The 83,349-nt window shown below is 68.6% G+C and carries 86 protein-coding genes and 9 pseudogenes; 45 read left to right on the forward strand and 50 right to left on the reverse strand.

Translation table 11 applies throughout. From position 1 onward, the window contains the following. Positions 1 to 162: 162 nt before the first annotated feature. Positions 163 to 466 (forward strand): annotated as a pseudogene (locus IPZ69_RS20715) (DNA cytosine methyltransferase); the annotation flags it as partial. A 355-nt stretch (positions 467 to 821) separates the two neighbouring features. Here IPZ69_RS20715 and IPZ69_RS20720 read toward each other — a convergent pair. Continuing rightward, entirely contained in the window at positions 822 to 1,253 is a 432-nt protein-coding gene (locus IPZ69_RS20720; RefSeq protein ID WP_235455674.1) for a DoxX family membrane protein, read from the reverse strand. An 84-nt stretch (positions 1,254 to 1,337) separates the two neighbouring features. Here IPZ69_RS20720 and IPZ69_RS20725 point away from each other — a divergent pair, with 84 nt between their 5' ends. Beyond that, positions 1,338 to 2,015, forward strand: a complete 678-nt coding sequence (locus tag IPZ69_RS20725) for a helix-turn-helix transcriptional regulator (RefSeq protein ID WP_374293578.1) — start codon at positions 1,338 to 1,340, stop codon at positions 2,013 to 2,015. A gap of 246 nt (positions 2,016 to 2,261) precedes the next feature. On the opposite strand, the gene IPZ69_RS20730 is transcribed toward IPZ69_RS20725, so the two are convergent. Further along, positions 2,262 to 2,474: a hypothetical protein gene (locus tag IPZ69_RS20730; protein ID WP_235455676.1), complete on the reverse strand. Its 213-nt coding sequence runs from the start codon at positions 2,472 to 2,474 to the stop codon at positions 2,262 to 2,264. Between the two features lie 283 nt (positions 2,475 to 2,757). Here IPZ69_RS20730 and IPZ69_RS20735 point away from each other — a divergent pair, with 283 nt between their 5' ends. After that, complete coding sequence (locus IPZ69_RS20735; RefSeq protein ID WP_235455677.1) at positions 2,758 to 2,961, forward strand: cold-shock protein; 204 nt, start codon at positions 2,758 to 2,760, stop codon at positions 2,959 to 2,961. A gap of 1,128 nt (positions 2,962 to 4,089) precedes the next feature. On the opposite strand, the gene IPZ69_RS20745 is transcribed toward IPZ69_RS20735, so the two are convergent. From IPZ69_RS20745 to IPZ69_RS20755, 3 genes are read right to left on the reverse strand one after another with little or no spacing between them, the layout of a single operon-like run. Further along, complete coding sequence (locus IPZ69_RS20745; RefSeq protein WP_235455678.1) at positions 4,090 to 4,971, reverse strand: acyl-ACP thioesterase domain-containing protein; 882 nt, start codon at positions 4,969 to 4,971, stop codon at positions 4,090 to 4,092. A gap of 21 nt (positions 4,972 to 4,992) precedes the next feature. Then, a complete protein-coding gene (locus IPZ69_RS20750; protein WP_235455679.1) occupies positions 4,993 to 5,460 on the reverse strand; it encodes a cytochrome P450 in 468 nt (155 codons plus the stop codon). Positions 5,461 to 5,485: 25 nt separating this feature from the next. Continuing rightward, positions 5,486 to 6,619, reverse strand: a complete 1,134-nt coding sequence (locus IPZ69_RS20755; protein ID WP_235455680.1) for an FAD-dependent oxidoreductase — start codon at positions 6,617 to 6,619, stop codon at positions 5,486 to 5,488. 247 nt (positions 6,620 to 6,866) lie between these two features. Between IPZ69_RS20755 and IPZ69_RS20760 the strand changes: the two genes are divergently transcribed. After that, positions 6,867 to 7,460: a TetR/AcrR family transcriptional regulator C-terminal domain-containing protein gene (locus tag IPZ69_RS20760; protein ID WP_235455765.1), complete on the forward strand. Its 594-nt coding sequence runs from the start codon at positions 6,867 to 6,869 to the stop codon at positions 7,458 to 7,460. Positions 7,461 to 8,500: 1,040 nt separating this feature from the next. On the opposite strand, the gene IPZ69_RS20765 is transcribed toward IPZ69_RS20760, so the two are convergent. Then, positions 8,501 to 9,097, reverse strand: coding sequence for an NADPH-dependent F420 reductase (locus tag IPZ69_RS20765; RefSeq protein ID WP_235455682.1), 597 nt, complete (start codon positions 9,095 to 9,097; stop codon positions 8,501 to 8,503). Positions 9,098 to 9,138: 41 nt separating this feature from the next. Further along, positions 9,139 to 9,957, reverse strand: coding sequence for a 3'(2'),5'-bisphosphate nucleotidase CysQ (locus tag IPZ69_RS20770; protein WP_235455685.1), 819 nt, complete (start codon positions 9,955 to 9,957; stop codon positions 9,139 to 9,141). 138 nt (positions 9,958 to 10,095) lie between these two features. Between IPZ69_RS20770 and IPZ69_RS20775 the strand changes: the two genes are divergently transcribed. Further along, complete coding sequence (locus IPZ69_RS20775) at positions 10,096 to 11,004, forward strand: LysR family transcriptional regulator (protein ID WP_235455686.1); 909 nt, start codon at positions 10,096 to 10,098, stop codon at positions 11,002 to 11,004. A gap of 272 nt (positions 11,005 to 11,276) precedes the next feature. Here the strand turns inward: IPZ69_RS20775 and IPZ69_RS20780 are convergent, their stop codons facing one another. Both IPZ69_RS20780 and IPZ69_RS20785 read right to left on the reverse strand, forming a co-directional pair. After that, positions 11,277 to 11,678, reverse strand: a complete 402-nt coding sequence (locus IPZ69_RS20780) for a nuclear transport factor 2 family protein (RefSeq protein WP_235455687.1) — start codon at positions 11,676 to 11,678, stop codon at positions 11,277 to 11,279. Next, a complete protein-coding gene (locus IPZ69_RS20785) occupies positions 11,675 to 12,673 on the reverse strand; it encodes an NADP-dependent oxidoreductase (protein ID WP_235455688.1) in 999 nt (332 codons plus the stop codon). The genes IPZ69_RS20780 and IPZ69_RS20785 overlap by 4 nt, the downstream gene beginning before the upstream one ends. A 122-nt stretch (positions 12,674 to 12,795) precedes the next feature. Between IPZ69_RS20785 and IPZ69_RS20790 the strand changes: the two genes are divergently transcribed. Continuing rightward, positions 12,796 to 13,671, forward strand: coding sequence for a LysR family transcriptional regulator (locus tag IPZ69_RS20790; protein WP_235455689.1), 876 nt, complete (start codon positions 12,796 to 12,798; stop codon positions 13,669 to 13,671). A 466-nt stretch (positions 13,672 to 14,137) separates the two neighbouring features. On the opposite strand, the gene IPZ69_RS20795 is transcribed toward IPZ69_RS20790, so the two are convergent. After that, positions 14,138 to 14,278: a hypothetical protein gene (locus IPZ69_RS20795; RefSeq protein WP_235455690.1), complete on the reverse strand. Its 141-nt coding sequence runs from the start codon at positions 14,276 to 14,278 to the stop codon at positions 14,138 to 14,140. Between the two features lie 426 nt (positions 14,279 to 14,704). Here IPZ69_RS20795 and IPZ69_RS20800 point away from each other — a divergent pair, with 426 nt between their 5' ends. Both IPZ69_RS20800 and IPZ69_RS20805 read left to right on the forward strand, forming a co-directional pair. Next, entirely contained in the window at positions 14,705 to 15,037 is a 333-nt protein-coding gene (locus IPZ69_RS20800) for a hypothetical protein (RefSeq protein WP_235455691.1), read from the forward strand. Positions 15,038 to 15,084: 47 nt separating this feature from the next. Next, positions 15,085 to 15,453 (forward strand): DUF6234 family protein, encoded by a 369-nt coding sequence (locus IPZ69_RS20805; RefSeq protein WP_235455692.1) that lies wholly within the window; start codon positions 15,085 to 15,087, stop codon positions 15,451 to 15,453. 130 nt (positions 15,454 to 15,583) lie between these two features. Here the strand turns inward: IPZ69_RS20805 and IPZ69_RS20810 are convergent, their stop codons facing one another. Together IPZ69_RS20810 and IPZ69_RS20815 are read right to left on the reverse strand one after the other, a co-directional pair. After that, positions 15,584 to 16,252, reverse strand: coding sequence for a response regulator transcription factor (locus IPZ69_RS20810; protein ID WP_235455693.1), 669 nt, complete (start codon positions 16,250 to 16,252; stop codon positions 15,584 to 15,586). After that, a complete protein-coding gene (locus IPZ69_RS20815; RefSeq protein ID WP_235455695.1) occupies positions 16,249 to 17,451 on the reverse strand; it encodes a sensor histidine kinase in 1,203 nt (400 codons plus the stop codon). The genes IPZ69_RS20810 and IPZ69_RS20815 overlap by 4 nt, the downstream gene beginning before the upstream one ends. A 144-nt stretch (positions 17,452 to 17,595) precedes the next feature. Between IPZ69_RS20815 and IPZ69_RS20820 the strand changes: the two genes are divergently transcribed. The 3 genes from IPZ69_RS20820 to IPZ69_RS20830 are packed head-to-tail and all read left to right on the forward strand — an operon-like array spanning position 17,596 to position 20,845. Beyond that, positions 17,596 to 18,531: an ATP-binding cassette domain-containing protein gene (locus tag IPZ69_RS20820; protein WP_235455696.1), complete on the forward strand. Its 936-nt coding sequence runs from the start codon at positions 17,596 to 17,598 to the stop codon at positions 18,529 to 18,531. Then, the gene (locus IPZ69_RS20825) at positions 18,531 to 20,057 is read left to right on the forward strand and encodes an ABC transporter permease subunit (protein ID WP_235455697.1); all 1,527 of its coding nucleotides are present in this window, start codon (positions 18,531 to 18,533) and stop codon (positions 20,055 to 20,057) included. The genes IPZ69_RS20820 and IPZ69_RS20825 overlap by 1 nt, the downstream gene beginning before the upstream one ends. Beyond that, the gene (locus IPZ69_RS20830; RefSeq protein ID WP_235455698.1) at positions 20,054 to 20,845 is read left to right on the forward strand and encodes an ABC transporter permease; all 792 of its coding nucleotides are present in this window, start codon (positions 20,054 to 20,056) and stop codon (positions 20,843 to 20,845) included. Before IPZ69_RS20825 ends, IPZ69_RS20830 begins: the two co-directional genes overlap by 4 nt. Before the next feature lie 77 nt (positions 20,846 to 20,922). Here the strand turns inward: IPZ69_RS20830 and IPZ69_RS20835 are convergent, their stop codons facing one another. Beyond that, positions 20,923 to 21,333, reverse strand: coding sequence for a DUF5959 family protein (locus IPZ69_RS20835; RefSeq protein ID WP_235455699.1), 411 nt, complete (start codon positions 21,331 to 21,333; stop codon positions 20,923 to 20,925). Between the two features lie 216 nt (positions 21,334 to 21,549). Between IPZ69_RS20835 and IPZ69_RS20840 the strand changes: the two genes are divergently transcribed. Continuing rightward, complete coding sequence (locus tag IPZ69_RS20840) at positions 21,550 to 21,855, forward strand: hypothetical protein (RefSeq protein ID WP_235455700.1); 306 nt, start codon at positions 21,550 to 21,552, stop codon at positions 21,853 to 21,855. A 549-nt stretch (positions 21,856 to 22,404) separates the two neighbouring features. Beyond that, positions 22,405 to 22,737 carry a putative quinol monooxygenase gene (locus tag IPZ69_RS20845; protein ID WP_235455701.1) on the forward strand — a complete coding sequence of 111 codons (333 nt, stop codon included), beginning with the start codon at positions 22,405 to 22,407 and terminating at the stop codon, positions 22,735 to 22,737. A gap of 492 nt (positions 22,738 to 23,229) precedes the next feature. On the opposite strand, the gene IPZ69_RS20850 is transcribed toward IPZ69_RS20845, so the two are convergent. Next, on the reverse strand, positions 23,230 to 25,044 hold the full coding sequence (locus IPZ69_RS20850) for a serine/threonine-protein kinase (RefSeq protein ID WP_235455702.1): 1,815 nt from the start codon (positions 25,042 to 25,044) through the stop codon (positions 23,230 to 23,232). Between the two features lie 187 nt (positions 25,045 to 25,231). On the opposite strand from IPZ69_RS20850, the gene IPZ69_RS20855 reads away from it, so the two are divergent. Beyond that, positions 25,232 to 25,834: a TetR/AcrR family transcriptional regulator gene (locus tag IPZ69_RS20855; RefSeq protein WP_235455703.1), complete on the forward strand. Its 603-nt coding sequence runs from the start codon at positions 25,232 to 25,234 to the stop codon at positions 25,832 to 25,834. Between the two features lie 500 nt (positions 25,835 to 26,334). Further along, positions 26,335 to 26,832 (forward strand): annotated as a pseudogene (locus tag IPZ69_RS20860) (transposase); the annotation flags it as partial. Between the two features lie 592 nt (positions 26,833 to 27,424). Here IPZ69_RS20860 and IPZ69_RS20865 read toward each other — a convergent pair. Continuing rightward, on the reverse strand, positions 27,425 to 28,162 hold the full coding sequence (locus IPZ69_RS20865) for an SDR family oxidoreductase (protein WP_235455705.1): 738 nt from the start codon (positions 28,160 to 28,162) through the stop codon (positions 27,425 to 27,427). Positions 28,163 to 28,254: 92 nt separating this feature from the next. Between IPZ69_RS20865 and IPZ69_RS20870 the strand changes: the two genes are divergently transcribed. Beyond that, on the forward strand, positions 28,255 to 29,118 hold the full coding sequence (locus tag IPZ69_RS20870) for a LysR family transcriptional regulator (protein WP_235455707.1): 864 nt from the start codon (positions 28,255 to 28,257) through the stop codon (positions 29,116 to 29,118). A gap of 265 nt (positions 29,119 to 29,383) precedes the next feature. Here the strand turns inward: IPZ69_RS20870 and IPZ69_RS20875 are convergent, their stop codons facing one another. The 7 genes and pseudogenes from IPZ69_RS20875 to IPZ69_RS20905 all read right to left on the reverse strand — a co-directional run bounded on the left by IPZ69_RS20875 (position 29,384) and on the right by IPZ69_RS20905 (position 36,030). Next, positions 29,384 to 29,641 (reverse strand): Tn3 family transposase, encoded by a 258-nt coding sequence (locus tag IPZ69_RS20875; RefSeq protein WP_235455710.1) that lies wholly within the window; start codon positions 29,639 to 29,641, stop codon positions 29,384 to 29,386. A 419-nt stretch (positions 29,642 to 30,060) separates the two neighbouring features. Next, positions 30,061 to 30,423, reverse strand: a pseudogene (locus IPZ69_RS20880) (restriction endonuclease); the annotation flags it as partial. Beyond that, complete coding sequence (locus IPZ69_RS20885) at positions 30,381 to 31,046, reverse strand: alpha/beta fold hydrolase (RefSeq protein ID WP_308407518.1); 666 nt, start codon at positions 31,044 to 31,046, stop codon at positions 30,381 to 30,383. The gene IPZ69_RS20885 and the pseudogene IPZ69_RS20880, both read right to left, overlap by 43 nt. Positions 31,047 to 31,138: 92 nt before the next feature. Continuing rightward, a complete protein-coding gene (locus IPZ69_RS20890; RefSeq protein ID WP_235455712.1) occupies positions 31,139 to 32,515 on the reverse strand; it encodes an FAD-dependent oxidoreductase in 1,377 nt (458 codons plus the stop codon). Positions 32,516 to 32,584: 69 nt separating this feature from the next. After that, entirely contained in the window at positions 32,585 to 34,615 is a 2,031-nt protein-coding gene (locus IPZ69_RS20895; protein WP_235455713.1) for a hypothetical protein, read from the reverse strand. A gap of 58 nt (positions 34,616 to 34,673) precedes the next feature. Next, positions 34,674 to 35,433: pseudogene (locus IPZ69_RS20900) on the reverse strand (IS5 family transposase). 69 nt (positions 35,434 to 35,502) lie between these two features. Beyond that, entirely contained in the window at positions 35,503 to 36,030 is a 528-nt protein-coding gene (locus IPZ69_RS20905) for a DUF6192 family protein (protein WP_308407519.1), read from the reverse strand. 592 nt (positions 36,031 to 36,622) lie between these two features. Between IPZ69_RS20905 and IPZ69_RS47445 the strand changes: the two genes are divergently transcribed. Both IPZ69_RS47445 and IPZ69_RS47870 read left to right on the forward strand, forming a co-directional pair. Beyond that, on the forward strand, positions 36,623 to 37,375 hold the full coding sequence (locus tag IPZ69_RS47445) for an ASCH domain-containing protein (protein ID WP_308407520.1): 753 nt from the start codon (positions 36,623 to 36,625) through the stop codon (positions 37,373 to 37,375). A 1,052-nt stretch (positions 37,376 to 38,427) separates the two neighbouring features. Then, positions 38,428 to 38,619, forward strand: a pseudogene (locus tag IPZ69_RS47870) (hypothetical protein); the annotation flags it as partial. A gap of 155 nt (positions 38,620 to 38,774) precedes the next feature. Here the strand turns inward: IPZ69_RS47870 and IPZ69_RS20920 are convergent. The 4 genes from IPZ69_RS20920 to IPZ69_RS20935 all read right to left on the reverse strand — a co-directional run bounded on the left by IPZ69_RS20920 (position 38,775) and on the right by IPZ69_RS20935 (position 42,703). After that, positions 38,775 to 40,043: a sugar ABC transporter permease gene (locus IPZ69_RS20920; RefSeq protein ID WP_235455715.1), complete on the reverse strand. Its 1,269-nt coding sequence runs from the start codon at positions 40,041 to 40,043 to the stop codon at positions 38,775 to 38,777. A gap of 4 nt (positions 40,044 to 40,047) precedes the next feature. Continuing rightward, the gene (locus IPZ69_RS20925) at positions 40,048 to 40,836 is read right to left on the reverse strand and encodes an ATP-binding cassette domain-containing protein (RefSeq protein ID WP_235455716.1); all 789 of its coding nucleotides are present in this window, start codon (positions 40,834 to 40,836) and stop codon (positions 40,048 to 40,050) included. 49 nt (positions 40,837 to 40,885) lie between these two features. Next, positions 40,886 to 41,893 carry a sugar ABC transporter substrate-binding protein gene (locus IPZ69_RS20930; protein ID WP_235455717.1) on the reverse strand — a complete coding sequence of 336 codons (1,008 nt, stop codon included), beginning with the start codon at positions 41,891 to 41,893 and terminating at the stop codon, positions 40,886 to 40,888. A gap of 579 nt (positions 41,894 to 42,472) precedes the next feature. Further along, complete coding sequence (locus IPZ69_RS20935) at positions 42,473 to 42,703, reverse strand: hypothetical protein (protein ID WP_235455718.1); 231 nt, start codon at positions 42,701 to 42,703, stop codon at positions 42,473 to 42,475. Positions 42,704 to 42,864: 161 nt separating this feature from the next. On the opposite strand from IPZ69_RS20935, the pseudogene IPZ69_RS48110 reads away from it, so the two are divergent. The 4 genes and pseudogenes from IPZ69_RS48110 to IPZ69_RS20950 form a co-directional block, all read left to right on the forward strand. Then, positions 42,865 to 42,948 (forward strand): annotated as a pseudogene (locus IPZ69_RS48110) (AAA family ATPase); the annotation flags it as partial. Between the two features lie 99 nt (positions 42,949 to 43,047). Next, a complete protein-coding gene (locus IPZ69_RS20940) occupies positions 43,048 to 43,701 on the forward strand; it encodes a response regulator transcription factor (RefSeq protein WP_235455720.1) in 654 nt (217 codons plus the stop codon). After that, positions 43,692 to 44,960: a sensor histidine kinase gene (locus IPZ69_RS20945; RefSeq protein WP_235455722.1), complete on the forward strand. Its 1,269-nt coding sequence runs from the start codon at positions 43,692 to 43,694 to the stop codon at positions 44,958 to 44,960. Before IPZ69_RS20940 ends, IPZ69_RS20945 begins: the two co-directional genes overlap by 10 nt. Positions 44,961 to 44,998: 38 nt before the next feature. Next, a complete protein-coding gene (locus tag IPZ69_RS20950; RefSeq protein ID WP_235455723.1) occupies positions 44,999 to 46,273 on the forward strand; it encodes a COG4705 family protein in 1,275 nt (424 codons plus the stop codon). Positions 46,274 to 46,614: 341 nt separating this feature from the next. Here the strand turns inward: IPZ69_RS20950 and IPZ69_RS47455 are convergent, their stop codons facing one another. Further along, entirely contained in the window at positions 46,615 to 46,758 is a 144-nt protein-coding gene (locus tag IPZ69_RS47455; RefSeq protein WP_308407522.1) for a hypothetical protein, read from the reverse strand. A gap of 320 nt (positions 46,759 to 47,078) precedes the next feature. Here IPZ69_RS47455 and IPZ69_RS20960 point away from each other — a divergent pair, with 320 nt between their 5' ends. After that, positions 47,079 to 47,915, forward strand: a complete 837-nt coding sequence (locus tag IPZ69_RS20960; RefSeq protein ID WP_235455725.1) for a COG4705 family protein — start codon at positions 47,079 to 47,081, stop codon at positions 47,913 to 47,915. 154 nt (positions 47,916 to 48,069) lie between these two features. After that, entirely contained in the window at positions 48,070 to 48,927 is an 858-nt protein-coding gene (locus tag IPZ69_RS20965) for a COG4705 family protein (RefSeq protein WP_235455726.1), read from the forward strand. Between the two features lie 4 nt (positions 48,928 to 48,931). On the opposite strand, the pseudogene IPZ69_RS20970 reads toward IPZ69_RS20965, so the two are convergent. After that, positions 48,932 to 49,123 (reverse strand): annotated as a pseudogene (locus tag IPZ69_RS20970) (sensor histidine kinase); the annotation flags it as partial. Positions 49,124 to 49,225: 102 nt separating this feature from the next. Here IPZ69_RS20970 and IPZ69_RS20975 point away from each other — a divergent pair. Genes IPZ69_RS20975 through IPZ69_RS47465 form a run of 3 tightly spaced genes read left to right on the forward strand, consistent with a single transcriptional unit; the run spans position 49,226 to position 51,659 of the window. Further along, a complete protein-coding gene (locus IPZ69_RS20975) occupies positions 49,226 to 50,716 on the forward strand; it encodes a hypothetical protein (protein WP_235455727.1) in 1,491 nt (496 codons plus the stop codon). 5 nt (positions 50,717 to 50,721) lie between these two features. Next, entirely contained in the window at positions 50,722 to 51,387 is a 666-nt protein-coding gene (locus IPZ69_RS47460) for a hypothetical protein (protein WP_308407523.1), read from the forward strand. Next, positions 51,312 to 51,659, forward strand: a complete 348-nt coding sequence (locus IPZ69_RS47465) for a lysylphosphatidylglycerol synthase domain-containing protein (protein WP_308407524.1) — start codon at positions 51,312 to 51,314, stop codon at positions 51,657 to 51,659. The genes IPZ69_RS47460 and IPZ69_RS47465 overlap by 76 nt, the downstream gene beginning before the upstream one ends. 48 nt (positions 51,660 to 51,707) lie before the next feature. On the opposite strand, the gene IPZ69_RS20985 is transcribed toward IPZ69_RS47465, so the two are convergent. The 5 genes from IPZ69_RS20985 to IPZ69_RS21005 form a co-directional block, all read right to left on the reverse strand. Next, a complete protein-coding gene (locus IPZ69_RS20985; protein ID WP_235455728.1) occupies positions 51,708 to 52,454 on the reverse strand; it encodes a response regulator transcription factor in 747 nt (248 codons plus the stop codon). Positions 52,455 to 52,546: 92 nt separating this feature from the next. After that, positions 52,547 to 55,198 (reverse strand): ABC transporter permease, encoded by a 2,652-nt coding sequence (locus IPZ69_RS20990; protein WP_235455729.1) that lies wholly within the window; start codon positions 55,196 to 55,198, stop codon positions 52,547 to 52,549. Beyond that, positions 55,195 to 55,857 carry an ABC transporter ATP-binding protein gene (locus IPZ69_RS20995; RefSeq protein ID WP_235455730.1) on the reverse strand — a complete coding sequence of 221 codons (663 nt, stop codon included), beginning with the start codon at positions 55,855 to 55,857 and terminating at the stop codon, positions 55,195 to 55,197. The genes IPZ69_RS20990 and IPZ69_RS20995 overlap by 4 nt, the downstream gene beginning before the upstream one ends. Next, on the reverse strand, positions 55,844 to 56,572 hold the full coding sequence (locus tag IPZ69_RS21000; protein WP_235455731.1) for an ABC transporter ATP-binding protein: 729 nt from the start codon (positions 56,570 to 56,572) through the stop codon (positions 55,844 to 55,846). Before IPZ69_RS21000 ends, IPZ69_RS20995 begins: the two co-directional genes overlap by 14 nt. Positions 56,573 to 56,577: 5 nt before the next feature. Next, the gene (locus IPZ69_RS21005) at positions 56,578 to 57,213 is read right to left on the reverse strand and encodes a hypothetical protein (protein ID WP_235455732.1); all 636 of its coding nucleotides are present in this window, start codon (positions 57,211 to 57,213) and stop codon (positions 56,578 to 56,580) included. A 154-nt stretch (positions 57,214 to 57,367) separates the two neighbouring features. Here IPZ69_RS21005 and IPZ69_RS21010 point away from each other — a divergent pair, with 154 nt between their 5' ends. Next, positions 57,368 to 58,690, forward strand: coding sequence for a HAMP domain-containing sensor histidine kinase (locus tag IPZ69_RS21010; RefSeq protein WP_235455733.1), 1,323 nt, complete (start codon positions 57,368 to 57,370; stop codon positions 58,688 to 58,690). Between the two features lie 90 nt (positions 58,691 to 58,780). Here IPZ69_RS21010 and IPZ69_RS21015 read toward each other — a convergent pair whose 3' ends face one another. Continuing rightward, a complete protein-coding gene (locus IPZ69_RS21015; protein ID WP_235455734.1) occupies positions 58,781 to 59,059 on the reverse strand; it encodes a hypothetical protein in 279 nt (92 codons plus the stop codon). Here IPZ69_RS21015 and IPZ69_RS21020 point away from each other — a divergent pair. Continuing rightward, positions 59,049 to 59,201 carry a hypothetical protein gene (locus IPZ69_RS21020; protein ID WP_235455736.1) on the forward strand — a complete coding sequence of 51 codons (153 nt, stop codon included), beginning with the start codon at positions 59,049 to 59,051 and terminating at the stop codon, positions 59,199 to 59,201. The two genes, IPZ69_RS21015 and IPZ69_RS21020, sit on opposite strands and share 11 nt — an antisense overlap. Positions 59,202 to 59,474: 273 nt before the next feature. Here the strand turns inward: IPZ69_RS21020 and IPZ69_RS21025 are convergent, their stop codons facing one another. From IPZ69_RS21025 to IPZ69_RS21060, 8 genes are all read right to left on the reverse strand, one after another. Then, positions 59,475 to 59,849, reverse strand: a complete 375-nt coding sequence (locus tag IPZ69_RS21025; RefSeq protein WP_235455737.1) for a hypothetical protein — start codon at positions 59,847 to 59,849, stop codon at positions 59,475 to 59,477. A 510-nt stretch (positions 59,850 to 60,359) separates the two neighbouring features. After that, positions 60,360 to 61,010 (reverse strand): RCC1 domain-containing protein, encoded by a 651-nt coding sequence (locus tag IPZ69_RS21030; RefSeq protein ID WP_235455739.1) that lies wholly within the window; start codon positions 61,008 to 61,010, stop codon positions 60,360 to 60,362. A 207-nt stretch (positions 61,011 to 61,217) separates the two neighbouring features. Further along, the gene (locus tag IPZ69_RS21035) at positions 61,218 to 61,916 is read right to left on the reverse strand and encodes a hypothetical protein (RefSeq protein ID WP_235455740.1); all 699 of its coding nucleotides are present in this window, start codon (positions 61,914 to 61,916) and stop codon (positions 61,218 to 61,220) included. Beyond that, positions 61,826 to 62,440, reverse strand: coding sequence for a hypothetical protein (locus tag IPZ69_RS21040; protein ID WP_235455741.1), 615 nt, complete (start codon positions 62,438 to 62,440; stop codon positions 61,826 to 61,828). The genes IPZ69_RS21035 and IPZ69_RS21040 overlap by 91 nt, the downstream gene beginning before the upstream one ends. Positions 62,441 to 62,558: 118 nt before the next feature. Next, complete coding sequence (locus tag IPZ69_RS21045) at positions 62,559 to 63,386, reverse strand: hypothetical protein (protein WP_235455742.1); 828 nt, start codon at positions 63,384 to 63,386, stop codon at positions 62,559 to 62,561. Next, the gene (locus tag IPZ69_RS21050) at positions 63,387 to 63,551 is read right to left on the reverse strand and encodes a hypothetical protein (RefSeq protein WP_235455743.1); all 165 of its coding nucleotides are present in this window, start codon (positions 63,549 to 63,551) and stop codon (positions 63,387 to 63,389) included. Beyond that, positions 63,548 to 63,847 carry a hypothetical protein gene (locus tag IPZ69_RS21055; protein ID WP_235455744.1) on the reverse strand — a complete coding sequence of 100 codons (300 nt, stop codon included), beginning with the start codon at positions 63,845 to 63,847 and terminating at the stop codon, positions 63,548 to 63,550. Before IPZ69_RS21055 ends, IPZ69_RS21050 begins: the two co-directional genes overlap by 4 nt. 760 nt (positions 63,848 to 64,607) lie before the next feature. Further along, positions 64,608 to 65,162, reverse strand: a complete 555-nt coding sequence (locus IPZ69_RS21060) for a TetR/AcrR family transcriptional regulator (RefSeq protein ID WP_235455745.1) — start codon at positions 65,160 to 65,162, stop codon at positions 64,608 to 64,610. 191 nt (positions 65,163 to 65,353) lie between these two features. On the opposite strand from IPZ69_RS21060, the gene IPZ69_RS21065 reads away from it, so the two are divergent. From IPZ69_RS21065 to IPZ69_RS21075, 3 genes are read left to right on the forward strand one after another with little or no spacing between them, the layout of a single operon-like run. Continuing rightward, positions 65,354 to 65,812 (forward strand): cupin domain-containing protein, encoded by a 459-nt coding sequence (locus IPZ69_RS21065; protein ID WP_235455746.1) that lies wholly within the window; start codon positions 65,354 to 65,356, stop codon positions 65,810 to 65,812. 49 nt (positions 65,813 to 65,861) lie between these two features. After that, complete coding sequence (locus tag IPZ69_RS21070) at positions 65,862 to 66,674, forward strand: alpha/beta fold hydrolase (protein ID WP_235455747.1); 813 nt, start codon at positions 65,862 to 65,864, stop codon at positions 66,672 to 66,674. Between the two features lie 14 nt (positions 66,675 to 66,688). Continuing rightward, entirely contained in the window at positions 66,689 to 68,179 is a 1,491-nt protein-coding gene (locus IPZ69_RS21075; RefSeq protein WP_235455748.1) for an MFS transporter, read from the forward strand. Between the two features lie 179 nt (positions 68,180 to 68,358). Here IPZ69_RS21075 and IPZ69_RS21080 read toward each other — a convergent pair whose 3' ends face one another. Next, entirely contained in the window at positions 68,359 to 68,619 is a 261-nt protein-coding gene (locus IPZ69_RS21080; protein WP_235455749.1) for a winged helix-turn-helix transcriptional regulator, read from the reverse strand. Positions 68,620 to 68,761: 142 nt separating this feature from the next. Here IPZ69_RS21080 and IPZ69_RS21085 point away from each other — a divergent pair, with 142 nt between their 5' ends. The 4 genes from IPZ69_RS21085 to IPZ69_RS21100 all read left to right on the forward strand — a co-directional run bounded on the left by IPZ69_RS21085 (position 68,762) and on the right by IPZ69_RS21100 (position 71,340). Continuing rightward, entirely contained in the window at positions 68,762 to 69,169 is a 408-nt protein-coding gene (locus tag IPZ69_RS21085) for a RidA family protein (protein ID WP_235455750.1), read from the forward strand. A 509-nt stretch (positions 69,170 to 69,678) separates the two neighbouring features. Continuing rightward, the gene (locus IPZ69_RS21090; RefSeq protein WP_235455751.1) at positions 69,679 to 70,515 is read left to right on the forward strand and encodes an alpha/beta fold hydrolase; all 837 of its coding nucleotides are present in this window, start codon (positions 69,679 to 69,681) and stop codon (positions 70,513 to 70,515) included. Between the two features lie 22 nt (positions 70,516 to 70,537). Continuing rightward, entirely contained in the window at positions 70,538 to 71,071 is a 534-nt protein-coding gene (locus IPZ69_RS21095) for a TetR/AcrR family transcriptional regulator (protein WP_235455767.1), read from the forward strand. A gap of 128 nt (positions 71,072 to 71,199) precedes the next feature. Continuing rightward, on the forward strand, positions 71,200 to 71,340 hold the full coding sequence (locus tag IPZ69_RS21100; RefSeq protein ID WP_235455752.1) for a hypothetical protein: 141 nt from the start codon (positions 71,200 to 71,202) through the stop codon (positions 71,338 to 71,340). A 140-nt stretch (positions 71,341 to 71,480) separates the two neighbouring features. Here the strand turns inward: IPZ69_RS21100 and IPZ69_RS21105 are convergent, their stop codons facing one another. Next, positions 71,481 to 71,795 carry a hypothetical protein gene (locus IPZ69_RS21105; protein ID WP_235455753.1) on the reverse strand — a complete coding sequence of 105 codons (315 nt, stop codon included), beginning with the start codon at positions 71,793 to 71,795 and terminating at the stop codon, positions 71,481 to 71,483. Here IPZ69_RS21105 and IPZ69_RS21110 point away from each other — a divergent pair. Next, positions 71,756 to 71,896: pseudogene (locus IPZ69_RS21110) on the forward strand (IS5/IS1182 family transposase); the annotation flags it as partial. The gene IPZ69_RS21105 and the pseudogene IPZ69_RS21110 sit on opposite strands and share 40 nt — an antisense overlap. Before the next feature lie 104 nt (positions 71,897 to 72,000). Here the strand turns inward: IPZ69_RS21110 and IPZ69_RS21115 are convergent. Beyond that, complete coding sequence (locus tag IPZ69_RS21115) at positions 72,001 to 72,402, reverse strand: DUF3592 domain-containing protein (protein ID WP_235455754.1); 402 nt, start codon at positions 72,400 to 72,402, stop codon at positions 72,001 to 72,003. A 443-nt stretch (positions 72,403 to 72,845) separates the two neighbouring features. Between IPZ69_RS21115 and IPZ69_RS21120 the strand changes: the two genes are divergently transcribed. After that, on the forward strand, positions 72,846 to 73,532 hold the full coding sequence (locus IPZ69_RS21120; RefSeq protein WP_235455755.1) for an alpha/beta fold hydrolase: 687 nt from the start codon (positions 72,846 to 72,848) through the stop codon (positions 73,530 to 73,532). Positions 73,533 to 73,712: 180 nt separating this feature from the next. Here the strand turns inward: IPZ69_RS21120 and IPZ69_RS21125 are convergent, their stop codons facing one another. Then, on the reverse strand, positions 73,713 to 74,033 hold the full coding sequence (locus IPZ69_RS21125; protein ID WP_308407525.1) for an NAD-dependent epimerase/dehydratase family protein: 321 nt from the start codon (positions 74,031 to 74,033) through the stop codon (positions 73,713 to 73,715). 311 nt (positions 74,034 to 74,344) lie between these two features. On the opposite strand from IPZ69_RS21125, the gene IPZ69_RS21130 reads away from it, so the two are divergent. The 4 genes from IPZ69_RS21130 to IPZ69_RS47470 all read left to right on the forward strand — a co-directional run bounded on the left by IPZ69_RS21130 (position 74,345) and on the right by IPZ69_RS47470 (position 78,019). Further along, positions 74,345 to 74,890: a plasmid pRiA4b ORF-3 family protein gene (locus IPZ69_RS21130; RefSeq protein ID WP_235455756.1), complete on the forward strand. Its 546-nt coding sequence runs from the start codon at positions 74,345 to 74,347 to the stop codon at positions 74,888 to 74,890. 254 nt (positions 74,891 to 75,144) lie between these two features. Continuing rightward, entirely contained in the window at positions 75,145 to 76,368 is a 1,224-nt protein-coding gene (locus tag IPZ69_RS21135) for an FAD-dependent oxidoreductase (RefSeq protein ID WP_235455757.1), read from the forward strand. A 435-nt stretch (positions 76,369 to 76,803) separates the two neighbouring features. Further along, on the forward strand, positions 76,804 to 77,448 hold the full coding sequence (locus IPZ69_RS21140) for an FAD-dependent oxidoreductase (protein ID WP_235455758.1): 645 nt from the start codon (positions 76,804 to 76,806) through the stop codon (positions 77,446 to 77,448). A gap of 19 nt (positions 77,449 to 77,467) precedes the next feature. Further along, positions 77,468 to 78,019, forward strand: a complete 552-nt coding sequence (locus tag IPZ69_RS47470; RefSeq protein WP_235455759.1) for an FAD-dependent oxidoreductase — start codon at positions 77,468 to 77,470, stop codon at positions 78,017 to 78,019. A 191-nt stretch (positions 78,020 to 78,210) separates the two neighbouring features. On the opposite strand, the gene IPZ69_RS21150 is transcribed toward IPZ69_RS47470, so the two are convergent. After that, the gene (locus tag IPZ69_RS21150; protein ID WP_235455760.1) at positions 78,211 to 79,239 is read right to left on the reverse strand and encodes an Lrp/AsnC family transcriptional regulator; all 1,029 of its coding nucleotides are present in this window, start codon (positions 79,237 to 79,239) and stop codon (positions 78,211 to 78,213) included. Between the two features lie 191 nt (positions 79,240 to 79,430). Here IPZ69_RS21150 and IPZ69_RS21155 point away from each other — a divergent pair, with 191 nt between their 5' ends. Together IPZ69_RS21155 and IPZ69_RS21160 are read left to right on the forward strand one after the other, a co-directional pair. Next, positions 79,431 to 80,147 (forward strand): SDR family oxidoreductase, encoded by a 717-nt coding sequence (locus tag IPZ69_RS21155; protein ID WP_235455761.1) that lies wholly within the window; start codon positions 79,431 to 79,433, stop codon positions 80,145 to 80,147. A 216-nt stretch (positions 80,148 to 80,363) separates the two neighbouring features. Beyond that, positions 80,364 to 80,465: pseudogene (locus tag IPZ69_RS21160) on the forward strand (transposase); the annotation flags it as partial. 219 nt (positions 80,466 to 80,684) lie between these two features. On the opposite strand, the gene IPZ69_RS21165 reads toward IPZ69_RS21160, so the two are convergent. The 3 genes from IPZ69_RS21165 to IPZ69_RS21175 are packed head-to-tail and all read right to left on the reverse strand — an operon-like array spanning position 80,685 to position 82,106. Further along, on the reverse strand, positions 80,685 to 80,981 hold the full coding sequence (locus tag IPZ69_RS21165) for a hypothetical protein (protein WP_235455762.1): 297 nt from the start codon (positions 80,979 to 80,981) through the stop codon (positions 80,685 to 80,687). 24 nt (positions 80,982 to 81,005) lie between these two features. Then, the gene (locus tag IPZ69_RS21170) at positions 81,006 to 81,197 is read right to left on the reverse strand and encodes a hypothetical protein (RefSeq protein ID WP_235455763.1); all 192 of its coding nucleotides are present in this window, start codon (positions 81,195 to 81,197) and stop codon (positions 81,006 to 81,008) included. A 3-nt stretch (positions 81,198 to 81,200) separates the two neighbouring features. Continuing rightward, positions 81,201 to 82,106 carry a zinc-binding dehydrogenase gene (locus IPZ69_RS21175; RefSeq protein ID WP_308407526.1) on the reverse strand — a complete coding sequence of 302 codons (906 nt, stop codon included), beginning with the start codon at positions 82,104 to 82,106 and terminating at the stop codon, positions 81,201 to 81,203. A 600-nt stretch (positions 82,107 to 82,706) separates the two neighbouring features. Between IPZ69_RS21175 and IPZ69_RS21180 the strand changes: the two genes are divergently transcribed. Further along, positions 82,707 to 83,349: macro domain-containing protein (locus IPZ69_RS21180; RefSeq protein WP_235455764.1), on the forward strand; the 643-nt coding region annotated here is incomplete at its 3' end.

Genomic DNA, 83,349 nt, shown 5'->3' on the forward strand with positions numbered 1-83,349 from the left:
ACCCAGGCCCCGATCGACCACGTCACTGCCGCGTCGCCCGCCGACAGCAACTGGACGCCCGAACCGCTGCGGAGCAACCGGAGAACGGGGTGGTCAACGGCTGCTCTTTCTGGGCCTGCCGTGGCGAAGCCGAGCCGGTACAGGAAATTCCGAGCCAGCCTCGTGCGGCGGACCATCCCCGATCTGTTCGCGGACCCCGGCGGCTGGAGCCACGCCCTCACCGTCCCCGGGGCCCGGGACATCGGCCTGGAGCGGGACAGCTTCGCCTGCAGAACCCGGGCTCGAGTCGGTCGGTCGACGATCGAACCCGATGTCGCCCGCTACCCCGTATGGATCTCCTCCGGTCGGATTCTCGAGCTGATCGCCTCCCCGCCGCCAGGCGTGGTCGACGGCGGGCAAGCGACTTGGCCTGGTCGACCAGCCGCTCGTCCACCAGGCAGTCTCCGATCTCGCCGCCGGCCGTGAGGAGGCCCGCCGGTGTACTACGCCGAGCAGGCCCTGCTCGGCGCCTCAGGTGGGTGGTCGGCTCATCGACGAATGTCGATGCCGCCCTCGCCCGGTTCCGCGCCGAGGGCCGCGAGATCAAGGATGAGGACGTGGCCCGGCCGTCCCCGCTCAAGCACAGGAAAACCTGAACGTCCTGGACCGCTACAGCTTCACCGCCTTCGCACCGGCCGACGGAATCCTGCGCCCGCTGCGCGATCCCGGGACCGCACTGTCTGGATCGCAGCTGGTGGCCCGAGCCAGGCGTCCCGGCTCACCGGGCACCGCCGCCCGGCCTTGGAGCAGGGCGGCGGGCGGGTGGCGGAGTCGGTGAGTATTCACGATGGCTGATGCTTGCCCTGGTAGCGCTCGGCGAGCCTGGCGAGGGCGACTGCGCCGAGGAGCAGTCCGAAGTCTCGCAGCGCGATGTCGTAGTAGCCCGGGATGGTCAGCAGGTTGACGATGATGCCGGCGAGCCATCCGGCCACCAGCCAGCCTCCGAAGCGCGGCGCAAGGGCGACGGCGATGCCTGCCACGATCTCGATCACACCGACGGCATACATCGCGGCCTGGGCGCTGCCCGGGACGAGGTTGTTGATCCAGGGCGCGAGGTAGGCCGGCCAGTCCACGAGCAGGTTGGTGAACTTGTCCAGGCCGAACAGCACCGGGGCCACGGCGAATCCGGTGCGCAGGATCAGGAAGGCCTGGTAGCCCGGGTCTGCGAGCACAGCCCGCCGGGTGCGGGCGGACGTGATGGATGCGGACGACATGACACCCTCCTTCTATAGATAACTTTCATTAACGATAGAAGCACCCCGCTCGTTCTTTAGTCAATGGCCATGGGTTTTACACTGGTGTTCGTGGACCAGCCGAAGGAAGCACAAGACGCCGCCGTCTCCGCCGTCGCTGCTCTCGACGAGCCGACGCGCAAAAGGTTGTACGAGCATGTCGTGCGCCAGCCGGGCCCGGTCAGCCGCGACGAAGCGGCAGCGGCTCTCGGCCTGGCGCGGCAGACTGCGGCGTTCCATCTGGACCGACTGGCCGACGAATCCCTGCTCGACGTCGTCTATGAGCGGCGCAGCGGGCGCGCAGGACCAGGCGCGGGCAGGCCGGCCAAGCTCTACCGACGTTCGGCGACGCAGGTGTACGTCAGCCTGCCGGAGCGGCACTACGAGATCGCCGGCGGACTGCTCGCCCAGGCCGTGGAGGAATCCGAGGCAACCGGTGAACCGGCGCGGACCGTGCTGCACCGCAAGGCCCAGGAGCTGGGAGATCGTTTGGGCAAGCAGGACGGTCCCGGTGTCGTCGACCTGCTGGAGCGGTACGGGTTCGAGCCGCGGCGCGAGGGCGACGCCATCGTTCTTGTCAACTGTCCGTTCCACACGCTCGCTCGTGAGCACACCGAGACGGTGTGCGGCATGAACCTCCACCTGCTGCGCGGTGTCCTTGAGGGCATGGGCGAGACCAGACTCGAAGCATGCCTGGCGCCCGACCCCGGCCGCTGCTGCGTCCGGCTGGAGCCGACCGCCTGACCAGGCAAGAGGGACGTCCCACAGCCGGGCAGGACCTGCGGATGGGTGTTCCTCCTGGACCGTGCGGCCGCCCGCCGGGGTCGATGTCCTGGTGACCGCCGGCTCGCCGCTGGGCAAACCGGTCTGCCCAACTGGGCAAGCCCGCTTGCCGGCGGAACCGGGGCCCCTGGCCGGCGGACCCCAGTCCACAAGCGACAGCACTGGGCCGAACAGGTGATGACGGCCGCCGGCGCCACGGCGGGACGCTCAGTCCTCCCACACCTCCGGACCGCCTCCGTGCCACTCGATCAGCGGCGAGTTCGCCACGTCCACCACGTCCAACCCCTCCAGGCCCGCACGCTCCAGGAACACCGCCAGATCATGCAGTCCGAACGCGGTGCCCAACGTCTCGCTGTCGACCTGGACACGCCGGCCACCACCCCCAACGGGCGGGAACACGATCACACGACGCTCAGCCATAACCTCAGCCTCGCCCAGCCCCAGGCGAAGTGCATTTGGGAGACCGCTCCAGCCACGACCGGGCGCCGCCCCACAAATCACGTTGCCTCCGTGATTCTCTGTGGCCGACCGGCACCAGTCGGTGTAACGTCGTGATCAGCAGTCGTGGTTCCGAAGTCCCGTTCGCCCGTGATCGCCATCACGGGCGTTTTTGCTGTTCAACGCCTCTCCGGACCAGGGCGATCACCTCCGGATCCCGCACGGTGCGGGACCCGATACAAGTCCCCTCGAAGGAGACAGACACATGGCCAAGGGCACTGTGAAGTGGTTCAACGCGGAAAAGGGCTTCGGCTTCATCGAGCAGGAAGGCGGCGGCCCCGACGTCTTCGCCCACTACTCGAACATCGCCACCCAGGGCTTCCGCGAGCTCCAGGAAGGCCAGAAGGTCGAGTTCGACATCACGCAGGGCCAGAAGGGCCCGCAGGCGGAGAACATCCGCCCCGTGTAATCACCGGACACGAAGAAGCCCCAGCCATGCACCCACCGGCTGGGGCTTCATCCGTCCTACCCACCCCCGACGGCGGGAGGCTTCCGACGCTCCACTGTGACCGTCACGGTGATTCCGCCGACGCCCGCGCTGGCCTGGTGGGGACCGCAGGCGGTGGCGCTCTTGCCGACCCACAGCCGCACAGGGACACCGACGGACTAACTTCCGCCGGCCCGCGGGCTGGCGACGTCCGGCCCCTCCAAGAGCATCCCGTCCACGACCTGTTGCGCCAAAACCCGCGCATCGACCGCTGCGGCAGGAGCAGCGGCCGACCAGAACGTCTCGAACGGCAGCTCGCCCTCAACCGCCGGCAGCGGCCGCCCCGGCCACACTTCCCTCCTCCAGCAGCGCGTCGAGCGCGGCGAGCAGATTCAAATCCAATTGCATGTGAGACCCCGACGCCGTATGCGATCGCCGTCCGGAAGCAGGTGCACGAGCTGCTGCACCAGGTCCAGGAGGTGCTGGCACCGAGTGAACTCGATCTGGTACAGGACGATGCCGTCATTTGGCATCGACATCGGCACCTCTGCTGATCACCAACTGCCTCCGGAACCAGTCGGCCAACGCTGTTCCTGGAGATCGACGAAGTCACGCACGAGTTCACCGCTCGGGGCCGCCAGTCCGGCCAAATGAGAGCCGGCGCTGGAGTCCATCAGGTCGTCGACGGCATTGGCGATGGCGCCCTCGGCAACGTGTTCGCGATCCAGCGGATCACCGCGGAGATAACGTTCGTCAGCTCACCACCGACAACCGCACCTTGGAGAAACGCCTGAAGGCCGCTCGCTCCAACCTGCGCTTCCAAGACCACCGCGTCGCCGGCCTGGAGGCCAAACTCGTCGATCCGACCGCGATCACTAGACCTCGACGCTCCACTTTGTCCGAACCTGCGGCCTGGCCACCGGACCCGGCGGCCAGGCCGTATCGGCGAACGACCGGTTCGCGGCACGAGAGTGCGTTCGGCGGTCGCGTGCTCAGCGGCATGACAGGGCGTTTCTGATCGGCTGGCCGACGACGATCTCTCTTGCCTGCGGCTTGATCGACTTGTGTTCTGGAACGGTGAGCGCGTACCGGTCATCAGCGACGGCGAATTCACGAGCTGATCCATTGGCGGGACCGGGCGAGTGCGGTGGCGGAAAGCTTGCCGCGTGGTGCGGCGGCGTCCGCGGTGCCCAGGCACTGTCCACCGTCGAACAGTCCCAGTTCGTAGTGCACGGTGTGCTCGTCGTGTCCGCTGACGGCGATCCCGATGTCGTAGGAGCGAGGGTGAAGGACTTCGCCGAGGTAGGTCACGCGGTAGCGCCAAGGGAGGTACCGGGGGAGCTTCCTGGCAGCGTCGTCTCCCAGCAGACGGTGTGCATAAGACGCGATCGCCTCGTCGTACCAGCCCAGTTGGGCGATGTAGTTGACGTGCCGGTTGAGGTCGACGTCCCCGACGCGGCTGTGGACGGTGGCAGCGGCTGGGTAGTACTGCCGCTCGCGGCGACGCGGGTCGGGTTTCGACGCGACTGCTGCACTGGTTTGAGGCAGTTGCAGCTCCTCAAGGTCGGCGCGCAGTTCGTCCGGCAAGGTGATCGGCCCGGACTTGTCGGCGAGGACGATGGTGGCCTCAGCCGTGGCGACGAGGTGCCCGTCGACGAACATGCCTTGACCGTAAGTGTACGAGGACCGTCCGATCGCGCGGATACCGGTGCCGATCCGGACGGTCGCGCCGACTTTGCCGAACGCCGTCTGCCGTTCAACATGCTGGCCGACAAACAGGATCTGGTACGGGTTGAACCCGCCGTCAGCCGTGAGCTTGTCGAAGCGCGAGAAGCGCAGGCCAACCCGGGGATGCTCGAACAGACGCGACAACGCCACCGTGCTTGTCGTGCCGTCCGGTGCGAGGTCGCCGAACCGTTGCACCACCTGCTGGTGGTCAGGAAAGTCGTCCTCGGCCAGTAGCACGGCGTTGGACCGCTCGTCGATGGTCAACGGTTGTTCCTTCCAGGATGGTCACCAGGTTATGGACAGGGATCGCAGACCGTAGATCAGTGCACGGTGCTTGAAGGCGGGTCTGGCGGCGGGGTCGGCGAGGCGCAACCCGGGGAACCGCTGCAGCAATGCCGCAAGCGCCAGCTGTAGTTCGAGGCGAGCCAAAGTCGCGCCGAGGCAGTGGTGGATGCCATGGCCGAAGGCAACATGCGGACAGCGGCCACGGGTGACGTCGAGGTCGTCTCCGTCATCCAGCAGCGCCGGATCGCGGTTCGCCGCGGGCAACGAGGTAACCACGTGTTCGCCACGCCGGACCAGGTGCCCGCCGATGGTGGTGTCCTCGACAGCTACCCGGACGAAGCCGGCGTGCAGGACCGAGGTGAAGCGCGGCAACTCCTCCACCGCGTCTTCGACCGCTCTCGGATCGTCGCGCACCAGCGCGAGCTGGTCGGGGTGGCGCAGCAACGCGAGCGTTCCGAGTGAGATCACGTTCGCAGTGGTCTCGTGGCGGGGCTCACTCGGTCGGTTCCTGGCCGGTGAGCAGGTCGAGCAGGCTGGCGGGGGCGTTGTCGCCGAAGATCAGCTGGTGGTTCTTGTCGGATTCGGCGGCGAACTGGGCACTGCGGGGAAAAAGGGCCTGCTCGTACTCTGCCAGGGCGGCTTCGATGTCGTCGGGATGTGCGGCGATGGCTTTGCCGAGTTCGGCGCCGTCGAACATGGCGAGGTTGGCGCCCTCCCCGGCGAACGGTGACATGAGGTGGGCGGCGTCGCCCAGCAGCGTCACTCCGGGAACGCGGTCCCAGCGGTGGCCGATCGGCAGGGCGCTGATCGGGCGCGGGGCGAGGGCGGTTTCCCCGTCAGTGATGAGTGCGGTGAGTTCAGGCGCCCATCCGGCGAATTCTGCCGCGACCTGGGCCGCCGCCGTTTCGGGACTGGCGAGGACGGCGGCGATCCAGTCCTGCGGTTTATTGAGCGCGACGTAGGTGTGCAGAACGGCGTCGGCCTCTCGGTGGCCAAGGATCCCCTTGCCGGCCGTGACGGCGAACAGGGAACCGTCGCCTGCGGCCTTGGCCGCTGCGGGGTGGCGCTGGTCGGCGTCGTACAGGTAGGTCTCGATGAACGACGTGCCGACGTACTCGGGCTTCGCGTCGGAGAGCAGCGGCCGGACCCTCGACCAGGCGCCGTCCGCGCCCACGAGGAGGCCGGTCGTCACGGTCGGCCCGTCGGCGAACCTCAGCTCGTGCCTTCCGTCTCCGAGAGGGCGGACACTGGTGACTTTGTGTCCCCACTGGATCATCTCGCCGGGCAGCGAGTTGAGCAGGATCCGACGCAGGTCTCCGCGGAGCACCTCGGGGCGCCCGCCCGTGCCGTCGTCGGGCTGGTCGAGCAGGACCGCGCCGTGCTGGTCGAGCACACGCACGGCCTCGCCGCCTTCGTGGATGATCGCGCGGAACTCGTCGGTGAGGCCGGCCGCTTCGAGGGCGAGCTGCCCGTTGTACTCGTGGATGTCGAGCTGGCCGCCCTGCGTGCGGGCGTCCGCCGATGTCTCGGCTTCGTAGATGGTCGCGGGGATGCCGTGCAGGTGCAGGACCCGGGCGAGGGTCAGGCCGCCGAGCCCGGCGCCGATGATCGTGACGGGAGTGGTCATGGTGGTTTCCCTTTCGGCTGGACACGCTCTACTCGGATACAGTGTTCGCAGTAATGGCGCTTACGATAGCACTACTGCGAACAGTGAGCGCAGTAGCGAGGAGGGAAACCCGATGGACGACGCTCACACGGTGGTCTGGAACCGGCCGGAGCGGGCCGCGAAAGGCCCCGCACCCTCACGCACCCGGGCGGAGATCACCGCCGCCGCCATCGCGATCGCCGACGCCGAGGGCATCGAGGCACTGTCCATGCGGCGCGTCGCCAAGGAACTGGGAACGGGCACGGCCTCGCTCTACCGCTACCTGGCTTCCAAAGACGACCTGCTCGACCTCATGCTCGACGCCGTAGTGGCCGAAGACGGCGGGCTGCCTGCCCCTACCGGCGACTGGCGCGGCGACTTGCGGACACTGGCCCATCGCTCCCGGGCCACCATCCACCGGCATCCCTGGATGGCCTCCATCGCGGCAGGGCGCCCATCCCTTGGGCCGAACTCCCTCGATGCCACCGAACACGCACTCGCCGCCCTCGATCCCCTCGGCTTCGACATCGACGTCATGATCACCGTCGTCGACACACTGCATGCCTTCGTCCGCGGCTACGCCATCGGCGAGCTCGCCCAACAGGAAGCCGTCCGGCGCTCCGGAGTCGGCATCCAGCAATGGATGGACGCCCACGCGCCCTACCTTGACAAAGTCGTCAAGGCCGGGCGCCATCCACTCCTCGCCCGGGTCATTCGTGATGCCGAACTTCCCCACGCGGCCGACGGCGCCGAGCGCGGTTTCCAACTGGGACTCGAACGACTCCTCGACGGATGGGAGGCCAACCTCCCCATCCGGCCCTGACGATTCGACAGCGCCCACTGGGGGTTCATCGGGGAACTCTGCAGCCCGACGTCGGCCTCCGCACGCGCCGGATCCCCGACGCAGCACGATTCCCAGAAACACCCTCTGCCCGGACAAGATCAAGAACGTGACCCCGGACTGGCAGGTGATGGTGCCAGGATGGTCGACTTGCCGCCACCGGTGCCTGCGGAGATCAGGACATGCGGGGAGTCGGCGTCCAGGTCGACGGAGACCGCCTTGCCGCCGGATCCGACGCCGATGACGGGTGCGGACTCCTTGGCCTCGGCCATCATCTCCCGGGTCTTTAGGGTCCTTCAGCAGGGCCTTCGCCGGGGGCTTGCGGGTCTTCTTCACCATCACGTATCTCTCGCGGCCGGCCACGTGCCAGGAGAACGTCACGCCCTCCAGTGCGAGCTTCTGCGTGGTGAGGCCGGCGATCAGGTCCTTGGAGAAGTCCAGGTGCCCCGGCACGTCGACGCGTATCTCTGCGGCGTCCTCGGAGAAGTTCTTCGAGATGTGGAGGTAGCGGCGCGGGTCGGTCTGCTCCGGCAGCCTGAGCGCCAGCGCGAGCGCCTCATGCAGCGGGAAGACCCACTCACGCAGCTCCCGGCGCTTGCGGGTCAGCAGCCCGTACGTGACACCGCCGACGGTCAACGCGGAGGCCGCGCCGATGCCGCCGGTCTCCAGCGCGGCGAGGGCCTGGTCCCGGTTCTCCCACAGATCCTGGGCCATCTGCCAGCTGGTGTCCGGGTGCCTGCCGACCAGCTGGGCGCCCTCCCCCGCCGCTGCGAGCCAGGTCATCCAGAAGGCCAGGCGCTGCCACCCGGCCAGGTAGGAGGAACACCTCATGCGGCCTTCGACTTTCGGCAGGATGCGGGTACCCGAGCGCCAGAACGTCGCGTCGGTCCGCTTCACCCGTCCATGGGGCGCCCGGCCAGGAACCGGCCGATACCGAACGCGAGGGATTCGGCGGTCTCTTCCACCTGCTTGTCGAACTTCGTCTGCGCCATGCCGTGCCCCGGCGGTGCGCTGGGTGCGGGTCAGCGGGCGATCGAGATCGCGAAGGGTGCGAAGCCGCTGGACCGGATCACGTGTGGTACGAACAGTATTGCGGCTTCCGTGGCGCGGGCGGTCTGGATCCCGCCGAGATCGGTGATCCACTCCTTGCGCCAGCCGAGGTCGGTGAGCAGTTCACTAACGGTCTGTTTGGCCTGCGGGTCGTCGCCGGAGAGGAACGCGGTTGGTGTCTGGGTGAGCGTGGCCGGCGCGGTCATCACGGGGAAGAGCATGGTGTTGAGTGTCTTGACGACGCTGGTTTCGGGGAGCGCTTCCTGGAGTTGCTCGGCGAGGCTTGAGCCGGGGTAGATCAGGTCGGCGGGCAGTCCGTCCGGTCCGTCGACGGTGGCGTTGGAGACATCGACGAGGATCTTGTCGCGCAGTTCCTCGCGCAGGGCGGCGAGGCGGTCCAGCGAGCCGGCTCCCGGGGTGGCGTTGATGACGATCTGGGCTGCCCGGGCGGCGTCGGCGGCGGCGCCCGGCGTGCGGTCCGCCACGGTCACCTCGTATCCGGCCCGGGTGAGGGCGGTGGCCAGGTTGCCGCCGACGCGGCCGTTTCCGAGTACAGCGATCGTGGTCATGATGAGCTGGTCCTTCCGTGCGTGCGGGTTGTGGTGCGCGGTCAGTGGGAGAGCGTGGCGACGGCCTCGGCGTGGATGCCGGGCGCGGCGGCCAGGAAGCTCTCGCTCTGCGGGGTCCACGGGTTGCCTTCGGCGTCGGAGATCTGTCCGCCGGCCTCGGTGACGAGCAGCGCGCCGGGGAGCAGGTCCGCGCGGGCACCGGCGAACTGCCAGAAGGCGTCGATCCGGCCCGCGGCCACGTTCACCAGGTGCAGGGTGGCGGGCACGGCGGTGCGGACGACGAGCGCGTCGAGGAGCATCGCGGTGATCGAGGAGCCGACACGTCGCACGACCTTCTCGTTCTCGTCCGGCCGGGCCTGGCTGGTGGCCACGATGCTCAGGCCGAGGTCCGCAGTGGGGGAAACGTGCAGCGGCCGGCCGTCGACGTGGGCGCCCGCGCCGGTGAGCGCGGTGTAGGTCTCGCCGGTCAACGGCAGGTGGACCGCGGTGAGTACCGGCTGGTTGTCCCGCACGAGGGTGGCGGTCACTGCCCACTCCGGCAGGGCGTGCAGGTGGTTGACGTTGCCTTCGGCCGGATCCACGACCCACCATTCGCCGGGCGGCAGCGCCCCGCCGTCCAGCTCGTCCTCCACCCAGCCGGCGTCCGGGCGCAGACTCGTGAGGCGGGGGCGCAGGATGTCGAGGGCCGTGTCGTCGTTGGCGGCCAGCGCGCGCATCAGCTCATCGCGGGTCCGGTAGCGGACCACCTCGCCGAAGCGCTCGCGCAGCGCCGAACCGGCCGCGCGGACGGCGATCGCGGTCTGGGCGAGCAGGTCGGCGTCGGAGGCGGCGACGTCAGTGGTCTGAAGCGTTTCGGACATGGTGGTACTCCCGTGTGAGGAGGGGTGATTGAGGCGGGTCGGGCCAAGCTGTGCGTTCCGTCCTGCGCTCTCGTCTCGAAGGTATCCAGCCCTTTGATTAACTTCAAATGCATGTTAAGCACGGCTAGGATTACTCACATGCAATTGGATTTGAACCTGCTCGCCGCGCTCGACGCGCTGCTTGAGGAGGGAAGCGTGGCCGGGGCGGCCGCGCGCCTGCACGTCACCGCCCCCGCGATGAGCCGGAGTCTGGGCCGAATCCGGCGCACGACCGGGGATCAGATCCTGGTGCGCACCGGCCGCACGATGACCCCGACGCCGTATGCGACCGCCGTCCGGGAACAGGTGCACGAGCTGCTGCACCAGGTCCAGGGGGTGCTGGCACCGAGCCGTGAACTCGATCTGGCAACGTTGGAGCGCACTTTCACACTCCGCTGGCATGATTCCCTGATCGCCCTGAGCGGCCCCGCACTGCTCTCGGCCGTGCGCGGACAGGCGCCCGGCGTGCGATTGCGCTTCGTCGCGGAATCGAGCATCGACACCCCCGAGTTGCGGCGCGGCGAGGTCGACCTGGAGGCGAACGCCAACCGGCCGAGCGCACCGGACATCCGTGCCGAGAACGTGGGCGAGACCCGCCTCGTCATCGTCGTGAGGCAGAGGCACCCCCTCACCCGCGTCAGGACCGTCACCGCAGAGCGGTACGCCGCCGCTGAGCACGTCACCGTCTCGCGACGTGGAAACCTCAGCAACGCCCTCGACGACGCCCTCGCACAGCTCGGCCTCACCCGCCGCGTGGTGGCGACCGCGCCCACGGAAGCGGCCGCGCTGGAGTTCGCGCGGGGCTCCGATCTCCTGATCTGCGTCCCCGAAGCCACCACGCGCTCCGCGGTCGCCGACCTCGGCCTGGTCGTGCTCCCCCTCCCGCTCGAACTGCCGTCGGCACCGATATACCTGTCGTGGCATCAGCGCTACGACACCGACCACGCCCACGCCTGGCTGCGCCGGCTGGCGCGAACCGCGCTGGCCATGGGCGGAGCGTCGTCGTAGCCGGCGCCGTCCGGCCGCTTCACCCATACGTCCACGCGAACACCTCGATGCCGCACGGTCGGCCGCTGTGCGGACCCGTATCAGACCACCAGCCCGCGGAGGTAGGCGTACACGACCAACCTGAACGCGGTCGCGAAGCCCGAGTTTGCCGAGCACGCAGGACACGAACGTCTTGGCGGTCTCCTGGCTGCTGACGTTGAAGCAGATCGCCGCCGCGTTCGGCGACGTGCCGAGCGACCGCGCCGCTGCGGGTCAATACACCTAGCCCCGCCCTAAAAGGCGTTGTCCAGCGTCAGGGTGAGCTCGGCGATCCGCCACCCACCGTCGGACCGGCACAGGCCGAACGTGTAGACCCCGGTCGAGATCATCTGGATGCTCTCGCCGGTGTTCCTCGTCTGCACCAGATAGGCCCGCACCTCAGCGGTGGCGGCGTCCGTCGTCGTGACCACGACATTGCCCAGGTGGTGCCGCACCCTTCCGGTCTGGGCCGTGTGCCCGGCACGGATAAAGTCGAGCACCGCCGCGCGTCCGGCGACCGGGCCGAGCACTCCCTGTCCGGGCATCGTGAAGGTCCAGGTGGTGTCTTGGGTCAGGACCGCTTCCAGCTCGGGCACATCCAGCTCGTCCAGGGCGTGGGCGTAGTTCGCCACCGCCTGCTGGAGTTCGGCGATCACGAGACCACCGTCAGCACGATCTTGCCTTGGAGGTGGCCCTGCGCGGCTCGCGTGTGCGCGCTGCCCGCCTCGGGCAGCGGGTAGGTGCTGTCCACCCCGACCTGGAGCTTGCCCTCGTCGAACAGGCGCCCGATCTCGGCGAGCTGGGGGCCGTTGGAACGCACCTGAATGTTCGAGACTGAGATGCCCAGACTCGCCGTCTCTTCCGGGTCGTACTGGGCGAAGAACACCGGAAGCATGGTGCCGCCACGCCTGAGCACGGTCAGGAAGCGTGAGCTGTCCGGGCCACCGACGGTGTCGATCACCAGGTCGACACCGCTGACCACGTCCGCGGCCTGCGTCCTGGTGTAGTCGATGAACTCATCGGCGCCGAGCTTGCGCAAAAACTGCTCGTGCCGGCCCGAGGCCACCGCGATGACGTGTGCCCCCTTCCATTTCGCCAGCTGCACCGCGAAGTGGCCCACTCCACCGGCGGCCCCGTTGACCAGCACGGTCATCCCTGGCGTGATCGGCACCGGCTGGTGCACCTGGCCGGTGAAAACAGACGGCACGTCGTGGCCGAGATCAACCAGGTACTGCCAGGCCGTAAGCACGGCCATCGGCGCCCCAGCCGCCTGCACGTGGTCGATACCGGCCGGCTTGTGAGCCAGGTCCGAAGCCGGCGCGGCCACGTACTCGGCGTACGTCCGGCCGTCGAATCCGGGGAACCGCAGCATGCCGAAGACCTCGTCACCGACGGCGAACCCCAGCACGTCCGGAGCGACTGCCTGGACCACGCCCGACATGTCCGTTCCGGGGATCAGGGGGAACTCCAGCGCCGGCCTCATCTCGGCCGGCATGACCTTCATCCCCTCACGCAGGTACCAGTCCGGCGGGTTGATGCCCGCCGCGTGCACCCGGACGAGCACCTCGCCCGGGCCGATCTCGGGAACCGGCACCTCGTCATACTGCAGAACTTCCGGCCCGCCCGCTTCGTGGAACTGGATCGCCTTCATCGCGCCTGTCGCTTTCTTGGGGAAACGTTGCTCCTTCAGTCAAGGCCCAGGACGGCATGGCCGTCCAAGACCGGTTCGGCAACCTGGTCATTCCGAAACGGCATGACGCCTACGCTGGAAGGGTGAACGATCTCGGACAGGACCTGGAACTGCGGCTGGTGCGCTACTTCACCGTGGTGGCGACGCACCAGCACTTCGGCCGAGCCGCCGCCGACTTGCACGTGGCCCAGCCGGCGCTGAGCCGCCAGATCCAACGGCTCGAGAAATATCTCGACACACGACTGCTGGACCGCACACCCCAGGGCACCCGGCTCACTCCAGCCGGCCAGAGGTTCCTCCCCCGGGCCCAAGCCCTGCTGCAGGCCGCCCGCCAGGCCGAGCTGGCCGTGCGTGAACAGACCCAGACCGAACGAATCGCCATCGGCTACGTCGAAGACCTGGTGATTACTGCCGCCGTACGGGAACTGCGCCGCCGTTACCCGGACGCCGAGATCGCCACCCGGCATCTGAGCTGCCGCGACGTCAGGGCGCTGTCCGACAAGCGCGTCGACGCCCTGATCGCGCGGGCCCCACTGCCGCTCGCCGCCGACGACGTGTTCACCACGCCGCTGTACGAGGAGCCCCGGATGCTCGTGGTCCCGCGCGGCCATCCCTTGGCCGACCGCACGTCGGTGACCGCGGAAGAACTGGCCGGCGAGAAGGCGGCGCCGTGCGCGTTCGAGACCGCGGACTGGACTTCCTACCGGATCCTCGGGGCCGACGTGCCGCCGATCGAGAGCTACGAGGACAAGCTCGAACTCGTCGCGAGCGGCAGGGCGATCGCCGTGCTACCGGTCGGCGATCGGCGTAGCTCACTGCGTCCCGACCTCGTCACCGTCCCGATCGAGGGCGCTCCCCCGAGCCAGGTCGTCCTGGTCAGCCGCAAGGGCGACCCGAATCCAATGATCAGGAATCTCCGGCTGGCGGCCAAGGCCGTCCTGACCGCCCCGGCAGCCTGACCGGGACCCGCTTGGCACTGAAGTGCCCCAAGCGGTGCTCACGCGCGCTGTGTTCGTCGCGCATCTGCCGGCATCGCTCGGGGTTAGGTTGTGCCGGCTCAGCGTCCAGCCCTGTGGAACGGCGATCAAGCACGCCGTCTCGACCAGGAACCGTTGCCGTATCGCGTGAGGGTGCAGGGAAGCAACGCCGTTGAACAACGGCCGCCGTGCCGGGCACCCGGGCACGGCCCCGTGGGGCGAGCCGCATGACCTCGCGACCCTGCCCAAGGGCAACTGGATCCCCAGCACCCCAGGGAGCGTCGCGACGACGTCGGCGTGCCAACCACCAGACCGAGGTCCGCCGACCGAACCGACGGAATTCCTGGCGGAGCTGACCGGTGACTACCTCAGGGTCGCCGCACACCTCATTACGGTCACTGACACCCGGATGACCGTCGGGCAAGCAGATGACCGGAACTCCAGCAACTCAGGGAATCAGGAAGCCGACCAACAAGGCGAGGGGCAAGGCAATCAAGGGAACTGACATGAGCCAGCCCATGCCCGAGGACGTTCTCGAACCAACAAGGATGCAGAAGGGTGCCATGAGCAGCACATAGAAGAAGAACACCGCCAAGACAATGACGCCTGCCCCCGACCCCACAGTTCCTCCCCGCGGTACCCGCCGCAATACCGGCGGGAACTTCTGCGCGGCCTCCCGCGCGTTCAATTATTTGAACACGTTCAAATCTGTTCTGTCCAGAGTGCCGGTACAGCCGGACGGCCCCTACAGCCCTCGACGCAGGGCTCAGGTACCGCACGAATCGCGCAGCGCTCTTCGGACCTGTCCGTGCGGGCAACTTGGACGCCTGCCGCCGCTGACCCCATCGGGTGGCGGTGACGCTTCCGAACGGCCACCCGAGTGCATCCTTCGCGGCCGTGGCCTGTCACCTCTCGACGCGTCAACCTCGGACGACGCCATCCTCGGCATCCGGTGTCGCACGGGGCGGGGAGAGACATGAAGCGGACTACAACTGCGTTACTTGCTACAGCAGGTATGGCCACCACGCTGACGGCATGCGGTACGGACGACAGTTCCTCGGAATCGGAGAACGCGTCCAAGGTGGTGACAGGCGGACCCGCGCACGTCATCCCGTCACCGGACGCCGACCAGGAGGAGTTGTTGCTGAGTGACCTGAAGGCTCTGTCCCCGGAACTCGTCACCGACAAGGACGCGGCCGTCGGCAACGCCCGGCGTATCTGCCTGGCCATCAAGGACGGCCGGACCGAGGACAAGGTTCGGGCGGCCACGGCCCAGCGTTTCCTCGCGACGGACGAACAGGCCGCCCGCATCGTGGAGTCGATCAGGTCGACATTCCGCGGCGGCTGAGTACGGGTACTCATGTGCCCCGGAGAATACGGTGCTGCGATGCTCCGGTGACCGAGAGAACCCCCGGCGGCTGTGCCGCCGCAGCCCTGGCCACCGCCGAACTGGCGGCCCTCGCGGTGATCTTCCTGTCCTGGTGGGGCGACACCTACTTCAACTGGGACCCGCAGTACGTCGGCCCGCGCGTCGGCCCCTACGTCCAGAAGATGGGTATGGTGGCCGCGCTCGCCGCGGTGACGGCGCTCGCAGCCGTGGTACGCCGTACCTGGCGCATGGCCTGGGCCCAGGCCCTGATCGTGGCCCTCGCCCTCGCCGCAATGGCAGGAACCCACGTACTGGGCACAAGCGCGCACTCGAAGCAGCAGCGGCAGGCATGCAACGCGGGCCTGGCCGCGTCGTACTGCACGAACACACGGTGACGCGCGTGACCAGGCTGCATATGCACTCACATATCGTTCCGACCGCATTTCGGACTTGGACGCAGGCGGCCGTAGAACTCGAACGGCCGCCTTCCAGGCGGCCGAAAGGGCTCCGTGCCCTCGATATCAATCACTCTCTCGGGCCAGCGATCCGGTAGCCGACCGTGGGCGTCGTGGTGATCACCGGTGGGCTGCCGAGCTTGCGTCGTAGTCGGCCGATGGTCACTGTGACGGTGTTCGTGAACGGGTCGGCGTTCTCGTCCCACACCTGTTCCAGCAGCGTCTCCGCGCTGAGAGGGGCCGGGCTGGCCCGCAAGAGGGCCTCCAGGACCTCGAACTCCTTGACCGAGAGGTCGAGGTGGTGTCCGTCGCGGGTGGCCGTGCGGTGCACGGGGTCGAGTTCGATGCCCGCGGCGCGGAGGATGCGGGCGCGGGCGTACGGGCGGCGACGGGTCAGGGCCCGCAGGCGGAGCACGAGTTCGGGGAAGTGGAAGGGCTTGACCAGGTAGTCGTCGGCACCCAGGCTCAGGCCGGCGACGCGGTCGGCCGGCGCGTCTGCGGCGGTCAGCATCAGCACCATGGGTCGGTCGTCCCGGTCGGTGACCATCTGGCAGAGCATGTCGCCGTGGATGCCCGGCAGGTCCCGGTCCAGGACGACCGCGTCGTACACGCCGACGTCCAGCTTGGCCGCGGCCTCCAGGCCGTCGTAGGCGACATCCACTGCCATGCCCTGGTCCCGCAGGCCCTCGACCAGGACGTCGGCGAGCGACTTGGCGTCTTCCACTACGAGCACCCTCATGCCACGGTCTCCGCCTCGGACGCGCGGAAGAGGGTGACCGTGGCCCGCAGTCCGCCCTCGGCACGGGCCTGCAGGTCGAGGGCGCCACCGTGTGCGTCGGCGACCGCCGCGACGATGGCCAGGCCGAGGCCCGACCCCGCGCCGATGCCACCGCCGGTCCGCTCGGCGCCGAGCCGACGGAACGGACGGACAAAATGGGAAACTTGATCCTGTGTCAGCACAGGACCTCCGTTCTCCACCACCAGCCGCACATCCGTGCCCTCGGCGCTGGTAGTGACGCAGATCCAGCCGCCGGGCTGATTGTGCACTATCGCGTTGTCAACGAGGTTCTCCACCATCCTGCGCAACAGGGTCCGGCTGCCGCGCGCCCACACGCCCGATCCGTCACCTGCACAGTCAGCATCCACGACGAGTCCCTTCGCGGAGGCCAGGGAGGCACGCTGGGCGAGCGCAGCCGTGGCGAGCAAATCCAGCGGGACGGCCTCCACGTCCGGCAGCTGCACTCCGTGCTGCGCACGGGCCAGTGCCAGGAAGCCGTCCAGCAGCCGGTCGACCTGGTCCAGCTCGGTCCTGACGCGGCGCGCGAGGGTACGCGTCTGCTCGGGGACCGGGTCCGGTTTGGCGAGCGCGACGTCCACCGAGGCCCGCATGGTGGCCAAGGGGGTGCGCAGTTCGTGCGAGGCGTCGGCAACGAACCGCCGCTGCGCGGCGAACGCCTGCTCAAGGCGCTCCAGCAGCGCGTCGATCGTTTCGCCGAGGTCCCTGAGTTCGTCGTGCGGACCCGGGACGGCGAGTCGTTCGTGCAGGCTGTCGGCGGAGATGCGACGAGTCGCCACGGTCATCGCGCGAAGCGGCCGCAGTACGCGTCCGGCGGCGTACCAGCCCATCGCGACCGACAGCAGTCCCATCACCACCAACCCCGCCGCCGAACCGAGCAGCAGCTGGTCCACCTGCCGGCTGTGGGCCTGGGCGAGTTGGTGCTCCAGACTGGCGATCCTCGCCTGAGCAGCGGACGAGAGCGTGCCTGGCTGGTTGCCCGGCGCTTGGGCCGCCCGGTAGGTACCGCCGGCCACCAGCCCGACGACCGCCAGCATCGCGATGGCCGAGGCAAGGAACAGTTCGGCGTACAGGGTCGTGAAACGCCAGCGGACGCTACGACGGTGCACCGCCCGTATGGGAGGCCCCAGTTCCGCTGCCATCGGTCCCCTTCTCTCTTACTGCCCGCTCAGGCTAGGCGAACCGGCCTAACAGCGGTATGACAGCACCCGTTCCGCCCGCGTTACGGCTCCGAGCGCAGCGTGGTGGGCCCCAGGACATGACGAGCGAGGGGCGGAGCAGCAAGGATGAAGGACGATCCCAGGATCGAGGTTGAGGGCCTGCGTAAACGCTTCGGGGCGACGCAGGCGCTCAATGGCATGACATTCACCGTCCGGCCGGGACGGGTGACCGGATTCGTGGGCCCGAACGGCGCCGGCAAGTCCACCACCATGCGGGTGGTGCTGGGCCTGGACGCTCCCGACCAGGGGCGCGCGCTGGTCGGGGGACAGCCGTATCGGACTTTGGGCAGCCCACTGCGCCATCTGGGTTCGCTGCTGGATGCAGGCGCCCTGCAACCCAGCCGCAGCGCCCGCAACCACCTGCTGTGGCTGGCCCACTCGCAGGGCCTCCCGGCCAGCCGAGCGGACCGGGTGCTGGAGCAGGTCGGACTGGCTGAGGCGGCGCGGCGCCGTGCCGGCGGCTTCTCGCTGGGCATGCGACAGCGGCTGGGCATCGCGGCGGCGCTCCTCGGCGATCCGCCCGCGCTGATGCTGGACGAACCGTTCAACGGCCTGGACCCCGAAGGGATCCTGTGGATCCGCAGCCTGCTGTCCTCGCTGGCGGCGCACGGCCGGACGGTACTGGTGTCCAGCCATCTGATGAGCGAGCTGCAGGATGTCGCGGGTCACCTCATCGTCGTCGGACGCGGCCGTGTGGTCGCCGACACGGGCGTGCCAGAGTTGCTCGCGACGCTCTCCGCGAACCGCGTCACGCTGCGCACTTCCGCACCCGTCGCGGCGACAGAGGCACTGGCACGCGCCGGCGCGATCGTCCACGCCAAGGGGGCGGACACAGTCAGCGTCAGCGGGCTGACAGGCGAGGCCATCGTGACCGTGCTGAACGCGGGCGGGGTGCCGTTCGCGGAACTGGCCACGCACCGCGCAACCTTGGAGGAGGCGTACCTGGAGCTCACCCGGGACGCCGTGCAGTACCGCGGCGACGGCGGCGAGGAGACCGCGTGATGAGGGGGCTTCGAGTTCTGCATGCGGAGTGGACCAAGTTCCGCACCATACGAGGCTGGGTCCTCGGCGCAGTCGGCGCAATCCTGGCGTCCGTCCTGTTCCTGCTGGCCGGGACGGCGTCGACAAACCAGTCGTCGACCCAGCACACGCAAGACGCCGCCACGTTGCCTGTCGGCCCCGGCGGCGAAGCGGTCAACGACAGCTTCTACTTCATGCACGAGGCCCTGACCGGCGACGGCAGCATCACCGTCACCGTGACCGCGCTTACCGGCGTGCTGGCCCAGGAACCAGGGCACACCTCGCCCGGGATCACTCCGTGGGCCAAGTCCGGAATCCTCGTCAAGCAGAGCCTCGAACAGGGCTCGCAGTACGCCGCGATGATGGTCACCGGCGCTCACGGCGTGCGGATGCAGGACGACTTCACCCACGACCGGGCCGGCCTGCCCGGCCGCCCCTCCGCCGCCTCGCCACGCTGGCTGCGCCTGGTCCGCGCCGGGTCGACGGTCACCGGATACGACTCGGCAGACGGCGTGCACTGGACCGAGATCGGCAGCGCACGCCTGGCCGGTCTGCCCGCCACCGTGCAGGTGGGCCTCTTCACCTCCTCCCCCGCAGCCGTGCAGACGAGCGGCTCCCGCGGCGGTACGAGCCCTGCTGTGGCCACCGGAACCTTCGGCCACGCGGCACTCGGTGGTCCCTGGGCCCGTGGCAGCCGACCGGACCGCTGGCAGGGCGTTCAGGTGGGCGGCGACGCCGGCACATCCGGCAGCTACGCGGAGAACACCTCAGGCGCCCACACGCAGACCGGCAGCGGCTTCTCTGTCACGGGTGCCGGGGACATCGCCCCCGTGGTCGGCGGTCCCACGCTCGGCCCCGCCTACGCGATCGAGAACTTCCTGGTCGGCACGTTCGCCGCACTGATCGTCCTGACGGTCGTGGCCGTACAGTTCGTCACCACCGAATACCGCCGCGGCCTGATCGGCACCACACTCGCCGCGGCACCAGGACGCGAGCGGGTGCTGGCCGCCAAAACCGCCGTCGTCGTGACAGTCGCCTTCGCGGTCGGCGTGGTCGTCGCCGCCATCAGCATCCCGCTCGGACGCCAACGCGCACACGCCACCCACTTCTTGGTGTTCACCGTGCCACGCGCGGTGGAACTGCGCGCGACCCTCGGCACCGGGCTCCTGCTGGCCGCCACCGCCGCTCTCTCACTGGCGCTCGGCGCGGTGCTGCGGCGCAGCGCGACAGCGATCACCGCCGTCGTCGTGACGACCGTACTGCCCTATCTGCTCGCGGTCAGCGGCGTGCTGCCGGCCCCTTTGGCACAGTGGCTGCTTCGCCTCACCCCGGCGGCGGGCTTCGCCGTCCAGCAGACACTGCCGCACTACGCCCACGTACTGACCGTCTACACACCAGCCTCCGGCTACTTTCCCCTCTCGCCCTGGGGCGGCTACGCCGTCCTGAGCGGCTGGACCATGCTCGCTCTGGCGGCCGCGACCCTGCTGCTGCGCCGGAGGGACGGATGAGCGCCATCGGCCTGCGCCAAACGGTCCACGCCGAGTGGACCAAGCTGCGAACCGACACGGGTCACGCATGGCTGCTGCTGGGCCTCGTCTCCGTCACAGCGTCCGTGAGCGCGGCAGTGGCGGCGACCACCCGGTGCCCCGCGAGCGGCTGCGGCCAGGATCCTGTCAGACTCAGCCTCACAGGCGTGTCGCTGGGTCAGACGATCGCCGCGATCGTGGCCGTGCTGATCATCGGCCACGAGTACGGCACCGGCTTGATCCACACCACGCTCACGGCAGTGCCGCGGCGCACCACCGTTCTGGCCGCCAAGGCCGCCGTCGTGAGCGGGACGGTCTTCACCGCGGGGACCGCGGCAGTCCTGGCGTCCGTACTCGCCGGACGCAGCCTGCTGCCAGGCAACGGCTTCACGCCCGCCCACGGCTACGCCGCCCTCTCCCTTACGGACGGGCCGACCCTGCGGGCAGTCTCAGGCTCGGTGATCTACCTGGTCCTGGTCGCTCTGCTCGCCCTCGGCATCGCCACAGCGGTTCGGGACGCGGCGGTGGCGATGGGCGTCGTGCTGGGGTTGCTGTACCTCTTCCCCCTCCTCAGCCACGTGGTCACCGACCCAGGCCTTCGGCGGCACCTCGCGCAGATCGGGCCGATGCCCGCGGGACTGGCCGTCCAGGCCACGACGGACCTGCGCCATCTCCCCATCGGACCGTGGGCGGGCCTCGGCGTGCTGGCCCTGTGGGCGGCAGTCACGCTACTCATCGGCGGCACGGTGCTGCGGCTCCGTGATGCCTGACGAGTGCGTTGGCCTCGGAACGTGGGTAGTTGAGACTGCGCCGGCCTCAGCGGAACGCGCCCATGTCTTGCTTGTCTTCAGGACTCGCCGCAGGCGTCACGCAGACGCTGAAGGTTTGCCTCATGCTCAGCGATCCACTCAGGCGTTGGTTCGAGCCCCAGGGCCACCGTCAACCTGTCTGGATCGTGTACCGAGATGGAGAGCCAGCCGTTTTCGTGTGGGTGAAAGTACAGCTCCAACCCTCGGCTGCCTTGCGGCCAGTTGGCGTCTTCACCCGCACTGAGGCGTCTGAGTGCTTCCTCCCACTCTTCGAGGTGATCAAGCCGGATGTTGGTCTTCAAGCGAGCGTTCACGAAATCCGTAGTTATTAGGCATTCAGCTCGAACCCGGGCGTAATGGACTTCGTGGCGTTCAACCGCACGCAGGACGAGGGAGACCCCTCGTTCGTCAGACAGATGTATCAAGTCAACAGGGACCCACTCGTCCATCCCACTCCCCTTTGCCGGTCACGTACCCAGAGATTGCATGCACGATACAGACAGGTCGACTGACGCCGACCAGCAAGGATGAGGCCAGATCTCAAACTCTGTGCCCAGTGCGGGCGCCCGCCCCTCAGCCTATGGATGGCGCCCATCGACTCAGCTCGGCCTCGGTTACTGTCTGGACGCCCGAAAGTCGGGCACGGCAAAGGAGGGGCCTCCGCCATGTCGATACGCAAGAACTTCGCCAAGCTCTTCAAGAGCACGGCCAAAACTCCTGACGGCGACCCGTTCGCAATAGAACGCCCGTGCCAATGCTCGCCGCAGTGGCCCGGCCTGGAGACGGCGGCGAACGGGCACATGCTCCCGGCTCAGCCCTCCAGCCACTACAGCGTTCTCACGAACCCCGAGGTCGGGCCGTTCGTCGCACGCTGCACCGGTTGTCACGCTCGCTATCCCCGCCCTTGGGTGATCCCGCAGGGCGCGCCGATGCCTTTCGACTGGGCTCGTGAGGCTCCGCCAACCGCGTGAGCGCCAAGCACGCTCACTATGGGAAGCATCGCACCACGGCGTACAGCGGGTGCTCGACGTGGATGTGGCCGGGCAGCTCGTCAGGACCAAAACGCCGCGGGAGGAAGGAGTTCCGGTGGGCGCGGAGGTCCTGGTCCATCTGCCGCACGCCAAAGTCCTTCCATACGCGCACAGTGAGTTGGTACTCCGGTCGTCATGACCCGGCGGGCACGCCCGCACCACTTCCCGTGCCACCGTGGCGGACAGCCGACCGGGCGGCCCGCCACGGGGCGTGGGGCGACAGGGCCGGGCCGGAAGAATTGCGACGCGTCCGCTCTCGCGGCTCCGCGAGCCAGCGATGGCAGGCCGAGATCGTACGATCTTGTAGTGACGAGCCCTCGGCCGGAAAGCGGGGAAAGCCGCGGCCGCCCGCGGATCGGCTTGTCACTCCGAACGTCGCATACGCGACACGTGCGGGACGAAGGTGGCAGCACCGCGCCGACCCGAACGTCTCCCCTCCCCCGCGCCAGACGCGGGGGAATTGACGACAGACATCAGCGAAGGAATCCCGTGATCTTCATCACTGCCAAGTTCCGAGTCCGTCCCGAGCACGCCGACCGCTGGCCCGAGATCACCGCCGACTTCACCCGCGCCACGCGCGCCGAGCCCGGCTGCCTGTGGTTCGACTGGTCGCGGAGTGTGGAGGAGCCGACGGAGTACGTCCTGGTCGAGGCCTTCCGCGACGACGAGGCCGGAGCCGCGCATGTGCAGTCTGCGCACTTCAAGGCTGCGCAGCAGACGCTGCCACCCCATCTGGCCGAGACGCCGCGCATCGTCAACCTGACCGTTCCGCAGGACGACTGGTCGCTGCTGGGAGAAATGGCGGTCTCCGGCCAGGAGTAGCAGTCTCGCGGCCGGGTGCGGCTGCTGCCGTCAGCACGGCACGTATCGTCGGCGGTTCCGGAGTCACCCAGCAGGGCGTGAGACGCTCAGGTGAATGTGCCGTCCAGTGGTTGTTCGGTCCACACCGTCTTGCCCTTGCGAGTGCCCCAGCGTTCGGCCAACTGGGCCACCACGAACAGGGATGGCTACTGACCCTGGCGTGATGTCGCGGGGCTGACGGCACGGAGCAGCGCTGGTGCCAGGGGTGGGAGCGCGGCGGAGTGCCGGCCCTCGAGTCGAAGGGCCCGGCGTCGCTGCCCTAGTGAGGCGCTGGAGTCGGTGCTGCAGCGCGACGACAAGCCGCTCGCTGCCCTGAAGCGCGGGCCGCACTCCGGCGGGCGCATGACGTCGATGTCGACGAACACCCTGCTCACCGTGGAGACGCTGCAGACCCCACGTACCATGATCAGTCAGCCACATTCCTTCCGAATGCTTACGACAGGGTTCAGACGGTTACTCCTTCGTCCAGCGCTGGGACGCCTTCCCGGACTCGCAGTCGTGCGCCGTCACGCTGCTGCCCGAGGCCAGATCGAGGCACTGGCCGCTCTGCACGCTGCGCAGGGTCGCGCCGGAGCCCCTGGTCCAGAACATCGAGGACTGGCCGTACGCCTCACACGAGCCGACCGAGGCGTTGTTGCCGAAGACGGGGGTGACCAGGCACTGACTGCTGCCCTGGTTGACGACCTTGAACGAGCCGTCCGACGCGCTCAGGAAGGCCCAGGAGCTGTTCGCGTCGTCCGCGCAGTTCCCGTGGATCAGCCCGTTGCCGTAGGCCGTCAGGGTCAGGCAGTTGCCGTTGTCCCCGTTCACGAGGTGGAAGTAGCTGCCCGCCGCGGTGTTCTGGTCCGGTGCGCCCGTCGACGTACGGCCGGAACCGTCCGAGCCACCTGAGCCGCTTCTGCCGCCCGAGCCGTGCGAGGTGCCGGCGTCGCCAGAGCCGTCCTTCGCGTCCGTGCCCTTGCCGGTACCGGTGCCGGAGCTCCCACTGTTGGTCTGCGCCCCGCTCATCCCCTTGCCCTTGCCCTTGCCTGACGGCGACTTCCCCGGAGTCGCCGTGCCCGAGGGGGACTGGGTTGGGGTGAGCGACGCCGAGACCGTGACCGACGGCGTGGCGCGGGCGTCGGCCTGTGGTGCGGAGGTGTTCGGCAAGAGCTGGATCGCGAGGGTCGTACCGGTGACCACGACCACAACGGGGACGGCGGCGAACAGGATCCGGGTACGGCGGCGGCGCTCGCGCGGCTCAGGGCGGGGCGTGGACTCCGGCTCGGGCTTCGGCTCGGGCTTCGGCTTCGACTCCGGCTCGGCGGACGGCAAGGTCGGGACAGGGACGGACGGCTCCTCGATCTCCGGGACTGGTGTCGCGGCGAAGGCAGCCCGTTCGGACAGCCGCTCGGTGATGGCCTGCGGCCACAGGGGGGCGGTGAATGGCCCGTGCTGTTCCGCGAGTTCGACGAGTTCGGCGGCGGTCGGGCGGGCGCCGGGGTCCTTGGCGAGGCAGGCCGCGACAACCTCGGCGAGCTCCGGGGCCAGTTCACGCACGGGGTCGAGGTCGGGCTCCTCGTGCACGATGCGGTACAGCACCCCGTGCCCGGACTCGTCGCCGAAGGGCGGGCGCCCGCAGGCCGCGTACGCGAGCACCGAGCCGAGGGCGAACACATCGACGGCGCCGGTCAACTTCCGTGCCCCCGAGGCCTGTTCGGGCGACATGTAGGCGGGCGTTCCCACCACCATGCCGGACAGGGTCAGCTGGCTCTGTTCCGCGGCCTGAGCGACGCCGAAGTCGATGACGGTGACGCCGTCGAGGGTCAGCATGACGTTGGACGGCTTGACGTCCCGGTGCACCATGTCCAGCGCGTGCACCTCCGCCAGTCCCGAGGCTGCCTCCCGCAGCAACAGCCACAGCGCGTCGGCGGGCAGCGGAGAGCCGTTCAGCTCGACCGCCTCGCGCAGAGTAGATCCGGGGACGTACGCGGTGGCGAACCACGGCGGCTGCGCGGTGCGGTCGCTGACAAGCAGCGGCGTGGTGGCCCGCGCGGGCAGCTTGGCGAGATTGTCCAGCTCGTGCCCGAACCGGCGCAGGAAGGCCTTGTCCTCGGCGGCGACGGAGGACAACACCTGCTTGACGGCGGCGTAACGCCCTTCGTGGACGCCGAGATACACGCGGCCCATGCCGCCTGCCCCGAGCCGGCCGATCAGGGGGATGCCCCCGATCCGCCGCGGATCCTCGTCCTCCAGCGGCTCGGCACCGCTTCCGTGCAGCTCTAACACGTCGTACCCGTCTCCCCGTTCGCGATCGTCGCCGCAGTGGACGAGTGTCCGCCCGCCCCCCACGGCCGGGCGGCCACTCGTGTCCCGCACAGCCAAGTCTGAGCCAACTGGCAGTAGAATTGGAAGGACTTTCTAGAAAAACACTCTAGATCTCTGTAGACGGAACCAGCGGAATCGGCGGCACCACATGACTCCCAAGCAGCAACGCGGCGAGGCGACCGTGGACCGACTCCTCGACGCCGCCCTGAGCATCTACGCGGAGTCGGGCGAACAGGGCCTCACCGTCAGCGCCGTCACCAAGGCCAGCGGGGTCAGCCTGGGCAGCCTCTATCACCACTTCGGAAGCATCGACGGCCTGGTCATCGCGGCGGAGCGGCGCTGGATGGGCAGGCTGCTCGACGAGTTGCTCACCGCACTGCAGGCCGCACCGACCTCGCGTGACGGCATCGAGGCCGTCGTACGGGCCTATTTCGCGTTCGTCCGGGAACACCCGGACGCCGCGCGGCTCATGCACTCCCCATACGGCGACCGCCAGCCGACGCGGAGCGGCCAGGAGCAGCGCGACGCCCAGCGGGCAAGGGTGTCCGCCCTCGCCCGCTGGATCCAACCCCGCGTGGAATCCGGCGAGTTGGCACCGCTCTCCCAGCCCCTCATCGAGTCCCTCGTGCTGGGCCCGGTCGTCGCCATGGCCCGCCGCTGGCTCTCCGGCATCCACGACGTCGACCTCGACGAGGCGGCGGGGATCCTGGCGGAGCGAATCTGGTTGTCAGTCAGCGCAGAGCCGACGTAAAACGCAGCACCATGCTGGGCTACGAAACCACACGCCGCGTTCCTTCTACGACCGCAATTCCCGGCTCACGCGGAGGTACGAACATGCCTCCCCCTCACCCTCAACCGCTACACCACCTACGGCATCGCCGCCGCCTGTTCCACATGATGAACGAGGCCCGCATCGGTCTCGGACTCGGTGCCACAGCGCTCGGTTACACCGGCTACCTGCACGAACTGGACTACGCGCGCACCCGGTCCCAGGGGCGCCCGCTCATGGCCAGGGCCGCCACCACCCCCCAGATCCCGATCGTCGGGCATCCTGGTGTCCGGCACATGTTCCTCGCCCAGAAGTCGTACGTCGAAGGCGCGCTGGCTCTCATCCTGTACCGCGGGCGGCTGCTGGACGACGAGCGCACCGCCCCGACGGCCGACGAGCGGGCCAGGGCCAGGCTTCTGCTGGACATCCTCACCCCGATCGCCAAGAGCCGGCCCTGCCAGTGGTGCCTGGAGGCCAACAACCTGGCCGCCGGCCTCGGGCAGGCGGCATTCGCCCCTCTCACCTGGCGGAACGGCTCGCGCGGGGAGTTACGCTCCCGATTCGCAGCCGTGCGCATCCGCCCGGCCGGCAAGGCAGTCGAGCGTCCGATCCGAGCCGCCGCGTCGGCCGAACAGGGCTGGTGGAACGGTGTTCTCCCCGACTACTGGCTGCTGATCGAATGGCCCGCCGACGCTGACGCACCGACTGACTATTGGCTGTCCAACCTGCCTGCCGACACTCCCGTCGCCGACCTAGTGCGTCTGGCCAAGGTCCGCTGGCGCATCGAGCACGACTACCGAGAACTCAAGCACGGCCTGGGCCTGGACCACTTCGAAGGCCGCTCCTGGCTGGGCTGGCACCACCACGTCACCCTCGTGACCGCCGCCCACGCCTTCCTCACCGAACAGCGCCTGGCCCCAAAAGTGCCCGCACCGGTCTCACCCTCTACCAAGTCCTCGACGCCCTCCAGGACATCCTGAGGTGCTGGACCGGTGTCTGCACCACCTGCCGCCAGGCCCTGCCCGCCAGGACACACACGACACCAAGATCGAGACAGACCTAACGGAGTCCTACTAGTTCAGGGGGGCAAGCGACCGCCTCCCGCACTGCTGTCCCGTGCCGACCCACAGCGACGGGACCGCATCCTCACCACCGAGTACTTCACCCGTCTCGGCCTCCCTCACGGCGGTCCGGCCGCCCCGAAGTTCACGGACAGTCCAACTCGACCTTGGTGAAGTCCCCTCGCGTCACAACCAGTGCCATCTGAAAGACCGATGAAGACGAACAAGGAGCTCCATGCGCAGTTCATCCGGCCGTGCCGGCCAGACGGTCCCTCCTGCCACTCCGAACACCGCATCAGGGGTCACGCACCCGGCCGTCGGCGCGGCGGATGCGCCCGTTGCGCTACGGACCGGGCGCTGCGCATGCGAGAGCATCGTGTATCAGGTGCAAGGCACCCCGGACGATCCGCATCTCTTGTGCTGAGCTGCGGGGTTGCCAGGTTCGATGAGAACGCTCGGCCCGGGATTCTCAGTGCATCTGGTTTCTGCGGAATCCACGGCGGGTTCGTGATCACCAGGGGACGACGCCGTCGTCCTCGAAGAACGAACCGGTCGGGCCGCCGTCGGGCAGCGTGGCGAGCCGGATCGCTGTGGTCGCGCCCTGTTCAGGAGTGCGGGGCCCTCGGAAGCCTGTGAAGTCGGTCGCGACCAGGCCCGGGCAGGCGGCGTTGATCAGGATGTTCGTACCGGCGAACTGCCGGGCGTACTGCACGGTGAGGGCGTTGAGGAACGACTTCGACGGCGCGTAGGCCGCCATGATCGGGCCGATCTCGATGTCCGGGTCCGATTGCCGGGTCAGGGAACCGACGCTACTGGAGACGTTGACGATGCGTGGCGAGGCCGAGCGCCGCAGCAGTGGCAGCATCGCGTTGGTCACCCGGACGACACCCATGACGTTGGTATCCACGACTGTGCGGAGCACCTCCAGGTCGAGCGCGGTCGGGTCCTGCACCCACCCCGGGTCCATCTCGCCCGAGATACCGGCATTGTTGACCAGGGTGTCCAGGCGCCCGGCCAGCCGTTCGATCAGTTCCGCGGCATCAGTGACGCTCTGGTCATCGGTCACGTCCAGCGGTACCCCGAACGCGTCCACGCCGACGGCGCGCAGCTTCCCGACGGCGGTTTCGCGTCGGGCCGCGTCGCGGGCTCCCACGCCCACGCGGTACCCGAGGCTGCCCAGCCCGGCCGCGATCTCGTACCCGATGCCCTTGTTCGCGCCGGTCACCAGCGCGATCATCGTTTCGCTCATGCTGATGATGTTGGCTCGCGGACGAGTGGCGCGGCCAACACCGATACGGTGTCCTGTCATACCTGCCAGGTATCACCGCGTATGCTGCGGCCGTGGACACCCTGGAGACCCGCGAGTTGAGGTACTTCGTGGCCGTCGCCGAGGAACTGCACTTCGGGCGCGCCGCCGAGCGCCTCGGCATGGCCCAGCCGCCGCTGTCGCGAGCGATCCAGCAGCTCGAACGGCGCCTCGGGGTCTGCCTGCTGCAGCGCAACCGCCGTGGTGTCCGCCTGACCGGTGCCGGAGAGGTGCTGCTGCACGAGGGCCGGGCGGCCCTCGACGCGACCGTCGCCGCCGCTCGCCGCACCCGGCGCGCCGGCGGTGCCGACAGCCCCGGCGGCCCCCGCAATCGGCTGGTCCTCGCGGTGAAGGCCGCCGCGTCCCACGAACTGCTGCGGAAGCTTCTCGACGCCTACGCGGCCGAGCCCGACAGTGCCGAGATCGAGGTGCTGCCGTGTGGCATCTGCGAGCAGGAAGAGCTGCTGCGCGACGGACGCGCCGATGTCGCGCTCATGCACACGCCGTGGAACTCCCTCGCCGGGTTCGACAGCGAGGCACTGACGACCGAGGGGCAGGTTGCCGTCCTGCCAGCCGGGCACCCCCTCACCGCCCGCGAGACCTTGTCCCTGGCCGATGTCAGGGACGTCCCCGATCTGCCGCTCGCCCGCTGGCCCACCCACGGCACCTACGCACCCGGCCCTGGCCCCGAGATCCACAACCAGACGCAACTGGCTCAGTTGATCGCCCTCGGACGCACCGTGGCGGTCGTCCCCGACTCCGCCCGCTCCTGGCTGTGGGCCGAGCACACGGCCGTCCCCTTGACCGACGCACCTCCCGTCGTGACCCACATCGCCTGGCCCGCGCACAGCCGCTCCCTCGCCCTGGCCGGCCTGGTCCGCACTGCCGCACGGCTATGACCAGGTCCTGCCCCCATCAGCCACCACCCGGGACAGCTCAGACGCCACCAGGGCCGGTGGAGCCGAAGAAGCAGACCCGCCGGACCAGATCATCTGGGACGGCGAGCGAATCGGACCGGATTGTCCTGTCTCAACGCAGATGACGACTGAGAGCCGCGTGAGCTGGTGGCCCGACATGTTGTTTGAGAACTGGGCCAGCCGCGTTCTCAAACAACATGGCAGTGGCGGAAGTACGCGGGGGTGCTAGGGAAGCAACCCGGCTGTCTTACTCTTCGCCAAGACTGCCGCTGGTGAGGCGGCGGCGTGCGGCTTCAAGGCGTTCGGCGTAGTCGGTGGCGAAGATCCCGGGAAGCGTCCTGTCCAGGGTGTTGTGGAGGATCACCAGGTTGGACAGCAGCGAGGTGAACCGCAGATCCTTGTCCTGCTCGACCGGGTCGTTGTGCGCGACCATGCCGCGCTGCCCGAACCGCACCCAGTCACTGAAGCCGTTGAACGCCTCCACCTTGTTGGTGGCGGCCGTCACCTGCCACCAGGAGAAGTTCGTGCGCGTCCCGCAGCCACACACCGTCCTTCCAGAGCGCGAAGGCGGCCAGGACGGACGGGTGGTACTCGCGCAAGAAGGAGCGGAACCGGTTGGGTCTGCCGAGTTCGCGGCACCAGCTCGCCCCACGGGCCTCTGGCTTTGGGGGAGTTCGGACGGCTCCGGCTTCACAAGAGGTCACCGCGGACACGGCGCCCGTCTCCGCCCGCGAGGCCACCGCGCCGTGAACGCGATGAACGATGGACCGGGGGGCCGCCGGGGGAAGTCCCGCTCCCGCGGCACGATGACGAGCGTACCTGCCAACCACGCGCACGTGTACGGGTGCCCTCGCGCTCGCGAGACGCTTCGGGCTCGGTGATGACCTCGGCAAGCAGCACGGGCCCATCGTGGGACCGCGGAGTTCAGGGGCTGGTCGGCCGGCGAGGCGGTGGGACGGTGCGGAGTAGTTCCCAAAGGGGACGTGAGCCGGCCGCCCGCACTCCGAGGGTGTGACGGTCGACCACGTGGAGGCGCTGTTGCTTGGCGAAGGCCACGGCGGGTGCGGTGACCCGTCCGCTAGTGATGATGACCGCGATGTCGGCGCCGTGGACCTGGCGGGCGGTGCCGTTGAGGACCTGGAGGTCCGGTGTGCCCACTGAGGAGCCGGCCAGGCCGTTGCGGCGGTGTTTGCACGGGATGACCCAGCGTCGCCCGTAGGGGTCGGTGGCTTTCACGTCGGCGCCTAGAACATGTGGCCGGCCCGCTCGATCACGACCTCCCGTACGTCGGGGATGCCCTCCCGCATGACCCTGGAGGCGTCCTCGCTGACCAGTCCTTCGTGAGACGGCGTCAGGATCAGGGTGGGAACCCTGATTTGGTCGAGACTGTGCGTGTAGTCGGCGTTGACGACGGCCGTGATGCGGGCATCGAACGATGTGGCGGGGGTGTTGTCAAGGAACAGACGGTGTGTGTCGCTCACGCTCCAGGGGATCTGCCCCTCCGAATCGTAGGGCGAGGCGAGTTGGCGCACGTAGAGGGGAAGCACCACTCTCCTGTAGAGAACGCCACGCATCTTCCCCATCAGCCGCAACGCGTTCTTCATGACCGGCTGGGTGATCGGGTTGGCGGCGAAGCCGCCGGAGAGCACGAGGCCCTGCAACCCCATGGGGCTGCGGGTAGCAAGAGCCAGGGCAATATTGGCTCCGAAGGAGTCGCCCACCAGAACATACGCGTCCAGATCGGCGACCCGCTCGGCAAGGGCGTCGGCGTAGGCCTCCATGTCGTTGACGCCGTCGGGAAGCCGCAGCGTGCGGACCGGTCGACCGCTGTACGGCGCGAGGTGTTGTGAGGTCCACGGGGCCCCGGTGGCGCAGGGGACGAAGACCAGAGTCGGTTTGTTTGTCATCATCGATCTCGATTTTCAGTGAGTTGTCTTCCGTCATGCCAGCTACGACGGAGAAGTAGGGAAGCGGGAGAAAGAGCCGGTACGCGTCGCAGTACTCACACGACGTCAGGGCCTGCCGCAGTCACCTGGGAGCTTGGCGGCGGAACCACCGAGTCGGTCACCCGAGCGCCTTTCGTCAGAGCGCTCCACAGCACTCTCGGTCGCATGAGGGCGGTCGGCGGGTCGAGCAGGATCAGCACCCGCACGAGCTGTGTCGCGACCACGGCGTCGCGCGTGGCGGCGGCCATGATCCTTCCCATGAGAGCGGCTTGCAGTCGGGTGGCCGTACGGGGGTGCCGTTCCGACGTGTTTGCGCCGATGCCCATGCGCCAAGGGGCTGCCACCACCCGGGCAGCTTCCCGGAAGAATCGCCGGGGCAGGTCGTGGCGACCACCCGTCAGGCAACTCCGCAGAGCGGCCGCCTCCAACGCCGCTGCCGTCATGCCTTGCGCGAAGAGGGGGCTGAGGCTGCACAGGGCTTCCCCCGTCACGATCAGGCCCGTCGGAAAGCGATCCAGCTTGTCGTAGCGTCGCCAAATGGCGGTCGGGAACCGGTAGGCCGAGATCGGCTCGACTGACTCCGCCGCCATCACCGCTTGAAAAACGTCGGGGGGCGCCACGGTGGAGAGGAAGTCGGTGAAGCCGGTCTCGTCGACAGGTGGGCTGTTGTCACTCCCGGAACCGGTGACGGTCACCACGTGCCGGCCACCCTCGACAGCGTGCATCAAGATGCCGCGCGAGACCCCTTTGGCGTCGCCGCCAACCAGGTGCCGGACACACTCGGCTCCTTCAGGGGTGAGGCGGACGACGCGGCTGGCGTAGGCCACGTCGACCGTCAGACGCTCCTCCGGTGGCCGGTCGTACCCGAGTTGTTCAAGCCAGTAGGGAGTGCGTCCGCTCCGGCCCATGGCGTCAACGACGAGATCGGCCGCAATGGTCTCCTCGGTACTGCCAGGCTCTCGCAGGATGATCCGCACACCGGCGATCCCTGTTGCCGAGGCATCGTCAGCGACGAGTCCTACGACATCGACGCCCGGCATGAATTGCACACCATCACGTTCGAGCAGCCGCCGGCGAAGATGTTCCTCATGGAACGGCAAGGTCGCCTGCACCGACCTCAATCCCGTGGCCACCTGGGGCAACTCGTCGCCGCCGACGCGGAAGCGGTGCCCCACAAGCATCTCCGCCCGTACCGCACCGTCCGCGGCCATCTCCGCCAGCAGCCCGGGAAATACCTCCTCGAGCAGCTGCGCACCCCTCGGCATCAGACCGTGCGCGTGTCTGCCCTGCGGCGCACCACGCCGGTAGTCACCAGGCGCCGACGGCGAATCCCGATCGAGCACCGTGACCCACTCGTAGAACTCGGTGAGGACACCCGCCGTCACCATTCCGGCAAAACCACCACCCAGAACGACAGCATGTCCGTTTCGCACTGTCGTGCCTCCTCTCGGTTCGTTCCCGACGAGGTAGACAATGAGCCGGCGCGGTGGCCACACACCAGGTCAGCCGGTGCTCACCTGGTGCTCAACGTCGCGGGCCTGGCCGTAGAGCTCGCGCTTCCACATCCACTCGACGATGTGAGTCACCGCCCGATCCCTGTGCCGCCGGTAGGTGCTGAAGGACAGATGCAGGGCCTCAGCAGTCCGCTCCTGCGTGGTGCTGGGGCGCAGAAACGTACGGTCGACAACCTCGTAAAGGCCGTGGAGACGCCGGTCCTCCCGCAGCGAGTCGGCGGCCCTGCCCAGCAGTTCGCGCAGCGCGTCCGTGGGTTCCTGCCCGTTACGGCTCTCTCGTCGAAGCACCTGAGAGTGAAGGAGCGGGTTCCGGGCCAGTCGTTCAGGTATGTGCAGGTCGTGCAGGGCGGCCCGGACGGCGTCGACGAACTCCGGCTGCGAGAGCACCAGCTCGGACAGGTCCTCGCTTGCCGGACGGGCGGCGGCACCCACCTCTCGGGCCGTGGTGACCTCTAGCCACTGCCCCACTCCGGTCCGCCGCCAGTCGTGGGCGAATGCCGCGTACCGCGTACCGCCGACCTCGTAGTCGGCGTCCTCGGCGCGCCAGAAATCGAGATAGGCCAGCGTTGGCCCCCACAGCTCGGCGTCCGTGTAGGTACCGACGAACGACCACGACACGCGTTCCCGCGTGAGGATGTCCAGTACGTGCCAGACAGCGGCCAGGGTCACCGACGGCGATGAGCGGTGATGGTGGGTACCGTCGAGGAAGAACCGCCACGCCATCACTTGCTCGCCGGTTCGCGGCCGGCCGTGCTGCTGTGCATACCGCCACATCGCATACGCCCCGGGGTCGGTGGCCAGGTCTGCCTCGGTGGCCTCGTGCAACTCCAGGTAGGCGCCATAGCCCCGCGGCTCTCCCCGCGCATCCCTGAAGACCCGAAACGCGTGCGGTTGCCGTTGCATCCAGTACGTTACGAGATCCGCCTGGTCCTGGCCTTGCAACTCCCTGGTCATCTCGACGATCGCCGCTCTGTCGCCGTCCCGCAGTTCGTCGATGAACTCCTCGACCATCCGCGCGGTGGCCACCTCCACGGCAAGCGACGTCCGGGAGCACGTCACAAAGATCGCGTCGGCCAGCAACCGCTGCTTCTCGCGCTCGTCTCCCCCGGACCGGATCCGTGCCAGCAGGTGCGCACGAACACAGTGGTGCAACTCGGAGTAGCGGTCGGGGTCACGCCATCGCAGGTCGGCGTCAAGGGCGTCACGGACCAGGTCGTGCGGGAACAGCCCGTACGGTCCTTCGTCGACGAATGACAGCGTGCGCAACCAGGCGAACAGCTCTCCGGCCTCGGCGGCGGAGACACCGGAATCGCCGAGCACCGCGCGCAGCAGTTCCTCGGAGGTGACGTACGCGTGAGCACAAAGCTCCAGCGCCATGCGGTGCCACGGCCCCGGTATTTCATCGATGGTGCGCTTGAGCAACACCCGTACGAGATCGGGCAGATCGCCCAGCCCCCGGGGTACGGCGTCTGCCGCATCCCCACCTGCGGCCATACGCCGGCGAACCCCGTCGACCAGCATGGACAACGTCAACGGATGCCCGTGGCTGACGGCGAGCAGCCGCTCATGCAGCGTCTCCGGCACGTTCTGCGCCACCAGGTACGCTCGCCCGTCCCGTGTGTCGAGGTTGCGCAGGGACACCACCCGCACGAGCTCACGCCACGCCGGATCTGCCGTCCACTCCGGTTCGGGCGGCCGGCGACCGGCGATCACCACCAGGGCGTCGCCGGGCAGGGCGGGAAGGAACGTGTCACGCACCCACTCATCGAGCGACTCAAGCAGTTCGTACGTGTCGATCAGCAATACTGGTCGGCTCAACTCAGCCAGTTCGCGCAATGGGTCGCCGCCGCTGTCCAGGACTGCCGCGAGCACCCCGAGCAGTGCGCCCGAGGTCGGCGGAACGTGACGGCCATCCAGCCGTACCACGTTGGCTCCGTCCGCGACAGCCACGTCCGCCAGCACATCCAGCACCGAGCTCTTGCCGACACCTCCCGGCCCGTACAGGAAGAGCACGGTCACCGGGTCACCCGGCGCGAGTAGCGCGGAGCGGTCCGTCATGGCTCGCTCGGGGGACAACTTACAGTGGTTGACACGATGAGCCGAGTTGCCGGTGAGTGATGAGGCAGCAGGCGGGTTTGAGGAAGGCTTCATGGATGTCGGACTTGCGTTCCCAGCGGATGCGCAGACGCCGGAAGCCGTGGAGCCACGCGAAGCTCCTGTCCACGACCCAGCGATAGGTGCCCAGTCCCGTGCCGTGCAGTGACGTCATGGTCGTAGCCGCGGTCGGCGAAGAGGGAGTCCGGCTTGCGGCGGGGACGCCCGACCCGGCCGCGGATCGGCGCAATGGCGTCGGGCAGCGGCAGCAGTTGGGTGACGTCGTTGCGGTTGCCTCCGGTCAGCAGGACTGCGAGCGGGGTGCCGTGCCCGTCGGTGATCAGGTGGTGTTTCGAGCCAGCCCGGCCCCGGTCGACCGGCGAGGGGCCCGTGTGGCTCCCCCTCTTGGGGCCCTGACATGGGAGGAGTCGACCACGCAGCGGCACCAGTCCAGGCGTGAGTCCGCGTTGAGTTCGGCGAGCAAGACCTCGTGGAGCCGCTGCCAGACGCCGGCCTCGTTCCAGTCGCGCAGTGGGCGCCAGCACGTCATGCCCGAACCGAAGCCGAGATCCTGCGGCAGGTACTCCCACTGAATCCCGGTGTGCAGCACGTACAAGATCCCGCACAGCACATCCCGGTCCGGCAACGGGCCTGCGACCCGGATAGCGGAAGCGCCGCTCGCGCTGCGGCAGCAGCGGCTCCAGGTGATCCCACAGCTCATCCGACACAATCCACGGCGCCATCCCCACACCGGACCGAACGCTCAACTCCCGCCCTGGACGCGGCAACCAGGAGCGATCCACCTCGTTGTGCTAGCCGCTGTAAGGGTGCACATCAGAAATGCCTGGCCCGGTGGCCCTCATCGGTAGAGACTGCGCCTCATTAACGGTGTGCCGAGCAGTGTCATCGGCCATCGCCTTCGAGGCGACCGCGGGACGGCGCAGGAAGTCGGTGGTCACCACCGCCGTGACCGCGTCGTCGGCGGCCAGGTCGTGTATCGCCTCCACCTTCTCCAGCACACTCTCCGGGGAGTCGACTTTCCAGCCCACCACCCGCTTCGCGCTGTCGTGCTTCCACCTCGTCGGGTCTCCGCGAGGGTTGGGCGGGGGTTGTTGACCTCCTCGAAACGCTCCTGTTGTGGATGGTGTGCGAGACATCCGCCCACCGTCGCTCCTTCGGCCAACGCGAGGAAACCCACCGGTAACTGCGGATCGTTCTATAGGCCAGGCCGACGTCTTCGGCGAACATCCTGATGGCCTCGCTGACGGTGAACAGGTCGTCCTTCCCAGACGGATTCGCGACCCCATACGAGCGCATCGGCTCGATCTCCATGGCGGCATCCCCGAGGCGCCACTGGGCGCTGCTCATCGTGGCCACCCAGTCGCGCCCCAGCTTGACCAGCTCGTCGTCGCGATCCCGGCTCACACTGCCGATCATCTCGGGCATCCGGACACCACGCCACGGGCTCGGGCGCGACACCATGCCATCCCGCCAACTCGCCCTGAAGACCCATCACTTCGCACCATCTGACGCCCTCCGGCCGTCCGAGAGGCGTGCGGCCCCGGCGCGAGACGCGGCCCTACGGCCCCAACATGCGCGGTCTCACATCCCGCGCTGCTGCGTGCGCCGTCCATGCCAGGCCCGTTTGCGACAGGCGGGAGAACAGTACGTTGCCGAGGAAGCACGTTCGACGCCAACGGTCCAGGACACCCCACACTCCGGGCAGGTGGCTGCCCTGACACCTTGCACCGCCTGGGCCCTCGCGCCTGCCCACGGGACCACCGTAGGGGCCCAGTCAAGGCAAGCCGAAATCCCGTGGAGCCCACCTGCGCGGCGTGGAATGATCTTCGGCGACCGCTGACGGAAGGGAAGGCTGAAAACGTGTACGTACCGTCATCTGCACGAGCTCTCGATGATGACGAGCGTGAGCTCGTGGAGCTGGCACGCCGCACCATAGACGCGCATACCGACGCCGGGCCCGACGAAGACAGGATCCACACGATGGGCGCCGCGGTCATGGCCGCCGACTACCGGATGTTCGCCGGCGTGAACCTCTACCACTTCACTGGCGGACCCTGCGCCGAACTCGTGGCTCTGGGAGCCGCACGAGCCCAGGGCGCCCGCCAGATGCGCTGCATCGTTGCCGTGGGAAACCACGGGCGCGGGGTCATCGGCCCGTGCGGGCGCGATCGGCAGGTCTTCGTGGACTACTACCCCACCATGCGCGTCATCGTGCCTACGCCCGCGGGGCCCAGGTCCGTTCTCGCCGCCGACCTGATGCCGCTGACTCAGCGATGGACCCCGGAAGGCATGAACGGTCTCGACCCATCGCTCTACCAAGACCCCGAGACGGCCGGTCCCCCGATCATCCGGTTCAGCCCCCGCTACCTCGAAGACGTCCGCTCCGGCGCCAAGACCAAGACCACCCGCTTCCGGGACCCGGCCCAGCTCGGGCCGGCACGGCTCGTGTTTGAAAGCGACCCCGAAGTCGTCCTGCCGGCAGAGGTGACCGGCATCAGGCACTGCCTGGTCAGCGACCTCACCAACCAGGACGCCCAAGCCGAGGGGCTGACGACCGTAACCGAACTCCGGGAAGGCCTCAAGGGCCACTACCCAGATCTGGCGGGAACCGACGAAGTCGATGTAATCACCTTCCAGATCAACGACAAGACAGGCGCCGCTTAATCCGCGGAGGCACCAGCGACGACTGGGCCGCAAGGTGACGACGAGCACGGGGGCCCCGTAGCTTCGGGCAGCCCCGCCCGAAGCGACAAGCCCCTGACCGCACAGATTTCATGAATCAGAACCTGTCCGAGGCCAGCTCATTTTTGTCATGCAAGCCTCAGGCACAGCTTCCTACCGGCTTCGCCGTAGCTGTACGGTCCCCCGCTCCTTCGCCCCAAGCCTTGCGGGAACCATGGGCCACGACAGGCGGGACGAACGGTGCCCAGTGGGGTCGGGGCGGCCTTCGCATGTGCCATGCGCACAGCAAGGCAGCGTCCTTGATGCAAAGCCAGCCACAGGCCAAGGCCGAACGCGCTACTGGCCCCTGAGCCCGCGCCACGAACGCAATCACCGCAACTACCTGCTCTTCCTCGACCTTGCCGGCCGCCTGTGGTGACCCCTTGAGCGTCGACGGAATGGTGTCCAGGTCGTACTGCTTGCCGGTGCCGTTGGTGACGGTGAAGGTGACGCGGAAAGGTGTCCGGTCGGCGTCGGGCCTGTCGCCGTACTCGCCAACCGGTGACGGTGCGGGCTCCGCAGAGGACTGGTACAAGCTTTGCGCACACCCTCTGCTCGGAGAACTACGCCCTCCGAGCACGAACTCGCCACCGCGCACGCCACCATGAACACCCCACTGGCACCGTGCAAATCGACGCACTCGTCACCCCCGGACGGCGGCGGGCAGCAGCGTGACGCCGGCATTCCAGCGTCGTTGAACCCTGCAACTCCATACGCCGGGGCCCCGGGAATGCCATGACGAATGCCCTGGGTTCCTCGGCATGCCAGGGCCGGGATGCGACATCACCGCCTCAGGCCACACGGGGATTCCATGCTGCGCAGGAGCGATGGTGCCCATGCGGCCTCACGGGCAGGCGCGATGCGCCCGCAAACGGTGAGGGACATCGACCCGCTGGGTGACGGCCGTGTGTGCCAAGCCGCTCCAGTGGCCGATGGGCCGAGTGGCCAACATGTCGTCGGTTGCCACCGGGTCTGCCGGTGCCTGGTCCGTAGTGATGCCAGTCAGCTGTTGTCCCAAGTCATGCCACGGCCAGCCCTTGCGAACCGACGAAGTCGCCATCGCCAAGGAGACAGGGCCCAGTCCAGGCCGCACTCGTTCTTCGCGCTCGGCAAGAACTCCTCCGTCGGTGGCCTTCAGCCCTGACTGCCACAGCCTCGCCACAGGCAGTGACGACAAAAAGGCGCGTCTGTGGGACGTCGCAAGCGGCAAAACCATCACCACCCTCACAGGCCACACCAGCGGCATGGCTTCAACGCCGGCGTGCTCGACGCCGAGGCCCACGGCTTGGGCCTCGCCGTCCCGTGCGTCCCACGCCGGCGACTGGCCTGACACCGGCCGGCTTCAAATACGGCCGTGGGCCTTCTGCGCGCGGCGTGACAGCGAATCGATGACGACGGCGAGCAGCAGGACCCCACCGGTGATCATGTACTCGGCAGCGGTCGGGACGCCCATCAATGCCACGCCTGAGGCGATCGACTGAATGACCAGCGCGCCGAGCAGTGCCGACCAAGTACTGCCCCGGCCACCGAACAGGCTGGTTCCGCCTATGACGGCGGCGGCGATGGCGTTGATGAGGAGGTTGCCCGAGCCGGAGGTCTGGCTGGCCGAGGCCACCCGCGAGGCGAGGAACAGCCCGCCGACCGCGGCCATGGTGCCGGAGATCGTGAAGACGGAGATCCTCACCCACGCGACCTTCAGACCTGCTTTGCGTGCGGCTTCCACACCCCCACCGAGCGCGTAGATGGCGCGTCCGTACAGGGTCCGCCGCAGAATGCATTCGAGGGCGATGACGACGAGGAGGAAGATGAGGAGGGCCAGCGGCAGACCCTGGAAGCGGTTGAGCACGTAGGCGGCGGCGAAGACGGCGACGGCGACCATTGCGGTGTGGAGGGCGATATCGCCAAGCGGTCGCGAGCCCAGTCCCAAGCTCCGCCGACACCTGGAGTCGTGGTAGGAGACGAGGAAATAAGCGGCCGTGCCAGCGGCGGCCAGGGTGTAGGCCACGGCCACATCATTGAAGTAGTAGCTCGTCAGTAAGGCCACCAGGCCCTCGTCGTCCAGGTTGATGGTTCCGGTCGAGCCCAGGATGTAGAGCATGAGCCCGTTCCAGCTCAGCAATCCGGCGAGTGTGACGACGAAGCTGGGGACACCCACCTTGGCGAAGAAGAATCCCTGGACGACTCCGGTCGCCGAGCCGACGAGTATCGCGACGAGGGCGGCGACCCCTTCTGCCATGCCTAGGTTGACGTTCAGCACGGCGAACGCGGCAGCCGCCAGACCGCTCACCGAGCCGACCGACAGGTCGATCTCCCCCAGCAGCAGCACGAACACGATGCCGACCGCGATCATGCCCGTGCCCACCATGTCGACGCTGATGTTGGAAAGGTTCCGCGCCGACAGGAACTGCGAGTTGAGCGCCTGGAAAACCATCCAGATTGCGGCGAGGCCGAGTAGAACCGGTACAGAGCCGAGCTCCCCCGCTTTCAGCCTGCGCCCAAAGGTCGCGAGGTGACGATTGACGGCCGCGCGTTTTATGACAGCGCTCCGGGCGTTCTTCGTAGGCGGCCTCCCTCCGCACTCACCCGGGGCAGCGTTCCTGGGTCGACGCATCGCCTCACAGCTCCCAGTCGATCTCGTCCTGCTCGCAGTACTTGAAGTCGCTGTGCGTGGCGCCCGTGATCGATGAGACGATGTCTTCCTGCGATGTGGTGTTGACGTCGAAGAAGCCGTTGTTGCGCCCGAGCCTCAGGACGGAGACCCGGTCGGCGATTGCTTTCACAACGCCCAGGTCGTGAGTGATGAGGAGGACACCGAGGCCACGGTCGCGCATGTCGTCGATGCACTCGAGAACATGTGCGGTCTGCTCGACTCCCAGGGCTGCGGTCGGCTCGTCCAGCAGGATCAGCTTCGGCTGACCCAGAAGCGAGCGCGAGATGGCGACGGTCTGCCGCTGTCCACCGGACAGCGTCGCGACGGGCAGTCGGAGATCAGGCACGCGCGCGCTGAGCATCCTGAACAGATCCCGCGTCCGGTTTTCCATTACCGGTTCGTCGAGGAAGCCGTAACTGTGTATCTCACGGCCCAGGAATACATTGCCCACCACGTCGAGGTTCTCGCACAACGCGAGGTCCTGATGGACAGTGGCGATCCCCAGCGCCTGCGCATCCCGCGGGTGCGTGATCCGCACGGGGCGCCCTTCCCACTCGATCACGCCGACATCGGGCGGGTCGACGCCCGAAACGACGTTCACCAGTGTGGTTTTGCCGGCCCCGTTGTCTCCCACCAAGGCAATGACACGACCCGCGCGTATCTCCAGATCGACGTCGATGAGCGCCCTGACTGCGCCGAATCGTCTGGAGACACCGCGCAACGCCAGGAGGGGCGGAGTCGCGCCGCTCGTCATGTGCATCTCCTATGGCGAGCCGAGGTGGGATGGCGGTGGACACCCGCCGTCAGCGCCGTCCGACCAGACCGAGCCGCTGACAAGCAGCAGAGTATTTGCCGGAGCAAATCTGGTAGGTCGTGTATAGCCCGTCGTGAATCACGGTTGCCTTGACGTTGCCGGCTGTGACCGATTGTGGGCGCAGCAGCACAGTGGGTATCCCGGTGTTGGTGGCATTGTCAGTCGTCGTCTTCGTGTTCGTGATGCTCTCGCCGCGCGCCAGCCTGACAGCCATGTCTGCAGCGGCGTCGGCCTCGAGCCGGAAGGGTTTGTACACCGTCATGTACTGCTCACCCTGGATGATCCGTTGGATGCCCGCCAGGTCGGCGTCCTGGCCGGTGACGGGCGGCAGAGGGGCAACCTTGGCCGATTTGAGGGCGGCTATGACGCCGCCCGCGAGGCCATCGTTCGCCGCCAGCACACCGACTATCTTGTCGGCACCGAGTGATGCGATGGCTGCGGACATATTGGCGTGGGCGTTCTCTGGACGCCATCCGAGCGTGTCGTAGGCCCTGGCGATCTTCACTTTGTCGTGGAGAACGGAGAGTGCGCCGTCCTTGAACCATCCGGAATTGGGATCGGTCTCCGCGCCGTTCATCATGACGACCTGCCCGTCGTGGGCCTTGTCGCCGAGGGCCTTCAGCAGTCCCTCGCCTTGCAGTCGGCCGACCTGCCCGCCGTCGAATGTGACGTAACCGGATATGGGTCCATCCGCGAGACGGTCGTATGCGACGACCGGAACACCCGCTCTCGCAGCCGCATTCACCGAGGCGCGCAGCGCTTTGCCATCCACCGCATCGAGGATGAGGACATCGGCCCCTTGGGTGATCATGGTGTCTACCTGCTGTTGCTGGGTGGCCACGTCGTGTCTGCTGCTGGCGTACCTCACGGTGCAGGCGCTGCAGAGTTCCTTGATCCGTTTTACGATCAGCGGTTTGTCGAATCTTTCGAAGCGGGGAGTCTGGTTGTCGGGGAGCAGCAGTCCGACAGTCGTCCCGGTGCGTGGGGATGCCGTCAAGTCGGCCGCCCGGCCACACGCGGTAGCGCCGAGGACGAGAGCGAGCGCCCCGACGGTGAGGACGACGGGGCGGGATCGGGACCTCGGCCTGGGTGGAGACGGCCGGGCAGTTCTCAATGCCTGACCGAGAGGCTGGTCCACCTCCCCGGCAGAGGCGATGGCCCGCCGACGAGGACGACGACCGGCCCCGTGGCTACCGAAGCGGTTTCGAAGGCTGGCCCGACTCGTGACCGTCACTCCCTGCTGGATGACAAGCTCGTCCGCTCCTGGCAAGACTGCCGGAACAACGACGTCGAACTTGGATCGGCGCTTACGCCCGTCCCCGCATAGGCGCCGACCGTGATTACACACGTTTCCGTCGGCACGTACCCGCGCCCTTTCCGCCCGAGCCCCGTCGAGGGTTGTGTACCGTCGGTGCTTCGACAGTCACACTCACCCATGTGGGGGCGGGGGCGCTCATCACCCCCAGCATCGCACAAGTAGCGGACCCTCGCTTCTGCACGCGAAGCTAAGCACGCAGCTGCCTCCTCGACCGGTTTAGCAAGCTGTTTTATAGATGTAATTGTTGACGTCAGGATTTTAGAAAGTGTCCTTGGTCAGGAAGACGAACGGATTGTGGATCAAGCCCGTCGTTCTGAAGCCTTTGAGTGCCTTGCCTATCTGCTGCAGCGCCTGCTTCTCCGACTCCAGCGGTTCCTGAACCACCGGGCCCTGGACAAGGCCGTCCTTGACGTCCTGGACGATGGGGTCGGCGGTGCCGAAGCCGACGATCTTGATCTTGCCGGTGGCGCCGAGGCTCTTGACGGCCACGGAGACGCCCTCGACCTCCTGTGTACTGACCGCGAAGACCCTGCCGGGTCGGGGTGGGCGGCGATCACGGCGGCCGTCTTCGAGGTGGCGGTGCCAGGTGACAGGTGCGCTCCGACTGAACTGGGTGGGCAGCAGGGTGATGCCCAGGTGACGGGCCCTCCTGCAAGGTCGTTTCGATCAACAGCAACAGCTACCGGCTCAAGAACCGTCTCCAGGCCATCGAACGGGACACCGACGTGGCCTGAGCAACCACCGCAAGTAGATGCCGTTACTGATCTCGCGGACCACGAGTGCGCTGACCAGGGAGAATGGAGAAGTCTCGCTGGAGTACCTAGGGTCAGCGTGTGGCTTTCATTGTGGTGTGTGAGGATGACGCAGCGGTCCGTGACGTCCTCAAACGTGCACTTGAGCACGACGGCCATACGATCGCAGTCGCTTCCACGGCGGACAGCCTGCTGCGGCAACTTGAGCCGGTCCCTCACCTGGTCGTCCTGGATCTAGGGCTGCCGGACGCTGATGGCCGCGATGTCTGCTTGGCGCTGCGGGCACGTGGCGTTGATACCCCGGTGCTCATGCTCACCGCTCTGGATGGCATGCATCACAAGGTGGGCGGCTTCGAGGCGGGAGCCGACGACTACATGACGAAACCGTTCGACATCCCGGAGTTGCTGGTGAGGGTCCGTGCCCTGCTACGCAGAACAACTGCGACGACCCCGCCAAGGGGCGTCGTTCTCGATCCGGCGAAGCATGTCGTGATCCACGGTTCGACAAGCGAGAGCCTGACGCCGACCGAGTTTCGGTTGTTGGGCAGGCTTATCGCTTCGCAGGGCGACGCTGTACGCCGCCACGCCCTCGTTGCTGCCGGTTGGCCGCATGGCGCGCAGGTCAGTGACAACACCCTTGACTCCTACGTTCGCCGACTACGGACCAAACTCGGTGCGCTGGGCGTGGCCGATCGCCTGGCGACGGTCCGCGGGGTGGGCTATCGATGGGAGTGACGGGCTTCCGCGGGAGGGTTGTCGCGCTCGCGGTTCTGATCGCGACAGCTGTGGTCGCAGTGCTGGTGGTGGTCTCACACGTGTTGCTGAGCCAGGTGACCGACGCCGACGCGAACGCTCTGGCGCGTTCGCGTGCGGAGTCGGTGGCGGCAAACGTAGCCGTACGCGGTGGCCACGTCGTGCTGATCGAGAGCGGCAACGAAGCGCTGGACACGGTCTCGTGGGTGTATGCCGATGGACACCTCATTGACGGGATCGTGCCGGGAAGCCTCCTTGACCGCGTCGAGGCGCTTGTCGGCTCCGGGCGGTCCCAAACCGTCACGGTCGGCAGTCACCTTCTGTACGCCCAGCCAATCCGGCTCGAAGGCCACCACGTCATGGCGGTCGTGAGGGTGGATCTCACGCCGTACGAGACGTCGGAGCAGCGTAGCCTGACGATGTCGCTCATGTTGGGCGGCATCTCGATCCTGCTCGCAGGCGTCGTCGCACACCTCGTGGTGGGTCGTGCGTTGCGGGTGGTCCACGAAATGGCCGCTCTCGCCGACGACTGGGGCGATCACGAGCCCGGGTGCCGATTCAACCTCGGCGTTCCTCGCGATGAGTTCGGGGAGCTCGGGCGAACTCTCGATCGCCTACTTGACCGCGTGGACAACGCGCTTACGGACGAGCGCCGGCTCACCGATGAGATCGCCCACGAGTTGCGGACGCCCTTGACGGCCCTGCGGGGCGAGGCACAGTTGGCGCAACTCTCCGGTCACCAGGTGGCACCAGAGTCTGTTCTGACCGAGGTCGACCGCCTGAACACGGCGATCACGACGATTCTGAGTGCCGCCCGGACACGGATCGATGGCGGTACCCGTTGCGATCTCAGGGCGGCGGCGCGACAGGCGATCGCCGGTCGCTCCATCGAACTCGCCGTCCCGACCAACGTCGACGTCGCCGTGGCATCCGAACTCGTCGTGGCTGTGTTGTCACCGCTGCTGGAGAACGGCCTGCGGCATGCGAGTTCGCGCGTCTGGGTCACGGCGCGCATCCAGCCCCAAGGGGTCGTGATCGATGTCCTCGACGATGGCCCGGGGTTCGACCCGGCGGAGGTCGACCGGGTCTTCGAAGCGGGCGTGACCAGCGGCGACGGGCACGGGCTGGGGCTGGCCGTGGTAAAGCGTCTCGCCGCGTCCGCGGGAGTGGCAGTCCGTGCGATCGCGGATGGTCACGGTCGCGTCGAGGTGACCTTCCCCACGCCAGCGGCGATCGCGTAGTCAGGTTGTGTGCAGGTTGGCCGAGCCAGCCTTGCCGCATGACAACGACGAGCGAAGCCCGCACGCACCGCAGCGGGCGGCTGATGCTGAACAAGGTTCCCGAGGTCACCGTCTGGTTCTGGGTGATCAAGATCCTGTGCACGACCGTCGGTGAGAGCTTCGCCGACTGGATCAACATGAAGCTGGGCGTCGGCCTGGTGAACACGGCCTGGATCTTCACTGCGGTGTTCGTCGTGGTCCTGGGCGCCCAGCTGCGGCTGAAGCGGTACGTCCCGTTCCCGTACTGGCTGACCGTGGTCGTTGTCAGCGTCACGGGCACGCTGTACACCGACATCCTGACCGACCAGCTCAACGTGCCGCTGTGGATCAGCACCACCGTGTTCTCGATCCTGCTCGCCGTGGTCTTCGGCGCGTGGTGGCTGCGCGAGCGCACCCTCTCGATCCACTCGGTCAACACGCTTCCGCGTGAGTCGTTCTACTGGCTCACCGTTCTCGTCACCTTCGCGCTCGGCACCGCGACCGGCGACTGGACCCTCGAGCTCACCGGCTGGAGCCCGGGCGTCTCGGTCCTGCTGCCGCTCGGCCTCATCGCGGCGATCGCGCTGCTGCGGAAGTTCGGCGCGAACCCGGTGCTGTCCTTCTGGCTCGCCTACATCCTGACCCGCCCGCTGGGCGCCAACATCGGCGACTGGCTCGCCTCCCCCAAGGTCGCTCAGCCGGGCGAGCCGACCGGCCTCGCGCTGGGCACCTTCACCACCAGCCTGATCTTCCTCGGACTGATCCTGGCGACCGTCATCTACCTGACGGTGACGCGCTCCGACGTGACCGAGACCTACGACGCCACGCACACCGCGCAGATCACCGCCAACCCGCACAGGGAGCGCATCGCGCTGGCGTGCTTCGCCCTCCTCGCCGTCGCCACCGGGGGTCTGCTGGTCTGGGCGCACAGTCAGCCGCACGTCGGCCCGGCGCCGGAGGACGACGCCACCTCCACCGTTCAGCTCGCCCCTGGCCAGGCCGTGAAGAAGTTCCCGTCCACGAAGGTCGACGCGCTGAAGGCACTCGCATCGACCTCGCTCAAGGACGCACGGTCGGGTGACGCGACCGGGGCCCAGGCAGCCGCCCAGTCGCTGCGAGACCTCTGGGATGCCGACCAAGCCTCGTTGCAGCCGCTGGACAACACCGGCTGGACGTTCCTCGACGCCCAGATGGACCAGGTCCTGAAGACCTTCGGCATCGACCACGCGAACCCGCCGATGTCGCCGGCACAGCAGGAGGGTGAACTCAACACCCTCCTCACAGATATGCGCTGACGGACCTGATCGGCGGCGAATCCGCTGGATTCGCCGCCGATCACGCTCTCTCGGGGCACGGGATCCGTGACGCCACGTCTGCTCCACAAGCACCGCCTCCTGCGGCATGCCGAGTCCTGGCGCGTACCCGTCGTAGTGCACCGCCTCGCCGCGCGGGAAGCCCGTCACCTGTCCCCGCCGGACACGGCTACAGCGCGTGGTGCATCTGGTGGCGCCGGGTTGCGAGGACGGGTGACGGGCTGACGAAGGCCCGCCATGGTCGCCGTCGCCGTCTCCCTTGCCCGTCCAGACCGTGGCTCCGACGGCCACGGGCATCGTGACGATCAGGATCATCGTGGTGATCAGGCCACTGCCGCCGTCCGTGTCGGGGTGCGGCGCAGGGGGATTGCCAGGTGCAGGGCGAGCCCCGCCGACATGGTGGTGGGGGTGCGCAACATGCGGCCCAGGTAGCGGACGGGGACCAGGAGTCCGACCGAGAAGAGCACGAGGAGAGCAGCATGGTCCCGGCGCAGCCACAGACCTGGGCCGGGCAGAAGGAGAGCGGCGGCGTAGGACAGTACGCCGGCCCGGCCGAGCCCCCGACGCAGCCATTTCGTCGCTTGGCCAAGGGGTGGGGGGAGGCAGGTGGATGGTTCACGGCAGCTCTCGTCCGGGACGGCGGACGGGGAAGGGCGGAGCACCGCTATGAGAAGGCCGTGGCCAGGAGTTGTCACGGCACCGTGCTGCTCGGGCGAGGACGGCGGGGCGGCGGATGCCGCACAGCAGTCAGGATGAGTTCAGGTAGTCAGTGGCACGGTCGGGTCTCATGGCATACGAGACATCAGAAACCACGGCGGCCTCATCGGTCGACGCCGTGGCGTCCTCGGGCCGCCGGTTGCGCTGGAACAAGGTGCCCGAGGTCACTGTCTACTTCTGGATCATAAAAGTGCTCTGCACGACGGTCGGCGAGACCGCTGCCGACCTGCTCAACGAGAAGGCCGGGCTCGGCCTGACCGGTGTGTCGGTGCTGATGAGCGCCCTGCTGGCGGTCGTTCTGGTCGTGCAGTTCCGCACCACTGCCTACCGTGCCGGCGTGTACTGGCCGGTCGTCGCGCTGATCAGCGTCGTCGGCACGCTGATCAGCGACAACCTCACCGACAACATGGGCGTGCCGCTGGAGACCAGTACCACGGCCTTCGCGATCATCCTCGCGGTCGTCTTCGTGGTCTGGTATCGCCGCGAGCGGATGTTGTCCATCCACAGCATCGACACCACGGGCCGTGAGTCCTTCTATTGGCTCGCCGTCCTGTTCACGTTCGCCCTCGGCACGGCCGCCGGCGACCTGGTCTCCGAACGGATGGACTTCGGCTACTGGCTGTCCGCAGTCCTCTTCGGCCTGGTCATCGCCGCGGTCGCCCTCGCGCACTTCGCGCTTGACCTGGACGCGGTGTGGAGCTTCTGGATGGTCTACGTCCTCACCCGCCCCCTCGGCGCGTCCGTCGGCGATTACCTCTCGCACCCGACCGTTGACGGCGGAGTGGGTCTGGGCATCGTCGTCACGAGCGGGCTGTTCCTCAGTGTCACCCTCGGTCTGGTGGTGTATCTGGCGGTGACCCGGACGGACGTCGCGCAGCCGCAGCAAACCGCGCGCCACGCCGCCTGAACAGGGACGGGGCAGGCGTTCAGGAGGTGTTCGGGTTGACGCTGCGAAGGTCGTTGATCGCGATCGCCTCGCCGCGATCGCCCATCCGGCAGGGCGCCCGCCCCCATCGCTGGGCGAGCGCCCTGCCGTACGACCACACAAGGAGCCCCCCACCTTGCAGCATCCGAAAGACCTCACCGACCTCGACGTCGCGAGCATGCCGACGTCGGTGATGAAGAAACTGCCCGAAGTCACTCTCGCCTTCTGGATCATGAAGATCGCGGCGACGACACTGGGCGAGACTGCCGGAGACCTCTTCTCCCAGACCTTGAAACTGGGTTACTTCCTCACCACGATCGCCCTGTTCCTGATCTTCGTGGTGACGCTCGTCGTTCAGCTCAGGTCCCGCCGCTACAACCCGTTCTTCTACTGGACGGTCATCCTGTCGACCAGCATGGCCGGCACCACAATGTCCGACTTCATGAACCGCGACGCCAGTACCAAGTACCTCTCCAACGGTGCCACTTCACTCGGCTGGGGACCACAGGGCCTCGGCCTCGGCTACCCGGCCGGCGCGGCGATCCTCGTCTCGATCCTGATGGTCATCTTCGCGGTCTGGTGGCTGAGCGGGATGACCTTCCAGATCCGTGACATCGTCACCTTTCGCGGCGAGGCCCTGTTCTGGTCGGCGATCCTCGTTTCCAACACCCTCGGCACCTCCATGGGCGACTTCCTGTCCGACAGCTCCGGGCTCGGCTACGCCGGCGGCGCGCTGCTGGTGACCGGGCTGCTCGCCGTCCTGGTGGCCCTGATGAGGGTGCCGGTGGTGCCGAACGTCCTGCTGTTCTGGATCGCGTTCGTCCTCACGCGCCCGCTCGGTGCCACCGCGGGCGACTTCCTGACCAAGCCGGTCGCCAAGGGCGGTCTCAACCTTGGTACCCCCGGTTCCTCAGCGGTCCTGCTGGCCGTCCTGCTCGGCCTCATGGCCTACGCGCATGTCCAGGAGGGCAGGACCCGCAGCGAGCGGGCGTAGCCGCTCAGCCCATGGGCAGATCGGCCAGGGAGCGCGCCCCGGGACTTTGTCCGGGGTCGTGGGGCGCCTCGCCGCCGACGGTACGGGCAGGGCGCCGCGCGAGCGGTAGTCCGAGGCTCGCGCCGTCGTGCCCGTCCCCACGATCGGCGCGGCGGCCGGGCTGGAAGAGCTCGCCCAGGAACTCCACCGGTGCCCCGTCTTCTCACCCGCCCCTAACCCTACAAGCCGTAGTGTGGGATGTCCTCCTACGAGCTGTAGAGGATTCGATTCCGTGGCGTGCGACGACGAAAGGTGCAAGATGACCGACGGCTCGAACGCCACGAGGACCGGTGTCCCCCGCGCCAGCCACCCCTCGCAGACCATCCGGACTCGGCGTGCGCGGGGCGAGCCCCGGCTCGGGGCGGTCGCAGCCGCCTTCGTGATCGCCCAGCTCGTCCTCGTACGGCCGGATCTCGGTCTCGGCTGGGACGAGACCGTCTACGTCAGCCAGGTCAGCGGTCACGTTCCCGCCGCCTACTTCAGCGCGCCCCGCTCCCGCGGCATCTCACTCCTCGTCGCGCCGATCGCATCGTGGTCCGACTCCACCGCCCTGCTCCGGATCTACCTGGCCCTCCTCTCCGGCCTGGCCCTCTACTTCGCCCTGCGCGTATGGCGAGGCCACCTCGGGCCCGGCGTCCTGGCCTTGGCCGGTGCCCTGTTCGCCTCGTTGTGGGTGACGCTGTTCTACGGCCCCCAGGCCATGCCCAACTACTGGGTCGCCATCGGTGCCCTGGCCTGCGTCGGCTGCTTCCTGCGCGCCTGCGCGAACGCGCGGGACCGGGCGGCCTGGTGGGGTCTCTTCGCGGGCGCGGCGCTGATGGCGGGGATGCGCCCCATGGACGCGGTCTACGTCGTGCTGCCCCTGCTCGCTCTCTCCGTGCGTCGCCCGCGTCTTCTCGTCGTGCTGGTCGTGGGGCTGGTGGCGGGTGCCGGCGAGTGGGTGATCGAGGCGTATGCGAGCTACGGCGGCCTCGCGCAGCGCCTGTCTGCTGCCTCCGCCATCCAGGGCGGTCTCGGCTGGCACCTCGCGGTGGTCGACCAGCTGCGCAGTCTCGGCGGACGTACTCTGTGCCGGCCCTGCACCGCGTCGGCCCCCAGCCCGGTGGTGACCCTGTGGTGGTTCGCGCTGCCGCTCCTCGCCGTCCTGGGCGCTGTGGTCGCCGTCCGCGCCCGGCACGCGCGGCCCATCCTGCTTCCGCTGGCCTGCGCCGTCACGGCCGCAGTCCCCTATCTGTTCCTCATCGGCTACGCGGCCCCCCGCTTCCTGTTGCCCGCCTACGCCCTGCTCGCCCTCCCTGTCGCCCACGGTCTGGCCCACTTGGTCACGGCCCCGATCGGTCGGATCGCGCGCACTGTCGCCGTCAGCCTGGTGGCGATCGGTGTGGCGGGTCACCTGGCCGTGCAGTACGTCGTCCTGGAGCACACCGTGCACAGCTCCGCGGCCTCCCGCGCCGACTGGTCCCGCACCGCCGCCGCCCTCCACAAACTTGGTGTACGGCAGCCCTGCCTGCTCAGCGGCTACGACGCCGTGCCGATCGCCTCCTACAGCGGCTGTGGCTCTGCACAGACGGCGGGGCATGACACCAGCACCACCGTGGCCGAGCTGACGCGTGCCGCTCACCGCACATCTTTTTTCGCTGTCCTCGCTCCGCCTGGGGGCCATCCGCCCGCGTACGCGCGCACCTGGCCCGAGGACGAAGTCGGCGGTCTTCGGGCGTACGTGGCACCCGATGCACGGCAGGGGAGGTGAGCGTCGTGACCGCGACCGAGAGCCTGCCGACCACCGTGGGCAGGCGCCTGTACGTCCGACTGGGAATCACCCTGATTGCGCTCGCCGCTGCCGGCGGGATGCTCGCCACGCACCGCACCACTCTGTCCCGTTGCACCGACCGGCTGGCCGCCGCCGACGGGGAGTGGCTGGTACGCGCCTGCGTCGCCGCTGCGGCCACATGGGTGTGCACGGCCCTGGCCCAGCAGGGGGCGGTGGCCGAACGGCTGCCCAGGGGGCGGCTGGTGGCGGCACAGTTCGCGGCCGGCGCTGCCCATCACCTCCTTGCGGCAGGTGTCGGAGCGACGGTGGTCAACCTGCGGTTCCTGACACGATGCGGGCTGTCCACTCGGCGCGAGGCGACCTCGCTGGCGATGAAGGCGGCGGTCGGCGGGATGGCCCGGTGTGCGCTGGGGGTGGCCCTGCTGGTCGCCTCGCCCGGCACGGTCCATCTCTCTGCGCGGGTCCCCCATGTGCTGGTCCTGCTGCCGGTGGCGACCGGAGCCGCCGTCCTGGCGGCCGCGATCAGCGGCCGCCTCAGACAACGGTGGCCCGGGCCTTGGCCGACGTGCGGGAGGTGCACCGGCACCGGGCACGGACCTGTGCTCTGTGGGGCGGTTCGGTCGCGTTCGCTCTGCTGCATGCCGGGGTGATCGTTGCCGTGGTCCACGCGATCGGCCTCGGCCTGCCCGCGAGCCGCGTGGCCATGGCCCACCTGGTCGCCAGCGGCGCGGCGGCACTGCTGCCCACGCCGGGCGGACTGGGGTCGCTGGATGCTGCGCTGGTCCTCGCGCTCACGGCGGTCGGCGCGCCGGGACCGGCGGCGGTCTCAGCGGTGCTCGGCTACCGCCTGCTGACCGGATGGCTGCCGATGGCCCCAGGGCTGCTGGCCCTGGCGCTGCTGGCCCGCCGCTCGGCATTGTGAACCGGCGAGGTGCTTGCTCGCCGAGCCGCGGGCGCCGCGCGCACCTGCTCAGTCCGGCGGATCCGGTTTCCGTTCCAGCCGGTATCCGTGCCCCCGCAACGTGGTGATCCGGGGCAGCCGGGCCGGTCGCCCCTGCGACTGTGCCGCCTCGGTGAGTCTGCGGCGCAGGCCTGCCAACGTCACGTCGAGGGTCTTGGTGGAGCCGAACCAGTTCTCGTCCCACACCTCGGCCATCAGCGTCTCGCGCGAGACCGCCTCGCCGACCCGCTCGGACAGCACCGCGAGCAGGTCGAACTCCTTGGCCCGCAGCGGGACGTCCTTGCCGAGCAGTGCGCAGCGACGGGCCGTGATGTCGACGACCAGATCGCCCACCTGCACCGGCTCCCGGGCCGGCATGGCTACCACGTGCCGTCTGAGGTGAGCCCGCAGCCGGGCGAGCAGCACGGTCAGGCTGAACGGCTTGACCAGGTAGTCGTCGGCCCCGGCGTCCAGCCCGGCGATGATGTCGATGTCGTCGGTCCGTGCCGTCAGTACGACGATCAGCAGGTCGGGGAGGCGGGCGCGCAGCTGCCGGGCGACGTCCAGGCCGTCCATGTCCGGCAGCCCCAGGTCCAGCAGCAGTACCTCATAAGGCGCCTGCTCGGCCTCCGCCAGCGCGCCCGCTCCGGTGCGGCACCACGTCGGGGCGAAGTCGTGGCCGCGCAGGCCGGTTTCCAGGTGGCGGCCGATGGTGTCGTCGTCCTCGACGACGAGGACGCGCAGTCGGCTGCGGTCCGGTGCTGCGGGCGTGCGCATGGTCGACAGCCTAGGAGCCGCCGGGGCGAGGGGCCCGTCGTGGGTGCACGCCGTGTTCACAGGTCGCGGAGCTCCTCCACGGCACGCCGTGTTCACAGGTCGCGGAGCTCCTCCACGGCGGGGCGGTGGCTGCCGCGGATGCCGTTGAGGGCCGCGGCCAGGACGGCGGCGACGGCGGCTGCCCCGGTGAGTGCCAGGTAGGCACCGGGGATCGACAGAGCCGCAGGTGGCGGATCGAAGACGCCGGTCAGGACCTTGACCAGCATCTCCGACAGGGCCCAGCCGATGAGGGCGCCTCCGGCCAGGCCGCCGACGGCCAGCAGCAGGGCCTCGGAGAGGACCATGCCGCGCAGGTGGCGGGGTCGCGCGCCGAGGACGGTGGCGATGGCGAAGGTGCGGCGCCGTTCCGCGAGTCCGAGGGCGAGGACCAGGCCGCCGGCCCCGGCGGCGAGCAGGACGGCGAAGGCGAGCTCGATGCGGGTGAGGCCGGCCAGGTCGACGGAGGTCAGGCTGGTGCCGACGGTGCCGCGGGTCTGGGTGAGGTCGGTGACGGTGGCCCGGGTACCGAGCTGCCCCCGCAGGTGCGCGGCGATCTGCTGCTGGTTCGTGCCACCGGTGTCCAGGAGGAAGGCGCCGACCGAGTCGTCGCCGGTGGCCTTGGCGATGTAGGAGGCGTTGGCGACGAAGAAGCTGTCCTTGGGGGCGGTGGGGAACTCCTTCGCGATGCCGGCGTAGTGGAAGGGGACCGTGCGCAGGGACTTGGTGCGCGCGTCCTGGATGCGCAGGTTGACGGCGTCGCCCGGGGAGAGCTGGAAGTCGTTGACGGTCTCGACGCTGACGAGAAGGTTGTCCGGGCGCTGGGCGAGGCGGCGCATCAGCTGGTCGGCGGTGCCGCCCGCGAAGTAGGCGTCCTGGAGCGAGGTGGCCTTGGCGACGCTGTCCGGTCGGACGCCGTAGAGGTCCTGCAGGTCGGAGCCGACGTAGGCGAAGCGGTGCTGGAGGGGTTCGACGTGCCGTACGCCGGAGATCTTCAGCGCTGCTCCGGCTGTGGGCGGGACTTGGGCGCCCGGCGGTTCGGTGACGGTGATGTCGGCGCCGTTGGTCAGCCGGGCGTCGACCTCGGCCTGCTGGTGGTAGGTGGCGTTGAAGACGGCGGTGGAGATCGCGAAGGAGACGGCGAGGGCGAGCAGGACCACCGACCGGGCGAACGGGCGGCGGCGCCGGGCCAGGACGGCGGCGGTGGTGCCGGCCAGGGTCGCGGTCAGCGGCCGGACCAGCCGGGCCACGCCGGGGCGGCCGTAGGTGAGGGCAAGCAGGGTCAGGCGCCACAGCAGCAGGGCAGCCCCGATCCACAGCAGGGCGGGGCCGAGGAAGGCCCAGTACGACACGGAGATGCTGGGGACGCCCTCGGGCGCGAGTACGAGTGCGTACTGGTTGCCGGAGGAGGCGCGGAAGACGAGCCACGAGCCGATCAGGAGGGCGAAGTCCAGGCCGTAGCGCATCCACCAGGGAGATCGGGTGCGTCGTACGTCATCCTGCTTGCGGGTGTCGGCGACAGTGCCCGTGCGCAGGTCCCGCAGGGCGGGGACGAGGACCGCACCGGCGGCCACCGCGACCCCGAGCACGAAGGCGACGGCGTACCAGACGGACCAGGTTCCCGCGCTCGCGCCGAAGGAAGCCGTGCCGAAGGCGAGCCGGCCGGTGAGGGCGGCGATGCCCAGCCCGACCAGACCTCCAACGAGGCCGATCAGGGCGGCCTCCAGACCGGCGAGTGCGGTGATCTGACGGGGCCGCAGACCACGCAGCCGCAGCAGCCCCTGTTCCTGACGGCGCCGTTCGCCGCCGGCCGAGGCGACCGCCGCCGTCAGCGTGGCGGCCAGCACCGCGCCCGGCACACCGAGGAAGAGGAAGAGGATCTGGGCGTACAGGGCGTCCTGGCGGGCCGAGTCGAGCGCTGCGCCGACATTGTTGCCGACCAGGGCCGTGCCGGCGGAGCGGGCTTCGAGGTTGTGGGCGGCGCCGGTGACGGCGGAGTACGCCGAGGCCGGGTCGGAGGGGAGCCGAGTGTTGTCGCGAGCGGCGTGGATCTGGGTGGTGACGCCGCCGGCGCCGCGGGTGAGGGCGGCGAACTGGGTGGCAGGCAGGAGGACGACGTTGTCCGGAGGAGCGGTCGGCTGGGACTGGCTCGGGGCCCCGACGGTCTGGAAGAGGGAGTCGGCCTGCGGCAGGTCGACCACACCGTCCACCTTCACCTGGCGTAGGCCGGCACCGGGAAACTGGATGCCGATGGTGTCGCCGGGGGCCGCGTGCAGGTTGGAGGCGGTCTGCTGGGCCAGCAGGACACCGGTGGACGAGCCGGAGAGCGTGCGGACGGCGTCGGGGAAGCGAGCGCGGTAGCCGTCGGGAAGGCCGAGGGCCATGCCGGGGCCGGTGGCCTGGGTGCTTCCCTGCACGCGTGCGGTGAAGCCGCTGGTGTGCGCGAAGCCGACGGGCACAGCGGTGCGGGTGCCCGGGGTCCTGTCCACCAGGGACAGGACCGTACGCGGGTCGGTACCGGGCTGCACCTGGACCTGCCAGTCCACGGAGACCGAGCGCACGGCACGCTGGGTCATGGTCGCTTTCGACGCGGTGAGGAAGGAGCCGAGCGCGGCGACCAGGGCGACCGCGAGCGCGATGCCGGTCAGGGCGGCCAGCAGCCGTCCGGTACGGTGGCGGGCCAGTCCGCTCGCCCATGTGGTGATCACGACACCTCCTCGGGTGTGAGCAGTCGTCCGTCGCGCATGCTCCGGCGGACGGTGAGCCGGGCGGCGACGGTGGGGTCGTGGGTTGTGACGACGAGGGCCGCGCCGGTGTGGCCGGCGGCCGTCAGCAGGGCGTCCAGGACGCGGGTGCCGGTGGCGTGGTCGAGGCGCCCGGTGGGTTCGTCGGCAAGGATCAGGCGCGGCGCCTGGGCCAGGACCCGGGCGGCGGCCACCCGCTGGGCCTGGCCGCCGGAGATCTCCTCGGGGAGCCGGTCGGCCAGGTCGGCCGCGTCCACCAGGGCGAGTGCCGCGAGCGAGCACAGTCGCGCCTCGCCCTCCGGACGATCGTTGAGGACCAGGGGCAGAGCGGTGTTCTCTGCCACGTTCAGGGCGGGTATCAGGCTGTCGCCCTGGAAGACCAGACCGATGTCGGACGGCCCGAGCGAGGCGGCCCGGGTGACGGTGCCGCTGGTGGGCTGTTCCAACCCGGCGAGCAGGTGCAGCAGCGAGCTCTTGCCCGACCCCGAGGGGCCGACGACCGCGAGCCGGTCCCCGGCCCGGATCTCCAGGTCGGCCCCGTGCACGGCCACGACCGCCTGAGGCCCCCGGCCGAAGGTCAGGGCCGCGTCCGCGCAGCTGACGAGTACCTCATCCGACGGCATCGTGTGCCTCCTCGTGGTCCTGCCGCCGGGCATCGGTGGCCTTCCCGTCTGTCAGGGTGACCACCCGGTCCGCGATGCGGACTGCTTCTCGGCTGTGCGTGACGATCAGCACCGCGCACCCCTCCGCGGCCCGCTCCCGCAGCATTGCCAGAACCAACTGCTCTGTCTCGCCGTCGAGTTCACCGGTCGGTTCGTCGGCGAGCAGGATGGCGGGCGAGTTGGCCAGCGCGACGGCGAGTCCGGCCCGCGCCAGCTCTCCGCCGGACAGCTGGCGTGGCAGGGCGTGCGCTCGGTCGGCGAGCCCTACCCGGGCCAGCAGGTCCCCGGCCGGGACGGGGGCCCTGCGGCCCTGTGCCCGCTGCGGCAGGCGGACGTTGTCCCGCACGCTGAGGTGCGGCAGCAGGTTGCGGGTCTGCAGCAGGACGCCGATGTGCCGGGCCCGCAGGCGGGCCCGCTCGGTCTCGGGCCGATGGCTGATCCGTACGCCGTCGATGTGGACCTCGCCGCCGGAGGGCTCGTCGAGTCCGGCCAGGCATGCCAGCAGGGTCGACTTGCCGGCCCCGGACGGGCCCACGACCGCGACCGTCTCGCCACGACGCACCCTCAGCGACACCCCGCGCAGCGCGAGTGTCTCCTCCTCGCCGGCCCGGTAGAAGCGGTACAGCTCGCGGGCCGTGAGGACGTCGCCGGCGCCGCCGGTCTGTGTTCCGGACATGGTGCTCACCGCCAGGTGAAGGAGTCGCTGACGATGCGCCACGGATCGACGTTGTCGGCCTTGACCGGTCCGGACAGGGTCAGGTCCACCTCGTGCCCCGCGCGGTAGAACGCGTACCTCTCGAAAGCGTCCCGCACCACCTTGCCGGTGACCGGGTCCTTCGCCGAGTCGCCTTGATAGGTCAGCAGGACCACCCGGCCGGCGTGCCGGGTCACCTCACTCACCTTGGGTGAGGAGAACTTCGTTACCTGGGAACGGAGTTGAGGTACGACCGCGTTGGTGACCGAGCTGACCGTGGGTGCGCCGGAGGCGGAAGCCGCCGTGATCTTCACAGTGTTGAGCTTGTCGGTGAACGCGGTGCTGTCGCCCTGGCTTGTGCGGGCCCAGCCCTCGGGTACCTTCAGGGTGAAGCCGGTGTAGGAACCGCCGGTCGGCCGGTAGGCGACGTACACCTGGTTGTCGGGGATGTCACCGGGCGGGTTGGACTCGGTGGGTGCCGGTTGGTTCTGTCCGCTGACGGCGGCCGAACCGGACGCAGGGCTACCGGAGCCGGCGTGTGAGTCGGAACCGGAACAGCCGGCGGTCACCGCCGCCACGAAGGTGAGCCCGACGACCGCGTACGTCCTTGTGCGTGCTGCCATGGTCACTGCCCTCCTGGGAAGTCCTCGGACCGGACGGTCATGGCACGGACGCTAGGAGGAGGCCGGTTAACGCCCCGCTTGCTGAGGGTTAGACGACGGCAAAACCGTGTGGCGCAGCGCATCCGTCCAGGTGAACGGCCCGCATGATGAGGGCATGAGACAGCGCGTGGTGCGAGTCGCCCTGACCGCCGCTCTGGTCGCCGTCGTCCTCCTGGCCGTCCCGCTGGCCCTGGCGATCAGGTCGTCCCTGTACGCCGACCAGCGCGACACTCTGGAACGGTCGGCCCTGGCCGCGGCCGTCCATGTGAGCCCGGACTTCGTCAGAGGCGACCCGGTGGAGCTGCCCGCGCCCCCATCTGGCGAGCGCGTGGGCCTGTACGACCTTCGATTGCGACTGCGTGCGGGCAGCGGCCCCCGGTCCGGCGATACCCCGGTCCGGCAAAGCCTTGGCGGTGAGGTGGAACGGGGCCGGGCGGGCCCGGACCTGGCGGTGGCCGTACCCGTCGCCCATGCCGAGAAGGTGATCGGCGTCGTACGGGCCTCGTCTCCCGCCGTTGCCGTACGGAACCGGGTCGCCATCGCATGGCTGCTGCTGCTCGGCGTGGCCGCGCTCGCGCTGGCCGTCGCCGTCCTCGTCGCCCGCCGTCAGGCCCGGGTGCTGGCCGCGCCGCTGGAGGACCTCTCCCGCCAGTGCCGTGCGGTGACCGAAGGCGACCTGAACGTACGGGCCGCCCCGAGCAGCGTCGCCGAGATCGACCAGGTCGCTCGCACCCACAACGAGATGCTGCACAGCCTTTCAGAGCTCCTACGCCGTGAACGTGACTTCACCGCCAACGCCTCCCACCAGCTACGCACCCCGCTCACCGGCCTGCAACTCGCCCTGGAGGCGGGCCTCGCCCAGGACGACGACGCCCGGTTGCGGCCCGTGCTGGCCGAGGCGCTGGCCACCACCCAACGCCTGCACCACACGGTGGAGGAAGTGCTGCGCCTGTCCCACTCCGGAGAGATGGCTCGCCCCACCGCTGGGACGATCGCCGTACGACAGCTGCTGCGGGAGACTGAGGGACGGTGGCACGGCCTCTTCGCCCAGGACGGAAGACGTCTGGAGTGCGCCACCGAGGAGCCACCGGCCGACATCAGGGTTCCGGGGGCGTCCGTGTCGGAGGTGCTGGGCATCCTGCTGGACAACGCCCGGGTGCACGGGCGCGGCACGGTCCACGTGGCGGTGCGGGATCTGGAGGACGCCCTCGCCTTCGACGTGAGCGACGAGGGCGCCGTGACGGGCGAGCCGTCCCGGCTCTTCGACCGCGGGCGCACCGGCGACGGGCAGGGAACGGGCATTGGCCTGGCCCTCGCCCGTGAACTGGCCGTCTCGCTCGGCGGCAGGCTCTCCTTGACCAACCGACACCCGGCTACGTTCACCCTGCTCCTTCCCGTCGACCACGATGAGACACAGGGGGCAGGGACACCGGGGTGAGACGGGCCGCGTACAGCGAAGAGAGGCGGGCCGACGAAGCGTACAGCCGTGCCGCCGGAACACAATGGGCGGTGCGGGGCCGGGCGGGGATCAGCCGGTCGGTCCTGCCGGGGTGGTGGTGGTCTTGAAGCCCTCGGTCTTGTTGGCTCGAAGGGCGAAGTTGTTGGTGAACGTCCTACTGAGGTCCACCGGGCCCTTCACGTTGCCGACGAGATGCTCCGTGGCCAGGGAGGTCATCGGGCCGATGGCCGGCATGATGCCGTTGGGGAGGAACTGACCCTTGTCCCCGGTCAAGGCAGTGATGTAGGCGGCCTTGGCCACCAGCCGGCGCCCCTGCCACCAGCGGAGGAACGACACAGTGAGTGTCACCGACACCGTCAAGGGTCCCATCACCAGCGCGATCGCCGCAGGTCCCCGAGGATCGACGTACGCACTCAGCGGCGGACTGCCCGACCTGCTCGCCGACAAGCCCAACAGCGGATTCACTCGAACCCCCGTCACAGTCGACTGACACCGGTGCAACCGTGCGGGTGGCGCAAAGACACGCCCACGAGCCGGCGCCGGTTCGAGACCAGACTGAGCAGCTCACGCGGGCAGGCTGCTCCCCGGCGTAAGACTCGATTCGACTGACGGCCGAGCCCTGGCCAGGGACGACACTCTGGTCAGGGCGGACGGGCCGACCACTTGAGCGCCGCCCACGGCATCCAGGTCACCGACATCTCACTCGACCTGAGCGTGCCGACCGCCCGCCAGCCCCGGCCTCGTCTGAGCAGAGCTGGGTTTGTCAGGCGAACACGCTGAACCCCTGGGGCCCGCCTGACGGGTCGAGCGGATCTCCACCGTGGACCGTGACCGTGATCGCGGCCTGTTCGCCGGGGCGCAGGCTCCATGCAGCCGAGCACAGGTAGGTGTCCCCGAGGCAGTCCACCTCGAACAAATCCGGCAGCCCGTGCGCCCTGGACGTCTCGGGATGGATATCGAACTCGGTGCCTTCTCCATGGGCATGCGTACCGGCCGGCAGGTTGAACGACACCGCCCACCGCCGCACCAGGACGTCCGCGTCATTGGTCACCGTCAACCGGAAAACGCCATGGCCCGGGGCCGGCTCTTCCACGAGCCGGCACTCGACCTGCCAGAGCTGCGGGGCCTTGGACTGCATGGGCTCAAGAGTGCCATTCACGTCGATTGAGTCCTTCGGGCTCGGGTCGCCTCAGGCTGTCACACCGGCAGCAGCCGAGCATCCACGCCAGGCCGAGCAAGCAGACGATCCGGCCACATCAGTGCGGTTGCAGAGCCGGTGGACGGCTTCCTTACCGATCGTCGTGGCATACGTATCCAGCGCGATGGCGAGCTCCTCGCGAAGCTCGCCGTGACCGGGTTCGCGGGCAGGGCGTACGACCCTCGCCTGTCTGGACCAGTTGGGCGATCACGGGGCCCGGTTGTCGCTACTGGTCGCCGACAACATCATCGCCCGCCGGTAGTGCACCGTGCTCATGCGGTCCCGGCGCAGGATCCTTCGTGGCTGCCGGCCCTGCCGGCCAGTCGGCCTTGAGACCTCGACCGGCTCTGCCGTCGGGCCCTCAGCCGGCTGAACATCTCGCGGTGTCCAGCCTGCTGAGGGCCCTTTCGACGCCCATCCGGTGAGCCTGTGCGGTCACGTACTGGGCGGTCAGTGGGCCGTTGGTGGCGGGTCTCCGCGCAGGGCGAGGGTGTGGTAGGCGCCCGCTGAGATGGCCTGGACCTTGGTGCCGACTGCTGCGGGGACGGTGAGCAGGCTGTAGGGGTTGACCTGCCACTGGACGGTCTGGCCGTTGTCGCGCAGGGCCACGAGATGGTCGTATCCACCGGAGACCTCGGTGACCTTCGACTGCGCGTTGGCCGGCACGGAGATGGCGGCCAGCTTGGCGCCCCAGGCGTAGACCCGGCCGCCCACGACGGCGGCCGAGAAGTCCTTGCCGGCGGCGATCGCGGTGACGACGCCGTTCGTGACGGCGGCCGGGATGTCGGTCTGCTTGTTGCGGTTGTCGCCCCAGGCGATGACCTTGCCCTCGTCGGTGAGGGCGAGCGCGTGGTAGGCGCCGGCGGCGATCGCAGTGACGCCGGTGTGGGCCGCCTCTGGCACGTCCGTCTGGCCGTACCGGTTGTCGCCCCAGCCGATCACCGCGCCGTTCTTGAGCGCCAGGTTGAAGAACTGGCCCGCGGCGATCGCGTCGACGTCTGCCTTCGCGGCCGGCGGGACGACCGTGGAGTCGTACCGGTCGCTGCCCCAGGGATGGTGGCCTGTCCGTAGGTGTCGTCGCCCCAGGCGAGCGTCTCCCATTCCGTTGCCGCGGCCCGCTGGACAGTCGGGCGGGGTGCGGCGGTGGCGGGCTGGGCAAGGGTCAGGAGTCCGCAGATCGCGGTCAGCGCGGTCACTACGGCGGGCGGCGTCCAGCGGCGCCGGCCCGGTCGACGGTTCGTCGGCATGGGGTGATGGTGTCCGTTCCGCTCGGCGCGCCAGGGCGCGGGGGTCGCCTCAGGGGCCGCGTCAGCCACGGTCGGCTCCGGCCGCCGGGGAGCCCGCGTCGTTGGGGGTCTCAGCGGAGGGCCGGTTGGAGCGGCAGCGGGCCTGCTCGGCGGCGGTGAGCGGGCCGGTGCGCTGGTAGACGCGGTCGGCGAGCTGCGGGGAGGGGTAGTCAAGGACGGTGTAGATCCGCCAGTCCAAGTTCGGGTCGGCGGGCGTGGGGTTGGACCTGAACCAGCCCTCGGTGCGCTGGCGTCCGCTCTGGGTCTCGATCCAGGAGACCTCGCCGGGGCTGATGACTTCCTTGACGGTGCGTTCGGCGGCCGGGCTCCAGGCGGGGCTGGTACCGGTGCCGGTGCCGGTGGTGAACTGCCCGTTCATGCTCGTCGCGCCGGCGGGCGGCAGCCCGGCAGCGGCCGGCAGGTCGCTGATGGTGCGGGCGGAGAACTTCAGCGGACGCTCCCGGTTGATGGTCGCGCGCGTGCAGTTGATGTACCCCTCGCCGGACTGCCGGGCGGGCTCGTAGTAGGCGAAGGAGTAGCCGGGCTCGGGGGTGAAGACACACTTGGCGGCAGTGCCGTTGCACTCGGTGATGCCCCCGGCGACCGTCTGCTTGTCGTTGCCCTTAAAGGCTACGGAGGGGGCAGTTGGTTGCTGCGGATCGTCTTGTCCAGCGGGGGCGCGACCTGGACGGCCTTCACATCGGCGATCATCGGACCGCACTGGCCGCCGCTGGTACCGGTGCCGGCGGCGCCCCCGTCCGGCTTGGCCGGGACCGTGGAAGTGAACGTGAGAAGCGGCTCGTACTCGTCGGCGGTGAAGGTGTACGTCCGTCCGGTGCGCCAGACTCCGGAGCCGAGGACGTTGTGTTCCTTGTCCGGGTTCGGCTCGGTCAGCTCCTCCTGGACCGGGCCGCCGGATGCCTGGACGGTGTAGGTCTGGCCCTGCTCGACCGTGCGCGGTGCGCACTGACGCGCGGCGCCCGGGCTGTCGTCGAAGGTGACGGTGACCTTCGCTCCGGGGCGCACGCCGCGCAGCCGCTGCTTGAGGGCATAGGCGTCACCGTTCTGACGCAGCATCGCCGCGTCCTTCTTGTCCGGGTGATGGGTGACGTCACCCGCGTAGCGCCACACACCCTCGAGGGTGCCGGCGCCATTGTTTGCCGATGTCGAGCCGACGGACCAGCCGGTGACGCCAGCCCGGCTGGAGAAGGTGAACGCGGGCAGACTCAGATCGCCGTTGATCACCTCGACCGGCTCCTGCGCGGCGCGTGCGGCGAACGCCGGACCGGCGGGCAGGGCGGCGAGAGCGAACCCGAGACAGAGTGCTGCGGCGACGGGACACCGAGGGCAATGGTTCGTCTTTTCACGGTTGTTCTCCCCAGGGAACGGGACTGCGGCGGGCGGGCGGCCATGAGCGCTCCCCCGTGGCTTCGACCCGCTTGACGAGCCGGGACCCTGCAGGCAGTTCCACGGCCACCGGCCGGACGGCGGCCCCGGCCCGGCGGGTCGGGGGCTTCGGGGCGGTCGTCGTGGTGGTGTCCTCGACGCCGGTCTGGCCGCCGGGCCGCAGCTTCAGACAGGTGCTGCCGGGGACGGTGAAGGTGTCGGCGACGAAGGCGCTGGAGGGCCCGTCGACGAAGACGTTGCGCACCCCGAGCCCGCTCCCGGTGGAGATGCTCCCGGCCACCCGCTGCATGGCGGCGCTGGCCCCGAACACCAGGGCGTCACCGGGCTTGACGACGACCTCGTAGCTGGTGGACTCGGTCTGCTGGGTGGTCCAGGTCTTCGAGTACGACAGCTTGAACGCGCCCTCGAACGCGGCCCTGAGCGACGCCGAACCGCCCACCGTGCCGCTTCCGTTGGCGGAGCCCTTCGCGTTGACCTCGGCGCTGGGGCCCTTCGACTGGTCCGGCGTCTTGAAGTTGCCGCCGGCCTCGCCGCTCACCCCGGCGGTGACCGAGCCCGTGACGCCGAGCTGCCCCTCGATGGTGATCTGCCCGGTGATCTCGCCGCCGAGGTCGTCGGAGCTGGAGACCTGGAGGGAGAGCTGCCGGGTGACCTTGATGTCCTCCTTGGTGCAGTTGACGACCGCGTTGCCGAGGGACTTCACGGCGGTGTGGTATTCGCTGGAGGCGGCACGGTCGACCTTGAACCGGCAGTCCCCGGCGTGCGCGGCGCAGTACGCGCTCACCTACGTGACGGAGGTCAGCGGCTTGTCACCTTTGAATGCCTCGGCGACGGGCACGGCACGGTCGGGGTCACCGGCCGCGGCGGTGCCGGGGGCGGCCAGCGCGAGGACGACGGCGGTGGCGGCGAGGCCGAGAACGCGCCGGCTCGGGGGCGTCGTCGTGGTCACGGGTTCATCACCTCGCAGACGCGGGTCAGTTCGGAGGCGTCGACCATGGCGGTGAGCGCGGCGGGCAGCTCGGCGGCGAACGCGTCGCACGTGCCGCTGATGACTGTCGAGGCATTGTCCTCGGGGGCGGGGTGGATGTTGTCGAGCTGCTGTTGGGTCTTGGCCATGCCGTCCTTCTGCTCCTGGCCGTTCCCGGCGAGGTCGCTCATGCACTGCTTCGAGGTGGGCGGGCACTTGGTCGCCTGGTCCTTCGCCGCGGCCATGTCCTCCTTGGCCTGCGCGGTGTCCTTGGTCACCTGGTCCTTCTGACCGTCGACCGCGCCGCTGGAGGGCGGCGGGTCGTCGAACGCGCGGACGGCGGCAGCGGCCGGTGCGGCGGGTGAGGACGGCGACGACGGGAGAGGCCGCGGTGGCGAGGGCCACCACGAGCGTCGTGAGTCCGTGGGATACGCGAGTGCGTGACATCTGAGGCACGAACCTTTCCGAACACGCGACGAACGCATGTTCACAACTCGTTCATACGCCGCAGAGGTATGCAAATAGCCGCAAGAGTCAACATCGCCGCGCCGGGCATTCAGTGTGATCGTGTGCCTGGAATCACGCAGACCTCACCACCGTCCTTGCACACCTCGACTCGGCTACGCCCCGGGCATCGCGCCCCGCAAAACAAGTCCGCTCACGAGGGCTGGCCCTTCGGGGCCCATCCGGAGGCCGGGACCGGCAGCGGCAAGCACACAGACCCGCCTGATCCCCTCCGGAGCACGGGGTCGATGCGGCGGATCCGGGCCCGCCCATCTCGTCGGTCGGAATGGCGCCTGCCCTTCAAGCGGCTGGACAGCGCGTGGGAGCCTGGCACGCGTATCGGAAGCAGTGAGGCCGGGCATCCTCGCCGTCCATCCGGACCCGCTCACCCAGGCGCCGTCACTGGCGGTGGCCTCGTCACGGAGGGCCGTCAAGGCGGTGCCGTCGATCTTGGCGGTGGCCTGGACGCCAGGATCGCCCTACGAACGCCCTCCGGCCCAAGGACTGACGGTCACCTCAACTACCGGTTCAAAGTCACGTGGTGATGCATGCCGCCGCCCGGGTGAGGGTGGTCGCGGTGCGTATGGCGCTGCCGACGGCCTCGTCCGGGGTGAGGCCGCACAGATCAGTGAGCGTAAAAAGCGCCTCGGCGCTCACGACCACGGCGAGGTCTCGCTTGAGCTGGGCGAACGCCTCCGGATCCGTTCCCCCCAAAGTGCTTTCGAGCGGCTGGAGCGCATAGTCGATCAGGCCGAAGCGGATGCCCGGACGCGCGGCCGCGTTCTCGGGCCGGGTGATGGTGGCGGCGATCACCGCCCGGACCGCACCCTGACGGACGAGGATGCCGCGGAGCAGGAACTCGCAGGCGAAGGCGATGCGCTCGACAGGATCGGTGGACTCGGCGACCGGCGCCAGCGCCTGCGCCGGAGGTGGCCAGACGCCGGAGAGTGCCTCGCTGATCAGCGAGGGGAGATCGGGGAAGTACCGGTAGGCGGTGGCCTCGGAAACCAGGGCCGCGCGGGCGATCAGAGGCATCGTCACCTCTGCGCCGGTGCCGATCAGTTCCCGTGCGGCCGCCACGATCGCCATGCGGGTGCGCTGCTTCTGGTTCGTGCGACCGCTTCCGGCCTGTGCCGCCGTCATCGTGAAGCCCTTCTGCTGTAGGTACCGCCATCGCCGCCCTCATCGTAGCGCCCGACTCTCTTCATGAGAGAGCACTTGCATGACGAGGGTCGAATCGCCTACTCTCCTGAGAGTTCGCTCTCACGAAGGGGTCAGTCGTGACAAAGGTTTCCGTGGTCGGTCCTGACGATGGCGAGGCCATCCAGCTGGGTCCCACACGCATGCGCATCCTGGAGGACGGCACCACGACCGGGCACCGCCTGGGCATCGGCGAGATCACTCTCGCGCCCCACACCGAGGGTCCGCCCCAGCACCGGCACGCCCAGCACGACGAGGGCTTCTACGTCGTGTCCGGCACCGTGCACTTCACCGTCGGCGAGACGACGCACGTCGCGCCGGCCGGCACCCTCGCGATGATCCCGCCCGGCGCACCGCACACCTTCGCCAACCACGGCGACGAACCTGCGGTGATGCTCAACACCTTCACGCCCGACCTGTACGTGCAGTACTTCCGCGATCTGCGGGACATGATCGCCGGCGGCCAGGAGCTGACTCCAGAGGCGACCGTTCAGGTGATGAGTCGTTACGCCACCGTTCCCGCCGCCGACTACGCGTAGCGGCTCAGGCCGCCAACCACACACGCCAGTAACCGATTTGGAGTTTTTCATGACCAGCACCACACGCACCGTCACCCTCACGCACGACTCCGGCGACGTCGACCTCACCGTCGACGAGCAGGGTGAGGGTCATCCCTTCCTGCTCCTGCACGGCGGTGGCGGCCCACAGACCGTCGCCGGGTTCGCCGGGCTCCTCGCCGAGCAGCGACCGGCCCGGGTCGTCACCCCCGTCCATCCCGGTTTCGGCGGCACCGCCCGGCCCGACTGGCTGACCGGCGTCCCCGCCCTCGCCGAGATCTACGTACGGCTGCTGGACGAACTCGGCCTGACCGACGTCACCGTCGTCGGCAACTCCATAGGTGGCTGGACCGCCGCTGAAATCGCGCTGCTCCGCAGCGACCGGGTCAGCAGCGTCGTCCTCGTCAACGCCGTGGGCATCCACGTCCCCGGCCACCCGGTCGCCGACCCCTCCACGCTGACACCTGCCGAACTGTCCGCCCTGGCCTTCCACGACCCCGCGAAGTTCGCTGTGGACCCGAGCACGTTCTCCGAGGCGCAGCGCGCGGTCGCGGCCGCCAACCGGGCCACGCTGCAGGTCTATTCGGGCTCGAACACGATGGCCGACCCCACCCTGCGCGAGCGCCTCGCCAAGGTCACGCACCCGGTCCTCGTGGCGTGGGGCGAGAGTGACCAGGTCGTCGACACCGCGTACGGACTCGCGTGGACCGCCGCCGTTCCCGGTGCCCGGTTCGAACTCCTGCTCCGTACCGGTCACATGCCCCAGATCGAGACCCCCGATCAACTCCTGCCCGTCGTATGGGACTTCGCCGCCTCCCACGCCACCAACCGGCCCAACGGCTGAGCAGGCGAACCCACATGCCCGTCCCCCGACGTGGGCGGCGCGTGCCCGTCCTGGCCGTCTGTTGCCTGAGCGTGCTGCTGGTCAGTCTCGACGTCACCGTCCTCAACGTCGCGCTGCCCTCGATGCAGCAGGACCTGGACTCCTCGGTCTCCGGTCTGCAGTGGACACTCGACGCCTACACCCTCGTACTGGCCTCGCTGCTGACCCTGGCCGGTGCCACCGCGGACCGCGGGGGGCGCCGACGGATCTTCCAGCTCGGTCTCGTGCTGTTCACCGCCGGGTCGGCCCTGTGCAGCCTGGCACCCACGACCGACTGGCTGGTGGCCTTCCGCATGGTGCAGGCGGCGGGCGGCAGCATGCTCACCCCCGTCGCCATGGCCATCCTCACCAACACGTTCACCGAGCCTCGCGAGCGCGCACGGGCCATCGGCATCTGGGGCGGGATCGTCGGCCTCAGCATGGCGGCCGGACCGGTGCTCGGCGGCGTACTGGTGGAATCGGTCGGGTGGCGATCGGTGTTCTGGCTGAACGTGCCGATCGGACTGGCCGCGCTCGCCCTTACCGTAGTGTTCGTGCCGGAGTCCCGCGCGCCACGGACCCGACGGGCGGACCCGGTGGGGCAACTCCTGCTGATCGTCCTGCTCGGCACACTGACGTACGCCATCATCGAGGCACCCGGCGAGGGCTGGACCGCGCCGCCGATCGCGGCCTGCCTGATCACCGCCGCGTGCGCACTCGCCGCCTTCGTCCGGTACGAGAACCGGCGCGCCGAACCGCTGATCGAGCCGCGGCTCTTCCGCAGCGCACCCTTCAGCGGAGCCACCGCGACAGCGGTCCTTGCCTTCGCCGCGCTCGGCGGCTTCCTGTTCGCCAACACCCTCTACCTGCAAAAGGAGTTGGGGCTCAGCGCCCTGGGCGCCGGGCTGCACCTGCTGCCGATGGCCGTACTGTCCCTGGTGTGCCCGCCACTGTCCGGGCGGATCGTGGGCAGCCGTGGCCCACGGACTCCCCTGCTTCTCGCGGGGGCCGGCATCACCGCCAGCGGTGTACTGGCCGTCGCCGCCACCCGCTCCGCCCACCCCCCGGACATCCTGCTGTACCTCACGTACACACTGTTCGGCCTCGGGTTCGGCTTCGTCAACGCGCCGATCACCTACACCGCGGTGTCCGGAATGCCGCGCGCTCAGGCCGGGGTCGCCGCCGCCATCGCCGCGACCAGCCGTCAGATCGGCTCCTCACTCGGCATCGCGGTGATCGGCGCCGCGGTCTCCACCGGGGCGCGCCCGGCCGCCTGGTGGATCATCGCCGGATGCGGAGCGGCCATCCTCGTCCTCGGCACCGTCACATCCGGGCGCTGGGCCGCCGCCACCGCGGAACGCGCCGCCGCCGTCCCCACGGCCGACCCGACAAACGCCCGGGACGGAACCGCCGCGCTTCTGCTGCCCAATCCCTTGTCGGAACCCAGGGGCGGCAGGCGTACTCGCCGACGGGGAGAGCAGCTGTGACCACCCGCAGAGAATTCGCAGGCGGACCGGTTCCGGCCGCGATTGCGTGATGGCTACGACTGGCTGAGGATGCGGCTCTGATCAGCGGGAATGACGCTCATCCTTACAGCGGTCGGCCGACCCGACGAACCGCCCGGGTCAGGTCCGGCCGATGGTTGTGTGCGCGCGTGCTCCAGCCGTCAAGCGTCGAAGCGACGGCGGGCGGCCTCGATGTGACCGAGGTACTCGTGAGTCCCGCCGCACATTCCGTCGACCATCGCGCGCAGGGCTGGGCCCGGTTCGGTGAGGCTGAACGCGACCCACGGCGGCACGGCGGGGTGCACCTTTCGCTGGACCAGGCCGTCGCGCTCCAGCACGCGCAGGTTCTGGGTGAGCGCCAGGGAATCAGCGCGCCTGAGGTCCGCGTCCTCGGGTGAGCCCATGAACTGCTTGGTCACCATCAGGTTCCTCAGTCACTGAAAAGTGCGTTCTTCCACGTCAGCATTCACTCTCCTACGGTTCCTGAGTAACCACAGGAGAGCGAATGCGCCCTGATCGCGTGGACGCGACCTCACGGGCACTCATGACAAGGAGACAGACAGCATGGCTATCACCCTGGTGAACCCCAGCGGATTGCCCGAGATCGATGTCTACCGGCAGGTGTCGATCGCGTCCGGGTCGAAGCTGGTCTTCATCGCTGGGCAGGTCGCCTGGGACCACGAGGGGGGCACGATCGGCGAAGGCGACCTCGCCGCTCAGGTCGAGCAGTGCTACCTCAACATCGCCACCGCCCTGGCCGGGGCCGGCGGCTCCTTCGACGACGTGGCGAAACTGACCTTCTACGTCGTCGACTGGACCCCCGACAAGATGCCCCTGCTCCTGGAGGGCGTCTCCCGGGCGGCCGCAAAGCTGGGGGTCACCCCGGTCCCACCGACCACGCTGATCGGCGTCGCGGCCCTGGACGTCCCCGACCACCTGGTCGAGATCGAAGCCACCGCGATCCTCGACTGAACAGATGCTCTTGGCTACCGAGCGCCGAAGTGGCCGACCCACGCGCTCCGTCACCCATCGGAATGATTCGTCTGGTCGACCGATCGAGAAAGGGGGAGCTCTCGGGCAAGACGGGAGAACCGGCTGGACGGCTGGCGGCCGGCCTTGTTCACCACGATTGCCGACTGCATCGGAGTCCGTCCCCACTCGTTGCCGTAGCGGCAGACATCCCTGAACAAGCAGGTCATGATCCCACGGTGAGGCGGGATGGAGTCGAAACCCTGCGTTGCCGGCTCAGCGCCCACGTATCCATACGTGATGGTCCCGCCCCCTGGGCCCGCTTCCGCAGGATCTTTACGGCCGCGTCGAGGTGGCCGTGGGCCGTCGGCCGGGGGCACCGAAGAGGTCGACAGTCTGCCGGACGGTCCCCTCTCGGACGTCGCAGAACTCCCGCAACATCGACGCGTTGACAGCTTTAGGTAATGGTATTAGCTTTTAGCTATTGATGTTAGCGAGCTCTGGGAGATGCCATGACCGAGTTCCTCGCCGTCGAAGGCGGCACGATCGCTTACGAGACGGCGGGGTCCGGCCCCCTGATCGTTCTCGCGCACGGCATGGGCGACAGCCGCGCCGCATACCGTGCCGTGATACCGCCGCTGGTGGCGGCGGGCTATCGGGTCGCCGCCGTCGATCTGCGCGGCTGCGGCGAGTCCAGCGTCGACTGGCCGACTTGGAGCCGCACCGCCATCGCCGGCGACCTGCTCGCCGTGATCCGCCACCTGGGTGGCCCGGCCGTGCTCGTCGGCCACTCGATCTCCGGCGGCGCCGCCACCGTCGCCGCGGCGCAGGAGCCCTCGCTGATCACCGCGGTTGTCGAGTTGGCGCCGTTCACCCGCAAACAGTCGGTCCGCCTCGCCGACCTGCGGGTGAAACGCTTCCGGCAGGGCATGCTGCGGCTGCTCGGCACGGGCGTGTTCGGCAGCGTGCCGTTCTGGCGTTCGTACCTCGATGTGGCCTACCCCGGCGTGAAGCCGGCCGACTGGGCCGAGCGGCTCGGCCGCATCGACTCCCTGCTGCGCGAGCCGGGCCGGATGAAGGCCCTGCAGGGCATGGGCCGCAGCGCCCCGACCGACGCCGGCGCACAGCTCGGCAAGGTCCGCTGCCCGGTCCTGGTCGTGATGGGCACGCTCGACCCCGACTGGGCCGACCCGCGGGCCGAGGGCACGGCAATCGTTGAGGCCCTCCCGTCCGGCCTCGGGCGCCTCGAAATGATCGAGGGCGCTGGGCACTACCCACACGACCAGTTCCCCGACCAGGTGGTTTCGCTCATGCTCGCCTTCCACCGATCGGACGCCGAACGTGCCTAGGGTCGGCCTGAACCCGGCGGCCGTGGTCGCGGCCGGCGCCGCCCTTGCCGACGAGGTGGGCTTCGCCAACCTGACGATGGGGCTGTTGGCCGAGCAGGTGGGCGTACGTACCCCGTCCCTGTACAAGCACGTGGGCGGCCAGGAAGACCTCAACCGGCGCATCGCGGCCCTGGCGTTGAACGAAGCCGCCGACGCCGTCGGCGGCGCGATCCAGGGGTACGCGGGCCGCGACGCCCTGGCGGCCGCGGCACGCGCCTTCCGCGCCTTCGTCGTGGAGCACCCCGGCCGGTACGCCGCGACGATCGGCATGGAACCGTCCGGCCCTGATGATCCGCTGGCCACCGCTGGTGAGCGGTTGCTCGGCGCGTTCATGGCGGTCCTGCGCGGCTACGAGATCGGAGAGTCCGACCTGGACCACGCTCTGCGCATGCTGCGCAGCCTCTGGCACGGCTTCGCCACGTTGCAGGCGGCCAACGGCTTCCAGTGGAGCGCCGACATCGACGAGAGCTTCGAGTGGCTGATCGCCTTCGCCGACCGGGGCCTGCGCGCTCTTTGAGAGGGCGATACGTGAGTCGATGTCTGTTCTGTCGTTGGCTGAACGTGCGGTGTCGCGGGCCCGTGGTCGGTCGCCGGGCTGGGGCAGTGAAGGCTGCCGTTACCAGTTCGCATGGATTCGGGTCACGGATGAGTGACAGTGACTTCACGCAGTCTTCACGCCGACGCATCATGCGACCGACGGTGGGGTTGGTCGTGACGACGCGTGCTTTGAACCGGCGCGAGGCGGCGGCGCGGCGTGAGGTCCTCGGCGACGACTACCTCGGCTGAACTTCGGGCCTTCAGCGGCCTCGCACCGGATCATCAAAACGGGACTGTCGTCATGCGGTGGACTCGGAGGGTGGGAGGTGTGTTGATGTTCGTTTCGTGCTTTGGGGGGTGAGCGGGCTGGCCGCGAATTCGCCGGGCGGCTACGGCCGCGGCTGGGTGAACAAGCCCGGCTCGGTCTCAGCCAGGATGCCGCGCTCGGTCAGCCGCTTGAGTTTCAGTCGGGTGTTGTTGATGTTGTTGGGTGCGATCTCCATGTCCATTGCCTCGCACACCTGTCGTGCCCGCAGTGGGGCGTCGGCCCTGGCGAAGACCGCCAAAATCTGCTGGTAGGCCGGATAGTCCGGCAGCGGCGGCGCGGGCGGCTGCTGATCAGGCAGTTCCAACAGCGTCTTGCGGGTGATGCGGAAAGCCGATCTACAAGCGCAGGAATGCAGTGGAGCGGACCATCTTGGCACTCAAGAACTCCCGCGCCGTGGCTACCAGGTTCGACAAGCGCACCCATATCTTTCACGGCACGGTCACCGTGGCCTCGATCCGCCTCTGGCTCAAACCATGATCACGGACGCGGAGCGGGGCGGACGCGGAGTGGGTTCGATTGGAGCCGCACCTTCCGAAGAACGCAGGCCGGGGCGGAAGTGAGAACGAGGAGGGGGACCAAGTTCAGCGAGTGAGCCACATCCAAACCGCGCCGCCGAGGAAGATCACGCTTCCGGCAAACATGCCGACGTGAGCTCGGCGATGCTTCCTCGTGGACACCCTTGCATTCTCGGGCTGTTCGGGCAGATAGACGACCGGCGCATGGGTTCCAAGATCCATCCCCATCCTCGACCCCGTCGCCACGGGCGTGAACCTGACGGGCCGTCCCTGCCGGTCGGTGAACTCGATGACGGGCGTCAGATAGTCGTCCGCCGCGCCCAACTTCTGGTCCACCACTACCCCCTCGGTGTGCACGCCGTACCGACGCAGCCGCACCTGCAGCCGCGCCTCCCGCACACCGCCCCACAGGCACAGCAGGCTCGCCAACACGGCCGGCACGAAACCGATCACTTCACGTGTCGTCATCCGTCCCCTGCCCTCCCTCACTCAGGCCCCACTCGGCACGAGCCGCACACCAGGATGACGCGGCACCCGGCCAGATGGTTCACGAAGGTGCGCAGGCGCACCTGCTCCGCGGGCCTACGCAGTCGTGGCGGGGGCCCACGAGGGCTGGCAGCCGTGGTCGGGCAGGCGACCGCCTGCCCCCGATGAGCCTTCGCTGAGTCGAGCCAGTCAACGAGTCAGTGCAGCCAACTGACCAAGCACGGCAGGCTCGCTGATCCGCCGGACACGGCCGCCTCGCCGAAACGGGCCTGATGATCAACACAAGACCACCACGACAACACGTTCAACGTCGTAGGCCCAACGATTGGGATGGGGCGACACGCCTGACTATCACGCAAAAACAGGCAACGAACGGTCAATATGGTGCAGCGCTGCATATTTGATCTCTTCATAGGAGGGAAGCCATGGCGGGCAAGCCCAGCATTGTCTTCGCCCACGGACTCTGGGCGGATGGATCGTGCTTCAACAAGCTCATCCCCACGCTCCAGGCTGAAGGGCACGAGGTATTCGCCTCACAGCACGGCCTCGACTCGCTCGAAAGCGACGTCGCGTGCGTCAACTTCACGCTCAACCACGTCCCCGGCCCGATCGTGCTAGTCGGTCACTCCTACGGTGGGACCCTGATCACCAAAGCAGGCACCCACGACCGCGTCGGCGCTCTGGTGTACATCGCCGCGCTCGCCCCAGACGAGGACGAGACGTCGCAAGAACAGCTGGACAAATTCCCCCGCACGCCCATCTTCGAGCACGTGGACGTCGCTGACGGCCGCGTGTGGCTCAAGCCCTCGGGCGTCCCGCACTTCTGCGGCGACCTCCCGGAAGCGGAACAGAAGCTCGTCCTGGCGACGGGCGCTGTGCCAGTGGCGGACCTGTTCAACCAGCAGGTTCCCGGCACCGCTTGGAGGACAAAGCCAAGCTGGTTCATCGTCTCCAACAACGACCGTACCGTGCCCCCCGACCTGGAGCGGTCCGCCGCCGAGCGCATGGGCGCCCATATCCGTCCCGTGGACAGCAGCCACGTTCCCATGCTCTCGCATCCTGACTTCGTCCTCGATGTGATCCGTGAGGCCGCGGAGTCCCTCAACGCCTAGCCAAGCCGACAACGACCGACCGCAGCGCAACACGCAAGGAGGCGGCCCCGGACCGACCGAGCCGCCCCCTTGCAACGACATCACGCTTTCAAGCTCAGTAGTCGACAACCCATCCAACTGAGGTTTAGTTGCCCGTCACCGCAACCGCTCGATCTCACAGCCGAGTTGGAAGGGGCTCAGTCACTCCGCAGGCTCCGAGGAGCCCTCCAGTTCGGCACCGAGAGCGGTGACGGCGTCCAGTTCGTCTCGCGCGGCGCCGACGTAGTCCGAGAAGTCGTGGTTGAACGCCAGGTGGACAACCCCTCCGGACGAGCGGGCGCCGGCACGCAGACTGTCCAGGTCCTCAAGGCTCCCATGGTGTGCCTCCGCCCCGGCCGCCACGAGGGCGTCAGCCGCGGCTGTCGAACGGGCAAGGCCGAGTACTTGGTGGCCTGCGGCCTGCAACTCGGAAGCGACGGCGCTCCCGTTGAATCCGGTCGCACCCGTGACGAACACACGCATGATGGAGTCTCTCTCCAGACGACAGGGGGCCAACCGATGACGGCTCCATGGTCGGTGCCGGGCTGGTGAATCCGGGGTTATGCTCCGGCTCTCAGGGCAAGGCGGTCCGGTCGATCAAGTGACCGCGTCGACTTCGGATTGTCGGTCCAGACACAGTGCGTGACCGGCCTCGTGATCTACCGGACGCCGAGCCGGCTGTCGGCAGCCAGTAGAAATTCCCCAAGTACGGCCGGCTCCACTCCCCACTTGGGCGTCACACTCAGTAGCCTCGGTGCTGGCTCGGGTACCGGAGGCATGAAGGGGTTGTGACCGTGGCACGCACTTGGCTGTCCATCCGGGTGGAGTTGGTCTCCGGACACGGCGCAGACCTGTGGCCTCGCCCCGGCCGGGTCTTCGCCGCCGCGCGATCGCATACCTTCGCAGAGTTCGCCACGGCCATCGATCTCGCTTTCGGCCGCTGGGACCTGGCTCACCTGCACCTGTTCACGTTGTCCGATGGCACCCGGGTCAGCCCCCTGGACTGGTGGGACGACGAGGCCCCGGACGGCACGGTGGACGGCCTTACCACCAAGCTGAGCAGGCTCCAGGCCGGCGAACAGGTCGCCTACGTCTTCGACATGGGCGATGACTGGGCCCACCTGTGCACGGTGGCGGAAAAGCACATCGACCCCCTCGACGAACTCGGCCATGCACCCGACCTCCCGGTTCCCTACTGGGGGTGGGGCAGCCTCCCAGACCAATACGCACGCCGCTGGGACGGGGACGACGGGGAGTCGCCGATGCCGAAACGACCGAGCCGCGGGCTCAGCGACCTGCCCCCGATCCTGCCGTGGTGGGGCGGGCGCCGCCGAGGATGACCTCACTCTGCGTACACGAAGTGGCCGCCCGTGGAAATGGCCTCGATGGGCAGCTGAAGTGGCCGCGAGCGGGGAAATCCAACTGGCCGCTGACAGCCGGCAGGGCTTGCAAAGCACCACAAGCGCGCGCTACGGTCCCAGCGACGTACGAAAGCCACTGCCCGGTAGGTAGTCCGGGTGACGCCTCAGCGTTCGTGCAACGGCCTGGTCAGGCCACCGGTACGTCCTTTGTCGAACTCGAACAAGGGACGGTCATGTCTGACCTGAAGGTTCTCGTCGCCGGTGCCGGCCTCGGCGGCCTCACTCTCGCCCAGTCGCTCCGCAACCACCGAATCGACGTCACAGTCTTCGAACGCGACGCAAGCCCGTGGGACCGACCCCAGGGCTACCGCCTCCATCTCGACGCCGACGCGCTGGGCGCCGCTCGCGAGGTCCTCCCGGCCGACCTGCACGCGGTGTTCGACGCAACCGCGCAGTACACCGAGGCGTTCACCACGATCCTGGGGACCGACCTGTCGGTCATCAAGCGTCTGCCGGCGCAGGACGAACACGGCGAGGGGGTCTGGCCCGCCCACGACGGCCCGGGATCCCACGCCAACGTCGACCGCGCGACCCTGCGTCAGATCCTGCTCGCCGGCCTCGAAGACACGGTGCGTTTCGGAAAGACCCTCGACCACTACGCGAGCACGCCCGACGGAGTGACCGCCTACTTCACCGACGGCTCCCAGGCGCACGGCCACGTCCTCGTCGGCGCCGACGGTATCCGCTCGGCCGTCCGCCGCCAACGGGCCCCGCACGGCGACACGGTTGACGCCGGGATCACCGCGATCTACGGCCGCCTGCCGAGGGCGACAGCCGAGCCTGTCGTGCCCGCCGAAACCATGAAGGACATCTTCACCATCGCTTCGGACGAGCGGAAGGTGTTCCTCGGACTTGGCTGCGTCCGCTTCCCGACCTCTCCCGCCGAGGCCGTGGAACGCTTCGCTCCAGGGGTCCCCATGCGCGACCAGGACGACTACGTCGTATGCATTGTGGGCGGCCGCCACGAGTTCTTCCCGAACACCGATGGCGCGATGCGCACCTGCTCGGGTGAGGAACTTCGCCACATCGCCGCCGAGACGCTCCGCGACTGGCCGACCGGTGCCGCCGACCTCGTCCGCAGTGCGGATCCGGCCTCCTTCTTCCTCGTCGAGATGTACACCAGTGTGCCGACCACGCTCGACGCACCCACCAACGTGACACTCCTCGGGGATGCCGTCCACGCGATGACACCCACTCTGGGCCGCGGCGCCAACGTCGCGATGCGTGATGGAACACTGCTCGGCCGTGCACTCAAGAAGGTCGCCGATGGGCAACTCGACCTCGCCGAATCCCTGGCCGCCTACGAACGCGACATGCTCGCCTACGGCTTCTCCGTCGTACGAGAGGCAGCCCGGGTCGGCCAACGGCGCATGGCCCAAAACCCTCTCCCCGAATAGCCCGCGCCGAAGCCGGCAGGACCACGCCTCCCACAGACGCGCGGGACTCCGCCCCCACCGACAAGGTAGGGGGCGGTACCCCGTCTACTTCACCGGCGGCGTGCGGCCAGTGGCCGACATGGCCCTGCTGAACACATCGGGGTGATCAGGTGCGGAGCCGGATGACCAGGGCTGCTACGGCGGCAGTGCCGCCCTTCCGGGCCGCCTCCGAGGCCACCACCGGGCGGCAGCCCCAGGAAGCCCTGCACGCCTACGAGAGCGAGCTGCTCGGACACGGATTCGACGAGGTACGCGAATCGGGCCAAGCGCGGGCACGGCCTGGTCGGCCAGAGCCCGTTGCCTTGCGTCGAAGGCTGAGTCGCACATCCGGTGCCGAACCTCGTACTTGGGCGCCCGGCCAAACCACGGACCAACACCCTTCGACGAAGGTGCCCCATGACTGACTTCCGTGTCGCCATCGCCGGCGGCGGGCTCGCCGGGATGGCTCTCGCCCACCACCTTCACCGCCACAGCCTGGACGTCGTCGTGTACGAACGCGACGCCGATCTCGTCGCCCGCAATCCGGGATACCGACTGCACATCAACTCCACCGGAACGACCGCCCTGAGAAGGGTGCTCGCCCCGCGGCTGTGGGACCTGTTCGTCGCGACCGCCGGTATCCCCCGGCAGCAGGTACGCCACTTCGACGAGCAGCTCAACCCGGGCCCGATCCACGACACCCATGGCTCCATCGGGGTCGGCAGCGCCACCGGAGACGCTCCCGAACACCTGGTGGCGGACCGCTCGACGATGCGCAGGATCCTCGCCACCGGCCTGGAGAAGGAGATCCACTTCGGCGCGCGGGTCACCGGATACCGCCGCACCCCCGACTCGCGTGTCACCGTGCACCTGTCGAACGGGGAGAGCGACGAAGCCGACATGCTGATCGGTGCGGACGGCATCAACTCCGCGGTTCGCGCCCAACTCCTCCCGCATGCCGCAGCATCGACTTGGGCGCACGCCACATCGCCGCGGAGGTCCCACTCACCGCGGCAACCGAACGCGAGATCCCTGATGAACTGCACTCGATATTCACATTGATCTCCAACCCCACCACGACGTGATCAACTTCGCCCCGCTCAAACGCAGCAACCCGCGCTCGCCGTTGGTCGCCGAACGGGACGAGGCGTTCCGCGACGAGGTCGGCAACGACTTCGCACTGAGCATCTTCAGCTCCGTCACCGCCCGCTTGCCCGCCGACTCCGAACTGTTCGCGGCGCACCCTGAAGCACTCCAGAGGTACGTCCTTGAGCGCATCGCCTCCTGGCATTCCGGCCTCGTCGAACTGGTCCGGATGTGGGACCTCGACTCCGTGCAACCGCTGGCGTTGCGCACCGGCGTCCCCATTCCGTCCTGGGCACCCACGAACGTCACCGTCATCGGCGACGCCATCCACGCCATGAGCCCGGCCCTGGGCATCGGCGCCAACACCGCCCTGCGCGACGCTCAGATCCTCGGCACCGAACTGATCGCGGCTGCGGCAGGCAACAAACCGCTGCTCACCGCCATCGGCGACTACGAACACACCATGCGCGGCTACGCCTTCGACGCCGTTCGGGCCTCCGCGGCCATGGGCGAGCGCATCATCGGTCACGGTCCGCTGCCCGGGTGAACGGACCAACGCCGCCATTGAGGCAGATCTTTCGGAGTGGACACGCCGACAATGGAGCTTGGATGGTTCAAGAAGGGATGTCCAGGTGGGACGCCAGTCTCCATGTCCGGCGGAGTTCCGGAAGGACGCCGTCACGCTGCACCGCGCGTGGGGTGGTCGTAAGGCGTCGCGACGCCGCGGGCCAGCTCACGTCATGCTTGAGTCGGTGGCACGGCGAGGCGACCGCCGGACAGTAGTGTGCCTGCTTGCTTGACGTGCCGTAGGACAGGTGAAACTTCCATGCTCTGCAGGCCAGGCAGAGCCCCGATGCGTTCCGACGTGAATTCGAAGAGTTCGTCGAGGTCTCGGCAGTGGGCGACGGCATGGATGTTGTAGGGGCCGGAGATGGCCGCGGCAAAGGCGATCTCCGGTTCTCGTGCCAGCGAGCGTCCGACGTTCTTCACCTCTGACGGATGCACTCGCAGCCACAGGTTGGCCCGCGCGTGATAGCCCAAGGCTGCTGGGGCGATCTCGACGTCGATGTGGACGACGCGTTGTTGGAGCAGAGCGCCGAGCCGGCGGGAGACACGGCCAGCTGTGGAGTCCGCCGCTGTGGCGAGGTCGACGAGACTGGCCCGACCGTCTGCGGCGAGCGCGTCGAGAATCTTCTCGTCTTCGGCGCTGAGGTGTACAGGGTCATCGGTGACGACCGGAGACTCCGTGAATGGGGGGCCCTCGCTCCCGAGCATGGCTTCCTGCTCCGAGGACAGCGCGCCGTGGAGTGCGGCCCAGTAGTGGCCGCGGCCACCCATGAACTGGCGGAGCATGGCGAAGGCGCTGATGTCGAGCACCGCCGCAGTGCGCGGAAGCCGTTGGCCGAGCAGTTCTTCTCGCTGCGCTTGATCTCGTGACTGGGTCGCGCACGTGACTTCGGAGCCGGCTGCGCCAATGGCTACCCAGTTGACATCGTCTCGCTTGGCGAGCGCGCCCGCGATCGCCGCGACGCTGCCGGGCCGGCAGCGTAGTCGGACCAGCCATCTGCTTTGTCCCAACGCTCCCGGGTTGAACACGCCGGCGACGCGGATGACGCCGTCGGCGTGCAAGCGTCGGTATCGGCGGTTGACGGTGCCTTCGGTGAGGCCGAGAGCGGCTGCAATCGAGGCGAAGGAGGCTCTCGGGGCGACCTGCAGTGCACGAATGATTCGCACATCATCGGGCTGGATCCTGAGAGATTGAGACATCGATGCACCTCCCATGGCAGGGATTCTACAAATTGAGCTGCCAGGATCGTATCTGCGAGGGCACGGCAAGCAGACTTGTTCCGTACCGATGAAGAGCCACAACAGTGCGTACCCCGGTGTCGCCCCGAGACGGTCTGGGTCAAGGACGCACGAAGTGAACTCGCAACGCAAAGGAACGGAGATGACTCTGTATGTCATCGACTGTCACAGGGCAGCGCACGCCAACCGCCCTCATCGTCGGGGCCTCACGCGGCCTCGGACACGCCATGGCGGCTGAATTCCTCAGCCGAGGCTGGAACGTCATCGGCACCGTCCGCGATACCTCCACGCAAACCCCCCTGCACGATCTCGCCGACCAGGCCGAGGGCCGCGTCACCCTCGAGCATCTCGACATCAACGAGCCCGACCACCTCGCGCCCCTGCACGAGCGTCTTACGGAACGCCGACTCGACCTGCTCTTCGTCAACTCCGGCACCACGAACAATGAGCAGACACCGATCGGCAAGGTGGCGACAGACGATTTCATCGAGGTGATGATCACCAACGCTCTCAGCCCCATGCGCGTCATCGAGGCGCTCGAAGACCTGGTGTCCCCCGGCGGCCTCATCGGAGCGATGTCGTCCGGACAGGGCAGCATCACCAACAACACGAACGCAGGCCGCGAGGTCTACCGGGGAAGCAAAGCGGCCTTGAACATGTTCATGCGCAGCTTCGCGGTCCGCCAGGCCGAGACGCAGCGCGGCTTCGCCCTCCTGGCACCCGGCTGGATCCGCATCGCGCTCGGGGGGCCGGACGCGCCATTCACCGTCGAGGAGAGCGTCCCGCTGCTGGTGGACCTTCTGTTGTCCAAACTGGGCACACCTGGTCTGGCGTACCTGGACCGCTCAGGTCGGACAGTGCCCTGGTAAGCCCCGCCGAACACCCCTTGCGGACGGTCTGACGACCAGCAGGCACCGCAAGCGGTCTCATCACTCGAAACACTCCATCACCCACGGCTGACGCGGCCGCCGCGCAAGAGGCCGCAAAGGATGACGGCCATGCCTCTCATCGCTGTCGAACAACGCTGGATCATGCCGGATGTGACATCCGCCCTCCAAGCTGTGCCACAGCCCGAGGGGATTGACAGACGCAGTTTCACCTGGACCGATTACCGCGACCTACTCGTCGCTGCCCACCAGCGGCTCGGCGCGCCGATCGAGCTCGTATGGGACAAGTGTGAGACTCATGGGGCACCGTCCGGGGCCAAGGTCTGACCCATGGGACAACTGGCCGAGGCTGCCTTGTTCAGGATCTGTCGACCCTGGTCCCAGGCGGTGCTAGCAGCCGCCGTACCGGCGGGCGTGTCTCGATAGGGCCCTTGCCGCACGGAGCACCATCACAGTTCTGACCGCCCATCGGCCCGACGTGGGCCACAGCCCCGTGCCGATAGAGGAGCCGCGTGACCATCACCAGCATGCCCCAGTCGGCGCTGCCCTCACAGCGTTCTCCGCGAACGCCGGGTCCCTGGACAGTTCGATGGTGCCCGACCGGAACGGCTTCAGATTCTCCTCACGCCAGACGCGGGCGATGTAGTGGAACGAGGCCTTGATCCCCTCCGCCCGTTTCAGACACGCCGCCAGGGTGCGCATGGACCAGTGCGTCAGGCCAGTTTCCGCGCGCGGTGTCATCCTTGTCGGTGCGATCACCCGGCTACGGGTCCGCAGCGGCACCCGGGCCTTCCCGCCGTCGCGTTTCTTCTCCACCAGGCCCGCAGGGTCGATGCGTTCTCACGTGGTGAGACCGAGTTCGTGCAGGGCCTGGTCGGGATGGTGGCGGTAGTGGTCGATGGCTTCGGCGATGTTGGTCCATCCGGCCGGCCAGGCGAGGCTGATGGCGAGATTGCGTAGGGAGGTCATCACACTGGGAGTGCTTCTGGTGCGGATACGGGACGCGTCTCCGCCGTAGGTCACGTCTCGCACGTTTCACAGTGTCTCAACTCCCCAGTGTTCACGAGTGATTCGCGCCAGGATGGCCGGGTCGCGGTGTCGGCGGGCGCTCTGCGCAAGCAGCCCAAGTCCATGGCCCCCGTGATGCGGCCTGAGGAAACAGCTCGGAGCAATCCTGTACCGCGCCTCAGGTCCGTTGCTGTCAGTCGCATGTTCAATGGCCTTGTTTGCGATGTCGAGGGCGAACTCCGTGACGTCGAAGTGATGGAGATCGAGGAGGCGGAATCGGGCCAGTTCGATGAGGCGGGTGTTGGCCTGGGGCCGGTACATCCATTGCCCGCGGACGGTGATGCTGTTTCGCATGATCCACGGATAGGGCAAGGCCAGGTCCTCGCCGCCGAGCATGCCGACGCCGCCCATCAGCACGACCCTGCCGTATTCACGGACAGTCATGGCAGCGGCCCGCACCGGCGTGGTCCATGCAGAGGGCGGCAGCAGGTCGAGGACGACGTCTATCGGGCCGGGTGCAGCCTGCTTCATCCGGTCGTGGTCCTCGTTCTCGTTCTCGTTCTCGTCGCCGGACAGTGGCACGACTCGAAGGCGTGAGCCGAACCGATCCTCGAGCTCGGTCAGCATGTCCTGGTTACGGCCTGGCGCGACGACGCAGCCCGCTCCCATCGCGAGGGCCACGGCGACTCCGGCGCTGCCGACGTTCCCGGTCGCGCCACTGACCAGAACCGTTTCACCCGCCCGCAAGTCGGCCGCGAGCAGACGGCCGTAGGGCACGAGACACACGCTGAGGGCATTCCACCGTCCGGCCTCGGCAGGGTCGATCGCACCCATCGGGAACGCATTCTCCGTGGGGACCATCAGCAGCTCGGCGAAGGAGCCCTGGCCGTAATGCTTCTGAAGATGCAAGCCACCGTCGCCGCGCGCGCTCAAGCCCCGCAGGGTGATGTCGGGGTCACGCGTCGTCGCGGGAGCAAGGGCCGGATCGCACAGGACCCAGTCCCCCCACGGCAAGGCGCGTCGAGTCCGGCCGCACCCCGCAGTGGCGCCAGCACGCAACGGTGCCCCGGACCACTCGACGAGCCGGTTGAGGCGTAGGCCGGGTGCTCCTTCACGGCTTCGACCGCTCTCTGCGTCATGCCATCCGGGTCCGTCGCACGGACGAACAGCGGGATGATGGTCTGGGTGTCGTACGCACCGAGGTTGCCATGGAGCTGGTCGATGGCCTTACCGAACGCTGTGGAACCATCCCAGCATCTTGCACTCGCCGACCGTCGCCTGCCCGCCGTCTCGGCGCTCGAATCGCCTTCCGTGGCTCGGATGTCGTGCCGCCGGGGAGGTCTGAGGGCCAGGCCCCGTCCAACTCATGTACCCGGTGCACGGCTGGTAGGACACGGGCGTGTGCGGCCACCGGTCGATGCGGGCTCACCGGAGCATGACGGCAGGTCACCGGCTCCTTGTCCGGGCTGCGTTGTCAGTGGTGGGAGATACGTTCGAGGTATTGGAACCGCTGTTGCACGACAGGAGTGGACGATGACCGAGAGCAGTGTGCTGCCCGCGCTCAGGGTGGTGCTGACGGACGTCAACGAGCGTGTGGTGGAGGCGTGGCGCGCCGCGTTCGCCGACACCCCCGGCATCGAGATCCGCAAGGGCTCGATCCTCGACGAGGACGTCGACGCCTGGGTCACCCCCACGAACTCCCGGGGCCGGATGGACGGCGGGGTCGACGCCGTGATCAAGCGGTACCTGGGGGCCGGCATCCAGGTGCGCGTCCAGCGGGCGATCCGCGACCGGTTCGCCGGACCCATGCCGGTGGGCAGCGCGGTCTGCGTCCCGTCCGGCGCGACCGTCCCCCGGTACCTGATATCGACGCCGACGATGGTGCGGTCCTCGCAGGACGTGAGTGCCACGCTGAACGTGGCGCTGGCGTGCGCGGCCGCTTTCCAGGCCGTCCACCGGCAGAACCGGAAGGAGCCGGGCAGCATCCGGTCCGTGGCGCTGGTCGGGATGGGGGCGCAGACCGGCCAGGTGCCCGCCCGGGTGTGCGCCAATCTGATGTGGACCGGCTACACGCTCTTCCACGACCACTGGTTCGAGGACGACGACGAGCTGCGGTCCACGATCATCTCCCAGCTCCACGGGGTCGAGAACGCGCCCGTCGACCAGCGGGTGCGCA

It is taken from the genome of Streptomyces olivochromogenes (genome assembly GCF_021538895.1).
In the GTDB taxonomy this organism is placed as follows: Bacteria; Actinomycetota; Actinomycetes; order Streptomycetales; family Streptomycetaceae; genus Streptomyces; species Streptomyces olivochromogenes_A.

Bases quoted from the DNA above. Each gene is read 5' to 3' on its own strand.
- IPZ69_RS20720 (WP_235455674.1), bottom strand. From the start codon at position 1,253: ATGTCGTCCGCATCCATCACGTCCGCCCGCACCCGGCGGGCTGTGCTC.
- IPZ69_RS20730 (WP_235455676.1), bottom strand. From the start codon at position 2,474: ATGGCTGAGCGTCGTGTGATCGTGTTCCCGCCCGTTGGGGGTGGTGGC.
- IPZ69_RS20735 (WP_235455677.1), top strand. From the start codon at position 2,758: ATGGCCAAGGGCACTGTGAAGTGGTTCAACGCGGAAAAGGGCTTCGGC.
- IPZ69_RS20755 (WP_235455680.1), bottom strand. From the start codon at position 6,619: ATGACCACTCCCGTCACGATCATCGGCGCCGGGCTCGGCGGCCTGACC.
- IPZ69_RS20760 (WP_235455765.1), top strand. From the start codon at position 6,867: ATGCGGCGCGTCGCCAAGGAACTGGGAACGGGCACGGCCTCGCTCTAC.
- IPZ69_RS20765 (WP_235455682.1), bottom strand. From the start codon at position 9,097: ATGACCACGATCGCTGTACTCGGAAACGGCCGCGTCGGCGGCAACCTG.
- IPZ69_RS20770 (WP_235455685.1), bottom strand. From the start codon at position 9,957: ATGTCCGAAACGCTTCAGACCACTGACGTCGCCGCCTCCGACGCCGAC.
- IPZ69_RS20775 (WP_235455686.1), top strand. From the start codon at position 10,096: ATGCAATTGGATTTGAACCTGCTCGCCGCGCTCGACGCGCTGCTTGAG.
- IPZ69_RS20785 (WP_235455688.1), bottom strand. From the start codon at position 12,673: ATGAAGGCGATCCAGTTCCACGAAGCGGGCGGGCCGGAAGTTCTGCAG.
- IPZ69_RS20800 (WP_235455691.1), top strand. From the start codon at position 14,705: ATGGCCACCACGCTGACGGCATGCGGTACGGACGACAGTTCCTCGGAA.
- IPZ69_RS20810 (WP_235455693.1), bottom strand. From the start codon at position 16,252: ATGAGGGTGCTCGTAGTGGAAGACGCCAAGTCGCTCGCCGACGTCCTG.
- IPZ69_RS20815 (WP_235455695.1), bottom strand. From the start codon at position 17,451: ATGGCAGCGGAACTGGGGCCTCCCATACGGGCGGTGCACCGTCGTAGC.
- IPZ69_RS20820 (WP_235455696.1), top strand. From the start codon at position 17,596: ATGAAGGACGATCCCAGGATCGAGGTTGAGGGCCTGCGTAAACGCTTC.
- IPZ69_RS20825 (WP_235455697.1), top strand. From the start codon at position 18,531: ATGAGGGGGCTTCGAGTTCTGCATGCGGAGTGGACCAAGTTCCGCACC.
- IPZ69_RS20830 (WP_235455698.1), top strand. From the start codon at position 20,054: ATGAGCGCCATCGGCCTGCGCCAAACGGTCCACGCCGAGTGGACCAAG.
- IPZ69_RS20835 (WP_235455699.1), bottom strand. From the start codon at position 21,333: ATGGACGAGTGGGTCCCTGTTGACTTGATACATCTGTCTGACGAACGA.
- IPZ69_RS20840 (WP_235455700.1), top strand. From the start codon at position 21,550: ATGTCGATACGCAAGAACTTCGCCAAGCTCTTCAAGAGCACGGCCAAA.
- IPZ69_RS20855 (WP_235455703.1), top strand. From the start codon at position 25,232: ATGACTCCCAAGCAGCAACGCGGCGAGGCGACCGTGGACCGACTCCTC.
- IPZ69_RS20865 (WP_235455705.1), bottom strand. From the start codon at position 28,162: ATGAGCGAAACGATGATCGCGCTGGTGACCGGCGCGAACAAGGGCATC.
- IPZ69_RS20885 (WP_308407518.1), bottom strand. From the start codon at position 31,046: ATGATGACAAACAAACCGACTCTGGTCTTCGTCCCCTGCGCCACCGGG.
- IPZ69_RS20905 (WP_308407519.1), bottom strand. From the start codon at position 36,030: ATGCCGCCATGGAGATCGAGCCGATGCGCTCGTATGGGGTCGCGAATC.
- IPZ69_RS20920 (WP_235455715.1), bottom strand. From the start codon at position 40,043: ATGCGTCGACCCAGGAACGCTGCCCCGGGTGAGTGCGGAGGGAGGCCG.
- IPZ69_RS20925 (WP_235455716.1), bottom strand. From the start codon at position 40,836: ATGACGAGCGGCGCGACTCCGCCCCTCCTGGCGTTGCGCGGTGTCTCC.
- IPZ69_RS20945 (WP_235455722.1), top strand. From the start codon at position 43,692: ATGGGAGTGACGGGCTTCCGCGGGAGGGTTGTCGCGCTCGCGGTTCTG.
- IPZ69_RS20950 (WP_235455723.1), top strand. From the start codon at position 44,999: ATGACAACGACGAGCGAAGCCCGCACGCACCGCAGCGGGCGGCTGATG.
- IPZ69_RS20960 (WP_235455725.1), top strand. From the start codon at position 47,079: ATGGCATACGAGACATCAGAAACCACGGCGGCCTCATCGGTCGACGCC.
- IPZ69_RS20975 (WP_235455727.1), top strand. From the start codon at position 49,226: ATGACCGACGGCTCGAACGCCACGAGGACCGGTGTCCCCCGCGCCAGC.
- IPZ69_RS20985 (WP_235455728.1), bottom strand. From the start codon at position 52,454: ATGCGCACGCCCGCAGCACCGGACCGCAGCCGACTGCGCGTCCTCGTC.
- IPZ69_RS20995 (WP_235455730.1), bottom strand. From the start codon at position 55,857: ATGCCGTCGGATGAGGTACTCGTCAGCTGCGCGGACGCGGCCCTGACC.
- IPZ69_RS21000 (WP_235455731.1), bottom strand. From the start codon at position 56,572: ATGTCCGGAACACAGACCGGCGGCGCCGGCGACGTCCTCACGGCCCGC.
- IPZ69_RS21005 (WP_235455732.1), bottom strand. From the start codon at position 57,213: ATGGCAGCACGCACAAGGACGTACGCGGTCGTCGGGCTCACCTTCGTG.
- IPZ69_RS21010 (WP_235455733.1), top strand. From the start codon at position 57,368: ATGAGACAGCGCGTGGTGCGAGTCGCCCTGACCGCCGCTCTGGTCGCC.
- IPZ69_RS21025 (WP_235455737.1), bottom strand. From the start codon at position 59,849: ATGCAGTCCAAGGCCCCGCAGCTCTGGCAGGTCGAGTGCCGGCTCGTG.
- IPZ69_RS21030 (WP_235455739.1), bottom strand. From the start codon at position 61,010: ATGGGAGACGCTCGCCTGGGGCGACGACACCTACGGACAGGCCACCAT.
- IPZ69_RS21060 (WP_235455745.1), bottom strand. From the start codon at position 65,162: ATGGCGATCGTGGCGGCCGCACGGGAACTGATCGGCACCGGCGCAGAG.
- IPZ69_RS21070 (WP_235455747.1), top strand. From the start codon at position 65,862: ATGACCAGCACCACACGCACCGTCACCCTCACGCACGACTCCGGCGAC.
- IPZ69_RS21075 (WP_235455748.1), top strand. From the start codon at position 66,689: ATGCCCGTCCCCCGACGTGGGCGGCGCGTGCCCGTCCTGGCCGTCTGT.
- IPZ69_RS21080 (WP_235455749.1), bottom strand. From the start codon at position 68,619: ATGGTGACCAAGCAGTTCATGGGCTCACCCGAGGACGCGGACCTCAGG.
- IPZ69_RS21085 (WP_235455750.1), top strand. From the start codon at position 68,762: ATGGCTATCACCCTGGTGAACCCCAGCGGATTGCCCGAGATCGATGTC.
- IPZ69_RS21090 (WP_235455751.1), top strand. From the start codon at position 69,679: ATGACCGAGTTCCTCGCCGTCGAAGGCGGCACGATCGCTTACGAGACG.
- IPZ69_RS21100 (WP_235455752.1), top strand. From the start codon at position 71,200: ATGAGTGACAGTGACTTCACGCAGTCTTCACGCCGACGCATCATGCGA.
- IPZ69_RS21115 (WP_235455754.1), bottom strand. From the start codon at position 72,402: ATGACGACACGTGAAGTGATCGGTTTCGTGCCGGCCGTGTTGGCGAGC.
- IPZ69_RS21120 (WP_235455755.1), top strand. From the start codon at position 72,846: ATGGCGGGCAAGCCCAGCATTGTCTTCGCCCACGGACTCTGGGCGGAT.
- IPZ69_RS21125 (WP_308407525.1), bottom strand. From the start codon at position 74,033: ATGCGTGTGTTCGTCACGGGTGCGACCGGATTCAACGGGAGCGCCGTC.
- IPZ69_RS21135 (WP_235455757.1), top strand. From the start codon at position 75,145: ATGTCTGACCTGAAGGTTCTCGTCGCCGGTGCCGGCCTCGGCGGCCTC.
- IPZ69_RS21140 (WP_235455758.1), top strand. From the start codon at position 76,804: ATGACTGACTTCCGTGTCGCCATCGCCGGCGGCGGGCTCGCCGGGATG.
- IPZ69_RS21150 (WP_235455760.1), bottom strand. From the start codon at position 79,239: ATGTCTCAATCTCTCAGGATCCAGCCCGATGATGTGCGAATCATTCGT.
- IPZ69_RS21155 (WP_235455761.1), top strand. From the start codon at position 79,431: ATGTCATCGACTGTCACAGGGCAGCGCACGCCAACCGCCCTCATCGTC.